Here is a 113,488-nt window from a genome sequence, read left to right on the forward strand (position 1 = left end):
ACCCCGCAGGACTGGTCGACCGCGGCGCTGCGCGCGATGGCACGCGGCGGGGTCGGCGCGGTGTCGGTCAACGCGCTCGCGGGCGAGCTGGAGGCGACACGAGGCAGCTTTTACTGGCACTTCAAGGATCGCGATGCGCTGCTGACGGCCGCGCTGGAGAGGTGGGAGCGGGACGACACCGCAGCGCTGATCGCGGAGTTGGGCGACATCACCGACCCCCGGCAGCGGCTGACGGCCCTGTTCACCATCGCGCTGGGGCAGGAAGACATCAACGGCCTGGAGCCCGCGATCGTCGCCCACGCCGATCACCCCGCCGTCGCCCCGGTCCTGCGCCGGGTCACCGAGCGGCGGATCGCCTATCTCACCGATCTCTACACCGACCTGGGCCTGGACACCGCCGCGGCCAGGCGTCAGGCGGTCACCGCGTACGCCGCCTTCCTCGGCTGGCTCGAACTACGCCGCTCCGCCTGCGACATCGTGCCCGAAGTCGCCGCCACCGGCCCCACCGCCGCCGCTGCCCTGGAACACCTCATCACCGAGCTGACGCGACCCGCCTTGCACGAGGCGGGGCCGGAGTAAAGCGGGTTGGGTACGAGGCTGCCGGGTTTCCTCGTACAGCACTCCGCGCCTTCGGCGCGCACGGCTGCCAGTGCCTTGAAGCCGGGCCCGGTCGGTCGGCCGGCGCGTACCAGGAGCACGTGACTCAGCATCCCCGTCGACCCGCTGGACGGGCAGGTGCCAGTCCGTGGCCTTCTCGCCCTCCTCGTAGAACGTGACCTCCCGGATAGCCACCTACGAGGACGCCACACCCCGGTATTAGAGCTGCCGAGGGCGTGGCGTTTCGCATCGTTGCGGCACGGCGTCCGGGTGGGAGTCAGCGGCTCCCGCCCGCACGTGGCAGTTTCAGCTTCAGCGGGCCGCAGCCGAGGCGGGCGGCCTCGGCCTCGACGTAGCGGGGGAAGAGGGTGCGCAGGTCCGCGCTCATCCCGCTGTCGTTGGCCTGTACGAGAAACACCGTCTCGCCCGCCTGGCAACGGGCCTGGAAGGCGCCGAGGTTGGGGCCGAGGCCGCCGTAACCGGCGGCGGAGGTCACCCGGTCGCCTTGGTACAGCGTCCTCCCCGTGAAGATCGCGGCCAGCCGCGGGTCCTCGACGGTCATCAGGCGCTGCTTCCACTGCGAGCCGGTGACGTCGCGGTCGCAGGTGCGTACCGGGCCGTGCCCGTCGGTGATCATGGGGTACTTGTTCGGCTTGCGCTTCTTGCCCAGGGTCAGCCCCTTGATGCCGCAGAGCGAGTCCGGCTTCTCTGTGCGGGTGTAGCGGGCGGCCGTCGGCAGGTGTTCCACTGGATCGGCGATCGTGCCGGTGCAGCCCAGGTCCGCGCTGACCTTGTTGACGAGCTTCACGACCATGCGGGCCATCGCGTCCCGCTCCTTGGTACGCGGCTCCAGGTCGGTGATCCAGCTGCCCTGGGCGATGTCCACTACGGTCGGCCCGTCGAAGTCACTGGGGCGGCCCAGGCAGCCGTCCGGGATGGCGAGCCAGGCGCGGTTGTCCGAGGCCATGCCCAGCAGGCCGCCGCCGAGCGGGGTGAGACGGGCGGAGAGGAACTCATCAGCCCACTTGCCGTCGTCGCCGACCCGGTCGTCCAGCCGGTGCACCCGGGCGGTGAGCGCCCATTCGTCGCCGTCGCTGTTCGTCAACTGGCAACTGCCGGTGGGGCCGTCCATGGAGCGCCCTCCGTGCAGCACGGGCGCCTCGACCGCCTTGACATCCTCCGGCTCACGGAACGTCGCGGCGAGGTCATCGCGGGGCAGCGCGCCCCAGCACACCTCGTCCGGCGCGAACGGCCCGGCCTGCGTCTGCCAGGCCGTGCCGCCGGCGCCGAGCAGCATCCCGGAGAGACCTGCGGCCAGCAGCGGCCGGACCCGCCCGCGCAGCAGGTGGCGCCAGTGCAAACGCTGGCGCCGTCGGTGCCAACGCTCCCGGCGCAGGCGCCGATACCGCTCGCTGAGCAACTCCCGGTCGGCGGGCAGGGGCTGGTCGTATCGGTTCGGCTCGTCCGCGGTGCTGCTCACCGGGCGGCTCCCTTGGGGGCGATGGGGGCGATAGGGGCGCAGCCCAGGCGGGCGGCGGCCGCGTTGACGAAGGCGGCGAGACGGTCGGGGTCGGTGTAGACGCCCATCAGGAAGGTGGCGGGCCGGCCGGCGCAGTCGGCTCGCACGATCGCGTGGTTCTCGCCGATGGTGCCCGTGCCGCGCCAGCCGCGGGCCGCGGGGCGTTCGCCCGCGATGCCGTCGAACACCGCGGCCAGCCGGGGCTGCGCGACCATCGCCAACTGCAGGTACGGCACGCCGTCGCGATCACCATGGACGCTGCACGTCTGCAGGTCGCGGGTGACCGCGCCGGTCTGGTCCTCGATGTCCTCCGAGTCGAGGTGCAGGCCACGGATGCCGCAGACGTCTTCAGAGGTGCTGAAGATGCGATCCGGCTCGCCTGGCAGGTCGTAGAGCGGCGAGCTGACCTTCAGCGGCTCGTCCGGCGCGCAACCGGCCGCCGCCATCCCACGGTTGGCCGCGGCGACGAGTAGTACCGCCGCCTGACGGGCGCCGCCCAGGTCGGCCGAATCGCTCTGGGTGTACGAGGGGCCGCTGCTGTACGTGCCGGACGCGTTCATCGTGACGACGGTCGGTCGGCCGTCCTTCGTATCACAGGACTTCGGGAGCACCAGCAGACCACCGCGCCCGTTCACCGTGCCTGGCAGGCCGTCCGGGATCGGGACCATGTCGCCGCCCAGGAAACCGTCCTGGATCATCGCGAGCCGGGCCTCGGCGGCCTTGGGCACCGGGCCGTACTTGACGGACACCTGCTGGCGGATGGAGACCTTGTCGCCGTCGTAACTGCTCTTGTAGTCGCTGGCGATGGCGACCTCGCAGCTGCCGTTCGGGCGCTCGCGGGTGGGCGCCGTCTCCTTGCCGGTGCGTGACCCGTCGTCATCGTCGCCGAACGCCTCGTCGCCGAGGAACTCCGGGCCGCTGTCCTCTTCCCATGCGCCCCAGCAGTAGCGGTCCTTCGGCCACGGCCAGGTGTCCGCTGCCCACGTTCCGAGACCGGTGCCCGCAAGCGCCAGCACCAGCGCGGATATCAGCGACAACCGGCCGCGCCTGCTGGTCGGCAGCACTCGACGCAACCGACCGGGCGCCGAGGGCGCCTCGTCAGTCTCACTCACCCCGTGATCCCCTCCAGCGCAGGCAGGCCCGCAAACCGGTCCCCCACGTGCGCCCTTGCCGTAACGACACACTCATCCGCTGGCACATCCAACAGCGCATGCCCTGCACACCGGACTATCTCTTGAACTTCAGACTCACCGCCCCGGCCTTCCCTGACTCCCCACGAGTCTGGCGGATGCCAGCCTCAGCTGCCGCCTCAATCAAATTCTGTACGTCCCAGAGTTGATCCTGACTATCTCCATCAAAGGGAACATCCGTCTCGTAGGTCAGAAACTACCCAGCGCCGTTGGCTTGTTCATGCGCGGGAGGCCAACTGCCAAGCCCTGCAAGGCGTCTCGGGGCGATTAATTGCCGTTCGGTGAGGTGGTCGCAAGCGGCACATTCAAGGACCAGAAGTCCGAGCGGATATTTGGGCACAGGATTGGGTCACCCGCATAATTCGAACCGTTAGCAGGCCTAGTTGGAGCAGCCACCGAAGATTCCTCCACGCACGGTGAAGCAACCTCAAAGAAACTCTGCCCCTCACCGCCGTTACTCGACCGAAGTCCGAAGCCATCTAAGGTCTTTGCATAGATCGCAGGAAGCTCCTCATTCCTGTTGACAGCCGAAGGCCTCAGTCACCTCGGTCCGAATTCAAGTGATCAGGAGAGGTGTTGTCGAGACGTCGCCGTGCTTCATTGCTCGCTCGCCGACGTCGTTGGTGAAGCGGAGGGAAGCGGACTGTTCACCGACCAAAAGGCAGAGCGCACATTGGGGTGGGGGATGGGGTGATCGTAGTCGGGCCCGTTGGGGGGAGTCGTCGGATCGGTGACGTCAGATGGCTTGGCGCATGGGGTGGCTACTTCGAAGAAGGCCTGCCTTTCCGCGCCGACAGTGAGGGCGATACCAAAGCCATCGGTTGACTGGGCGTAGATCGCGGGAAATTTCTCATCCTTGTCCACGGACTTGATTCGGTACCCGCTATTCTCCCAGAAGCGCCGCACCAGCCCCAGCAAGCCGCCCAACCTCTCTTTGGAGAAAATGGTCATGACGACACGGCGGCGGGAGACATCACAGCTCCCGGTTGTCGTTGCCCCATGGGTCCACTGAACCTCAGGCTTAATCGCACTGAGTGTAGCGTCGAGCATTGAGTCCGCACGGTCGGCTGCCTGCTGCATCGTGATCTTCATGGTGGGCTTCCCACTCTCCTCGGATACTGAATTGACGGCATCCTTTGCGGAGCTACACCCCGAAACGAGGAAGGTGACAGCGGCAGAGAATACGAGCAGTTTCTTCAGGTATTTCAACGCCATCGCTCCAGATTGATTCGATCGGATTCCCCCGACACAATCTTCGCAATATTTGTTGCGGACTCCAGGTCTTTTTCCGGATTGAAATAGTTCGAGTGAGCCGGTGCTGGGTCGTTGGCCTCTGGCAGCGGCCCAGGGCCGACCAGGAAGCGGCGAGCGCCGAAGTCCTTGCTCGCCGGATCGGTTCCGAACCAGATCTCGTCCGGGTCGCTCGTACTGTCCCCGACGGTGTGCCCGACGGAGCCGCCCACGACCGCGCCCGCCACACCGCCCGTCAGAGGTCCAAGGAAAAGTCCCGACTGATTGCCCAACAGGGCCCCCGTGACTCCGCCGACATACGAGCCCACGGCCAGTCCGCCCGCTTCCCTGTGGTTGGGAAGCATGGTCACAGGGTCGTTGGCCGCTGCCCCCACGAAGACATGGTCCTTGCCGACATTGAGATCACCGGCCTTGTCCGCACCAGTGCCGGGGCTGCCGACGAGGATGATGTCGTCAGCGCCTGGGATACCGCCATCGCGCTGTGCTGCCTGCCCAACGGTGAGCGAGCCGTAAGAATGGCCTATGGCGGTGGTGTGGAGGTCGTCGTGCTCGTTCGTAGCCGAGATGCCCGCCATGAATGCGTTGTATGCGGTTGCACCGACCTTGGCATTGTTCATGAGCGCAACATCTGCGTTGTGCCGGAGTTCCGATGCTGGCAGCTGCGGGGCGTCATACCCCAGCCATACGATCGAGGCACTAGACGGATCGTATTTCTGTGCATCGATTGCTGTGTCTTTGGCCCTCTTCAGGTCGTTTTTCGCAAAGTCCCCGTCCAAGGCAGTTCCAAGGCCGGGCACGTACGCCGATACGTTCTTGGAAGCGTCCGGATTACCATAGGACACAATGGCCCGACCGTTACCTTCATCTCCGATTCCCAGTAGGTACATAGGCGGCGAATCAGGGTCCGGATGCCGTAGCTGATGATCGATCGACTTCAATCCGTCCAGCATCGTCTTCGACTCTTCGTCATCCCGCCCCGAGAGTTTCCCGATGAGGAGCTGGATATTCTCCCGATTCGCCTCGTCCCGCGCCGCGGCCGGGACGCCGTCCAAGTTCCCGATCACGCCGGGGTAAACCGCCAGGTACTCCTCCCGCTGTTCCTGCGTGAGGCTGTCCCACCACTTCTTGCGTTCGGAAGGCGACTTGTCCAGCGGGATGTTGTCCCTGAGGTATTCACTCGCGGCCGAGCCGACCGCATCTGCATCGGACGCCACATTCGCCCACGTCTTGGTGCTGACGCTCAGTCCCGGTGCCGCCTTGAGCTTCTCCAGCGTCTTGCTGTACCGGTCGTCGATCTCCGTGGCTTCCTGGACCGCGTGGGCAATGCGGTCGGCTAGGTATTCGGCCTTCGCGCGGTGGGGGTTGGGGCTGTGCAGGCCAGAGGTGTCCGGCCCCAGTCCGGGGGTGTACATGCCGCCGCCCCTGGCGGCGCTGCCTGCGATCCTTCCGCCAGGGATCTCGTCATCGGTCAGCTCGTTCTTCCCCCCGGGGGGATACACGACGCTACCGTCCGCGTTGACGGTGTACGCCAGTGCATCCGCGTCCTCCAGCGCCTCAAGCAGACGACGCCTCGGGCTGGCGATGTCGGACGAGAAGCCGTTGAGAGCGCCACTGACCAGGCCACACTCGACCTGGGTGTAGTGGAAGTTCTCCGACAGCTTCTTCAACTGCGTGAGCGCCGCCTTCGCCGCCTCGCCCTCGTTGGCACCCTGAATGACCTTGGTGATCTGCTTGTCGATGCGGTTCTTGGCCGCAGCAGCCATGTCACTCACCGCGCGGTACCCGTCCGCCGCCTCCGTGTACTCGGACGGCTTGATGGCCTTGAGTGTCTTGAGGTCCATGCTTCCGGATCACCAGCCCTTGCCAGCGCTGCCAGCAGCGGGCGTATCCTCAGAGCGGACTTTCAGGCTGGCGATCTCGCCCTTGATTGCCTCGTCGGTCCTCAGCTGGTCGTTGCCCGTCTTCTCCAGCACGGCGGCGAGCCCGCCGCACAGCTCGCTGATGTCCCTGATCCGGCGCTCCCAGGAGTCGTACACGCCCTGCTGGGCCGCTGCCGTCAGGCATCCGGGCTCCTTGCCGAACCCCGTCTGGCCGTCCTTCAGCCTCGTCAGCGCCTGGCGGGAGTTGTCTCGCAGGTCGCTGACGTCCTTCCCCGCTTTGGACCACGCGGCTTTGTCGGACCTCACCTTGCCGGTAACGCCGCCACCGCTTGAGCCGCCGCCCCCTGCAGCCGGCAGCTGGTTGAGCTGCATCTGCGTGGCATGGCGCTCGGCCACCGCAGCCTTGAGCTGCTCCCATTCGTCCCACGCCATGCGTGGTCCCTCCCCGTGTCTTGTCGAATGCCAGTCGAACGGTTGTGAACGTGCGACTGCGAAGCTGCGGTGGTCGAAAAGTACGGTAGCGCCGCTACAACATGCGCCCCATCCGTATCTGCCACCAGCGCCTCTGAGTACCCGTACTCAGTGAGTGATGGACCCCGTGTTGCGGCGCCGAGCGCGCACCACAGGGATAGCGATTGCGGTACCCAGCAGAGCGGCAGCACCTACGCCCAGGGTGATCCAGAGGGCCGCGTCGCTGTCGTCGTCGCGTGCAGGGACAGCGGTGGACGGCTTGTCCTCCTCGTCCTTGGTCCCCGCGGACTCAGAGGCCTTCGGAGATGGCGACTTGGACTCCGCGGCGGCCAGGTCGGGGAGCGGATACTCGTCGGCTGGGCCGGGATCGCCGGGGGTCTTCAGGGCGATCCGGGGACGGACAACTCCGTAGCCGACGTAGTCATTGCGCTTGGCACCGCTTGTGGGGCCGGCTGCGGTGTTGAGCATGACCCGGAGGACCTGATTGTTGGTCCACTCAGGGTGCTTCGACCAGATGAGGGCTGCGCTGGCGGAGGCTATGGCGGTGGCGTCACTCGTGCCATGGGCCTTGCACTTGCCCGTCTTGCCGCCACAGGCGGCAACCATGTCGATGCCTGGAGCAGCCAGGTCTACCTGGAGGCCATACTGCGACTCGGCGGTCTTGCGAAGATCCTGGCCGATCGCTCCCACCCCGACCACCCCAGGAGTGGCGGCGGGGTATGCGAGAGACGAGTCTCCTTTGTTGCCGACACCTGCGAAGATCAAGGCCCCCTTGTCCAGGGCATACTTCACAGCCTTGATCTCTTGCTTCTGCACGGCCGAAGTAGCAGCCCATCCCTCGGTCCCCATGGAAATATTGATGACCTTGGCCCCTGCATCGGCGGCGTACCTGATCGCTTCAGGGAATACGGTTTCCTTCTCGCGCACGCGAATGGGCAGAATCTTCGCCCCGGGGGCGAGGCCGAAAGCCCCATCCCCGCCACTGCTCTCGCCGGTTCCAGCGATCAACCCGGCCATGCCCGTGCCATGGCCACGGTAGTCAGTGTGCTCATCGCCTGAGACGTTTGGCGCGAAGTCCTTGCCCTTGAGTACCTGCCCCACCAGGTCGGGGTTTTTGTCATCCACCCCGCTGTCGATCACCGCGACGGTGATTCCCTCCCCTTTGGTGATCTTCCACATCTCTTCCGCCTTCATGGCGGTCAGATGCCACTGCTGGGAACGGATGGACTCCGCATGGGACGGCGTACTGGCGATGGCCACCAGCAGGACTGCCAGTACTCCCGGCAGCATGATCCTTTGACGGAGAGGCTGCATTTGGCTGGTGGGCATCGGCATTTCTCTTGCGGTCCTAACGAGTTCAGTCCACGACGGGCGGCGTCGCGCGACGTACGCCCTGCTGCCAGGTCTCTTCATCTTCAGTGAGGTAATCGGGGCGCTCGCCCCGGCGATCGTCAGGACGAGACTCCGCGGAACGAGAGCCCGGCGGCACCGCTGATCCGCCACGCCCAACCGGTCCGGCACCATGCTGCGGCTCGCCTGCCCGTCGCACCACGCCCGAGAGCCCGCCGCGCGTGCCGCCTTGCGCTGCGGGGCCCGCGGAGAGCCCGCTGCCGCCCGAGACGCCGTGTACCGCTCCTGAGCCGCCTGGGGTGAAGGGGCGTGCACTCCCCGTACCGGCCTGCTGGGGACGGCCTCCGACGATGCCTCCAGTTTCCGAGGCGAAGCGACGACCACCCGTCCCACCGCCTGGTGCAGAGGGAGCCGTGCCGCGTGCCGTGGCGGAGCCGCCGGCACTGATGGGGCGGGCATTCACGCCTCCCAACCCCTGAGGGCGACCACCGACAATGCCCTCGGGCTGTCCTGCGATGCGCCGGCCACTCCCCGTCCCGCCCCGGACGGCCCCAGGCCTTCCTGTACCGACGGGCTGCCCCGCCGGGCCACGGCCGGTGACACCCTCGCCGCCGATCACAGTGCCTCGGGGGATTCCGCCGGTGGCCCGCCCCGGAGACGGGGGCACGGGCCTGCCGCCCGTGATACCGCCTCCAGCGGTGGGACGCTGGGTGGAAGGTCCGGTGCCCATCGGAGTCTGCCCAGTGGCTACCGGGGGCCGGAATCCAGGGGAAGGGCGGCCTGTCCCTGTCGGAAGGCCGGTTGGCCTTTGGACGCCTCCAGCCACCGGAGGTACCACTCCGGGAGGCATCGTCGCAGTTCCCTCTGGCCGTCCCCCTACCATCGGCGGGCCACTCGCTGGCCCCGACGGTGCAGTTGGCGCCTCAGGCAGGGTTGCAACGCTGTCGATCTCCACCCCTGTGGGTGGCTGTGGACGCACAGCTCCACCATCAGGGGCTCCGGGGGCCTTGGCGGAGGTCTCGGGAGAGCCAACCGACCCACTCGCGCCATCACCCTGGCCCACGGAGCCACCGGCACGCCCACTCGACCCGACTGATCCCACCGCGCCGGGGGCAGTTGAGTCAGCGGCACCACCTGTGGGCACGAGGTCTTCACGCGCGCCGAAGCCCTCGGTAGGGGGTGGCATCACAGCTTTGGGCGGCGGCGGAAACTTCGGCTTCTCCAAGCCGTCCATCTGCTCCGCAGACAGCGTGTACGACTCCGCGAGCTTCTTCATCTGCCGAGCAGCCTCTTGCCGCTCCGACTCCCGCTTGGCCAGGACCGTCTCAATGTCCCGGGTTGAATCACGGGCGACGGACGCCGCATCGGGATCGTTGCGCGCAGCCTTCGCTGTCTCCAGGTTCGCCTGTGCCTTGCTCAGGGTGGACTGGCCATACTTCGTGTCCCGGGGGATCGACGCCTTGACAGTCGAGATCGTGCCAGAGGCTTCGGTGAGCCACTTCGACGCGCCTTGGCTGTACTCCGCCAGTCTCAACGTCGCGTTCGCGAGATCCGCGCTCCAGCGGCGGAACTCATCGGCGCCCTCACCCTTCCAACCCACCCACTGCGGGCGCGTCTTCAGCTCCTCGCCGACCTTCTTGATCTCCGCGGCCACCAACACCAGCTTGGCCGCAGCGGCGAGCACCATGCCGGCGTCGGCCTCATCCAGCCAGGCGAGCATGTCCTCGTGGCTCATGCTCTCGAACGGTGTCTTACCGCCGCCCTTGCCCTTGTCGCCCATCTCGTATCCCCGCTATCCCCGTGAGTGTCCCCGTGATGCGTACCCAGCCGCCGTCAGAAGCCCGACACGCCGGAGGTGTCACCGATTCCGGAGTCATCGCCGGGCTTCGTGGTCTTCCCACCCGGCGCCCCCGGAACCTGCGGCTCGTAGCTTCCGCCGTAGTGCTCGGTCGTGCCCTTGCTGATCGCCAGCATGCGCCGGCTGACGTCCTCGTCCACGTTCTCGTAGCCCTTGTGCGAGGCCAGGACCGCGATGCTCAGGCCCTCGATGGAATCCGTGAGGAGCTTGGAGAGCTTCTCCAACTCCGTCATCACCGTCTCGTGAGAGTCAAAGAGGTTGGCTGCCTCAGCCCAACCACCGGATCCACCACCGAAGTTGGTCCGGGACACCACGTTCTGCCCCACCCGCTTCGGGCCGGCCTCGCTTTCCCGCAGGTCACGCAGGAGCGCGTCGATACGGTCCCGGAACTTCGTGAAGGACTGCAACTCGGTGACGACATCACCCATGGCCGACACCGCTGTCTGGAGGCCTGCCCCGACGCCGAACACATCTGCGGCCGCCGATGCTACTGGTCCCCCCAGGGAACCCTCCGCCCATGCGGCCGGGTCCTCCACCGGTACGTCGATCGCCCCGTCGTCCGCCACAGCATCCTCCCCGTTAGCCAAAGCGTCAGGTTTCACTCTAGCTACGGGCACTGACAATTCGTACACCTCCTTTGCGTCTGCAAGTTGCCCCACTGGTGGACAAGTTGGGTGCAGTCGGTCGCAACCGAACGTCACGAATTCGTGACAGTCACCCTGGGTGTCGCTGTCACCGGTGGCCGAAAAGCGCGCCTGTATGCGCTGCGGTTGGGCGAACCGATCAACAGCGTGAGAGGCGCGGTTCGCTTCTCGGGCCGGGGTATCGCATCGCACTCTGACTTGGTTTCGCAATGCGAATGCCTGAGGCTCGCAAGCAAGGCGTTTGCGGGACGACGGGGTGACGCACAACCTCAGAGCAGGTGGTCCACTTTCCCTGCCTTGATGTCGAGGATGAGTGTGCGGAGGGCTTCGCGGGTGTCGGTGACGTAGGTGTCCTCGGCGCCGGCTATGGCGATGTAAGCATTGCCGTCGGGGTCGGTACCGAGGCGGAAGCAGCTGGCCCCCTCGCCGCAGAACGGCTCCTCCCATGTGATCGCGCTGTCATCCATCGAGCGTCTCCCTACAGGTCGTTGGCAATCCCTCGGATGAAGTCGCGCGACTCCTGCGGCGACAGGGCAATGCGCTCCATCCAGTCCAGGTGGGCACGGTACTTGGCCAACTGCGCTTCCCCACCCAGGAATTCCGGCCCGTGCGAACTGTCGACCTGAGCAGTGTCCAGCTGGGGGACGGGGCCTTCGAGATAGTTGACCGTCTGCCCAGCACCGGGGAACGTACCGGCGGCGAAGGGGATGACCATCAGGCGCACCGCGGGCCGCTCGGAGACGGCCAGCAGGTGTTCCAGCTGCGCGCGTGCCACCTTGGGCCCGCCGAACTGCATGCGCAGTGCGGCCTCGTGAACCACTCCGACGTACTCGGGCGGATCCTCACCCTCCAACACCTGCTGGCGCTCCGCGCGAAACGCCAGGCGCAGGGCGACTTCATGCTCGGGCAATGGCGGAAGCACCGCCCGGAACAGCTCAAGGGCGTGGTCGCTGGTCTGGAACAGGCCGGGGATGTGTGCCGTGTGCGCCGTCCGCATGCGTACCGCGTACGACTCCAACTCGGCGATGTCCAGGAGGCCGAGGGAAAGCGAGCCTCGGTAACGCTCCCACCAGCCACGTCCGTTAGGGCGGGCCATCTCGACCAGCGCCTCCACGTACGCCTGATCCGAACACGCGCAGTTGCAGGCCAGCGTGCGGAGACGTTCAGGGTTGATGGTGCGGATGCCTGTCTCGATGTTGGAGATCTTCGCCCGGTCCAGCCCGAGCAGCCCGGCGGCCTGATCCGCCGACATTCCGGCAGCGGTTCGCATCCTGCGCAGCTCACTGCCCAGTCTCCTCTGACGCTCCGTCGGCGTCGTCCTCGGTGGCATGCCGTTCCTTCCGAGTGCGGTCGTGTGCAGTCTGCCGCCTTTGGGCGACGGTCGACCACGAACGGGTCAATTTCTTTGATTGAGTGGCAATGTAACCATCTCGCGCTCTACCTTCAGTAACGAGACTGCTACTCAAGGCAGTTGGAAGCGCATCGCGCGAGCCTGCCCGCACCCTCCTCCCCTGGGAGGGGTGGGCCGCGCCAGGGAGACAGGCCACCAACTGCCGTTCACCAATGAAGTCGAACGAACCTGACCGAACCAAACCCCACTTGGAACGGAGACTCCGCATGCCCGACCCCCGGTCCTGGGAGTGCCACCTCAGACTCCCCAACGACCCCCGAGTCCTCTCAATCGCCCGCCACACCGTCCGCACAGCCCTCCTCGGTTACGCCCACACGCCCGAACTCACTGACACCGCCGAGCTGTTGACCTCAGAGCTGGTCTCCAACTCCGTAAAGCACTCTGACGGTCCCGTCACCGTCAGACTCCGCTCCCGCCCCGATGCCGTACGCATCGGAGTCATGGACAACCACCCAGAGCTCCCCGACGCCCTGCCCTGCACCCCGGACCAGGACTTCGGTCGCGGCCTGTACCTGGTGGAGGCGCTGGCGGACTCTTGGGGCCGCTACCCGGTGATCGGTCACTCCCGCCCGGCCGGCTGGAAGGTGGTGTGGTTCGAACTGTCCGACACCGTACGGAAGTGAGGTCATGCCGAGGTGGCAGATCCGTGCCACTTCGCACCGCCGTGACCTCCTGTCATGAGCCGCCGGTGGCACAGCGCGCCGGACAGTGCCCCGTCGGGCCGCAGTTCCTGCCAGCGCCCCCTCATCCAGCCCCACCAGAACCAAGAACTGAGTACGCCTCCTGAGTACAAGCGCTCAAGGCGTGGCCGGGCAGGTCCGTGAGGCTGGGGTCATGACAACGCCGTACCCTCCGTCTCCGCAGCAGCCGCCGTATCCGCCCATGACGCCCACCACCACGCACACCACGCCCACGACGCCCGTGGCCGACTTCCCGCTGCCTCCCCCTCCCGGACGGCCGCGGGGGCGCCGGGGAATTGTGGTCGCCGTTGTCACCGTGGTCGTGCTGCTCCTGGCCGGTGGGGGATTCGCCGTGTGGCGGCTGGTGTACGGCGATGACGGTGGGCCGCTGGCCGGACGGCCGAGGGTGAGCGACAGCGCCTCCGGGATCTCGTACGCGATCCCGGAGGGGTGGAAGCAGGGGAAGGGGAAACTGATCGGTGCCTTCACCTCCACGATCGCCCAGAAGCAGGCGGACAACGAGGGCGCCGACGACAGCAGCGGCAGCACAGTCCTCGCCGGTCGGGGTGAGGGCGTGGCCGAGGGCCAGCTGGGGGCTTACACCGAGCGCTGGGCGCGGTCCAACGCCGAGTTCTTCCTCCCGTACAGGCGCATGTCCAAGGGGGAGTCCCGGGCGCTCACCGTCGATGGGCGGCCGGCTCACACGGTGGTGGTGAACGTGGCGGACAGCGACACCGGTCCGGGGCGTCTGCGGATGACCGTCGTCTCCGTGGACGACAGCCGCGTGGCCTTCCTCATCGGCATCACGACCGGATCTGACGGGAACGCCGAGCAGAACACCGGGCCGGAGACCGTCGACGCCGTGCTGAGGAGCATGTCCGTCGGGGTCGGATGAGGGCCCCGGCACAGGTGACCTGCCCCGCCCTCCCCGGCGCGGTGGAGCTGAACCAAGAACTCCAGGCTTCCAGGCTTACCTGGTCCGCACTGCACCGCACCGCACCCGCCAGTCGCTCGCCGCGCCCCGGCCCGAGCCCGTGCCGACTCCGCCCGGATCAGGCCGATGGCCTCCGCAAGGCCAACAGGTGTCACGGAACGCGCACGAGTAGTGACCATGGAGCGATCACCCTGTGCGGGAATCGGGCCGGATCTCCACGGTGAACGCCGCGTCCTCGGGGCCGTCGCCTTCCTGGCCCTCCCAGACGCTCACACGCACATGCAGCTGCCCGGTGCCAACGGCCTCCCACTCGGTCACCAGGTCGGTGACGACGAGGGCGGCGGCATACTCGGCGGCCTGCTCGGGATCGTCGGTGACGATGGTCCCCCGCCACCGCTCGGGATGGGCACCGTAGGGCCGCCAGCCCTCCGAGCCGTACGGCTCGTCGACCCGGTACACCCAGTCCTTACCGGTGCCCATGACACCGATTTTTCCACTTGGGAGGACCATGCGCCGGGACGGCGCATCTCATCGGGCCGCGGATCACCTCCGCCGATCACCCCGGGCCAGTGGGGCGACGCCCCGCCCCCGCAGCTCATCCCCGTCACGGTGTCTACGTCTTCCAGGGCACCGTGACCGTCTCAGCGATCCGGCTGTGGCCCCGAGAGTAGATCCATTATCGCGGTGCGGGGAGGCGGCTGTCACCGTTCTCCGGAATGATCTTTACGCCCGATTTGTACCTCTAGGCTTGCGGGCGGACACAAAGCATGGATCTGACCTGGGAGTTGAGAGTGGCGCACGACGTTGCCGCGCTGACGGCGGAACTCACGGATATGGCAGCGGCCGATCACCGGTCCGCAGTCTGCGCGAACAGCGACGACCCCGCCGAGCAGTTGGCCTGGCGGCGGCTGACCGCCCGGCATGGTGACCGGCTCGGCGAGATCATGGAGGGGTACGGCTGGCCGACGGCGGAACTGGTCGGCGAGGAGGCCGCACGTGCGGCATGGCTGATCGCTCAGCACGCCGACCGGCAGCTTGATGTTCAGCGTCGCGCCCTCCACTTGATGCAGCAGGCGGTGTCGGCAGGCTCGGCCAGCCCGCGCGAGCTGGCCTTCCTACAGGACCGCACGCTGGTCAATGAGGGCCGTGAGCAGATCTACGGCACTCAGATCGCCGGCGTGAAGGACGGGGCACCGGTTCCGTGGCCCTGTGAAGAGCCCGAGCGCATGGACGAATTCCGTGCGGAAGTCGGCATCGAGCCCTTCGACGAGTACGTCGCCAAGTTCTCCATGGCTTGATGCCCCGTTCCCAGTCGCGTCCGGTGGATCACTGCCCGGGCTCTCCTGCCGCGGGCAACGATCCACCGGACAGGCCCTGGCCGAGTACGGCCCCTGGGGCCCGGAGTCAGCGATTCAAGTCCATGATGCCGATTCCAAGCCTGTCGTAGGCGTCCGGTGCGACGGTGGCCACCAGTGCACCTTCGGGGAGCAATGCGTTCGGTCGGGCCGTGTGGACTGCCGCGGCGACACCGAAAGGGACGTCGTCGCGACACAGTTCGGCGACGGTCACGGCCATGGCATAGTCGTCGTCGATCACTCCGAGAACGTCCAGCAGCACACCCGTGTGCGCAACGATCCCGGGGCGCTCGCGCTCTGCTTCCAGAAGGCACAGCACGGGCACCCACAAACGGACGTCATCGCTGGCTGCCGCGGCATGGATCAGGCCGGAGACCTGCTTGTTGCCGCCCATCGCCAGGAGCGTGGACGTATCGAGGACATAGTGTTCGGTCAGGGTCAACGGGACGACTCCGCCTCCGCGAGCGCGGCCCGGTGAGCCGCGCTGGCCTCGCGCATCTTGCGCCGCATCTCCGCCGACTCCTCGTCCGTCACGTAGTGCCCGAACCGCTCGGCGAGCAGTGCACGGGTGCGATCGGCGCGTTCCTTGATCTGCTCGGGAGTCAGAGTCTGAGCAGCTATCTCCCGCATCAGGGCCCGGAGACTGGTCCCGCGCGCCTCCGCCACTGCGGCGAGCTGGTCACGGACTTCGGCGGGCACGCGGATCATGACGTCAGACATGGAACGAGTATACGCGACGTATACGGATGAGTGCGGGTGCACGGGCGGACCGCGCGGCTTCACGTTAGCGGCGGCCATCGCGGACCGAAGTCACGTGCGGCTCCCCCCGTCGTGTCGACTCAACCCTCCGTCCGCGGGAACGACACCTCCACCCGCCGGTTCTTCTTGCGGCCCGTCTCCGTCGCGTTCGAAGAGATCGGGTACTGCTCGCCGTAGCCCCGTACCTCGTATGTGATCGACGAGTCGTTCAGCTCCGACTCCAGGACGCCCTGTACGGCGTTCGCGCGCTTCCTGGACAGGACGTCGCCGTGGGCGGAGGAGCCCAGGTTGTCGGTGAAGCCGAAGACTCGGATGCGGGTTGCGTTCTGGGTTTTGATTTCTTGCGCGATGGAGGAGATTCGGGCCTTTGCATCGCCCGTGAGCTTTGCGCTGTCCTTCGGGAAGAGGACCTCCGCCTGGAGCGCGAACTTGACGTCCGTGTTCGTGTCCTCGCGGCGCTCCTCGCCGGCCTGGTCCTCGACGACCTGCTTGATGTCCAGGACCTTCGGTTCGGCGAGGGTGGCACCTTCGGGGAGTTTGAGGTCGGGGTCGTTCGCGTCGACCTCGACCGGGGCGGAGGCGGTGGCTTCCGTGCCGGGCGGGACGCTGGGGTCGTCGGCCGCGTCGGCTGGTGTGGCGCCGAGGAGGTGGGTGGCGACCATGACCGTGGCCGCGGTGAGGGTCAGGGTGAGGCGAGGTGCCCGGGTCATGGCTGCCTCACCCGGAGATCTGGATGGTGGCGGCGGCGAACGTCGGCAGTTGGAAGGTGACCTCGGTCGTGTCCGTGGGCGGGGACGGGAACTGCATGAACACGGCCAGGGTTTCGCCGGACTTGAGAGTCGAGAAGCCCGTGGTGGTCAGCGGCCGGCCGTCCGTGTCCCGCAGTACGTAGTAGCGCTTCTTGCTCTTCGAGTCGACGAGGGTGGCGCCACCGAGCGACCGGCCGTTTCTGGTGATCTCGGTCTCGTTGCCGCTCAACGCGGACGGGACCGACATGCTCTTGGCCCCGTCGTTCTTGAGGCTGCCGTTCACGGTGACGAAACCACCGGAATCCCGCTGGGCGGAGGTGATCTGGAGGAGCAGTCCGTCCGAGCCCTTCAACTCCGCCAAGGGCTCGTCCGCCTGCCCCTCCTGAGCGCTCGGGTCGGATCCACCCTTCGTGGAGGCGGGCGCCGAAGCCTGCGGCTTCTTGTCGTCGTCCCCGCCACTGCCGCAGCCGGCCACACCGAGGGCCAGTCCAGCCGCAACGGTCAGCGCGACCATCCCCCTGTGGGCCTTCGTGGTGAACCGAATGCTCATTCCTCTGCTTCCTTCGTCACTCGTCATTCGCTTGTCAGTCGGCCAGATGGACGTCGAAGAGGTCCTCGGGGCCCGGAAGGGTGGTCGGATCGTCCGGGTCCACGTCCCAGGTCTTGTCGTCCTCGCAGGTGAGTTGCGGCAGTACGTCGCCCTCGGCACCCTCAGCGCCCTCGTCGCCCTCGGTGTCCCCGCCCGGGAGTTTGAACTCGCAGCGCCGCTCGATCACGGCGGTGGCTTTCGCCGTCGAGTGCCTGTCCTCCGTGCCGGGCACGATGGAATCGCCGACAGGCTTCGTGGTCTTGGCTTCGACCTTGTACCCCGGAGGCAGTGCGTACAGCGGTTCACAGACCGCCGTGGCGTCGTTCTGCGCCGCCAACTGCCCCGCCCGCCCGCATCCGTCGAGGACCACGTCCTTGCCGTCGAAGATGTCCTGCCACTTCGTCGGGTCGAGTACGTTCTCCACCCACTCGTCCGTGAGCTTGTCCCGGGTGTCCAGTGCCGCCGCCAACGCCGCTGCGTCCGCCGCGGTCTGGGCGCCATTCCTGTTCGCCGCGGCCTGGCCGACCGCAAGGTAGGCGAACGCAAGAAAAAGCAGGCCCGCCACCACCGTGATGTAGATGGGGAAGGCCTGCCCTGCGTCGCCGCGCCTTGGTCGCCGCATCAGCCGCCGGTCACTTCGGTGATCTTGTCCGTGATCGCGTCGAAGATCGTCTGGCCGATGTCGGTCCCCGCAATGGCCAGCACGATCGCCACAACCACCGCGATGATCCCCAGATATTCCACTGCCGTCTGCCCCTCGTCGTTGCGAGTGGCGCGGGAGCGGAGGTGTGCTGCGGTGGTCTTGATCCAGTTGCTCATGGTGTTCCCCTCTGGTGTCCGGCGGTCGCTGAGCGCTTGGCTCGCAGGTGTGGCGGAAAGTCCTGCGAGAAAAGTAAGCGGGATTACCCGGAACACCAGAGGGTCCCTGGGCCCAATTTCGAGCCCAGGCCGAAAAGCATCGCTGTGTCGTCCGCTTCGTCATCGCCGGTCAGCTCCGTCCTGGTGCGAACCAGGGGCCGTGCCCAGCCACTTGGCGGCGGCCTCCGCCCGGCTGGTGCTGTGGAGTTTGGCGAAGATTCGGTTGATGTGGTTCTTGACCGTCTTCTCGCTGATGAAGCAGGCGGCGGCGATCTGCTGGTTGTTCATGCCCGATGCGATGAGGTCCATGATCTCCGCCTCCCTTCTGCTCAGCTGGAACCGTGACCTGTACGACGACGACTGTCCCACATCTGGTTGCATTTGCGAAAGCACTTCCGGGGATTTGCTTGCCGCAGTTGGTAGTTGGATGTTTGCTTGCGCTAGTGCCGTGGTTGCCGTGGGGGTGAGCCTCGGCAGCCCGTCGCCCCGTTTGATGTCCCGTACGGCCGCCACCAGTTCGTCCGCCGTGAACTCCCCGTGGACCAGGTAGCCGACGGCCCCTCGGCGCAGCGCCTCCCTGACCGTCTCCGACTCCCCGCTGTACGTCAGCATCATCACCGGGGCGATGCGTACGAGGTGCGGGAGTGCCGTGATGCCGTCCATGCCCGGCATCCGTACGTCCAGGAGGATCACGTCGGGCTGGTGGCGGCTCGCCTCCTCCTGGGCCTCTTGGCCGTTGGTCGCCTCGGCCACCACTGTGATGTCCGCATGGGTGGAGAGGAGGGCCGTCAGACCTGCCCGGACCACCGGGTTGTCGTCGGCCACGACGATCCTCAGGGGGGCGTTCATGGCGTCGCCTTCGTCGTCGTCAGGGCCGCCAACGGGAGTTCCAGACGGACCTCTGTGCCCCGTGTGTGCCTGCCTTTGCCGATGTGAATGCGGGCGCCTATCGAGGCGGCTCGTTCAGCCATGCCCAGCAGGCCGAAGTGGCCGGTTCGACGGAGGTGTTCGTAGGTCAGTTCGGCGGGTAGGCCCTCGCCGTCGTCCTGGACTGTCAGGCGGAGCACCTCGGCTTCCACGCCCATGCGGACGTCGACCCTCGTCGCCTTGGCATGACGGTGAGCGTTCTCCATGGCCTCCTCGGTGATGGTGAGGAGGTGGCGGACCACGGCCGACGGGACGAGAGGTAGAGGGGCCTCGCCCCTGTCCTCGTACGTGGCGCGCATACCGGTGCGGGTCGTGAAGTCCTCCGTGCGGGCGGCCAGTTCCGATGCGAGGTCCGCCGCGTGGTCCGGATCGGATTCGCGGCGCAGGTCGGCCAGGAGTTCCCGGGACTCGGCGGCGGCCCGGCGGACCGCGCGGGAGACCAGCTCCGCCTGTTGCTTGAGCCTGGCCGGCTCCATGGCAGCCGACGACGCCGTCGTCGCCGACACCGCCAACCCATCCGCTGCCAACGCCACCCCGTACAGCGTCTTCGCCACCGAGTCGTGCATCTCGCGGGCCAGGCGTGCCCGTTCCGCGCTCACCGCCTCCGTCACCGCCAGACGGGCCTGGGCCGCCGTCAGTGCCCGGGTGGCCGTGCCGAAGCGGAGCATGAGGTTGCGCAGGGACGAGCCGAGGGCGCCGGTGATGACGCAGAGGCCCGGCAGGAGGAGTTTCTCCGTCAGCCCGCTCCCCGACTGGGCGTCCCGGTCGATCGCGTAGGCCAGCAGCAGGATCAGGGACTGCGCGCTGGCGAACACCGCCGCGCCCCGGTAGCCGTAGACGATGCCGGCGAGGAGCGGGGTGCAGACGCTGACGTAGGCCAGTGTGGTGTCCGGGCCCGCGGAGACCAGGAGGAGGGAGGTGAACAGGGTGTCCGCCGCCAGGAGGGTGGGGTGGCGCAGGAGGAGCGGGCCGAAGCGTTCCCAGTCGCGGAACAGGGCGTACGACACCATGAAGGTGACCACGACCGCCGCGCCGACCAGACGGGTGCCCAGGCCGGGCGCCGCGTTGAGCAGGGCGCCGGGGGCGGCGAGCGCGATCATGGCGAGCCGGAAGCCGAAGACCTGGCGGCACATGGCCTGGAGCGCGTTTATCTGGAGGGAGATCTCCGCGGCGCGCTCGGGCTCGGGCTCCACCGTCGCCGCCCGGAACGTCGCCCGGAACCTCGCCCGGAACGTCGCCCAGAACCTCGCCCGAGAGGTCGGCCGAGATGCCGGCCGGGACATCGGCCGGCGCTGCAGCAGCGCGAGGGCGCCCATCACCACACCTCGCCCCGCCCGCACGCCGGTCCCCGTGGCGGTCCGCAGGCCGGTTCCCACGGCCGCCCGCACCCCGATCCCCACTGCCGGCCACCCACCGGCGCCCGCAGCCGCGCCCGAGCCGACGCCGCCGGCACCGCCCACGTCACCCACGTCAGCCGCGCCACGCGCGCCACCCGCACCGCCCGTGCCATCCGCACCGCCCGTGCCCAACCGCACCGGCACACCCGCCATGCGCCCCTCCCCCCTACTCCCCCGTCAACGACCCGAAGTCCGTCCCCGACCCCAGCAACAGCCCCGCTCCCAGCAGGAGCATCGTCGCCGGAACCATGAACGTCGTGATCATCATCGTGGCCTTGGGCACCGCCCTGGCCGCCTTCCGGCGGGCGTTCTGGGCGTCAGTCCTGCGCATGTCCTTCGCCAGCGCCACCAGCGTGTCGACGATCGGCGCGCCCAGTTCCTCCCCCTGCTGAAGCGCCGTCACGAACATCGCCACCTGTTCGGAGTCGTTCCTGCGCCTCAGCTCGGCGAAGGCCTGGCGGCGGCTCATGCCGAGGTCCATCTGGCGGAGCGTGATGCGGAGTTCGTCCGCCCAGGGGCCCTCGTACTTGGACGCGACCCGATCGAGTGCCTGCCTGAAACCCAACCCCGCGCTCACCACCACCGCCAGGACGTCCAGGAAGTCCGGCAGGGTGCGTTCGATCTCGTCCTTCCTGATGCGGATCGCCGACCAGATGCCGACCTCCGTCCAGAAGGCGCCGAACGCCAGCAGCAGCAGTGCGACCAGCACCTGGCCCCTCAGCAGGAACACCAGGAAGCCCACGGCGCCCAGGAACCCGTACACCGCACGCCTGGCCGCATAGCGGTCGATGGTCAGGCCGCCGGGGTTGCCCGCGAGGTCGATCTTGCGGCGGTACCTGGCGACCAGCTTGGGGCCCATCACGCGCAGCACGGCGGGGGCGTAGCGCATGCCCATGCGGTCGATGAGCGAGTCCACGGCGCCGGTGCGGGTGGAGCCGACCTCCAGGGCCAGCGCCAGATCGCTCGGCAGCTTCGCGTCCGCCCGGTACATGCGGATGCCCGCGAAGATCCCCCACACGCTCAGGGCCATCACCAGCGCCAGCAGCAAGCCCAGTTGTCCCAGTCTCACGTCGTCGCCCTCCTTTCCCGCGCCCGGCGCCTCAGACGTCGATCCGCGACATACGGCGGATCAGGATGAAGCCGACCGCGTACAGCCCGAACGCGATCAGCACCGCCGCCTGGCCGAGCGGCGAACTCGTCATGCGGTCGAGCGCGCCGTCCTTCACGCCGTTCATCAGGAACAGTGAGCCCACGCCCAGCGCCGGGACCGCGTACGACGTCATGCTCACCTGGGAGAGCTGGGTACGGACCTCGCGTCGCGTCTCCTTGCGCTCCTCCAGCGTCTCCGTGAGGTTCCGCAGCGCGCTCACCACCTGGCCGCCGGCCCGGTTGGACAGCACCAGCGTGGTCACCAGGACGACCAGTTCGCGGGACGGGAGGCGTTCCGCGAGTTCGCCGAGGGCGTCGTCCATCGAGGCGCCGAGCGCCAACTGGTTGGAGACCTTGGCGAGTTCCTCCCCGGCCGGGGCCTCCAGTTCCTCCGCCGCCAGGCCGATCGCGGTACGGAGCGCGAGTCCCGCGTGCGCCGCGTTCGCCAGGATGCGGGCCATCTCGGGGAGCTGGTTGATGAACCTCTCGATGCGCTTCTGGCGTTGCCAGTTGAGGAACTGGACCGCGGCCCAGATGCCCAGCAGGCCCGCGATCGGGCCGAAGAACGGCGCGAGGGTCGCCTGGCCGATCAGCCACAGTCCCGCCACCGCCGCCAGCATGTAGACGAAGAACTCGCCGGGAGTCACGTCCAAGCCCGTCGCCGCCAGCCGTAGTTCGAGCTGTTTGCCCAGTTTCGTACGGCGCAGTCGGCGGTCCAGGTCGGCGAAGCGACGTCGGCGGCCCCCGGCCCCGGTGAGCTGGCCGGTGGCCGACAGACGGTCGACCAGTGCCTGGCGCTGGGCCCGGCCGGAGGCGTATGCCTGGATGCCGAACACGGCCAGCGCGCAGGTCAGCAGGGCGACGCCGGTCGTGAGCGTGATGCGGGCCTGCAGTTCCACAGCGACGTTGGCGGCGGTAGCGGCGGTATGGGGTTCCATGGCAACGGGTTCCTACCTGGCTTCTCGGGTGGCGAGTTCGAGCGGGGACTGGGCGACGCCGAAGGCCTGGGGGATCGGCTGGCTCGCCATGTAGAGGCGGTCGGCGGTGCGGCGCGGCAGCGGGTAGTACGCGAAGGCGCCGTGGACGCGGCCGTCCGGCGTCAGGGGCTGGGCGTTGAAGCGGGCCACGGTGGCCAGGCGGTACGGCTCCGCCCCGTGGCTGTCCAGGATCGCGATCTCGGTGATCCGGCGGGCGCCGTCCGGGAAGCGGGTCAGCTGGATGATCACGTCCACGGCGCTGTTGATCTGGTCGTGCAGCGCCTCGAAGGGGACCGTGACATCGGACATGGAGGCGAGGGTCTTCAACCGCATCAGGGCGTCCTCCGTGCTGTTGGCGTGCACGGTGGCGAGGGAGCCGTCGTGGCCGGTCGACATCGCCTGGAGCATGTCCAGGGACTCGCCGCCGCGGACCTCGCCGACGACGATGCGGTCGGGGCGCATGCGCAGGGAGTTGCGGACCAGGTCGCGGATGGTGACCTGGCCCTTGCCCTCGACGTTCGGCGGGCGGGACTCCAGGCGGATCACATGGCTCTGCTGGAGCTGGAGTTCGGCCGAGTCCTCGATGGTGATGATGCGTTCGCTCTCGGGGATCAGGCCCGACAGCGCGTTGAGCAGCGTCGTCTTTCCCGTGCCGGTGGCGCCGGAGACGATGATGTTGGACTTGGCCTGCACCAGCCCGGACAGCAGATACACCATGGGTTCGTCGAGCGAGCCGAGGCCGATCATCTCGTGCAGGGTGAAGGAGCGGGGGAAGCGGCGGATGGTCAGGGTCGCGCCGGTGAGGGACAGCGGCGGGATGATGACGTTCACGCGCTCGCCGGACGGCAGGCGGGCGTCGACCATCGGGTTGGACTCGTCCACGCGCCGGTTCACCGTCGAGACGATGCGCTCGATGGTCTGCATCAGCTGGTCGTGGGAGGGGAAGCGGAGCGGCAACTGCTCTACGCGGCCCGCCCGTTCGACGAAGATCGCGTCGGGGCCGTTCACCATGATCTCGGTGATCGACGCGTCCTCCAGGAGCGGCTCCAGGATGCCGAGGCCGAGCGCCTCGTCGACGACCCTGCGGATCAGCTGTGAGCGCTCGACGGTCGACAGCACCGGGCCCTCGCGGCTGATGATGTGCCCGAGCACCCGTTCCAGCCGGGCCCTGCGCTCGGCCGCCGCCAGCGAGCTCATCTCCGCGAGGTCGATCTCCTCCAGGAGCTTGGCCCGGTACGAGGCGACCAGGTGGCCGTCCTCGCCCCGGCTGCCGTGCTCCTCGGGGGTGTTGATGCGTGACCTCAGGCTCATGTGGATCCTCGTTCAGTGGTCGAGCGGCATGGTCGCGGTCTTCTGGGCGGGGTCGAAGTTCCAGCCGGGGACGATCGAGGGGATCTCGACGGTCGCCGTGACGGTGACCTCGTCGCCGCCCTCCACGGGGTCGCAGGTGACGGACAGCCAGTCGCTGACCGCGTTCACACAGCCGTCCTGCGCGCTCCCGTCCAACGAGGCCGCCCGCGCCCCCGCCCGGGCCGCCGTACCGGCCTGCTGGGCGGTATAGGCGATGAGCCCGATCTGGACGCCGGCCATGGCGACGAGGATCAGTACGGGGATGAACCCGAGGTACTCGATGGCGACCTGACCGCGGTCGCGGCGCTTCCTGCGGGCGCCCTTGTCGTCGTACGGCATCTCAGTCCGTCTCCTCCTCGACGGCACCCGCGTGGCCCTCGACCTCGAAGGGGAAGCCGATCGCGCCCGGGAACAGGACGGGTACCTTGAGCTTGACGTCGGCCGTGACATAGCCGCCCTCCTCGCCGCAGGTCACCGAACCGGTCCAGGCGTCCGGCAGCTTGTCCAGGCCCGCTTCCTGACACGCCCCCTGCCGCTCGCCCGGCGCCACCGCCGTTCCCGCCCGCGCCGCCTCGTCCGCAGCATTCCCCGCGAGCGAGAACGTGTACCCCACCAGCACGAACTGCCACAGCAACACCAGAGTGATGATGATCAGCGGCATCATCCCGAGGAACTCGACGGTGACCTGGCCCCGGTCGTCCCCGATCCGGCCCCGGCCCTTCCAGATCCGCCGGCCGTCCGGCCGCCACCCCCTCACCGCCCCAGCTCCTTCCGTCGCCGGAACGTCAGTGCTGCTCGGTCGCCGCTTCGGGGTCGGCCGTTGCGGCGCTGTTGGACGGTGGCCTCCGTGCCCTTGAGCAGGCCCAGTTCGCCGGCGAGGGCCCAGAGGGACTGGCGGACCGCGCCCTTGCTGTCCAGTTCGTGGACCCGGCCGGCGTCGACCGCGGCCTGGAGTTCCTTGTAGTTGGCGGGGATCGCGGTGGCGGCGATCCCGGTGCCGGCGATCTTCTGGATCAGGGCGGGCTGGATCTCGGAGCCACGGGAGTACCGGTTGACGACGATCGTGGTCTCCTCCGCCTTGCGGATCTGCAGCCGGTCCCACATCCGTACGGTGCGCTTGGCGCCGCGTACCGCGACCACGTCCGGCGTGGTGACCAGCAGCGCCGTGTCGGCCATCTCCACGGCCGCCGCGCTCGCACCGCTCAGCTGGGCGCCGCAGTCGATGACGACGACCTCGTAGCGGGAGCGCAGGGCGCTGACGATGTGGCGGGCGGCGCGGTCGGTGACCTCCTCGCCGCGTTCGCCGTCGCCGGGGGCGAGCAGCAGCGCCACGCCCGTGTCGTGCCGGAACACCGCGTCCGCCAGCACGCGCGGCGTGATGTCGTTGATGGCGGCGAGGTCGACGACCGAACGGCGGAACTGGATGTCGAGGTAGGCGGCGACGTCCCCGGTCTGCAGGTCCATGTCGAGCAGGGCGGCGCTGCGGCCGGAGGCCTGTGCGGCGAGGGCGAGTTGGATGGCCGTGAGAGTCACTCCGACGCCGCCCTTCGCGCCGCTCACCGTGACCACCGTGCCGCCGACGCCGCTGAACACGTCCCCGCCGGCGCCCAGATGACGCCGTACGCCCACCGACCACTGGGCCACCGCGTGGACCCGGCTGGCCAGTTCCTCGTAGTGCAGCGGCAGGGCGACCAGGCCCCGGGCGCCGTAGTCCATGGCGGCCTGGAAGAGGCCGGGACCCGCGTCGGACGTCACGAGGATGACGCCGACCGCGGGGAAGCGCAGGGCGACCTCGCGGATGAGTTCGAGGGCCGGGACGGGGCCGATGCGTTCGTGGACGACGACGACCTCGGGCAGCTCGTCCACGGACTCGGCGGCCAGGCGCGCGAGGGTGTCGACCAGCTGGGTGGAGTCGGTGACCGGGGTGACCGGCTCGGCGTCGGGCAGCTGGCTGAGCAGCGTCGTGAGGGACCGGACCGCGTCCGCGTCGCCGACGGCCGGGAGGATCCTCGTGGGCATAGGGGCCTCTCACTTGTCCTTGGCGAGTTCGTACGTGCGGTTCGTCGCCGGGATGTCGGAGTCGTCGCCGGGGGCCACCAGGGCGAGCCGGACCTCGTCGGCGAAGGACTCGGCGTACGTGATGCGCTGGGCGTCGATGGGGTCGAGCGCGAAGGTGATCGGGACGCCGTCGGTGGGCCGCCGGCCGCGGTCGTTCTCGTCGGGTTCCAGCGAGGTCAGCTTGCCCACGTCGATGACCCGGGCGTTCTCGACGATGAGCTTGGACTGGTCGGGGTCGCCGTCGCGCTGCCCCTCGAAGGTGGCGTAGACGTTGACCGTGGCACCCGGGGTGATCTTGCCCGCGACGCCCGTCGCCGCGTCGATCATGATGGCGATCTCCTGCTCGCCGGACTGGAGGGCGGGCTGGTCGACGATCATGTCGCTCTGGAGCAGGGAGCCCTCGCGCAGGGTCGTGACGGCGATCTTGCCCTGGATCTCACGGAGGTTCGTGACGGCGTTCTTCGACAGCCAGCGCTCCGGCATCTCGATCTTCTCGAACTGCGCCGCGCTGAGCTGCGTGTAGGGGGCCACGCTCGTCTTGACCCGGTAGGCGGTGACCTCGGGACCGACCTTGGACTTCACGTCGCTGATGACGGACAGGACGCCGGCGAAGGCGCCGAGGGCGCAGACGACCGACAGGAGCAGGAGTATCACGCCGCGGCGCTGACGGGAGTTCATGAACCGTACAACCTCATTGGGGGAATCGGTCGGGAGCGGTCGGTCGGGGTCGGGGCGGCCGGGACAGCCGGGTCGGCCGGGGTCCGGTCAGCCTGCGCGGGCCGGTTGCTCGTGGGCGGGCGGGGTGGCGGAGCAGAAGACGCAGCGGTCGCCTATGACGTCGATGCCGCACCAGTGACAGGAGTTCTGCCGTACGGAGGTGACCAACTGGTAAAGCACCGACAGGTCGGGCAGATAGGCGCAGAACTCGATCAGCTTGGACGTCCCCCACCAGGTCGCGGACTCGGCGGGCAGCGCCGCCTCACGCAGGCCCTGCGCCCTCCAGGACGGGGCGAGGGTGCCGGTGACCCAGTCGGACTGCAGCTGCCCCTTGGCGACCAGCATCGATGTGCCGAACTCCGGGCCGGCCAGCATCGCTCCGGGGACCATCCGGACCAGCTGCGGAGCGGGGTGGGCGAGGACGCCGAACTGGCTGCCGGGCACCCAGGACTTGGCATGCGACTTGAGGTCGACGGGGATGCGGTCCAGCTTGGCGACGGAGCCGAGGAGCGCCCCGGCGTGGATGTAGTGGGTGAGCAGCCGCCCGGCCGAGGCGAGGACACCGGGGCTCAGGTCGCAGGAGGCCAGCTGCCGCAACTGGCGGGCGAGGACGGCGAGTCCGAGCGGGGGCAGTTCCGGACTGAACAGGGCGATCCGGTCACTCTCCAGCAGGGACCGTACGGTACGCAGCCGCTGTACCACCGCGCGCGGGGCGGCCTGTGAGCAGACGACGACCACATGACCGTGCTGATCGATCAGGGTCTGCAGGTCCGCCAACGACAGGTCCAGCGACTCCTGACCGAGGTCCCCGAGCACGACGGCGGGCACGGTTCGCTCGTCCTGCGCCGGCAGCGCCATGTCGGCACTGGTCACGGCAATGGCAGTTGGCACGCGCAGCTCCCCGGTGACTTCATTGCGTGACTACTTGAGCACTGTATCCACGGCTTTGTGGCCGGAGAACAGCTTCTCTCCAGCCGAGAAGCAACTCCACTCGCACAAGTCACGCTAAAACGGGGCAGGTTACGCACACAAACTCTCCACTACCGGAATCCCTTGACACGTGAATTGGTCTGGACCAAGTTGTTCGGCATGCCTATTGTCATGTCCATACGCAGCAGACTCAGGGCGGGCGCCGCTGTCACCGCCGCCCTCGCCCTCGCCTTCCTCCCCGCGGGCCCGGCCTCCGCGGCGGACGTCAACAACGCGAAGAACGCCGGCTTCGAGTCCGGCCTGAGCAACTGGACGTGTTCCGCGAACAGCGGGACGACGGTCTCCTCTCCGGTGCACGGCGGCGCGACCGCGCTCAAGGCGACACCGGCCGGGCAGGACAACGCCCGCTGCACGCAGACCGTGGCGGTGAAGCCCAACTCCACGTACTCGCTGAGCGCCTGGGTGCAGGGCGGCTACACCTACCTGGGCGTCACGGGCACGGGCACCACGGACGTGTCGACCTGGACGCCCGACTCGGCGTCCTGGAAGCAGCTGTCGACCACCTTCACCACCGGCGGCTCGACGACCTCCGTGACGGTGTACACGCACGGCTGGTACGGACAGGCGGCCTACTACGCGGACGACCTGTCGGTGTACGGCCCCGACGGCGGCGGTGGCACCGACCCCTCCCCCACGATCCCCGGTACGCCGGGCGGGCTCGCGGTGTCGGGCACGTCCTCGTCGTCCGTCTCCCTGGCCTGGAACACCGTCTCGGGCGCGACCGGCTACAACGTCTACCGCAACGGCACCAAGGTGACCGCGGTGACCGGCGCCTCGGCGACCGTGACCGGGCTCGCGGCCTCGACGTCGTACTCCTTCCAGGTCACGGCGACCAACTCGGCCGGTGAGTCACCGAAGTCGGCGGCCGTGACGGGGACGACCACGGCCGGGCCGGTGGGTCCCGCGCTGCCCAAGCACGCGGTGACCGGCTACTGGCAGAACTTCAACAACGGCGCCACGGTCCAGAAGCTCGCGGACGTGCAGTCCCAGTACGACATCATCGCCGTCGCCTTCGCGGACGCGACCTCGACGCCGGGCGCGGTGACCTTCAACCTGGACTCGGCCGGGCTGGGCGGCTACACCGTCGACCAGTTCAAGGCGGACATCAGGGCGAAGCAGGCGGCCGGCAAGAAGGTCGTCGTCTCGGTGGGCGGCGAGCGCGGCACCGTGGCCGTGAACGACACCGCGTCGGCGACGAACTTCGCGAACTCCGTCCACGCCCTCATGCAGACGTACGGCTTCGACGGCGTCGACATCGACCTGGAGAACGGCCTCAACGCCACCTACATGACGCAGGCCCTGCGCTCACTCTCGTCGAAGGCGGGATCGTCGCTGGTCATCACGATGGCGCCGCAGACCATCGACATGCAGTCGACGTCGAACTCCTACTTCCAGACGGCGCTGAACATCAAGGACATCCTGACCGTCGTCAACATGCAGTACTACAACAGCGGTTCGATGCTCGGCTGCGACGGCAAGGTCTACAGCCAGGGCTCGGTGGACTTCCTGACCGCCCTGGCCTGCATCCAGCTGGAGGGCGGCCTCGCACCGTCCCAGGTGGGGCTCGGCCTGCCCGCCTCCACCCGGGCCGCGGGCAGCGGGTACGTGGCACCGTCGGTCGTGAACAACGCCCTGGACTGCCTGGCCAAGGGCACCGGGTGCGGATCCTTCAAGCCCTCGCGGACCTATCCCGATCTGCGGGGCGCGATGACCTGGTCCACGAACTGGGACGCGACGGACGGCAACGCGTGGTCCAGCGCGGTGGGGCCGCATGTGCACGGGCTGCCGTAGGCACGGCTGACCTCACCCCGCCGGGCGGTAGTGGCCGAGCACCCAGGCGAGCTGCGGGAACCACTCCTGCAGTCGCGCCCGGGGCTTGGCCTCCACCGCGCACTCGTAGAACCGGCCGTCCATGTGCACCACCGCGACCATGAGCGCCTTGCCGTCGGGGCTCGCCTTGTAGTGGACGCTGCGGATCTCCGGCCAGTGGAACTCGATCGTGAGGCCGGACATCTCGAAGGCGACGCCGGACGCGTCCACGACGACCGCGTTGCGCTTGTCGACAGCCAGGAAGTCCGGACCGGCCGGGGCGACGGGGGCCGCGTGCTGGGGCGGCGGGACCGGGGCGGCGTACGGCGGTGGCTGCGCGGGGGCGTACTGCGGCACGCTCTGGGGGGCGTACTGCGGTGGGGGCGGGCCGAAGCCCGGGACGGGTGGGGTTGGTGGCTGCTCGGACATCCGTCGGGGCCTCGGTCCTCGTGCTGGTTCTCGCTGGGAACTTCTCGGTGCTCGGGAACTTCTCGGTGCTGCGGTGAAACATTCTCCCTGTCCCGCCGCATCAGTGAAGTGAGGACCTCGCCGACAGCCGGCGCACAGCACAACAGGCACCACAGGGGGAACGGATGGGACAGGCCCGCGCGGACGAGTATGCGGAGTTCGCGGTGGCCAGGGCCGGGCATCTGTACCGGTCGGCCTGTCTGCTGACCGCCGGGGACACCCATCTCGCCGAGGATCTCGTCCAGGAGACCCTCGGCCGGATCTACGTCCGCTGGGGACGGATCTCCCGGGTGGACAACCCCGCCGGGTACGCCCAGACCGTCCTGACCCGTACCTTCCTCGCCCATCAGCGGCGGCGCAGCAGCACCGAACGGGCCACGGACGCGATCCCCGACCGCGCGGCGGCCGACGGCGGACACGGTGACCTGCCGCTGCGGCTGACCCTGCTCCAGGCACTGGCCCGGCTGCCCGCCAAGGACCGGGCCGTGGTCGTGCTGCGCTACTGGGAGGACCGGTCCGTGGAGGAGACCGCGGACGCGCTGAACGCCAGTTCCGCGGCGGTACGGACGCGGTGCACCCGGGCGCTCGGACGGCTGCGCGAGCTGCTGGGCAAGGACCTCGGCGAGTACGCGGCCCCCTGACCCACGACCCCCCGTCCTACGCCCCCTGTCCTACGGCCCTTCTCCTACGGCTCTCCTACGACCCCAACCCTGAGAAACGGTGGATCTGCCATGCCTGTGGAACACGACGAGGACCACTTCGAGGGGCGGCTCAGTCACGCCCTGCACGACACCGGCGAGCGCTTCGACGCCGACCGGGCCGCGCTCGTCGCCGCAGGCCTGGCACGCGGGCGTCGGCTGCGGCTGAGGCGGCGGGCCACGGTGCTGGGCGGCGCGGCCGGGATCGCCCTCGTCGGGGTGGGCGGGGCGCTGCTGGTGCCGTGGGACGGGACACCGGCCCCACGGCCGTCGAGCTCCAACGTGGCCGAGCAGCCGTCCGGCAATCCGACCGGCACCTCCACCGCGCCTCCCGTGACCGCCCGCCAGCTCATCGAGACGCTCGAAGGACTGCTCCCCAAGGGCAAGGTCAGCGGGCAGGACGCGAAGGGCGCGACGAACTCCCTGATGCCGCCCTACGTCCATCTCGTGCACGACGACGGCAAGGGCCCCGGCGCCATCACCGTCGGCCTCGACCGGATCGAGCCCGGCAGCGAACAGGCCCGTCAGACGACCAAGTGCCCGGACAGGAGGGTGGCCCCGCACGACAGTTGCGTCTCCACCCTGCTGCCCGACGGCTCCCTGCTCAGGCTGTTCCAGGGGTACGAGTATCCCGACCGGCGCGTCGACACCAAGATGTGGACGGCCGACCTGGTCACCCCGGCCGGACAGCGCGTCTCCGTGAGCGAGTGGAACGCCGCCGCCGAGAAGGGCGCGCCGATCAGCAGGAGTGAACCGCCTTTGTCCACGGCCCAGTTGAAGGAGCTCGTGACGGCGAAGGTGTGGCGGGGGTACGTCGACTCGATTCCCGGGAACACCGGGGGCACCGGAAACTCGGGGAAGCCGACCGAGACCGTCCCGCCGGGCTCGCCGGGCACCGACGAGGAGCCGTCCTTCACCGAGATCCTGGACACACTGGTGCCGCTCCTCCCCGAGGGCACCAAAGTGGTCGACAGGGGCACCGACTACTCGTACCTCGTCGTCGACGACGGCAAGGGCAGGAGCCTCGTCGAGATCGACGTCCAGCACGGCATGGGCGACGTCGCCGACGAGTTGTTCGGGGACGACGCCGAGACCCTGCCGGACGGCACCCTGGTCACCGACCGGCAGGACGCGGGCGACAAGGACGTCCCGGGCTGTGTGCGCTGGACCGTCGACACGATGCGCCCCGACGGCTTCCGGGTCGCGGTCAGCGCCTACAACGCGGACGGCCCGCACGCCGCCCCGTCCCGCGCGAAGCCGGCCCTGGCCGTGAAGCAACTCCGGGAGATCGCCCTCAGCCCGAAGTGGGACCGCTTCCGCTAGGCCCCTCGAACAACTCTCCGGCTACAAGAACTCCGACCAAGGCTGGTCCCACACCTGCTTCACGCACAGCACCAGGAACAGCAGGCCCGCGATCACCAGCATCGCGTTGCTCACCGGGCCGTTGCGCCACTCCCCCGGAGTGCGCGAGGAGTTGAGGAGCCAGAGCAGGGTGCCGGCGAGGAAGGGCAGGAAGGCCGCGCCCAGGACGCCGTAGATGATGATCAGGCGGAAGGGCTCGCCCTGGAACAGCAGGACGATGGGCGGGAAGGTCAGCCACAGCAGGTACGCGCGGAACGGCCAGGAGCGTTCGCGCGCACCGGAGGCGACCTCCTCGCCCTTCTGCGCGCCCTCGCCCCGGAACCGGGCGACGAAGTCGGCGAACATCAGGCTGACGCCGTGCCAGACGCCGATCAGGGAGGTGTAGGAGGTGGCGAAGAAGCCGATCAGGAAGAACTTGGCCGTCGCGGCCCCGTACTGGGCCTCCAGGATGTCGCTCAGCTGGAGCAGCCCCTTGTCGCCGCTCGCGATGGCCACGTTGGCCGAGTGCAGGAGCTCCGCGCCGACGAAGAGCATGGCGATGACGAAGATGCCGGTGGTGGCGTAGGCGACGCGGTTGTCGAGCCGCATGACCTTCATCCAGCCGGTGCTGGTCCAGCCCTTGGCGTTGACCCAGTAGCCGTACGCGGCAAGGGTGATGGTGCCGCCGACGCCGCCGATCAGGCCGAGGGTGTTGAGGATCGAGTCCTTCTCGTCGGGCAGGACGGGCAGCAGACCGGCGAAGGCGTCGGGAAGGTTCGGCGTGACCCTGATCGCGAGATACACGGTCACCACGAACATGACGCCCACCAGGACCGTCATGACCTTCTCGAAGACCGCGTACTTGTTGAACCAGACGAAGACCAGGCCGACCAGACCGCAGGCGATGGCCCACCACTCCAGGGCCATCACGTCCGGGAACAGGGCCTGCAGCGGCAGCGCGCTGGAGGACATGGCCGCCGCGCCGTACACGAACCCCCAGATCACGGCATAGACGCCGAAGAACCAGGTGGTCCAGCGGCCGAGACTCGCCCAGCCGTCGAAGAGGGTGCGCCCGGTGGACAGATGCCAGCGCCCGGCCGCCTCGGCGAGGGAGATCTTGACCAGACAGCCGATGACCGCGGCCCAGAGCAGCGTGTACCCGAAGTTGCTGCCCGCGATGAGGGTGGCGACGAGATCGCCGGCCCCGACACCGGTCGCGGCGACGACGATGCCGGGCCCGATGTACCGCCAACGGGACTTACCGAGTGGGGGATGACTGCCGGAGGATGCCTCAGTGGACGTGGGGTTACCTGTGGTGTCCGCCATGCAGATCAAGAAAGCGTAAAGAAACGGAACGTACAAGAGGGCGGGGCCGACCCCTTCACCACGCGCAGCCCGAATACGACCCCAGCCGGCAGAACGAACCGCTCCCGCCCACACACCCGCATGTACCGAACTCGGCCCACACGGTCTTCCCCACCCCGTCCCGCACCTCACACCGCAGAACCCCGTGCGCGGCGAACAGAGTGAGCCGGAACCCGCGTGCCGCCCGCCGCAGGGCGTCCGTGGCGAACTCGCTCACAAGGCCCTCGGCCACATCCACCAGATCGTCGAGTTCCGCGAGCCCCCACCCCTCCAGCTGCCGCCGGACCTCCGCGCGGGCCTCGCCGACCGCGGAGGGGCAGGGGTCGTACTCGACGCTCAGATGGCCTGCTCCCATGGGCGGTTGGGGATTCGAGCCGTACAGCATGGATCCAGGGTGGCGGGTACGGGGATACGGGCGCACGGGGAGAAATACCCGATTCCATACCTGTATCCCCTACCTGCGCCGGGGCTCCGCTACCCGTACTGCAGCCGTACGCTCGCCCCCTCCCCCTCGCCGCGGACATCGACGTACGCGCACACCTGGCGGGCGAACCACAGCCCCTGGCCGGGTTCCAGTTCCCCGCTCGGCGGCGGTACGAAGCCGGCGAGCGGGTCGTCGACGGGGCGCGCGGCACGCAGTTCGCAGACGCATGCGGGGGCGTCGCCCCACAGCAGGGCGGCGTCGATCGGGCCGAGGGCGTCGGCCGCCTCGGTGACGGCCGTGGCGAACAGCTGCGCGTCCGCGGCGGCCAGTCCCCGGCTGAGCGCCCAGTCGCGTACGGCGCCTGCGGTGGGCGCCGGGCCGGGGAGCCGCCGGGCGTCGGCGGGCGCCTGGGGCAGGGGTACGGCGTCGAGTTCCGCGGCGAGCCGGACCGGGTCCTCGTAGACGCCCGTGTCGGGGTGGGCGCGGCGGGCGGCGGCGACGATGGCGGGGCCGGCGGCGCGGGCGTCGTAGGCGCACAGGGCGGTCGTGGCGAGCGGGGCGAAGAGGAGGTTGGCGAGGGCCTCGTAGCGGATCCACTCGGCGGTCTCGCGCGGCGAGCGTCCGGCACGGCCGTTCCAGACGGGTTCCATGAGGAGGTGGATACGGCCGCCGGGACCGGCGTTGGCGGCGAGGTAACCGGCGCCCTGGGCGATCGCGTTGGCGGCGGAGCCGGTGTACCACTCGGTGTGCGGCACCAGGGCGACGCTCTTGGCGTCGGTGCCGAGGGCGTCGCGCAGGAGTTCCAGGTTGGCCGGGGCGGCGATGGCGACGGGCGGGGGTTCGTCGGGGGCGGCGAGGGCGTCGGTGACGAAGGGCAGGGCGGCGGCGAGGAACTCGTCGTCGGAGGCGAAGACGGTCATGCGGTGGTCGAAGGGGGCCTGGGGGGAGGTGGTTTGGGGGGTCATCGAAGCTGGCTCTCCTTCGGAGCTGGTTGGTGGTTCGGATGCCGGGTTCGAGTGCCGGTCGTTCGGTTTCAGCGTCGGGCCGTCACCCAGGCGGCGATCTGGCTGCGGTTGCTGAAGCCGAGCTTGCCGAGGATGCGTTCGACGTGGCCCTCGGCGGTGCGGCGGGCGATGACCAGACGGTCGGCGATCTGCTGGTTGGCGAGGCCTTGGGCGACGAGTTCGGCGACCTCGGTCTCGCGGCGGGTGAGGTGGACGATGCTCCTCTCTGTGAATTCCGTACGTCCCGTGCTTCCCGCGCCTCCCGTGGGGGATTGGGGTCTTGTACAGGGCCGGGGCTGCTGTTTGGCGTCGGTGCCGGTGTCGGCGTCGGTGACCGCGTAGTCGACGGTCTCCGGGAGGCCGAGTGCGGTGCCGCGTTCGTAGGCCCGTTGGAAGGCGGGGCGGGTCAGGGCTGCGCGGGCGCGGGTCTCACTGTCGCGGCGGGTCGCCTTGAGGGTGGCCGAGCCCCAGCGGTCGCGGTCGATGCCGGACCAGGTGTGGTCGGCGGCGCCGAGCAGGACGGCCGCGCGTTCGTGGGCGCCGGTCTCCGTGGCGATGCGGGCCAGGAGGTCGAGGGTGAGGGCGATGCCGGTGACGTCGTGGACGGCGAGTTTGAGGCGGAGGGCCTCACGGGCCTGGTGCTCGGCCCGGACCCAGTCGCGTCGCACGGTGTGGGCGAGGGCGAGCATCCGCAGGACGTAGGAGTGCACCCACTCCTCGCCGTGCCGTTCGCACATCCGGCGGGCCCGTTCGCAGACCTCGACGGCGCGGTCGGCCTCGCCCAGGAAACCTAGGGCGCAGGCGAGTTCGACCTGGTCGAGGCCGTACAGGCTGAGGTGCTGGCCGGGGACACGACCGCGGGCGACGCTGGCCTCGAAGTGCCTGAGCGCGGTCGGCAGGTCGTCCATGAACAGGGTGATGACGCCGATGACGTACTCGGCGTGCGCCGCCTCCGCCGCGTCGCCGAGGTCCTGGGCCAGGGCGTGGGCGTCCTGGGCGAGGGCGAGGCCCGCGGTGAGGTCGTGGGTGGCTGCGGCGAGGAGTCCCGCGATCCACAGGCCGCGGGCCCGTTCCCGGGTGGGCTCCGGGTTGGCGGCCAGGGCCCGGTCGAGCCAGTGGCGGCCCTCGCGAGGAGCTCCGCAGGCGTGCCAGTAGAACCACAGGGTGCCGGCGAGGCGCAGTCCGGGGAGCCGCTCGCCCGGGGTGGAGAGGCTGAAGTCGAGGGCGGTACGGAGGTTGTCCTGGTCGGCGCGCAGACGGGCGACGATCTCGCGCTGGCCCGGTCCGAACCAGGCGCTCTCGCAGCGGGCGGCGCGGTGCAGCATCCAATCGCGTTGGCGGCGGCGGGCGGCGGGTTCCTCGCCGGGGAGTCGGCGGAGGTGGGCCGACCCGTAGTGGCGGAGGGTGTCGAGGAGGCGATAGCGGATGCCGTCGGGACCGGCCTCCCGGGACAGTACCGACTTGTCGACAAGACCGGTGATGGCGTCCAGGACGTCGTACTCCTGAACCGGCCCCGCCCCTCCACTCCCGTCAGGACCTCCACCCCCGAACCCCACCGGGTCCCCCGCCCCCGCCCCGCCTCCCTCGACCAGGAGACCGACCTCCCCGCTCCTCCCGGCCGCCCAGGAACCACCGCCAACACCGCCCACACCCACCATCACGTCCCCACGAACCGCCCCCGCCCCCTCCCCACCCACGCCAGCCGGCCCGCCCGCACCCATCGCACCCGTGCCCGCACCACCCACGCCCTCCACGCCCTCCCGGCCCGCAGCGCCGACCACCCCCTCAACTCCCTCCGCCCGCTCCACCCCCGTCCCACTCCCACCCCCACACACCACCTCCGCCGTCTCCAGATCAAAACTCCCCGCCAGCACCGACAACCGCGCCCACACCAACCGCTCCCACCCGGTGCACAGTTCATGGCTCCAGTCGACCGCCGCCCGCAGGGTCTGGTGGCGGGGCAGGGCGGTGGGGCTGCCGCCGGTGAGGAGGCGGTAGCGGTCGGCGAGGCGGTCCAGGAGCTGGTCGACGTCGAGGACGCGCATCCGGACGGCGGCGAGTTCGATGGCGAGGGGGATGCCGTCGAGGCGGCGGCACAGCCGGGCGACGGCGGCACGGTTGGCGGGCGTCAGGCGGAAGTCGGGGACCACCGCGGCGGCCCGGTCGGCGAACAGGGCCAGGGCCGGGTGGCCCTCGGGCAAGGAGAGGTCACCGTCGGGGTCGGGGACCGGCAGCGGCCGTACGTCCAGGAGGTGTTCCTCGGTCAGGCCCAGGCGGTGGCGGCTGGTGGCGAGGATCCGTACGCCGGTCGTGCCGTGCAGCAGGGCCGCGGCGAGTTCGGCACAGGCCGGCAGCAGGTGTTCGCAGTTGTCGATCAGCAGGAGCAGCCGGCGGTCCCGTACCCGCTCCACCAGCGCCTGCAACGGCGGCCGCGCGGAGTGGTCGTGCAGGTCGAGCGCGTCGGCGGCGGCCAGCGGGACGAGTTCGGGGTCGTCCAGGCCGGAGAGGTGCACGTACCGCACGCCGTCCGGGAAGGTGCGCCGTACGGCGGCCGCGATGCGGGCGGCCAGGCGGGTCTTGCCGACGCCTCCGGGCCCGGTCAGGGTGACGAGCCGGGTCCTGGCCAACAGCTCACGGCCCATGGCGAGTTCATGGCGTCGGTCGACGAAGCTGGTCGTCTCGACCGGCAGTTGATGATCGCGTTGGTGATCACGTCGGTAATCACGTTGTTGATCACGTTGTTGATCGCGTCGTGGCGCTGATCCGCCCATGATCAGCCGTCCCTCCCAGGTGTCGTCCGACGGAGCCGGGGAGCGGAGGAGCCGGGGAGCCGGAGGGTGCGGCGTTCCCCACCACTCCCGCCGCTCCCACCGCTCCCCCCTTGCGCGGACCCTTACACTCCTCCGCCCCTGCGGCGCCCCGCACGTCCGGCTCACACCCCCGGGTGGACTTCGCCGGGGACCGCTCGGCGCGGAGTGCGCGCGCGTACACTGCGCGGCCTATTTCCGCATGGTTCACGCCATCGATCGTCGACTCACCCTTGACCTGCACATGCCACCGGCCCACCATGAGCGCCACACCCGCACCACGTACGTCGCACTGAACCCCACCCCCCCACTCCCACAAGGAGACTTCATGCGACTTCGCATACGCGGCTCAGGAGCCCGCAGCGGCAGACGTACCGCCGCGCTCGCCGCAGTGCTGGCCCTCGCCCTCGCGGCGCCGCTCTCCGCGAACGTGTCCGCGAACGCCGACAGCGCTGCCAAGGCGGCGCCTTCGGCCGACGACGTCCGTCAGTACGAGGTCCGAATGCACTCGACCGCCAAGGACCGCACGGCACTTCAGCGGACCGGCGTGAGCGTCGACTCGGCCGACGACCACGGTGTCGTCGTCTCCGGGCGAGCGGACCAGATCAAGAAGCTGAAGGCGCTCGGCTACGACGTCACCCCGCTCGGCGCGGTCCCCGACCGGTCCGCCGGCGAGGACGACGTCCGGCTCTACGACTTCCCGTCGGGCGACTCGCGCTATCACAACTACGCGGAGATGACGAGCGAGATCAACTCGATCGTCTCGGCCAACTCCTCGATCGCGAGCCAGCGCGTCATCGGCACGTCGTACCAGGGCCGGAACATCGTCGCCATCAAGATCAGCGACAACGTCGGCACCGACGAGGCCGAGCCCGAGGTCCTGTTCACGCACCACCAGCACGCGCGTGAGCACCTCACCGTCGAGATGGCGCTGTATCTGCTGCGCGAGCTGACCTCCGACTACGGCAGCGACTCCCGGATCACCAGCATGGTGAACAACCGGGAGATCTGGATCGTGCCCGACCTCAACCCGGACGGCGGCGAGTACGACATCGCCACCGGCTCGTACCGGTCGTGGCGCAAGAACCGGCAGCCCAACTCCGGTTCGTCGGCGGTCGGGACCGACCTCAACCGGAACTGGGCCTACCGGTGGGGTTGCTGCGGCGGTTCGTCGGGATCGACGTCGTCCGAGACCTACCGGGGCACCTCCGCCGAGTCCGCGCCCGAGGTGAAGGTGGTCGCGAACTTCGTGCGCAGCCGGGTCGTCGGCGGCAAGCAGCAGATCAAGGCCGGCATCGACTTCCACACGTACAGCGAACTGGTGCTGTGGCCGTTCGGGTACACGTACTCCGACACCGCGACCGGGATGACGGCCGACGACCGCAACGCGTTCGCCGCGGTCGGGCAGAAGATGGCCGCCAGCAACGGCTATACGCCGGAGCAGTCCAGTGATCTGTACATCACCGACGGGTCGATCGACGACTGGCTGTGGGGCAACCAGAAGATCTTCTCGTACACGTTCGAGATGTACCCGAGTTCCGGGGGCGGAGGGTTCTACCCGCCCGACGAGGTCATCGAGCGGGAGACCGCCCGGAACCGGGACGCGGTACTGCAGTTGCTGGAGAACTCGGACTGCATGTACCGGTCCATCGGCAAGGAGAGCCAGTACTGCAGCTAGCCGCGCAGCCGGCTACTTGGCCTCGGCTTCCTCGGCGTCCGGTTCGAAGTAGGCGTCGAGGACCGCGTCCAGTTCCTCGTCCCACGCCTTGAAGCTGCTCCTGGCCGTCGCCTCGATCTCGATCGGGTACCAGCGGCGGTCAGGAGTGTGCACCGTGATGGTGTACCGCTTCCCGAAGCGCGGGGCCTCCGTCTCGACGGCGCCGATCTCGTCCCAGCGGAACTCGCACTCCTGGTCGTCCAGGGAGAGCCGGACGCCTCTGTGGTCGGCGACGATACGGGCCCGGCGGTCGGAGGCCTCGAAGACGGGACCGTCGACGGGAGCCTCCTCCTCGTCGTCCCCGTCGTCCTCGTCCGCGTCCGCGTCGTCCTCCACCTCGGCCTCGTCGTCGGCTTCGACGTCCGTCTCCTCGGAGTCCGTCCCGTCGGAAGCGGCCTCCTCGGCGTCGACCTCCTTCGAGTCGGTCTCCTCGGCCACGTCCTCATCCTTCACGCGCTCCGGCTTGGCGGATGCGGGTGAGGTGAGCCCGGGGATGAAGGCCGGGTCGAACCCGGCGCCTTCCAGGGGCTGGCTGCCTGAACCTATGCGCTGCTCCACAGCGGAGCAGTATGGTCGACAACCCTGTGTCCCGCGCAACCAGCCCCCGCATCGTTACACGATCAGGCTCAACACCGCGGCCACCACAAATCCGGCAACCGACAGCACACTCTCCAGAACCGTCCACGTCTTCAACGTGTCACGTTCGCTGATCCCGAAGTACTTGGCCACGATCCAGAAGCCCCCGTCGTTGACGTGGGAGGCGAAGATCGAGCCCGCCGAGATGGCCATGATCACCAGGGCGATGAACGGCTGGGAGTGGTCGCCCTCGGTGAGGAGCGGGGCGACGATGCCGGCCGTGGTGACGATGGCGACCGTGGCCGAGCCCTGGGCCACCCGGAGCACCAGCGAGATCAGGTACGCCAGGACGATGACCGGGAGGCCCACGTCGTTGAAGGTGTCGGAGAGGGCCTGGGCGACGCCGCTGCCCTTCAGGATGGCGCCGAACACCCCGCCCGCGCCGACGACCAGGAGGATGTTGCCGACGGGCTTCAGCGACGAGGTCGACACCGTCTCCAGGGACTTGCGGGACCAGCCGCGGCGGATGCCGAGCAGGTAGTACGCGAGCAGCAGGGCGATCGTCAGGGCCACGAACGGGTTGCCGAAGAACTCGATCACCGAGCGGGTGGTGGAGGGGTCCAGGGCGATCGAGGAGAACGTCGCCGCGAGGATCAGCACCAGCGGCGTACCGATGATGCCGAGGACCGTGCCGAGCGGCACCGGCTTCTCCTGCGGCTCCACGCCCGCGTCCCGCTGCTCGTTGATGATTGCCAGCTTCGCCTCGGCCGCCGCCTCGACCATGTCCTGCGGGACCGGGACGAAGATACGGCGGCCGATCCACGCCGAGAACGCCCATGCCGCCAGCACCGCCGGGATGCCGCAGACGATGCCCATGAGGATGACCCAGCCGAGTTCGACGTGCAGGAGACCGGCCGCCGCGACCGGACCGGGGTGCGGGGGCAGGAAGGCGTGCGTCATCGACAGGCCGGCCAGCAGCGGCAGGCAGTAGAGCAGGACGGACTTGCCCGAGCGCTTGGCGGCGGCGTACACGATCGGTGCGAGGACGAAGATGCCGACGTCGAAGAAGACCGGGATACCGAAGATCAGGCCGGTCAGGCCCATGGCGAGGGGCGCTCTCTTCTCGCCGAAGAGGTTCAGCAGACGGGACGCCAGCACCTCGGCGCCGCCGCTGACTTCGAGGATCGCGCCCAGCATGGTGCCCAGGCCGATGATGATCGCGACATGGCCGAGGATGCCGCCCATGCCGGACTCGATGGTGGACACGGCGTCGCTTCGCTGGACCGTGCCGAAGAGTTCGGTGACCGACAGGCCCGCCATGAGGCCGACCGCTATGGAGACCGCGAGCAGCGCCACGAAGGGCTGCAGGCGGACCTTGATGATCAGGAAGAGCAGCAGGGCGATGCCGATGGCGGCGACGGTGAGCAGTCCGGCCGTACCGTCGATCAGGAGGAGCAGACCGCCGGTGTGGGGTGGTGCCTCGGGGGCGGTGGCCGCGGCGAGCGGATGGGACATTTGGGGGTCCTCTGGCTAAGTACATTGGGCTTTCGGGCAGGTTGGATCGCGGCATGGCGTTCCAGGGGGTGGCGGACGCCATGCCGTTTACGGCGTGCGGGGGGTGGGGGTGAGGGGGGTGGGGTTGAGGGGGCGTCAGCCGAGTACGGCCAGCGCGTCGATCTCGATGAGCAGGCCCGCGGGCAGACCGACGTAGACCGTGGTCCGGGCGGCGGGCGGCTGGGTGAGCCGCTGCTCCTCGAAGTAGGTGTTGTAGATCTCGTTCATCTCGGCGAAGTGGGCGACATCCGTCAGATAGACGCGGATCATCATCACGTCGTCCCAGGAGGCGCCGCCCTCCTCCAGGATCGCCTTGACGTTGGCGAGGGTCTGGAGGGTCTGCTCGCGCAGGGTGGGCCCGGCGGGCGTCGGGGGCTGCCCCTCGACGGCCGGGAGGAAGCCGACCTGGCCCGCGACCTGGAGGATGTTCCCCTTCCGCACCCCGTGCGAGAACTTCGCGGGCGGGGTGGTGTGGGTCTTCGGGGTGAGCGCGGTCTTCTCGGTCATGCGGTGCCTTTCGCTGAGGTTCTGCCGGAGTACTCGCCGCTGATGTCGTCCGCCGTACGGCGCACCAGCGGGAGCAGGGTGAGGAGTTCGTCGGCGGTGACGACGACGTTCGGCGCGGAGACCGACATCGCGGCGACGACCCGGCCGTCGGCACCGCGGATCGGCGCGGCGACGCAGTTGATGGACTCCTCATGGCCGCCGAGGTCGGTGGCCCAGCCCTGTTCGCGCACCTTGGCCAGTTCCCTGAGGAAGGCCTCCGGGTTCGGTGTCGAACGGGACGTGTACATGGGGTAGTCGAGCTTCTCGGTGAGGGCTCGGCGCTCGTGCTCGGGCAGGTCGGCGAGCAGGAGCTTGGCGACGGCGGCGACGGTGATGGCCACCGGTTTCCCGATCCGCGAGTACATCCGCACCGGGTACCGGCTCTCCACCTTGTCGATGTACAGCACCTCGTCCTCCTCGTACACAGCGAGGTGGACGGTGTGTCCGCACTGCTCGTTGAGGCGTACGAGGTGGGGGTGGGCGATCTCGCGGATGTCGAGGTTCTCCATCGCCTCCTGGGCGAGGGCGATGAGGCGGGCGCCGAGGCGGTAGCGCTGGTCGGACTGGCGGTAGACCAGGCCGTGTTCGTGGAGCGTGCGCAGCAGGCGCAGGGCGGTGGACTTGTGCACCCCCAGCCGCTCGGCGACCTGGCCCAGGTCGGCGGGGCCCTCCGCGAGCAGCGGCAGGATGCTCAGTGCTCGGTCGACGGTCTGGCTCATGGCGTACGTACCTCCTCGTCGGCCCTTTCCACGGCTTGCGTCCAGCCGGGGCCGAGTCGAAGTTTCTCCCACCCGGCGTCGTCCAGGGCGGCCAGCCGGTCGGCGTGCTCGCGGGCGGGGGGTGCGGCCAGGTCGCCGGCGGCGGTGAGGGTGGCCGCGGCCCAGAGGTGGCCGTGACGCAGGCGGCCTCGTAGGGGCAGCCCGCGGAGGGTTGCGGAGAGGAACCCGGCGGCGAAGGCGTCCCCGGCTCCGGTGGTGGCTACGACGTCCACGGTCAGGGCCGGGACGAAGGTGGCCGCGTCTTGGAACGCCGGGGCGCTCGCCAACCCAAGGGGCGCGGGGCTGTGACATGTGCGGCTCCGCCGCGTGGGCGCGATCAGCCCACGACCACCCGCAGCCGACACAAAGGCCGTAGCCCCCACTCCCCCGTGCTTCACCACCAACACCCCCGGCTCAGGCAACGCAGCCCGCACCGCCTCCGGTCCCCCCGCGATCCCCCACGCCTCCTCCGCCTCGTCCTCCCCCACGAACACCACATCGGCCCGGCGCGCCAGCTCCAGCAGCACTCCCGGCCCGTCGCCGTCCCCCCACAGCCCCGCCCGGTAGTTGACGTCGAACGACACGACCGGACGCCCCGCACGCGGAGCCGTCAGCTCCCGCATCAACCCGAGGCACCCCTCCGACAACGCCGCAGTGATCCCCGAAAGATGCAGCACCCGCCCCGCCCGCACCGCCCCGAGGTCCACGTTCTCCACGGACATCGCCGACGCCGCCGACCCCGCCCGGTAGTACGCCACCTCATGCTCATCCGTCGAACGGTCCCCGGCCGTGCGGAAGTAGACGCCCGTCGGGCGCTCCGGGTCACGACCCACGGCCGAGACGTCGACGCCGTAGCCCTCGATCGCCGACACCAGATGGTCGCCGAACCCGTCCGCCCCCACCCGACTCACCCACCGCACCGCATGCCCCGCGGCAGCGAGCCCGCACGCGACATTCGACTCCGCGCCCCCGATCCCCCGCTCGAACGACGGCACATCGGCGAGCCGCCCGGGCCGGGTGGGCAGGAAGGTGACCATGGACTCGCCGAGCGCGACGACGTCCACGCCGTCGGGGGCATTGCAGGGTCCGGTGATGGTCACGATCGTCGTAGCTCCAGACCTTGGGGCGGATGGGTCGGCGACTCCGTTGACCCGTGGTTGGCCGAGATGTTAGACAGCGGTAAGCGATATACGCAATGGACGTTGCATGCAATGCAATACCCCAGATCAGGGAGGTTCCATGAGCAACGAGGCGCTCGCCCGCCTGGCCGAGGAACGCGTCGACCACCGCTTCAAGGGCCTCCCCCCGGACGCCGACGGCCTCACCGTCACCGAACTCGCCGCCCAGCGCCGCAATCTCTTCACCGACGGATTCGCCACGCCCGTGCTCGCGCTGTCCGCCGAGCGCCTGGAGCACAACCTCGACCTGATGGAGACGTACGCCGCCCGCCACGGCCTCGCCTTCGCCCCGCACGGCAAGACCTCCATGGCACCCCAGCTGTTCCAGCGGCAGATCGAGCACGGCGCGTGGGGCATCACGCTCGCCGTACCGCACCAGGCGCGCGTGGCCCGGGCGTACGGCGTCGAGCGGATCTTCCTCGCGAATGAGCTGGTGGACGCGGCGGCCCTGCGCTGGATCGCGGCCGAGCTCACCGCCGATCCGGCCTTCCGTCTCGTCTGCTACGTCGACTCCGTGCGCGGCGTGGAGCTGATGGACGCGGCACTGCGCGACGCCGGAGCCACCCGGCCGGTGGACGTCGTCGTGGAGCTCGCCGCCGGTGACGGCGCCCGTACCGGGGTCCGTACCGAGGCGGAGTGCGCCGCCGTCGCCGACGCGGTGGCGGGCGTGTCCACGCTGCGGCTGGTCGGTGTCGCCGGCTACGAGGGCGAGGTCCCGCAGGCGACCCCCGAGCGGGTGCACGCCTGGCTGCGGCGGCTCGTCGCTCTCGCCGCCGAGTTCGACAAGGCGGGGCGGTTCGCCGGGCTGGAGGAGATCGTCGTCAGCGCGGGCGGCAGCGCCTGGTTCGACGCGGTGGCCGACGTGTTCGCCGAGATCCCCGAACTCTCCGCCCCCGTACTGAAGTTGCTGCGCTCGGGCGCCTACGTCTCGCACGACGACGGCCACTACCGCAAGCTGACGCCCTTCAACCGGGTCCCGCAGGAGGGCGCCCTCGAACCCGCCTTCCGGCTGTGGGCGCAGGTCGTCTCCCGCCCCTCCCCCGAGCAGGCCTTCGTCAACGCGGGCAAGCGGGACGCGGCGTACGACCTCGATCTGCCGTTCGCCCAGGTGGTCCGGCGGGACGGCGCCGAGCGCCCGGCCACCGGAATCTCGGTGACCGGTCTGTCCGACCAGCACGCGTGGCTGCGGACGACGGAGGAGGCGGACCTGGAGGTCGGGGACTGGCTCGGGCTGGGGCTGTCCCACCCCTGCACGTCGTTCGACAAGTGGCAGCTGATCCCGGTCGCGGAGGCGGACGGGACGGTCGTCGAATACATCCGCACGTTCTTCTAGCAGAGGGGGGTGGCGGTCGTGGAAGAACTCGTCATTCGGGACGCCGACGTCGTGGACGGCAGCGGCGGTCCCTCCTATCGCGCCGATGTCGTCGTGGACGGCGGCCGGATCGTGTCGATCGTCCAGGAGGCGGCCGCGGCCGGCTGTCAACGGCCCGAGGCGCGGCGGGAGGTGGACGCCGAGGGCCTCGTCCTCTCCCCCGGCTTCATCGACATGCACGCCCACAGCGATCTGGCGCTGCTGCGCGACCCCGACCACAGCGCCAAGGCCGCGCAGGGGGTCACCCTTGAGGTCATCGGCCAGGACGGGCTGTCGTACGCCCCCGTCGACGACCGCACGCTCGCCGAGGTCCGCCGCGCGATCACCGGCTGGAACGGCTCCGGTGACGACATCGACTTCGACTGGCGGACGGTCGGCGAGTACCTGGACCGGCTCGACCGCGGTTTCGAGGGCCGGGGCATCGCCGTGAACGCGGCGTATCTCATCCCCCAGGGGACGGTCCGCGCCCTCGCCGTCGGCTGGGAGGACCGGGAGGCGAAGCCGGACGAGCTCGACCGGATGCGGCGGCTGGTCGCGGAGGGCATGGAGCAGGGCGCGGTCGGCCTGTCGTCGGGGCTGACGTACACGCCGGGCATGTACGCCAAGGACGCCGAGCTGACCGAACTGTGCCGGGTGGTGGCGTCGTACGGCGGCTACTACTGCCCGCACCACCGCTCCTACGGGGCCGGGGCCTTGGCGGCGTACGAGGAGATGGTGGCCCTGACCAGGGAGGCGGGCTGCTCCCTCCATCTGGCCCACGCCACCATGAACTTCGGCGTGAACAAGGGCCGGGCGCCGGAGCTGCTCTCCCTGCTGGACAAGGCGCTCACCGACGGCGCCGACATCAGCCTGGACACCTACCCCTACACGCCGGGGTGCACGACCCTGGTCGCCATGCTGCCGAGCTGGGCCAGCGAGGGCGGTCCCGAGGCGGTCCTGGCCCGGCTGTCGGACGAGGAGACGGCCGAGCGCATCCGCCACCACATGGAGGTCATCGGCGCGGACGGCTGCCACGGCGTGCCCATCGAGTGGGACACCATCGAGATCTCGGGGGTGAGCGACCCGGCGCTCGGGGAATTCGTCGGCCGTACGGTCCAGCGGTCGGCGGACGTGCGGGGCGAGGCCCCTTGGGTGACCGCTCGCCATCTGCTGCTGGCCGACCGGCTGGGCTCCACGATCCTCCAGCACGTCGGCCACGAGGAGAACGTGCGGGAGATCATGCGGCACCGCGTCCACACGGGCGGCTCGGACGGCATCCTGCAGGGCACCAAGCCGCATCCGCGCGCGTACGGCACGTTCCCGCACTATCTCGGCCACTACGTACGGGAGTTGGGGATCCTGTCCCTGGAGGAGTGCGTGGCCCATCTGACCTCGCGCCCGGCGGCGCGACTGCGGCTGCCGGACCGGGGGCTGGTCCGCGAGGGCCATCGGGCGGACCTGGTGCTGTTCGACCCGGAGACGGTAGCGGCGGGCTCCACTTTCGAGGAGCCGCGCACGCTACCGACGGGCATCCCGTACGTCCTGGTCGACGGCCGTCTCGTGATCGAGGACGGCCGCCGGACGGACGTACTGGCGGGACGGGCGATCCGTAGAACCGCTTAGCCGGGTTACGGCTTGGGGAGCACGCAGCCGCTCGCGTCCAGGTCGAGCTTGTTGTCGACGCCGAAGCAGGCGGGGATCTGGTAGATCTCCTGGGCGTAGTTGATGCCCTGGCGAACGGTGACGTTGCCGCTCTCGTCGACCTCGCACGGGTTGTTGACCGTGCAGCGCTCACCGTCCTCGTTGCCGGTGTTGTTGACGGCGACGACCTTGTTGGTGGCCTGGTCGATGACGGGGGAGCCGGAAGTACCGCCGATGGTGTTGCAGGCGGAGGTGTAGCGGACCGAGTCCTTGAAGGTCCAGTCGCCTTCCTTGAGCTGGTAGGCGAACCCGTCGATGTTGCAGTTGTACAGCCGCTTCCAGTAACCGGAGGCGACGGTGATGGCGGTGCCCTTGACCGGGTGGGTGTCGGCCACGGTGAGCGCGTTGATGCTGTACGAGCTCTTGATCTGCGCGTACGTGGTGGTGAGTTGATAGAAGGCGACGTCCGTGTCGGTCATCGTCCCGTAAGCGATCTTGCTTGCCCGCAGTGTGCCGACCCGGCTGCCCGAGGCGTTGAGCAGACCGAAGGTACGGCTGGAGGCCCGGTCGACCACGACCTCGCCGGGTCCCGGCATGCCGGTCTCCAGACAGTGGCCGTTGGTCATCACCAGCGCCGGGTCGTTGTCCTCCGAGTCCGGGAAACGGACGACGGAGCCGGAACAGTTGCTGAGCGACACGGTGCCCGCGAAGTTGACGGCCCGGACCTTCTGGTCCCGGTTCAGGACCTGGCCAAGGGTGTCCGCGGTGGAGGCGACGGTGTCATTGACCACCGACGTGACCGAGCCCGTGTCCACACTCTTGCCGAAGGAAGCGGCCGATTCCGCGGGAGCCGCTACCGCCGGTGCGGCGCCGGCCCCGGCTATTGCCAGGGCGAGGAGGGCGGCACCGAGAGGTTTTCTCATGTGGGGGTCCCCTCATACGAAGGGGGTGACCGAAGAATCTCCGGTCACCCACGCTTTTGTCATGCGCATTCTCACGTACGTGGGGGGTGCGGACAAGGACTTGCTTACCGGCGAGTTCAGTCCGTAGGGGTTTCCCTATCACGGCGGGCGTGGGGTGTTGGGCAGGCGGCGCAGGACGTTCACGCGAAGGCGATGAGGTCACCACATCCGGCGGCCCCGAGCGTCATCCCCACCCACCCCTTCAACCCGGCTTCTTGCCGTTGCCCAGCCCTCGCCCCGGCTTGTCCGCCGTCGGGGGCGCGGCGGCGGTCGGCGTCGAGGGGGCCTCGCTGGTGGTGGAGGGGGTGGTCGAAGGTTCGTCGGTCCTGTCGCCGGAGTCGGCGACGGCGTCGGAGTCGGCGTCGGCGTCGGCGTCGGCGTCGGCCGACGCGGACGGGCTCGCCGGGGCGCCCTGGGAGGCACTGCGCGGCGGACCGGCGTCGTCGGACCCGCGGACACCGGCCGACGCGCCCGCGGAGGGCACCCCCGGCACCACCGGGTCACCGGACGTCGCGCTCGTCCGGTCGCCCTTCGTCTTCTCGCCGCCCGGCGAAGAGGACCCGGACAGGGAGAACCCGGCTATCAGCACCCCCACCGACAACACCCCCACCAGACCTGCGGCCACCGCCACGCGCCGCGAGTTCCAGACGCTGGGCTGGTGCCGGCCACGGTGACTGCGCCGGCCGCCGCGTCCGGCGTCATAGCCGTCGCCGTAGTCGTAGCCGTCCTCATAGACGTAGTCGTAGCCACCACTGACACCGGGAGAACCGAAGGCACCGCCGGCATCGCCGACACCGCGGACCTCATGGGCGCCATCCGTCCCATCGACCACCGGAGGCAGCTCGGTCGTCTCGTCGTACGCGTTCTGCCACCCGTGGGCGGCCGCGGGGTCGAGGTACGTCTCGTACACCGGGGACGGCGAGGACTGCGGGTGGTACACGTTCGGCGGCACCTCGGGCGCCTCGGGTACGTCGGCCGACTGGATCCCGCCATGGGTGTCGTACGCACCGGGCGTACCGTTCGCGGTGTTCGCCCCGTGCGCTCCGTTTTCCTGCTCAGGCGGCTTGGACATGACCGCGCATTGTAGGGACGGGAGTGACCCTTGGGACAGCTACCGACGATAACGGCCCAAACCACCGCGTCTCACGTGTCGGAAAACACGGTCCAAGGGGCGTTACCGGGCCGTAAGCTCCATGACATGCAGGTGATCCAGTCGACGAAGCTCGCCAACGTCTGTTACGAGATCCGGGGCCCGGTTCTTGAGGAGGCGATGCGGCTCGAATCGGCAGGGCATCGGATCCTCAAGCTGAACACCGGCAACCCGGCGGCGTTCGGCTTCGAGTGCCCGCCCGAGATCCTGGAGGACGTCCTCCGCAACGTGTCGACGGCCCATGGCTACGGCGACGCGAAGGGCCTGCTGGCCGCACGCCGGGCGGTCGTCATGCACAACCAGACCCTCGGCATCGAGACCGACGTCGAGCACGTCTTCATCGGCAACGGCGTCTCCGAGCTGATCGTGATGGCGATGCAGGGCCTGCTGGACGACGGGGACGAGGTGCTGGTCCCGGCCCCCGACTACCCCCTGTGGACCGCCGCCGTGTCACTGTCCGGCGGCACCGCCGTGCACTACCGGTGCGACGAGCAGTCCGACTGGATGCCCGACCTCGCCGACATCGAGCGCAAGGTCACCGACCGCACCAAGGCCATCGTCATCATCAACCCGAACAACCCGACGGGTGCGGTGTACGACGAGGCCATGCTGCGGGGGCTGACGGACATCGCCCGGCGGCACAACCTCCTCGTCTGCTCCGACGAGATCTACGACAAGATCCTCTACGACGGCGCCACGCACACCCCGACCGCCGCCGTCGCCCCCGACCTGCTCACCCTCACCTTCAACGGCATGTCGAAGGCGTACCGGGTCGCCGGCTACCGGGTGGGCTGGATGTCGATCTCGGGTCCGCGCGCCCACGCCGACTCCTACATCGAGGGCCTCACCATCCTCGCGAACATGCGACTGTGCGCGAACATGCCCGGTCAGCACGGGGTCGTGGCCGCGCTCAGCGGGCGGCAGTCCATCAATGACCTCGTGCTGCCCGGCGGGCGGCTGAAGGAGCAGCGGGATGTCGCCTACGAGCTGCTGACGCAGATCCCCGGCGTGACCTGCGTACGGCCGAAGGGGGCGCTGTACCTCTTTCCGCGCCTCGACCCCAAGGTCTTCAAGATCAAGGACGACCGGCAGATGGTCCTGGACCTGCTGCGGCGCGAGAAGATCATGGTCGTCCAGGGCTCGGGCTTCAACTGGCCGGAGTCGGATCACTTCCGGGTGGTGACCTTGCCGACGGTCACGGATCTGCGGGACGCGGTGGGGCGGATCGGGCGGTTCCTCGACGGGTACAGCCAGCCGTGACGCTCACGCTGTGTGTGCGGGGCGTCCTGTTTTGTGAAGCGCGCAACTTTAGACGAAATCTAAGCTAGGATGGTTTCCTGTCAGAGCACAGGAGGCCATCCCCATGTACGAACCGATCCGCACCAAGTCGGTCCACACCACGATGGCCGACACCCCGTCCGACTTTCCGCACCGGTCGCGTGAGGAGGAGCTGGACATCCAGCTCGCGGGGCACCTCGCGGCGCTGCTCGCCGTGACGGACGAGCTCCGTGCGACGGCGCCCTCGGAGGACCTGGACATCGCTGCCGAGCGGCTCGCGGGCCAGGTGACCCGACTGCGGGAAGGCAGCATGCCGGCCCGCGCGGGGGCCTCCGGCGGTGGGGCGAGGGTTGCCGCGCTGCATCGTCGGGCGCATGCCCTTGCGGGGCGGGCGCTGGTCGTTGCGGCGTCTCGCGCCGATACGGCCGCCGCGATTCTCGCCGCCCAGCGGATGGATGCGCATGCTGCTGCGCAGGCTGAGCCGCAGGAGCTCACCGGCGTCGGCTGACGCCCCCTTGGACGGCCCCGGTCCGCGTGCACCCGCAGCGACGCGCGGACCGGGAGCCATAGTTTGTCCGTTCGCGGCTGACGGTTGTGTGTGGCTGGTCGCGCAGTTCCCCGCGCCCCTGGCGGCGTTGCCGTTCGCCGTGTTGTAACGGGACCGGTGTGACACCTCCCGTTCATCCTCTTTGCCGGGGAACGTTGGATTCCGCGAGCACTCTCCCTCGCGTGAGACGTATCGCAGGGATCGTCCTCGCGGTGTTGCTGATCGGTGGCGTGGTGGTTGCCGTCGTGGCGGGCCGTAGTGATGGGGACAAGGGCACGGCAACGAAGACCGTGCGGATGGTGATCGGGTCCGAGAAGGCCGAGTTCTTCGCGGATGCCGATGTCGTGAAGGCCCTGGCCGCCAAGGGCTACACCGTGAAGGCCGAGACCTCCGGGTCCTGGGCCATGGAGGGGCTGAACCTCAAGGGGTACGACCTCGCGCTGCCGTCGAGTCAGGCGCCGGCCCGTGAGCTCGCCGCGAAGTACAAGGTGACGGGGACGCTCCCCCGCCCCTTCTACTCGCCCCTCGTCGTCGTGGCGCACAAGAGCGCCGCCGAGGTGCTCGCGGCCAACGGGCTCGCCACACTGGAGACCGAACACCGCGGCACCTTCGAGATGGCCGGCTATCTGGCCGCCGCCCGTGCCGACCGCACCTGGCAGCAGCTCAAGGGGGCGGGAAAATACGGGGAGTTGACGGGGACGCTCTTCCTGTCCAGCACCGACCCCGAGACCTCCAACTCCGGCGCCCTCTATCTGGCCGCCGCCTCCTACGTCGAGAACGGCGGCAAGGTCGTCGCCGGCGAGAAGGAGACGGCCCGCACCGCGCCCCTGCTGCACAAGCTGGTCAGTGTGCAGGGCGCGCAGCAGTCCAGCAGTGACGCCGTGTTCCGGGACTTCGTCAGCGGGGCCGGCAATCCGCTGGTCGTGGTCTACGAGTCCCAGGTCGCCTCCCTGCTGGCGCAGGGGCAGCAGCCCGACGACCTGGTCGTCCTCTACCCGGACACCACGGTGAACAGCGACCACACCGTCGTACCGCTCACCGAGAACGGCGAGGCCGTCGCCGCCCTCCTCACCGAGGACCCGCGGCTGCGTGAGCTGGAGGCGCGGCACGGGTTCCGTCCGCAGGGCCAGGACTCCGAGTTCGCCTCGGACACGACGTATCTCAAGCAGGAACTGACCGGCGTCCACCAGGCGGCCGTGCCCACCTCCGAGGTGCTGCACGAACTGGCCCGACGGGCGCGGGGATAAGGGGGGCACCAGCACATGACCAGCCACGGCAACAGCCATAACAACGACAGCAACGACACCTTCGTCCTCACTCCGCCCGAGCCCGTGGCCGCCGTGCCGCGGGAGAAGGCCGGCGGGCTCGTCCCGGTCGACGACGGTGTCCGTACGGAGATGAGCAACAAGGCCTCCGCCTATGTCGAGATCCTCGCGGGACTCGACGCCCGCTCGCCCGAGTTCGCCGGCAAGGTCGGTGAGATCACCGCGCTGGGGGCCGGTGAGATACGGACCGCCGCCGCCCAGTCCAACCGGATGCTGGAGCGCACCGTCCGCAGCCTGCCCGACCAGGGCGGGGACGCCCAGGCGCAGGTCGCCGGATCGCTGGTGGAGCTGCGCCGGGTGGTCGAGGACCTGGACCCGCGGGATCTGCCCGCCGCCAAGGGACGCAGGTTCCTGTCCAGGCTGCCCGGTGGCAACAAGCTGCGCGACCACGTCGCCAAGTACGCCTCCGCACAGGGGACCCTGAACAGGATCGTGGGGTCGCTGCGGGGCGGACAGGACGAGCTGCGGCGGGACAACGCGGCACTGCAGACGGAGCGGGTGCGGCTCTGGGAGAGCATGGGCAAGCTGCAGGAGTACGTCGTGCTGACGGAGGCCCTGGACACGGCCGTCGAGCAGCACATCACGCGGGTCACCGACCCCCAGCAGGCCGACGCTCTGCGGGCCGACGTCCTCTTTCCGGTCCGGCAGAAGCACCAGGACCTGCTCACCCAGCTCGCGGTGTGCGCGCAGGGATACCTCGCCATGGACGTCGTACGGCGCAACAACGACGAGCTGATCAAGGGCGTCGAACGGGCGGCGACCACGACTGTCTCGGCGCTGCGCATCTCCGTGATGCTCGCCTCGGCGCTCGACAACCAGAAGAAGGTCATCGAGCAGGTCACCGCCCTGCGCGGGACCACCGAGGGGCTGATCCGGAACAACGCCGAGATGCTCGCCACGCAGAGCGGCGAGATCCAGCGCATCGCCGCCGACCCGGCGGTGGGGGCGGAGACCCTGCGCAGCGCCTTCCAGCAGATCTACCGCACCCTCGACGCCATCGACTCCTACAAGGTCCAGGCGACCGAGGCGATGGCCGCCACGGTGGAGAACCTGACCGCCGAACTGCAGCAGGCGAGCGGCTACCTGGAGCGCAGCCGTTCGCAGGGCGCGCTGGAGGGTGGGCTCGGATGAGAGCACGACTTCTCGCCTCCGCGCTCGCCGCGGTGGGCCTGCTGACCGCCTGCACCTCGCAGCACACGACCGACAAGCCGGAGAACGGCCCCCAGCCGGGCACCCTCCGCGTCCTCGCCTCCAGCGAGCTCAGCGACATGACCCCCGTGTTCGACCGGATCGCCGACGACACCGGCATCAAGATCCGGCCCACCTACATGGGCACCCTCGACGCGGTGGAACTGCTGGCCAAGGGCAAGGCGGACGGGCAGTACGACGCGCTGTGGCTGTCCTCCAACGACTATCTGCGGCTGCGGCCGGAAGCGGCGGGGAAGGTGGTGTCGGAGACGCCGGTGATGTCGAGCCCGGTCGCCATCGGGGTCAGGACCACGGCCCTCGGCACGCTGGGCTGGCAGCCGGACCGTGTCACCTGGTCGCAGATCGAACAGGCCGTCCAGGACGGCAGGCTGACCTATGGCATGACCGACCCGGCCCGCTCCAACTCCGGCTTCGCCACCCTCGTCTCCGTCGCCTCGGCCCTGTCCGGCGCCCAGTCCGCGCTGACGGACGCGGATGTCGACAAGGCGGTACCCCGGCTGAAGGAGTTCTTCAAGGGGCAGAAGCTGACGTCGGGTTCGTCGGGCTGGCTGGCGACCGCCTACAAGCGGCGCGGGAACGTCGACGCGCTGCTCAACTACGAGTCCGTCCTCAAGGGCATCCCGGGCCTGACCGTGATCCGCCCCAAGGACGGCGTCGTCACCGCCGACTATCCGCTCTCCTCCCTCGCCTCCACCGACGCCGCGACCCGCGAGGACGTCCGCCGTGTCACCGAGGCCCTGCGCACCGACGGCCTCCAGCGGCTGATCACCGAGCGCACCCGTCGCCGCCCCGTCGTCCCCTCGGTCCGGCCCGCGTCCGGCCTCGACGACAGCCGGCGGCGCGAACTGCCCTTCCCGGGCAGCCGTTCCGTCGCCGACGGACTGCTCGACTCGTACGAGAACGAGTTGCGCCGCCCGTCCAGGACCGTCTACGTCCTGGACACCTCCGGCTCGATGGAGGGCGACCGTCTGGAGCAGCTGAAGCAGTCGCTCACCGACCTCACCGTCGACTTCCGCGAGCGCGAGGAGGTCACGCTGATGCCCTTCGGGTCGGACGTGAAGAGCGTGCGCACCCATGTCGTGGAGCCGGCCGACCCGAAGTCCGGGCTGGACGGGATCCGCAAGGACACCGAGGCACTGTCCGCCGAAGGTGACACCGCGGTCTACACCTCGCTGGAGAAGGCGTACGACCACCTCGGTACCCGACGTCCCCAGGACACGTTCACCTCGATCGTGCTGATGACGGACGGGGAGAACACCACCGGCGCCGAGGCGTCCGACTTCGACTCCTTCTACGCCGGGCTCGACCGCGAGCGGCGGGAGACGCCCGTCTTCCCCATCCTCTTCGGCGACTCCGACGCGTCCGAGCTGGAGCACATCGCCGAGCTGACCGGCGGCCGCCTCTTCGATGCCCAGGAGGGCTCGCTGGACGGCGCCTTCGAGGAGATCCGTGGCTACCAGTAGGGCACTGGCGTACCTGGAGTCCCGTAAGAACATCGCGGGGAGCGTGTGCGGGATGGTCGGCGTCGTGCTGACCTTCACGGGAGTGGCGGGCCCGTACTGGCCCGTCGTGGTCGCCGGGCTCTACGGCGCGGGCGCACTGATCGCCCCACCGGAGCGCCCCGCGCTGCCCGACTTCCCGGATCCCTCGGCCCAACTGGACGAACTGCGCGGCGACTTCGAGAAGCTGCGCGGCTATCTGACGGACGTGGAGCTGTCGGTCACGGCCGCCGCCCGGCTCCGCGAACTCACCGAACTGCTGGCCGCGCTGCTCGACAAGGGCTGGGTGGCCGAACTCCTCGCACACGACCCGGAGGGCGTGCACGTCCTCTCCCGCATCGTGCGACGCGATCTTCCCGAGGCCGTCGACAGCTTCGTACGGACCCGGTGGTGGACACGGATGACGCCGGGCACCGAGTCGCCGGAGCTGCATCTGGAGCGGCAGCTGGGTCTGCTGAAGAAGGAGGCAGAGAGCCTGGCGGCGGCTTTGCGAGAGACGGAGGCAAGGCGCCAGGAGTCGCATACGCGGTACTTGGAAGACCGCTCGCAGTAACGGCGAGGCGGGCATCCACACAGGCGAGGGCCTGCCGCCATGTCCTCGTCGGGGCGGACAAGGACTCGGCGACAGGCCCAGAGCCCCGTACGTCGTTGTACGGAACCTCGCCGGTTCACACCGCGGCCGGCCGTGACGATCACTGGTCAGGGCAATCCCAACCGGCCGCGGAGTTCAAAGGGGGGCGTCAGCCCAGGCGCTCCACCAGCGCGCGGTACTCGTCCCACAGCTCCTTCGGCGTGTGGTCGCCGAAGGTGTTGAGGTGGTCGGGGACGAGCGCGGCCTCCTCGCGCCAGATCTCCTTGTCGACGGTGAGGAGGAAGTCGAGGTCGGACTCGGCCAGTTCAAGGCCGTTGGTGTCCAGGGCGCCCTTGGCCGGCAGGATGCCGATCGGGGTCTCGACGCCCTCGGCCTTGCCGTCGAGGCGCTCGACGATCCACTTCAGGACACGGCTGTTCTCACCGAAGCCGGGCCAGACGAACTTGCCCTCGTCGTTCTTGCGGAACCAGTTGACGTAGTAGATCTTCGGCAGCTTGGCCTGGTCCTTGCCCTGTGCGACCTCGACCCAGTGGGCCATGTAGTCGCCCATGTTGTAGCCGCAGAACGGCAGCATCGCGAACGGGTCGCGGCGCAGCTCACCGACCTTGCCCTCGGCGGCGGCGGTCTTCTCGGAGGCCACGTTGGCGCCGAGGAACACACCGTGGTTCCAGTCGAAGGACTCCGTCACCAGCGGTACGGCGGTGGCGCGGCGGCCACCGAAGAGGATCGCGGAGATCGGCACGCCCTTGGGGTCCTCCCACTCGGGCGCGATGATCGGGCACTGCGAGGCCGGGACGGTGAAGCGGGCGTTGGGGTGGGCGGCGGGGACGTCGGACGCGGGCGTCCAGTCGTTGCCCTTCCAGTCCGTCAGGTGGGCCGGAGTCTCCTCCGTCATGCCCTCCCACCAGATGTCGTTGTCGTCGGTGAGGGCGACGTTGGTGAAGACCGAGTTGCCCCAGAGCGTCTTCATCGCGTTGGCGTTGGTGTGCTCACCGGTGCCGGGCGCGACGCCGAAGAAGCCGGCCTCGGGGTTGATGGCGTACAGGCGGCCGTCCTCGCCGAAGCGCATCCAGGCGATGTCGTCGCCGATCGTCTCGACGGTCCAGCCGGAGATGGTGGGCTCCAGCATGGCGAGGTTGGTCTTGCCGCACGCGGAGGGGAAGGCCGCCGCCACGTACTTGGACTCGCCCTGCGGGGGCGTGAGCTTCAGGATCAGCATGTGCTCGGCCAGCCAGCCCTCGTCCCGCGCCATCACCGAGGCGATACGCAGGGCGTAGCACTTCTTGCCGAGCAGGGCGTTGCCGCCGTAGCCGGAGCCGTAGGACCAGATCTCGCGGCTCTCCGGGAAGTGGGAGATGTACTTGGTCTGGTTGCAGGGCCACGGGACGTCCGCCTCGCCGGCCTCCAGCGGGGCGCCGACGGAGTGCACGGCCTTCACGAAGAAGCCGTCGTCACCGAGTTCGTCGAGGACGGCCTGGCCCATGCGGGTCATGGTGCGCATCGAGACGGCGACGTACGCCGAGTCGGTGATCTCCACACCGATCGCGGAGAGCTTGGAGCCGAGCGGGCCCATGCAGAACGGGACGACGTACATCGTCCGGCCGCGCATCGAGCCGCGGAAGACGCCCTTGTCCCCGGAGAAGACCTCGCGCATCTCGGCGGGGTCCATCCAGTGGTTCGTCGGGCCGGCGTCCTCCTCCTTCTCGGAGCAGATGAAGGTCCGGTCCTCGACGCGGGCGACGTCGGTCGGGTCGGAGGCGGCGTAGTACGAGTTGGGGCGCTTGATCGGGTCGAGTTTCCGGAAGGTGCCCTTCGCGACGAGCTCCCCGCACAGGCGCTCGTACTCGGCCTCGGATCCGTCACACCAGACCACGTTGTCCGGCTGCGTCAGTTCAGCGATCTCGTTGACCCACGAGACCAGTTCCCGGTGGTTGGTGGGGACGGGGGGAGCCGCGATGTCGCGCGCCACGGTTGCTCCTATAGAGAGGGATTTTGTCCTTATATGCCCTTGTGTGCCCCGTGGGGGCCACGACCCGGATGCTTCGCCGACTCGACCTACGGCCTGGATCTTCCGCGCTCATCCGGTGCCGACCGCACTCATTTGATCATCCGACGCGTCTGCGCATATGTCCAGAGGGCGTCACAGGTGAGCGGCGTGAGCATCGCCACTCATCCGGATGTTTTCGATGCGTCACCACGGCTTCACCCCTGGTGCGCGCACTCCGGGTACCCCCATGAGAGGATGGCCACTTATAGGCGCTCATCTCGCCGCGCTGATACGTAACTTACGGTTCCGTAGGTACGATGCCGAGCATGACTGCGCCCGTCCCCGACGCACACACGGACACTCCGGCCGCCGGCCGCAGCTCCGGCGCGCCCTCCTTGCCGCACCAGATCGCGCACCACGCCCAGCAGCTCAGCGACGAGATCAAGCCCAAGCTCCGCGGCTGGCTGCACCTCGGTATGTTCCCGGCCGCGCTCGTCGCGGGCCTGGCACTCACCGCCCTGGCGGACTCGGCGCGGGGCCGCCTCGCCTGCGGGATCTTCGCCCTCACCGCCTGCCTGCTGTTCGGCGTGAGCGCCCTGTACCACCGGGGCAACTGGAGCCCGCGCATGGACGGCGTCCTGCGCAGACTCGACCACGCCAACATCTTCCTGATCATCGCGGGCACGTACACGCCGCTGACGATGCTGCTCCTGCCGGAGGCCAAGGGCCAGTGGCTGCTGTGGGGCATCTGGGCCGCGGCCGCGGCGGGCATCGTCTTCCGGGTGTTCTGGGTCGGCGCCCCGCGCTGGCTCTACACCCCCTGCTACATCGCGATGGGCTGGGCGGCCGTCTTCTTCCTGCCGGACTTCATGCGCACCGGCGGCATCGCGGTGCTGGTCCTGGTGATCGTCGGCGGCCTCCTCTACAGCGCGGGCGGCGTGGTCTACGGCATCAAGCGCCCCAACCCGTCGCCGCGCTGGTTCGGCTTCCACGAGGTGTTCCACTCGTTCACACTGGCGGCGTTCATCACGCACTACGTGGGGATCTCACTGGTGGCGTACCAGCACGGGTAAACCACCGCGCGGCTTCTCCTCAGCCTCTTCAGGGCCACGGCTTACGAGCCGTGGCCCTTTTTGCGTCCCCAAAGTTTGACAGTGGCCTTCTTTTGAGAGTTACTTTCATTTCATGGTTACTGTCACTCCAGATCCTCGCCGTTGGTGGGCCCTGGGCGCGCTCGTCGCCTCCATGCTCACGCTCGGCTTCGACATGACGATCCTCAACGTGGCGCTGCCGACGATGGCCGCCGACCTCGGCGCCGGCACCGGTCAGCAGCAGTGGATGGCGGACGCGTACATCGTCGTGTTCGCGGCGCTGATGCTCCCGGCGGGCCTGCTCGGCGACCGGTTCGGGCGGCGGCTGATGCTGATCGCCGGGCTCGGCGTCTTCCTCGCCGGTTCGCTGGTCGGCGCGCTGGCCGGCGACGTGAACGCGGTGATCGCCGCCCGTGCGGTGATGGGCGTCGGCGCCGCCCTCGTCACCCCGCTCTCGCTCTCCGTGCTGCCCACCCTCTTCGGTCCGGACGAGCGCACCAAGGCCGTCGGCATAGCCTCCGCCGCCTCCGCCCTCGGCCTGCCGCTCGGCCCGATCATCGGCGGCTGGCTGCTGAACCACTTCTGGTGGGGCTCGGTCTTCCTGATCAACGTCCCGATGGCCGCGATCGGCATGGCCGCCTGCGTCTTCCTGCTCCCCGAGACGAAGGACCCCGCCTCCCCGAAGGTCGACACCGTCTCGACGGCGCTCGCCGCGTCCGGCCTCGGCGTCCTCGTCTACGCGATCATCGAGGCGCCCGCCCGGGGCTGGGGCGACCCGCTGGTGCTGGCCATGCTCGGGGCCTCGGTCGTCCTGATCGCCGCCCTCGTGCTGCGTGAACGCCGGGTCGAGCGCCCCATGCTCGACATGACCCTGCTGGCCCACCGCGGCTTCCTGTTCAACACGATCGCCGCGACCCTGGTGACGTTCGTCCTGACCGGCCTGCTGTTCGTGCTGCCGCCCTACCTCCAGGCCGTCCTCGGCCACGACGCCCTGGGCACCGGCGTGCGGCTGCTGCCGATGATGGGCGGGCTGCTGTTCGCCTCCCGCATCGCGCCGAAGGCCGTCGCCCGCTTCGGTGCGCGGGCCGCGGTGAGCGCGGGCCTGGTGGTGCTGGCCTTCGCCGGGCTCCTCGGCAGCCGTACGACGATGGACTCCGGCTACGGCTTCGTCGCGCTGTGGCTCTCCATCACCGGTCTCGGCTTCGGTCTCTCGCTCATCCCGGCGATGAACGGCGGCCTGAGCGCCCTGCCCCGCGACCGGGCCGGCAGCGGCTCCGGGCTGCTGATGACCCTGCGCCAGGTCGGTGGTGCGATCGGTATCGCACTGCTCGGCAGTCTGCTCGCCGGCGTCTTCCGGGACCGCCTCGACGTCACGGGGCTGCCGGCGCGGGCCGCCGACACCGCCGGGGAGTCCGTGGTCGCGGCGCACCTCGTGGCCGAGCGGGCGGGGTCGGCCGAGCTGGCGGCGTCCGCGAACAGCGCGTACGTCCACGGCATGGGTGTCGTGCTGCTGGTGTGCGGGATCGCGGCGCTGGTGTCCGCGCTGCTGGCGGCGGCGTTCCTGCCGAGTACGCCGGACGCGGAGCGGCCAGAGGCCCCGGACATGGCTGCCGAGCGGGCCGATGCCCGACAATGACACCCATGACGTCCGCACACTCCTCTCCCCTGACCGACCGCCCCCAGCTGGGGCTTCGTGAGCGGAAGAAGATCAAGACCCGGACGGCGATCCGCGACGCGACGTACGCACTGATCAAGGAGCAGGGCTACGACGCCACGACGATCGAGCAGATCGCCGAGCGCGCCGAGGTGTCGCCGTCCACGGTCTTCCGCTACTTCCCGACGAAGGAGGACATCGTCCTCACGGACGAGTACGACCCTCTGATGCTGGAGGAGTTGCGGGCCCGGCCCGCCTCGGAGTCCTGGATGGACTCGGTGCGGCATGTGATGCACCGGTCCATGGACGCGTTGATCGCCGAGGACCCGGAGGCGGTCCGGATCCGGGCGCATCTGGCGGTCCAGATCCCCGCCGTCCGCGCCCGGATGATCGAGAGCATGTCGGCGACCGGACGCCTGCTGCGGGGCGCCATCGCCGAGCGCCACGGTCTGGACGCGGACAGCCTCGAAGTGCGGGTCTATGCGATGTCCCTGGTCGGCGGCCTGATGGAGGTCAACATCGCCTGGGCGGAGAACGACTGCCGGGACGACCTCCGCGAGCTGGTGGACCGGGCCCTGGACGTCATCGAGCACGGCCTCCCCACGAAAAAGACCTGAGGCGCGAGCGCCCGGCCGTGACATCCTGGCCGGGTGAACGGTCCCGACATCCACGTGGAGTTCGCCCCCGAGCTGCGCGTCTTCCTGCCCAACGGCCGGCGCCAGGACGGTGCCGCCCAGGTCACCACCGACGGTGTCTCGACCCTCGGCCATCTCGTGGAGTCCCTCGGCGTCCCGCTGACCGAGGCCGGCCCGCTGCTCGTGGACGGGCGCGAGGTACCGGTGTCATACATCCCGACCGGCGGCGAGTCCGTATCCGTACGCCCCGTCCCGCGCCCCCAGCGGGTGCCCGGAGCTCCCCTGCGTTTCCTGCTCGACGTCCACCTCGGCACCCTCGCCCGGCGGATGCGGCTGCTCGGCGTGGACACGGCGTACGAGTCGACGGACCTCGGCGACCCGGCGCTGGCCTCGCTCTCGGCCGCCGAGCAGCGGGTCATGCTGAGCCGGGACCGGGGGTTGCTGCGGCGCCGTGAGCTGTGGGCCGGGGCGTATGTGTACAGCACCCGGCCCGAGGACCAACTCCGCGACATCCTGGAGCGGTTCCGCCCCGAGCTGCGGCCCTGGACCCGGTGCACCGCCTGCAACGGGCTGCTCAAGGAGGCCACCAAGGACGAGGTCGCGGACCAGTTGGAGGGCGGGACGCACCGGTCGTACGACGTGTTCGCGCAGTGCACCCGGTGCAAGCGGGCGTACTGGAAGGGCGCGCACCACGAACAGCTGGTGGCCATCGTGGAGCGCGCCCTCGCCGACTACGCGAGCTGAATTAGCGCCTGCTCACATCACCCTTCCCACAGGCGGTCCCGTCCCGGTTCGGGTCCAGCCGCAGCGGGTCGTTGCTGCCGTTGACCTTCAGGCGGCCGTAGTCGTTCTTCTTCAGCCAGTCGCAGCGGGACTTCGTCGTCGCCTTCACCGTCGGCGGGAAGTCCGTCGGGACACAGACGTTGGCGGAGCCGTAGTGGCGGTCGCAGCCGGAGACGGTCGGGCTCACCTTCTGGGACTTCCGCTGCTTTCCGGGGCCCGTGACCTTGCCCTTGAGGTCGTCGGCGAAGTCATGGACGTGCGCCGAGGAGTCCGTGGCGCTCAGCGCCGAAGGACCTTGCAGATGGACCCACTTGGCCACCGACGGCACCCCGTTGGCATCGACCGCGAAGAGCATGTACCAGCCGGGCGGGGCCAGGTTGGGGTTGCTCGTGACGTTGAGGTCGATGTTGTTGCCGTCCACCGACAGGGGCAGATCCACGAACCGCTGGTTCGGGTCCGAGGAGTGCGTCACCGCCGCCGGGCGGATCAGTTCGGCCTTGGCGACGGGGCGGTCGACGGTGATGCGCTGGGTGTCGCCGTAGGTCCACTCGGTGTCGATGACCGAGGTGATCGTCGGGCGTTCGCCCTTGAGGAGATAGGGCGGGGTGTAGATCGACACGTCGTGGTTCCAGCTGCCGTTGCCCGGGTTGTCGCCGGTCGCCATCACCCGGCCGTCGGGCAGGAGGAAGGCGGACGAGTGGTAGCCGCGCTCCTCCGGGTCCGCCGCCACCGGGTCGAAGGTGCCCGTCGCCGGGTCGTAGAGCGACGACTCGTACACCGGGTCGGCCCGGTTGTGCAGGGCGCCGCCCGTCTCCAGGACCTTGCCGTCGGGCAGGAGTACGGCGGAGACGTACATCTTGCCCTGGTTGCCGGTCTGCGGGATCTTGCCGCCTCCGAGGTCGACGGTGCCCTGCGGGAGCGGCGGTCCTGCGACGTAGGACGGGTTGGGCTGCTTGAGGTCGATGACGTCGGTGAGGCGGTTCGCGTCGGGGTTGGAGTCGATGTTGCCGCCGCCGAGGGTGAGGACCTTCTGGTCCTGGGCCGGGGGCAGCAGCACGCTCGCGGACTGGTCGCGCTCGTCCTTGTTCCGCAGGCCCGGGATCTGGGTGACCGTGTTGGCGTCGTAGTCGTAGATCGCCGAGCCCGTGCCGGGGATGTTGTTGCCGAACACATGGCTGCCGGAGTAGAAGAGGCGGCCGTCCTGCATCAGGATCATCGACGGGTACAGGCCCCAGTACGACCAGGTCTGGTTGACCTTCCAGAGCTCCAGCCACTTCTGCTCGGCGTCCGACCACCGCTCGGCGGTGACCGAGCCGGTCGAGTCCTCCTTCAGGCCGCCGAAGGAGATGACGTCACCGTTGCCGAGGATCGTCGCCGACGGGTACCAGTGGCCGTCGTTCATGTCGTTGGTCTTGCTGTAGGTCTCGGTGACGGGATCGAAGACGTACGAGTCCTTGAAGCCCTCGTAGCCGTGCCCGCCCGGCACCGGGTACGCCTTGTTTCCGCTCATCACCAGCACCCGCCCGTCGTCGAGCTGGACGTGCCCGGCGCAGAACATGTCCTTCGGCGTGGGGATGACCTTGTACGTGCCCTTGACCGGGTCGTAGACCGCGCTGGTGAACGTGCCCGCCTCGAACATCTCCTCGCTGTTGCCGGACCCGGCGATCAGCAGCACCTTGCCGTTGTTGAGGACGACGGAGTGCATGGAGCGGACCGGGTTCCGCGTGGGCAGCACGTCCCAGCGGCCGTTCGCGCACTCCTCGGCCGTGCCCGTGCACACCGGGTCCGGGACGGGGTCGGCGACCTGGTCCATCGTGTAGTCGTCGGTGGTGACGGAGCCGGTGCCGTAGACGGAGACGCCCCAGGCGATACGGTCGGTGCCGGCGGGGACCTCGGGGGTGCGGACCGTCGCCTCGGTCCAACCGCCCGCCATCTCCAGCGTCTTGAGGTCGGTCCAGTACTGCCAGCCCGCCGTCGCGTCGTGCCGGAACAGGGTGACCGAGGTGTCGGGGGTGGTCGACCTGTACCAGAGCCCCAGGTCGTACTGCTTGCCCGGCGTGACGACCGGCGCGCACTCGGCGGACTCGGTGATGAGCGCCTTGCGGTCGCCCTCGACCCGGCGGGTCAGCGTGACCTTCATGGCCTTGGAACCCGAGTGGGCGTCGGCCACCGTCTCGAAGGTGAAGTCGTTGTCGCCCCAGCCGGACTTCTTCCAGCAGTAGGGCATGTCGTCGGTGCCGGCGGTCTCGAAGCCGGGGTTCTTTACGAGATTGGCGGCGGAGGCGGACTGGGGCGAGGTGAGAAGCAGGCCACTGGTGAGGACCATGACGGCCAGCAGGGCCGTTCTCCGTCCGGATCTCATGCGGTACTCCTTGCTGTGCGGCTCCTGCGCGGCAGATAGACCAGCGCTTCGGTCCCGACGAAGCGCAGGACGAACGTGATGACCAGGGCCAGCGCGGTCGCGGGCAGTACGGCCAGCCCGAACTGGCCGACGAGCAGCGCGATCAGCGGGATGCGCAGCACCAGATCGGCGTTGGCGAGCAGCGCGAACCGGATCGTGCGGTCGGCCCAGTGGCGGTGCCGGCGCCGGTCGCGGAACAGCACCTTCTCGATGAGCAGGAAGTTCCAGGCCACGCCGAACTGGTTGGCGACGATCTCCGCGGGGAGGTAGTGCAGCCCGGCCCGGGTCATCGCCCACAGCGCGACGAGGTTCGGCACGAAGCCCGTCAGGCCGATCAGCCCGAACACCACCATGCGGGCCAGCGGGTCGGCCGTACGCAGCCCGGCGAGATGGCGCAGGAAGCGGCGTCCCTCGGCTGCTGTCGACTTGGACTCCCCCGCGAACCGCTCCTGGAAGACGAACGGCACCTCGGTGACCGTGCGAGGGCGGCTGCGGACCGCCAGTTCCAGCAGGATCTTGTAGCCGAGCGGCTTGAGCGCCTCCGCGGCGATGTCGCTGCGGCGGATCGCGAAGAAGCCGCTCATCGGGTCGCTGATGCCGTGCAGCCGACGCGGGAAGAGGGCTTTGGTCAGCCACGTCGCGCCCCGCGACACGGCCACCCGGTAGCTGCCCGCGAGCCCGGCCCGGCTGCCGCCCTTGATGTACCGGGAGGCGACGACGAGCCCGGCGTTCGCGCGCTCGCCGGTGGCCACCAACTCCGGGACCAGGGAGGGCGGGTGCTGGCAGTCGCCGTCCATGACGACGATCCAGTCCGACCCGGCCGCCTTCATCCCCTCGACGACCGCGCCGCCGAGCCCGCCGACGGGTTCGTCCCGGTGGATGACGGTGACCGGGAACGGGCAGTCCTGGGCGGCCTCCTCGATGACCTGCGGGGTGTCGTCGGTGGAGTCGTCCACGAAGACGACCTCGCAGGGCAGCCGGGACGGCACCGACTCGGTGATCCGGTGCAGCAACTGCCGTACGTTGGCAGACTCGTTGTACGTCGGTACGACGATGGTGACGGCGCCCGGCTCGGGCACCTCGGCGGCTTCGACGGACGGATCGCCCAGCTCGCCGGGGGCGGTGTACTCGTGGGTCATCGCACGCCTCCGGCGGCTGTCTGGATCTGGCGGATCTCGACGCGGTCCTCGCCGGTGCCGAAGACGGCGACCGGCTTCGAGTGCTCGATGGCCGCCTTGACGTTGGGCAGGTCGACCGCGTCGCGCCGGACCGTCGGCGAGGCGACGACGTAGTCGAGGTCCTTCCAGCCGCGCGGCATGGTCTTGGTCACGGCCGGGTCGAGGTCGGCCTTGTAGAACCAGATGACGCCGCGCCCTGGCCGGTACCCGGCGTGCACCAGGTCCAGCCACAGCGCGTCGTCGACGAGGACACGGGTGTCCTGCGGGTCCGCCACCTCGGTGGACAGCCACTTCGAGGCGGCCCGGTAGGGCGCGTTGGCGTCAGCGGTGACGGCGGTGCGGTCCCCCTCGTACCAGTGCGGGACGACGTACGCACCGGCGGCGAGCGCGAGTACGGCCGCGAGGGCGTACCGTCCGCCGGTCAGGTACCGGTGCTCGGCCTCGGACCGCCGGCGCCGCAGCACGGCGTGGGCGACGGAGGCCGTTCCTCCGGCGAGGACCAGGGCGAGGAACGGCAGTGCCTGGATGACGTACATGGCGGGCAGGTAGCCGTTGGGGCGCATCGCCACCACGGCGAGGATGACCACCGCGAACGACGGTCCGGCCAGGGCGCGGGCGGTGACCGACCAGCGCCAGGTGACCAGGAGCAGCAGCCCGCCCGCGAGGCCGCCGAGGATGAGGACGCGGTCGTAGTAGAGCCAGGACTCAAGGACGCCGTGCGAGCCCGAGCCGGCGTCGAGGATGAAGCCCGAACCCGGCCTGGTCATCTGGTACTTGATGCCGTCCCAGAGCGAGACGTGCCCGGCGCCCGGCAGCAACTCGCCCTTGAGCAGGGCGAAGAGGGGGTACGACAGGCCGATCAGCGCGCACGCCGTGACGGCGCCGGTGAGGGCGAACTTGCGGGTGTCGCGGTGGCTGTGCCGCCACATGGTGATGAAGACCGCAGGGAGGACGAAGAGCATCGTCTCCTTGGTCAGTACGGCCGTCGCGGCCGCGATCCCGGCGCCGAAGTGGTGCCAGAGGTGACGGCTCGGCGAGGCGGCCAGGGCGAACGCGAGCAGCGTCCACATCACCGCGAGGTTGTCGAGGAAGATCTCCCGCTGGAGCACGACCGACAGGGGCGAGAGCCCGAACAGGACCATGCCCAGCCCGGCCGCCCAGCGCGGCAGCGACAGCCGCCGCCCGAGCACGTACACGAGCACCGCGCTGACCGCGCTGATGACCAGCATCGCGGCGCGCATGGTGCCGACGGTCATCGACTCCGGGCTGAGCGCGGCGGGTATCCAGGTCAGCAGGGCGAGCTGGACCCAGCCGAGCGGCGGGTGGTCGTACCAGTACGTGTAGTGCGCGAGGCCCCGGCCCTCCTGGACGGCCCAGGCCTGGGCGAGATAGGTGCCCTCGTCGTCGCTGAGGGTCGGGTAGTCGGCGATGTTCCAGCCCTGTACGACGAGGATCGCGACGAGGAGTACGCCGCACAGGGCGAGGTCGGAGCGGGAGGAGCGGAGACGGCTCGGCGGTTCTGTTCGACCGGCCGAACGCGTCATAGGGACAGGTTGTCTCTGCGCGGGGACCTTCGGAGTGGTCACCGCGGGAAGGGTGGAGGTCACGCGGGGACGTCCTCTCGGAGGTCTCGGGTCGTCGCGGCACCGGCATCGACATCCGGGATGTGCGCGCCGACGTGGGTGGTCAGCTCCCAGTCGTTCTGGCCGCGCTGCTCACGCCATACGGCGCGGACGGCGGCTCCGGCGAGGAGCACCTGGTAGAAGGGGCCGCCCACGACGAGCTTCAGGTAGTGCACGAAGCGGACGCGCAGTCCGTACTGCTTACCGAAGTCGTGCAGTCCGACGATCTCGAAGACGAAGGTGACGAGCGCGGTGACGGCCGGCAGGAAGGTGATGAAGGCGACGCCCACGGACACGTCGAGGAACACCGCGATCGCGATGTTGAGCGGGATGACGAGCCCGGTGAAGGCCTGCATGAACGGCGTCATGAGGGTGTACCGGGCGAGCAACCGCTGCCCGAAGGTGGGCAGTTGCCGCCAGTCCTTCTTGCGGTAGACCTGAAGGAAGCCCTGGTTCCAGCGGGTGCGCTGCTTCAGCAGCGACATCAGGCTGCCGGGCGTCTCCTCCTTGGTCACCATGTCGGAGTCGTAGGCGACGACGACCTTCTTGCCGACGCTGGAGAGACGGACACCCAGGTCGCAGTCCTCTGCCAGACAGTTGGGATCCCAGCCGTCGGCCTCCCGCAGCACATCGGTGCGTACGAAGACGGTGTTGCCGCCGAGCGGGATGAACCCCTTCTGCGCGTGCAGATGAAGGCGCGAGCGGAACCAGAAGAAGTACTCCAGGCAGTTGCGCAGGCTGTACCAGCTGGAGTGGAAGTTGATCAGCTGGACACCGCCCTGGACGACGTCGGCGCCGGTGTCGCGGAACGCGTGGTCGACATGGGCGAGGAGCTCCGGGTGGACCTGGTCCTCGGCGTCGAAGACCCCGACGACATCGCCACGGCAGTGCGGCAGTGCCGTGTTCATGGCCTTCGGCTTGTTCTTCTTCTCGTGGGTGTCGACGACGACGCGGACGCGCGGATCACGTGCGGCGGCCTTCTCGGCGACCTCGGTGGTCTCCGGGTCGTCGTGCCCGACGATGACGATGATCTCGAAGTCGGTGTGTGTGGACTCCAGCAGTCGCTGGATCGTGTGGTCCAGCACGGCTTGCTCGTGCCGTGCCGGAAGCAGCAGCGAGAATGACAGATGCTCGTCCCCGTCCGGTCTGCTGAACCGGGTGGAGGCGAGCACCTCGGGCGTGCGCCACGCGTGCATCTGCCACCACAGGGTGAAGGCCGCCATCCAGAACAAGGCCAGCGAGACGGCCGATATGAAGACAGACGTCAGCAACAGATCCCCCCAGATCCCCAATGCCCCCTTCCGCGACAGCGAGTCACATCTGTCGCGGAACCATGTAGACATTAGGGGGGATCTGTGAAGTCCGCAGGCCGTTTCGATGAAGAGCGCGTTTCCTCACAACGAGCCCCGAGAGTGAGCAATTCGAACATCGCCTGCGTAACCGCCCCTCGCCCGCTGCCGTTTCAGCTGGTCAGCGCGGTCCGCAGCCGTTCCGGATCGGTGGTCGGGGCGTCGCAGGTGAAGTTGCGGCAGACGTAGGCGGCGGGTTGACCCTGCTGCAGGGGGCGGTCGGTGAGGAGCGGGAATTCGCCACTCTCCGGAGTTCCCATGGCCACGACCGCACCGGGCGCGGTGCCGAGAAGCGCCGTGTGGTGCAGGGTCTTTGTGGCGGGGTCGTCCATCGTCGGCCCGACGACCGCGATCTCGCGCGGCCCGTCGAGGTTGGCCTCGGCGACCGCCAGACCCCAGCCGATGAAGCGGGGGACGCGCGGTCCCAGGGCCTTGACGACACCCAACGCCCGCTCGGCGGCGGTGCGATGCGGCTCGGCACCGGTCTGCGCGGCATAGCTCAGCAGGGCGCCGGCCGCCGCGGTCCAGCCGGAGGGGGCGGCGTTGTCGGTGGGGTCCTGGGGGCGGCGGATCAGCTGCTCGGCGTCGGCCGCGGTGTCGTAGAGGGCACCGGACTCCTCGTCCACGAAGCGGGCCAGCACATGGTCGAGCAGGAACCCGGCGAACTCCAGCCAGACGCCCTCGCCGGTGACGGAGGCCAGCGCGAGGAAGCCCTCGGCGACATCGGCGTAGTCCTCCAGCACCCCCGCGTTGGCGCCGACCTGGCCGTCCTTGCTGGTGCGGGCGAGCCGGGCGTGGTCGTCCAGGTGCAGCCGTACGAGCAGGTCGGCGGCGCCGAGGGCGGCGTCCACCAGGTCGGGGCGGTCGAAGTAGGCGCCGGTCTCGGCGAGGGCGGCGATCGCGAGGCCGTTCCAGGCGGCGACGATCTTGTCGTCCCGGCCGGGGGCGGGGCGCTCGGCACGCCTGTCGAGCAGCCGCTGCCGTACGGAGGTGATCTTCTCGGCGTCGAACAGTTCGTCCTGCTGCGGGAGCTGGAGGACGGAGGAGCCGTGTTCGAAGGTGCCCTCCTCGGTGACGCCGAAGTAGCGGGCGGCGAGTTCGGCGTCGTCGTCGCCGAGCGCCTCACGCAGTTGCCGCGGGGTCCAGACGTAGTGGGCGCCCTCGACGTGCTTGCCGGTGCCGTCGTCGCTGTCGGCGTCGAGCGCGGAGGCGAAACCGCCCTCGTCGGTGCGCAGTTCACGCACCATGAAGTCGGCGGTCTCCAGCGCGACGCGGCGGGCCAGCTCCGAGCCCGTGGCACGCCAGAGGTGGGCGTAGACGCGGCACAGCAGGGCGTTGTCGTACAGCATCTTCTCGAAGTGCGGCACGACCCAGTCGCGGTCGACGGAGTAGCGCGCGAAGCCGCCGCCGAGCTGGTCGTAGATGCCGCCGCGGGCCATGCGCTCACAGGTGTCCTGGGCCATCTGCAGGGCGCCCTCGGCCCCGGTGCGCGCATGGTGCCGCAGCAGGAACTCGATCACCATGGACGGCGGGAACTTGGGCGCGCCCCCGAATCCGCCGCGCTGCGGGTCGTACTCCCGGGTGAGCCCGAGCAGCGCCGCCGCGAGCTCCTGCTCGCCGGGGGCCTCGGGTCCGCCGTAGGAGATCTCCCGCCCGGCCAGGTCCCGGACGATCTTCCCGGCGACGTCGGCGACCTCGTCCCGCCGGTCGGTCCAGGCGGTGCGCACGCCCTCCAGGACCTGGCGGAAGGACGGCATGCCGGAGCGGGGGGCGGGCGGGAAGTAGGTGCCGAAGTAGAAGGGCTCGGCGTCCGGGGTGAGGAACACCGTCATGGGCCAGCCGCCCTGGCCGGTGGCCGCCTGGACGGCCTCCATGTAGACGGCGTCCACGTCGGGGCGTTCCTCGCGGTCGACCTTGACGCTGACGAAGTGGGCGTTGAGGTAGTCGGCGGTCTCGTGGTCCTCGAAGGACTCGTGCGCCATGACGTGACACCAGTGGCAGCTGCTGTAGCCGACGCTGAGCAGGACCGGTTTGCCGCTCTTGCGGGCCTCCTCGAAGGCCTCGGCCGACCACGGCCACCAGTCGACGGGGTTCTCGGCGTGCTGGAGGAGGTAGGGGGACGTCTCGTGAGCCAGTCGGTTCGGCATGGGGTCCATCCTGCCGCAGTACCCCCTCCGTCAGGCGTCTACCAGACGGTGATCTCCAGTCGCCCCGTCCCCTGGATCGGTGCGGCGTCGACATGGAGGCGGGCGGTCCTGCCTTCTCCGGTCCGCAGACAGAAGCGGTCGCCGGGCTTCACTTCCGCGTGGTCGGTGGGGTTGGTTCCGAGGCTCTCGGTGCACTCGGCGGCCGTCGCGGCGGCATCGGAGGGGGCAGCGGGGCCAGGTCGGGGGCGGAGCCCGGCACGGACAGTTCGACGCTTCCGGTCGGCGCGCCGAAGGTGATGCCCCCGCCCGCGATGTCACTGCTGCGGCGGGGCGGACGACCGGGTGGGGGCGGGCGCCGGCTGCACGCTCTGGTCGCTCTTGTCGTCGGACGATGTGTGCGATCACCATGGCCAAACAGGCGTCCCACGACACCGCTTCACCATCCCTCCACAACGCCGCGGAGACCGAGGTTCCACACGATCACCCGGCCCCCTCCCCACGACGCCCCATCCGCAGCACACTTGACCAAGAACGCCATTGCCGCCGGAGGGGGACGTGACATGCGGGACAGCCATCGGGCCGATGCCGAGCGGCTGTTGGCTCGGGCCGTGGAGGAGGAGGTGCGGCGTTCGGGGGGCCGCATCGAGGGCCAGGTGCTGCTGTCGCGGGCGCGCGGGGCGCTGGACTCCATGGCGCAGGCGGCGGCCGAGGAGTACGAGGCGTACACCCGGGCACTGGACGAGGCGGAGGCCGGCCGGCTGACGTTCGGTCAGCGGTTCGCGCGGGAGGGTGGCGGTACGCCGCTGATGGTGGCCGGCGTCGCGGCCTTCGCGGCGCTGGTGGCCGACCTCGCGCTCGGCACGGACACGACCACGGCGGTGGGCGCCGGCGTGACCGTGGGTGTCATCGGCGCGGCGGCGACGGTCGTGAAGGTGGCCGGTACGCATCTGCCGGCCGCGCACCACCGCGCGGGCGCCGTCGGCCAGCCCGGCGGCCCGGAACAGCTGCGGCTGCAGTGGCTGACGGCGCTGGAGGTACGGGGCATCCGTCCGTTCCTCGACCAGCAGCGGGTGCTGAGCGCGTCCACCGGCCCGAAGAAGACGGGGCCGCGGCTGAAGGGCGCGGACAAGAGCGCGGCGGCCCGCGGGCGCAGCGTGCTGGAGCAGTCGTTCGGTCAACTGCCGGAGCCGGTCGACCCGTTCGGTGGCCGCAGGCAGGAGATGGCCCGCATCCGGCAGTGGGTGCAGGCGGCACGCGCGAGCACGGAGACGAAGCCGACGGTCGTCGTGCTGCACGGGGCGCCCGGCAGCGGCCGTACGGCACTCGCCGTGCACGCGGCCCACGATCTGAAGGACCAGTTCCGCGGGGCGTGCCTGGTGGATCTGCGGGGCGACACGACGGAGGAGTCGCCGCTGTCCACCCGGGATGCGCTGCTGCATCTGCTGAACCGTCTGGGTGCGCCCCGTGAGCAGTTGCTGTTCCGTGAGCGTTCCTCGGCGGACCAGCAGGTCAAGCGGCTGAGCGAGCTCTACCACCAGCACCTCACCGGCCTGCCGGTCACGGTCGTCCTGGACGACGCCTCGGACCCGGAGCAGATCCGCACCCTCGTCCCCGAGCGCTCCGACAGCCTGGTCCTGGTCACCGCCCGCGAGCCCCTCGACCTGCCCGCGGACCTCGCCGCCTGGGTGCACGAACTGCCGGTGGCGGCCCTGGACGCGGCGGGCGCGGAGGAGCTGCTGACCGCGACGGCACAGGACTCCTCGGGCCCCTACGACGCCGAATCCGCCGATCTGATACGTCAGTTGTGCGGCGGGCTGCCGCTGGCGCTGCGGATCGCGGGCTCCTCGCTGGGGCCGCGTTCACCGCGCACGCTGGCGACGGATCTGGGCGCGTACGGCCCGGTGGAGCCGATCGAGCGGGTGCTGTGGCTGCGCTACACCGACCAGTCGGAGATGGCGAGGCGTCTGCTGCGCCGGCTCGCGCTGGCCGGCCGGGCCTCGCTGGGCGCGGCAGCGGCGGCGTCACTGCTGGCCACGGACGAGGCGGAGGCGACCCGCCACCTCGTGGCCCTCTCCCGGTCGGGCCTGATCGACCAGGTCCGCGGCAACCGCTACCGTCTGCACGACCTGGTCCGCGCCTTCGCCCAGGCCCGCCTCCTCGACGAGGAGGAACCGACGGAGCGTACGGCCGCGCAGGAGCGGCTGATCGTTAACTATGCCCAGCTGGCGGACTCGGTGCTGCGCCTGGTCGACGGCAACATGTCGACCCGCTCCGACCGTTTCAGCCCGCACGGCTTCACCTCGCTGGACGACGCGCTGCGCTGGCTGGACGACGAGTCGAGCTTCATCACGGCGGCGCTGCGGCACGCGGAGGACGTGAACCACGCGGCGGTGCTCAATCTGCTGGGCGCCCTGTGCGACTACTGCCTCCTGCGGGGCGACCTCTACCGCCTGGGCGAGATCAGCGAGCTGGCCGAAGCCGTCGACCAGGGCCTGCTGGTCCGCTCGGTGCAGTGGCGCACGGGTATCGCGGCCCGGCAGCTCGGCGAGCTGGACAAGGCGCGCACGACCCTGGCCTCGGTGGTGGACCTCTATATGGAGGCCCACCATGACGCGGGTGCGGCCCGCGCCCTGTGCTCCCTCGGCATCACCCTGCACCACCAGGGCAACCTGACCGAGGCGGCGACGAAACTCCGCGAGGCCCTGGACCTGCAGTCGGCGCCCGCGCTGGCGACGGACCGCGCCTGGACGATGCACGCGCTGGCGGCGGTGGAGCGGGACCGGGGCCGGATCGCGGAGTCCCTCGCCCTGCTGACCGAGTCGCTGTCCCTGCACCGGGCCGGCGAGTCGATCCACGGCGAGGCCTGGGCCCACTTCCAGCTCGGCCAGCTGGGCCTGCGCATGGGCGACGTACCGCGCGCCGAGACCGAACTGCGCACGGCCCTGGATCTGTACGGCCGCACCCGCGACGCCCGGGGCGAGGCCTGGGCCATGACCCAGCTGTCCCGCGCCCGGCTGGTCGCCGGCGACCCGTCCCCGGCGGTGGACGGCCTGCGTCAGGCGGCCGCCCGCCACCGCGACAACGAGGACGCGCGCGGCGAGGCCTGGTCCCTCTACTACCTGGGCCAGGCCCTGGAGGAGACGGGCAACCTGGACCTGGCGGTACGCGAGCTGGAGCGTTCACGCACGATGTTCTCCCGGATGCGCGACGTGTACGGCCTCGCCTGCGCCCGGCACCACTCGGCACGGGTCACCCGTGACCAGCGCGCCGCCCAGACCGGCTCGCTGAAGAACTCCGGTTTCGCCCGCCAGCTCCTGATGGACGCCCGGGCCGACTTCCAGCGCATCGGCGTCTGTCACGGCGAGGCCTGGACCTGCCTGGAACTCGCGGTCGTGGACGGCGGCAACACCCGCACCCAGCAGGCTCTGACCCTGTGCGACGAGGCGGTGGGCCTGTTCACGTCGTACGGGGACCGCAGGGGCGAGGACTGGGCCCGCTTCCTGCGCTGCACACTGCTGCCGTACGCGGCGCCCGGTGGGGTGGAGATCGGGACGGCCGTGGCGCAGGAGGAGCTGGCCCAGCTGGGGCGCGACGGGCATGCGCTGCGGGACGAGAAGCTGAGCGACTACGTCGAGGCGTATCTGCTCCTGCTCGAACGCGGCGTGAACCTGGAGGCGGGCTGGCAGGCCTGGCGGCTCGGCATGGTGCCGAACCGCCATGCGCGCGAGGTCATGGGGGTGGGGACGGCAGCCCGGCAGTGACCGGCCCTGCCGACCGGCCCTGGGGCCGGCCCTGCCGACTAGCCCTGGCGTGGCTTGGCCGCGCTCGTGGCGTCGGCACCCTCGTCGGAGGCCCCCGACTCGGGGTCCGGGGCCTCCTTGAAGTCGACCTTGTTCATGTGGCGGCTCATGGACTTCATCAGGCCCCACACCGCCACCGCCATCACCGCGAAGACGATGAAACCGAGGACGCCGGGAGTGACCTTGTCCTCGTCCACCTCCTTCGCGAGGGTGGCGAGCTGTGTCATTGCCAGGCTTGCGCTTGCGCTCATGTCAGGCATTGTCGCGGATGCCCGCAAAGAGGTCGTCCTCGGGGAGGGAGGTATCGACCAGGGACTTCGCGAGCTCGTACTCCTCCGTCGGCCAGACCTCCCGCTGGAGCTCCAGCGGGACGCGGAACCAGCCGCCGTCGGGGTCGATCTGGGTGGCGTGCGCGAGCAGCGCCTTGTCGCGGATCTCATAGAAGTCGCCGCACGGCACATGCGTGGTGAGCGTGCGCTGCTTCATCCCGAACTCGTCCCAGCGCTTGAGCCAGTCACCGTAGGGAGACTCCATGCCCCGGTCGAGCATGGCCTGGTGCAGGGCCTCGGTGCGGGGACGGTTGAAGCCCTGGTTGTAGTAGAGCTTCCGCGGCTGGTACGCCGGGCCGTACTCCGACTCCGGGTACTTCTCGGTGTCCGCCGCGCCCTCGAAGGCCACCATCGAGATCTTGTGGGTCATGATGTGGTCGGGGTGCGGGTAGCCGCCGTTCTCGTCGTAGGTGGTGATCACCTGGGGACGGAACGAACGGATCTGCTTCACCAGCTCTCCGGCCGCCTTGTCGACGTCCTCCAGGGCGAAGCAGCCCTCCGGGAGCGGCGGCAGCGGGTCGCCCTCGGGCAGACCCGAGTCGACGAAGCCGAGCCACTCCTGCTTCACCCCGAGGATCTCGCGGGCCTCGTCCATCTCCTTCTTGCGTACCTCGTGGATGTGCTCCTCGATGTACTTGTCGCCCTGCAGCTTCGGATTGAGGATGGAGCCGCGCTCCCCGCCCGTGCAGGTCACGACCAGCACGTCCACCCCCTCGGACACGTACTTCGCCATGGTCGCCGCGCCCTTGCTCGACTCGTCGTCGGGGTGGGCGTGCACGGCCATCAGTCGCAGCTGGTCAGTCAAGACTCAATCCTCGTAGTCGGCGCCCGGTGCGAACCGGTGCGATCGGCGGCTTCTATAGTGACCGAATCGGGGGACGGATAATTCCGGGGGACGGCCCCGAAGCCCCGTTTCGGGACATCCGTCCCGCTCCGGCCGAGAGGACGATCATGAGTACGGCGAGCACGCGGCTGCCCGAGGGCCGCTACGGCCGCTCCTCGGACGCGCGCTCCGACCGCACGCTCAAGGTCGTCGGCACCGTCCTCGGGGTGGCCCTGCTGGCACTGATCGGCTACTTCGGCTACCACTACGTCGGCCAGAACAAGATCAGCGCCGAGGTGATCAAGTTCGACGCGGGCCGGGACGCGGTGCAGGTGCATCTGGAGGTCCGCAAGGACGCCGGCGCCTCCGGCTACTGCACCGTGCGCTCCCAGGCGGAGAACGGCGCCGAGGTGGGCCGCGCCGACTTCCGCTTCGACGGTGACGCGACCCGCATCGACAAGGTCGTCACGCTCCGTACGACGTCCCGGGGAACGACGGCCGAGCTGCTCGGCTGCCACGCCGACTGAGCCCGCGGGCCGGTCCGCCGACCGAATCCGACCGGCAGTGATCGACACCGACCGGGTTCGCCCGGAATGCGTAGGCGCTGACCTGCGTTGATGTGATTCTGATGGCTTATGTCCTCCCCCTTCGGCCATTGAATTGTTAGGCTCGTGGTTTCGCCCTTCCGTGAGGGAACATCCTTCTGGGTAGGGCGATGCTTTGTATTCCCAGTAACTACGAGGAGCACCTGTGACCCAGACCAGCGAGAACGTCACCTGGCTGACCCAGGAGGCGTACAACAAGCTCAAGGATGAGCTTGCGTTCCTTACTGGTCCTGCGCGCACGGAGATCGCCGCCAAGATCGCGGCCGCGCGCGAGGAGGGCGACCTGCGCGAGAACGGCGGGTACCACGCGGCCAAGGAGGAACAGGGCAAGCAGGAGCTCCGTGTGCGCCAGCTGACCCAGCTCCTGGAGAACGCCCAGGTCGGCGAGGCGCCGACCTCGGCGGACGGTGCGGTGGCGCCGGGCATGGTCGTGACGATCGCCTTCGACGGTGACGAGGACGACACCCTGACCTTCCTGCTCGCCTCCCGCGAGTACGCGAGCGCGGACATCGAGACCTACTCGCCGCAGTCCCCGCTGGGCACCGGCGTCATCGGCCACAAGGTCGGCGAGGACGCCGAGTACGAGCTGCCGAACGGCAAGAAGGCCTCGGTGCGGATCATGAAGGCCGAGCCCTACAGCGGCTGACCGGACCGTGCGGCGGCTGAGCCCGACCGACCCGTCCCTGACCGGCCCCCGGCGCCCACGTGGCGCCGGGGGCCTTTGTCATGCGGTCGCCGAGCGGTACTTCCGCACGGCCAGGGTGCGGAACAGGGCGATGATCAGGACCGAGTAGATCAACGAGGCCCAGACCGGATGCTGCATGGGCCAGGCGCCGGACTGGGACAGACCCGGGTCTCCGAAGAGCTGGCGACACGCCTGCACCGTCGCGCTGAAGGGGTTCCAGTCGGCGACGTGCCGCAGCCACGGGGTCATCTGGCTCGAATCCACGAACGCGATCGAGATGAAGGTGACGGGGAACAGCCAGATCAGACCTCCCGAGGTCGCCGCCTCCGGCGTACGCACCGTCAGACCGATCAGTGCACCGATCCATGTGAAGGCGTACCCCAGAAGAAGAAGCAGACCGAAGCCGCCCAGGATCTTCCCGAAGTTGGTCGGGTCCGCGGAGCCGGGGCGCCAGCCGACGATCAGCGCGACGATCGCGAGAACGAGTGTCGTCAGTGCCGTCTGGACGAGATCCGCGACCGTGCGCCCGGTCAGCACCGCACCGCGCGACATCGGCAACGAGCGGAACCGGTCGATCAGGCCCTTGTGCATGTCGTCCGCGATCCCGGCGCCCGCTCCCGCGGTGGCGAACGTGACGGTCTGGGCGAAGATGCCGGCCATCAGGAAGTTCTTGTAGACATCTGGGTCGGTTGTGTTGCCGATCTTCATCGAGCCGCCGAAGACGTAGGTGAACAGCACCACGAACATCACCGGCTGGACCAGCCCGAACAGGATCATCTCGGGAATCCGGGTCATGCGAATCAGGTTCCGCCGAGCGATGACCATGGAGTCGTTCAGGGTGCTCACTTCACCAGCCCCTTTCCGGCGCTCGTGTGAACGGCCTCCGCGCCGTTCCCCTCGTCCTTCACCTCGGCCACGTGTCCCGTCAGGGAGAGGAACACGTCGTCGAGGGTCGGGCGACGCAGGCCGATGTCGTCGATCTCGATGCCGCGGGTGTCGAGCTCGCGGATGACCTCGGCGAGCAGCTTGGCGCCGCCGGTCACCGGCACGGTGAGCTTGCGCATGTGCTCCTCGACCGTGGTCTCGCCCTTGCCGAAGCCGCTCAGCACCTCGGACGCGGGCTGTATGTCGTCACGCTCGTGCACCACGACCTCGACGCGCTCGCCGCCGGTGCGGGCCTTGAGCTGGTCGGAGGTGCCCGTGGCGATGACGCGGCCGTGGTCGACGACGGCGATGTCGTGCGCCAGGTGATCGGCCTCTTCGAGGTACTGGGTGGTCAGCAGCAGGGTCGTGCCGCCGGAGACCAGTCGCTTGATGACCTCCCACAGCAGCTGGCGGTTGCGCGGGTCGAGGCCGGTCGTCGGCTCGTCCATGAACATCACGGGCGGTGAGACCACCAGGGCGGCCGCGAGGTCGAGGCGGCGGCGCATACCGCCGGAGTAGGTCTTGGTGGGGCGGTCGGCGGCGTCGGCGAGGTCGAACTGCTCCAGCAGCTCGGCCGCGCGAGCCTTCGCCGCCTGCGCCCTCATCTGGTAGAGCCGGCCGACCATCTGCAGGTTCTCGCGGCCGGTGAGGTACTCGTCGACCGCCGCGAACTGGCCGGACAGACCGATGGAGCGGCGTACGGCGTCGGGTTGCTTGAGGACATCGATGCCCGCGACGAGCGCCGAGCCGCTGTCGGGGCGCAGCAGGGTCGTCAGACAGCGGACGGCCGTCGTCTTGCCCGCGCCGTTCGGCCCGAGCAGGCCGAGGACCGTGCCCTCGGGGACATCGAGGTCGACGCCGTCCAGAGCCCTTACGTCGCCGAAGGTCTTCACCAGGCCTTCGGCATAGATGGCGCCTGGCATATGAATCTCCACGTCGTCGGGGAAGGTTCAGAGAGGCTGTGAACTCGCGCCACACCATAACGCGATGTATCGCGTCTCTCAACGGAATTTTCCGAACGAGTGACTCACGCGTCAGCCGATGACGGTGTAGCCCGCCTCACGCAGGGCCTGGCCGACCTCGACGCAGTGCGCGGGGCCCTTCGTCTCCAAGTGCAGCTCGACCTCCGCCTCCGTGAGCCCGAGCCGCGGGTCGGTCCGTACGTGACTCACGTCGAGGACGTTAGCGTCCACCACTGACAACACGCCGAGAAGCGTGGCGAGCGCGCCCGGCCGGTCCGTCAGCCGCAGCCGTACGGCCAGATAGCGCCCCTGCGCGGCCATGCCGTGCCGCAGGACGCGTTGCAGAAGCACCGGGTCGACATTGCCGCCGGAGAGCACCGCGACGACCGGGCCCTCGAAGGCGTCGGGCTCGCTGAGCAGCGCCGCGACGGGGCTCGCCCCGGCCGGTTCGACGACCAGCTTGGCCCGCTCCAGGCACAGCAGCAGGGCGGTGGCCAGCTCGTCCTCGCTGACCGTGCGGACCTCGTCCACCAGCTCGCCGATGATCCGGAACGGCACTTCACCCGGGCGGCCGACCCTGATGCCGTCGGCCATCGTCGCCGGGTTGTCGACGGCGACGGGGTGCCCGGCGGCCAGCGAGGGCGGGTACGCCGCCGCGCCCGCCGCCTGTACGCCCACGATCCGCACGTCCGGCCGCAGCGTCTTCACCGCCATCGCGATGCCCGCCGCGAGCCCTCCCCCGCCGATGCCGACGACGATCGTCCGCACCTCCGGGCACTGTTCCAGGATCTCCAGGCCGACCGTGCCCTGACCAGCGATGATGTCGGGGTGGTCGAAGGGGTGGATGAACACCGCGCCGGTCTCGGCCGCGTACTCCTGCGCGGCGGCCAGCGTCTCGTCGACCACCTGGCCGTGCAGCCGCACCTCGGCGCCGTAGTCCCGGGTGGCGCTGATCTTCGGCAGCGGGGCGCCCTTCGGCATGAACACGGTCGAGCGCACGCCGAGCAGCGAGGAGGCCAGGGCGACGCCCTGTGCGTGATTGCCGGCGCTCGCGGCGACGACGCCCGCCGCCCGCTCCTCCGGCAGCAGCCCGGCGATCCGCACATACGCGCCGCGCAGCTTGAACGACCCCGTCCGCTGGAGGTTCTCGCACTTGAGGTGCACCGGGGCGCCCACCAGCTGGGACAGGTGCCTGCTGCCCTCCATCGCCGTCACCCGCGCCACGCCCGTGAGCATCTTCTGCGCGCCGCGCACGTCGTCGAGCGTGACGGGAGGCAAGGAGTCAGCCGTGCGGTAGCTCATGACACAAGTCTCGCAGTTCACAGGCGCAAGGCCCTGGTGTGACCAAGCTCCGAGATGGGTTTGCGCAGCGCCGGTACACCCCGCGTCCGGGCCGCGTACCCTGTCCCCCAACCCAGCACCCCCTTCATGAAGTGAGCCCCCGGCCATGCCCACAACACCTGAAATGTCGATGGACATGACGACTGTCGCTGACAGCGGTCTCCTCGACACGCTGCAGCACGAGGTGGCGGTGTTCGCCCGCCGTGCCGAACAGACCCGGCTCGGTGGGGTCGGGCAGGTGCGCAACTCCATGGACCGCGCCGCATACCTGCTGCTCAACCGGCTCGACAAGGAGGGACCCATGGGCGTCAAGGCGCTCGCCGCGAGCATGGGGATCGACTCGTCGACGGTGACCCGGCAGGTGGCACCCCTCGTCGACACGGGGCTCGTCAAGCGCACCTCGCACCCCGAGGACGGGCGGGCGGTGGTGCTCCAGCTGTCCCCGCGCGGGCAGTCGCGACTGGAGGAAGTGCGCTCGTCGCGCCGTCAGTTGATGGCGGAGCTGACGCAGGACTGGGCCCCGGAGGAGCGCGAGGCGTTCTGCACGCTCCTCACGCGCTTCAATACCGCGCTGTCCTCGCGGATGGCGGCCCAGGGCATCACCGGGGCGGAGACGCCCACGGCGTCCTGAGCGGGCGGCGCGGAGCCGCGCACGCACGCGTGGCCGCTTGATCGGGTCCTGACCCTTGACCCTGGGCTCTCCCTGGCTTCATATGAAAACGGGTCCTCCAATCGTGCACGACCGGTGTGTCACGTACCTGGCCGGACCCGGTTCCTCAGAGCGCGGTTTCAGGCGGGAGGGGCGGTGGGACGACGGCGTGCGGCGCAGGACGCCCGCCGGGCCCGGGAGTTCGAGGCGTTCGTCGCGGGCGCGGCAGGGCGACTGCTGCATGCCGCGACGCTGCTCACCGCGGAGCCGCAGGACCACAACCCCCGCGCGAGGCGCCTGCTGACGCTGTCCCTCGCGCACACGTACGCGTGCTGGGACCGACTGCGCGGCGAGGACCCGTACGACCGCGCCCGCCAGTATCTGGCCGCCCGCTTCTCCCGGGCCGCCTGGCACGAGTACGGCGGCCTGGGCGTCCTCGCCCGGTTCCGCCCGCCTCCCGAGGGGCCGCTCGCCCGGCTCTCCCCGCAGGAACGCCTGATCCTGGTCCTCCGCCTGTACGAGGGAGTCGCCGAGGAGCAGGTGGCGGCCCTGCTCGGGCTGCCGGCGGAGCGCGTCACCGCGATCTGCGACCGGGCGACGTCGACGCTGCTGCATCCGCCGCGCGGCGCCGCGCCCGCCGTGCTGGGACCGAAGGCGGTGTCGCCGTGAATCGCCCGCAACGGGAAGCGGCCGCACGGCGGATCATGGAGGGCACGCCACCGCCGGTGCCGCCGGAGCTGTACACGGAGGTCGTGCGACGCGGCGGCCGCATGCTGCGCCGCAGGACGGCCGCCGTTCGGCTGATGTGGCTGCTGATGTTCGCCGCGACGGTGGCGTTCGTGGTGTGGGCGGTGATGGCCCGCCCGTGGGTGGAGCCGCCGTCGGAGACGACTCCACCGCTGACGGGCTGGTGAGGACTAGCCGAGCGCCTGCTGGAGGTCTTCCAGGAGGTCGTCGACGTTCTCGATGCCCACGGAGAGGCGTACGAGGTCCCCGGGTACCTCCAGGGCCGAACCGGCCGCGGACGCGTGCGTCATACGGCCCGGGTGCTCGATGAGGGACTCCACACCGCCCAGGGACTCGCCGAGCGTGAACACCTTGGCGCGGTTGCAGACCTCGACGGCCGCCTCCTCGCCACCGGCGACCTGGAAGGAGATCATGCCGCCGAACGCCCGCATCTGCTTGGCGGCGACCTCGTGACCGGGGTGCTCGGGCAGCCCCGGGTACAGAACGCTCGTCACGCGCGCGTGCCGGGTCAGCATGTCGGCGATCTTCGTGGCGTTCTCGCTGTGCCGGTCCATGCGCACCGACAGCGTCTTGGTGCCGCGCAGCACCAGCCAGGAGTCGAAGGGCCCGGCGACCGCGCCCATCGCGTTCTGGTGGAACGCCAACTCCTCGCCGAGCGCCTCGTCACCGACGATCAGCGCGCCGCCGACGACGTCCGAGTGACCGCCCATGTACTTGGTCAGGGAGTGCACCACCACGTCGGCGCCCAGGGACAGCGGCTGCTGCAGGTACGGCGTGGCGAAGGTGTTGTCCACGACGAGCTTCGCGCCCGCGTCCCGGCTGATCTGGGCGACGGCCGCGATGTCGGTGATGCCGAGCAGCGGGTTGGAGGGGGTCTCCACCCACACGGCCTTGGTCTTCGGGGTGATGGCGGCCCGTACGGCGGACGGATCGCTGGTGTCGGCGACCGACCACTCCACCCCCCACCGGGACACGACCTTCGCGAAGAGGCGGAACGTACCTCCGTAGGCGTCATTGGGGATGACCACGTGGTCGCCGGGGCTGAGCAGCGTACGCAACAGGCAGTCCTCGGCCGCCAGTCCGGACGCGAACGCAAGGCCGCGACGGCCGCCCTCCAGGGCGGCGAGGTTCTCCTCCAGGGCGGTCCTGGTCGGGTTGGCGCTACGGCTGTACTCGTAGCCGCCGCGCAGACCGCCGACGCCGTCCTGCTTGTAGGTCGAGACCTGATAGATGGGCGGGACGACCGCGCCGGTGAGCGGGTCCGCCGTGTTGCCCGCGTGGATGGCGAGCGTCTCGAAGTGCTGACTGATGTGCCTGTCACTCATGGGCACCGAGCGTAGTCCGCGAACGCGATGGATGCCGCCGGGCGAATGCGTCAGCCGAGCCGACCGGACGCGCCGAGCCGTGTGGACGGGCCGAGATGCCCGGCGCCAGGGAGCCGCCCCCTCCACAGAACCCTTTCTCCACAGCCTCCCGACCTCGTTCGCCATTTGTCAGCGGCGTCTGGAACGCTGGAGGCATGGAGATTCTCTGGGTCCTGATCGCGCTCGTGATGCTCGGCTTTGTGGTGCTGCCGTTCATGAGGCGCAGGCGGGGCATGATCGAGCAGGTCCATCCGGGCCACCCGGACGCCGCGGACCCGGCGAACTACGGCTTCGTACGGCAGGAGGAGCTGGACATCCGCATGCCCGGCCCCGACCAGGACCTGCTGGACGTCCTGGACCTGGTCCAGCGCACCCAGGACTACCGCGCGGCCTCGCAGCTGCTGGCCGGCACGGAGGGGGAGGGCGAGCTGCGCTGGCAGCGTGTGCAGGCCTTCGCCGGCGCCGCGTCGCTGGAACTGCGGCAGCGGCCGGGCGGGGTCGCCGAGTCTCCCGGCGGGCAGTGGCTGCGGGTGTGGCGGGCCGAGCAGGCCAAGGACGCGGGCGGCGCGGCCGTACACGCGGAGTTCCTCGTCCAGCAGGCGTGGCGCACGGCGACGCCCGGCACGGACGAGTTCCGGATCATCATGGAGGAGGCGAGGTCGGCGTGCGCCGACGCCGCGCTGCTCGCCCCCGGTGACCCGATCCCGTACATCATCGAGCTGTCGGTGGCCCGGGGACTGGCCTATCCGCGGCCGGAGTTCGAGCAGCTCTGGCTGAAGATCCTGGACCGCGCCCCGGCCCACATGGGCGCCCATCTGGCGGCCCTGCACTACTGGTGCGAGAAGTGGCACGGCTCCCGCCGGCTGGCCAACGACTTCGCGGAAGCGGCGGCGGCCCGCGCCCCCCAGGGCTCCCTCCTCGCCGCGATGCCGCTCTTCGCCGTCTTCGAGCACCTGCCCGAGGTGAACCTGGTCAGCGGCTTCTACCAGAGCGAGGTCGTGACGAAGGCGATCCACGGCGCGCTGTTCGCGGTGCACGCGGCCCGCCCCGACGACCCGATGCTGGCCCATGTGCGCCATCTGCTGATCTTCTTCCTGGTGCGCGGCGAGCGCTGGGCGGAGGCCATGGACCAGCTGATACACGTCGACGGCCATGTCGGCGCCCTCCCCTGGACCCTGTCGGCCGACCCGGCCGCGGAGTTCGCGGTGTACCGCGCGCTGGCGGTGGCCGGCTACGAGGCGAACGGCGGCAGCCCGGCGACGCTGCCCCACTGAACCGCGCACGCGCGTGCCCGGACCGGAATCCGCGTTGCCGGGCTGACCTGCGCTGAGGCATACTCCGCTTCCCCCCACACACTTCGTCATGTCCATTTCTAGTGGGGGGACTTGCCCAAAATGGGGGCAACTCTGCGCGCGGTGCGCGCCCTCGTCCTGCTCGCCGGGTTCTATCTGCTCGGTTTCGTGATGCTCGGCGCGCTCGTCGCCGTCGACTGGACCGTCGCCAAGGGCGGCGTCGGCGGTGTCACCGCCAAGGTGTGGATCGTCAGCGCGCTGCTGGCGATCCCCATCGTGCAGGGCATGTTCGCGCTGCGCACACCCAAGGACGAGCCGATGCCCGGCCTGTCCGTGACCGAGGGGCAGGAACCCGAACTCTGGGCGGCCGTACGGGAACTGGCCGAGCAGACGGGAACCCGCGCGCCCGACGAGATCCTGCTGACCCCGGACGTCAACGCGGCCGTGTCCGAGGACGCGACGTTCCTCGGCCTCAAGCCCGGCCGGCGCCGGATGTACCTCGGGCTGCCGCTGATGGCGGGGCTCAGCGAACCGCAGTTGCGGTCCGTCCTGGCCCATGAGTTCGGGCACTACACCAACCACGACACCCGCCTCGCCGCGATCACCCTGCGCGGCCGCCTCCAGGTGCTGCGCACCGTCGCCAGCCTGCACGAACGGTCCCGCAAGAAGGTCGCCAAGGAGGAGGCCAAGCAGGAGAAGAAGAACGCCAAGCGGCTCGCCAAGGGCAAGGAGGCGGGCGCGGTCGACGCCGGGTCGGCGGGCCTGAGCTACCGTCTCGCCGCCAAGCCGTTCCTCTGGTACGGCACCTTCTACCTGCGCGCCTCCCGGGGCGTCGGCCGCCGCCAGGAGCTCGCCGCCGACCTGGCCGCCGCACGCATCGCCGGCCGCGACGCCACCGCGTCCGCGCTGCGCGAGATACCCGTCCTGGACGCCGCCCACGGCTTCTACATGCAGTCGTACGCCACCCTCGGCACCGGCGCCGGACTGCTGCCGCCGCCCGGCGAGGTCTTCGGCGGACTGCGCCATCTGCTGGCCGGGCGCGCCGAGGAGCTGGACGAGATGCGGCGGGCGCTGCCGGAGGAGGAGCAGTCGCCGTACGACTCCCACCCGCCCATCGCCGAGCGCATCGCCCATATCGAACAGCTCCCCGACGACGGCCGCACCCTGACCGGCGCCCGCCCCGCGCTCCGTCTGCTCGCGGACCCCGCTCAGGCGTTCGCGGCGCTGGAGCAGGCCGCGCTCACCCCCGAGGCACATCGGTTGCGCCGGGCCGCCGACTGGTCCCAGCTGGTGAACGAGTCGATGCTCTGGCACGCCGACCAGGACACCGAGCCGCTGCGCGCGGCCGTCACCGAGGTGAACGGCGGCGACGGCTCCCTGGCCGCCGTCCTGGACGCCGTCGACGCGGGCAAGCTCTGGCAGGTGGCCGACCTGCTCCCCAAGTCGCAGGAGGCGCAGGCCGCCACGGGCCGCGCCGCCCGGGAGTTCGCGCGCCCCCAGATGCGCGCCCGTCTCTCCCGCATGGTCGTCGCCGAGCTCGCCCGCCGCGGCCGGGCCCACTGGGAGCTGTCCTGGACGGACGCGGCACGGCTGCGTCTGCCGGACGGCTACGAGGAGGAGCTGAAGCAGGCGCTGGACGCGGCGGTGACGGACGTACCGGACACGCGGGAACTGCGACGACTGCTGACCCAGGCGACCTGACCGGCCCGCCCTCACCGCCCGAACTCACCGCTTACCGCCCGCTGCTCATCGCTCAAGGACGCAGAAACCCCATGAGTCACATCCTCCCGATCGCACTGATCCTCTTCGCGATCTACTCCTGGTACCGCACCCGCAAGAAGTCCGCCCCTGGCGGAGCCGGCGGGTCCGTGCGCAACCGGGACCTGCCGAAGGCCGCCGCCGAGCTGGGCTTTCTGCCCGGTGAGCGGTTGGACACCGACCGGGCCTACGCCCCCGACCCGCGGATCACGGCCGTCAAGGAGGCCGTGCGGGGCGGGGACTGGAAGGCCGCCGAGCAGTTCCTGGCCGAGGCCGGGCGGGACTGGCAGGAGCGCGACCGGCGCTCCAGCGTGCTGGCGTCGGAGGCCGTCAAGGACGACTCCTGGCTGCTGGCGTGGCGCGCGGAGCGGTCGGAGGACGACCCCGACGTGGCGCTGGTACTCGCCGAGTCGCTGATCTATCTGGCCTGGGAGGTGCGGGGCTCTTCGACCGCGAAGCACACGACGCGGGAGCAGTTCGACGGCTTCCACCGGATCCTGGACCAGGCCCGTGCGGCGTGCGCGCACGCGCAGGCCCTGGCGGGGGACGACCCGTGCCCGTTCATCGTGGAGATACCGCTGGCCAAGGGCCTGGGCTACCCGCACGAGCGGTTCGAGGAGATCTGGGCCGAGATCGTCAGGCGCGACCCGCACCACCTGGCCGCGCACACCTCCGCGCTCCAGTACTGGTGCAAGAAGTGGCGCGGCTCGCACGAGCTGGCGGAGTCCTTCGCCCGGTCCGCGGCCGAGAAGGGGGCGCCGGGCCAGTTGCTGAGCCTGCTGCCGCTGGAGGCGTACTTCGAGTACGAGATCCAGCACGACGAACTCGGACAGGACGAGTTCTACAAGCGCCCGGAGATCGTCGCGGCGGTCGACGCCGCCCTGGTCGACGTGGCGGCCGCGGCGGCCGCGAACCCGGACGACTGGCGGCTCGCGCAGATCCGCCATCTGCTGGCCAGCCTGCTGTTCTGGCAGGACAGGTACGAGGCGGCGGTCGAGCAGTTCCGGCTGGTGGACGGCTATATCGACGCCGTGCCGTGGGCGTACCGCGGTGGCCGGGACGCGAAGATCGAGGCCTATGTGCAGCAGCGGGACTACAGCGCGGCGCAGGTGGTGAAGGCGCGGGGCGGAATCTGAGGTCGTGGCCTTGCGTCGCAGGGGGTACCCCTTCGTGGGGGTACCCCCTGCGACGTACCGGTCAGCCCTCCGCGCGGGCCGGCAGCCGCCATCCCGGGCGCGGGAAGTGGCAGGTGTAGCCGTCCGGGTAACGCTGCAGGTAGTCCTGATGCTCGGGCTCGGCCTCCCAGAACGGGCCGACCGGCTCTACCTCGGTGACGACCTTGCCCGGCCACAGGCCGGAGGCGTCCACATCCGCGATCGTGTCCTCGGCGATCCGCTTCTGCTCGTCATCCACGTAGTAGATCGCCGAGCGGTAGCTGAGGCCGATGTCATTGCCCTGGCGGTTCTTTGTGCTCGGGTCGTGGATCTGGAAGAAGAACTCCAGGAGCGCACGGAAGTCGGTCTTCTCAGGGTCGAAAAGGATCTCAATGGCCTCCGCGTGCGTGCCGTGGTTACGGTACGTCGCGTTCGGCACGTCACCCCCGGTGTATCCCACCCGAGTCGCCGTCACGCCCGGAAGCCGGCGGATCAGCTCCTCCATCCCCCAGAAGCATCCACCCGCCAGCACGGCCCTCTGCGTCTGCGCAGCCATTGCGACCCTCCAATATCTGTCAGCCCGGTCGCCCGGGCCACTCTGCTCGCACACCACCGGCATCTCATGCCCACCCTCCCCAACGCACGAGGGGTCCAGGCGATTCCGGGCCCGCCCGACCACGGAGAGAATCGCGACGTGGCGGATGCGGGCTGTTGGCAGACAAGTGACTATTGACAGCATGAGCAGGCCTGTACAACGGACGCCATGCGCATACGTCGAGTACGTCGAGTACATCGAGTGGCAGTCATGGGAAGTCTGGTGGCCGCGCTGTTGGTCGGCGGGTCGGGGACAGCGACGGCGGCAGCCGCCGCACCGGCTGCCGCCGCCACGGCTCCGTGTCCGGAGCGTGCGAGCGTGGAGGTGTTCAGGGAGGGCGGCATACCGCTGGTGGACTGGCGGGAGAACCTGGAGTTCGACGGGCGCGGCACGCTCTGGGTATCGCATGTGACCAAGCACAGGGTCGAGGGCTACGCCCCTGACGGGACCCTGAAGACCAGCTTCCCCGTACCCGGTCCGGGCGGCATCCGGCGCGGGCCGGACGGGATGATGTACGTCAACTTCGGTGTGAACCCGCTGACGCCGCGCGGCGGCATCATGCGGTTCGACCCGACCGCCGCCCACCCGGAGCCCCAGAAGGTCGTGGAGGGGATCTCGGGTATCAACGGCCTGGCCATCGACGTCCACGGGAACTTCTACGTCAGCCGCGAGCTGGCCACCGGCATCCTCAAGTTCCGGCCGGACGGCACCCAGGACGAGGAGTGGACGAAGAAGGCGAACGTTTTCGGCACCAACGGCCTTGAGATCGTCGGCGATCAGCTGTACGCGAGCGTCATCACCGACACCTCGTCCCCGGTCGTACGGATCCCCCTCGACGACCCGGCGAACCACACCACGATCACCAACCTCAGCCCGAACCCCTTGGACATCAAGCTCCTTGACGACCTCACCTACTTCGGCGGCAACCTGGTGGTCGCGAGCTTCCGCGACGGCCAGCTGATCCAGGTGAACCCGGCGACCGGTCGGTCCTGTGTCCTGGTGGACGGCCTGCGGATGCCCACCAGCGTCCGGATCGCCCGCGGATTCGGCGGCAACGACCCACGGCACGACCTGTTCGTCGTCGAGGCGTCGGGCCGCATCCTCAAGGTGAGGGTCGGCTAGGCCCGAGTGTGGTTGAGCCTTACCCGCCGGTCGACGGGTTCGGCCCGTACTCCGAGCGACTGCGGGAGCAGATGGGATGCGGGACGAGGGCTTGGGACCTGGGCTCGATGAAGGCCTGAGCCCTGGAGGCGTCAGCGGGAGCGGGCCGTGTTGAGGCGGGCGGCCTGGCGGGTCAGGTGGGCTCGTTCGGCGAGGTTGGGGGCCTGTTGGGCCGCCTCGGCGTAGAGGCGGGCCGCTGTCGTCAGGTCGCCGTCGCGTTCGTGGAGGTAGGCCGCGACCGCGGTGTGGCGGGGCAGGGCGGGGTCCAGGGCGGCGAGGGCCGTCAGGCCGGCGCGTGGGCCGTCGGCCTCGCCCACGGCGACCGCGCGGTTGAGGCGGGCGACCGGGCTGTCGGTCACGCGGACGAGTTCGTCGTACCACTCGACGATCTGCACCCAGTCCGTCTCCTCGGCGGTCGGCGCGTCCGCGTGCAGGGCGGCGATGGCGGCCTGCGCCTGGTACTCGCCCAGCCGGTCACGGGCGAGGGCCGCCTGCAGGATCTCGACGCCCTCCGCGATCAACGCGGTGTCCCAGCGGCCGCGGTCCTGCTCGGCGAGCGGCACCAGGCTGCCGTCGGGCGCGGTCCGGGCGGCGCGCCGGGCGTGGTGGAGCAGCATGAGGGCGAGCAGCCCGGCGACCTCGGGGTGGTCGATCGCGGCCGCCAGCTGCCGGGTGAGCCGGATCGCCTCGGCGGTGAGGTCGATGTCGCCGGAGTAGCCCTCGTTGAAGACCAGGTAGAGGACGCGCAGCACGGTGGCGACATCACCGGGCTGGTCGAACCGTACGCCGGAGACGGTGCGCTTGGCCCGGCTGATCCGCTGCGCCATGGTCGCCTCGGGGACCAGGTAGGCCTGGGCGATCTGCCGGGTGGTGAGGCCGCCGACGGCGCGGAGCGTGAGCGCGACCGCCGACGAGGGGGTCAGCGAGGGGTGGGCGCACAGGAAGTAGAGCTGGAGCGTGTCGTCCACCTGTGACGCGGGACCGGGTGATGGTTCCTCGTCCACCAGGTCCTCGCGTCGGCGGCGGGCGGTGTCCGCGCGGGTCGCGTCCAGGAACTTGCGCCAGGCCACGGTGACCAGCCAGCCCTTCGCGTCCCGTGGCGGGTCGGCGGGCCAGCCGCGGACCGCCTCGACCAGCGCGTCCTGCACGGCGTCCTCGGCCGCCGCGAAGTCGGCTCCGCGGCGGACGAGGATGGCGAGCACGCTCGGGGTGAGGCTGCGCAGCAGGGCCTCGTTCATCGATGCGGGCACTCCGTGATGGTGGGCGTCCTGCCGTAGAACGGCCGCAGCTCCAGCCACTCGTGGATCGGCTTCCCGCCCGCACCGGGGGCGGCCGACAGTTCCCCGGCCAGTTCGACGGCGCGCTCGTAGCTGTCGACGTCGATCACCATCCAGCCGGCGATGAGGTCCTTGGTCTCGGCGAACGGGCCGTCGGTGACCGGCGGGCGCCCCTCACCGTCGTACCGGACGAACGTCCCCTCCGGAGCGAGCGCCTGGCTGTCGACGAACTCGCCGGTCTGCTCCAGCCGGGCCGCGAAGTCGTTCATGTACCGCGCGTGCGCCGAGATCTCCTCCGGCGTCCACTGGTCCATCGGCACGTCGTTGACGGCGGCCGGAGCGCCCCGGTAGTGCTTCAGCAGCAAGTACTTGGCCATCGTGGTTCTCCTCGGTGCTGGTGCGACCCATTGTGGTCGCGTTCACCCCGGGGACGGAGCCGGACACGGGTTCTCGACATCGCCGCCCGAACAGTTCGGGACTGCTTTCATGGGGGCATGACCAGCAGAAGCGTCGTCGTGGAGCGGCGTATCGCCGCGGGCCGGGGCACCGTCTGGGAGGCCCTGACCGATCTGAGAGGCATGGAGCGTGTGCTCAGCACCGTGTCGAAGATCGATGTCCTCACGGACGGGGCCTTCGGTGTCGGCACGCGGTGGCGGGAGACCCGGCGGATGTTCGGCAGGGACGCCACCGAGGAGATGTGGGTGACCGTCTGCGAACCGCCCGAGCGCTATGTGGTGGAGGCCGAGTCGCACGGCACCCGCTATGTCTCGGAGTGGGCGCTACGGGCGGACGGGCCGGACGCCACCACGGTGCGGATGGCCTTCTCCGCCGTGGTGTCCGGCGGCATCACCGGTCTGCTCGCGAAGATCCTCGGCGGTGTGGGCGCGCGGGCGGTGAGCAAGGCGATCGCGAAGGATCTGGACGAGGTGGCCTCGGCGGTCGAGGGGCGTGGCCGCTGACCACTGCCGAAGATCGCCGGCCGGCCCGGCCATCGCTGGGCACCACTGTGCTACGGCGCCGAAGTCCCCGACCCCGCCTTGGTCGCGTCCGCCCCCCAGCTCGCCAGCAACCGCAGCGCCTCCGCCGACGGTGACCCCGGCTCCGCGTGATAGGTGATCAGGCTCTGCTCCGTGCCGTCGGACAGGCGGAACGACTCGAAGTTCAGGGTCAGTTCGCCGACGAGGGGATGCCGGATGTGCTTGACGCCGTAGCTCTTCTCCTTGACGTCATGCGTGGCCCACAGCCGCCGGAACTCCTCGCTCTTGACGGAGAGTTCGCCGACCAGGGCCGACAGCCGCGGGTCGTCCGGGTGGCAGCCGGCGTCCATGCGCAGATAGCTGACCATGTCGGACGCCTTCTGGTCCCACTCCACGAACAGATCGCGGTACTCGGGCCTCAGGAACACCAGCCGCGCCCAGTTCCGCTCCTGCACCGGCAGCTCCGACCAGTCGCCGAAGACCGCCGCCGCCATCCGGTTCCAGGCGAGGATGTCCGCACGCCGGCCGGAGATGTACGCGGGCACCCCTTCGATCGAGTCCAGCAGCTGCCGCAGCGCCGGCCGCACATGCTCCGTCCGGGCGGCCGGCCTCTTCTTGTGCTGCTTGGGCTTGGCGAGGTGCGTGAGGTGCGCGTGCTCGGCATCGGTCAGCCGCAGCGCGCGGGCGATCGCGTCGAGGACCTCCGCGGAGACGTTGCGCCCGTTGCCCTGCTCCAGGCGGGTGTAGTACGCCACGGACACCCCGGCCAGCTGCGCCAGCTCCTCGCGCCGCAGCCCCGGCACCCTGCGGTGCCGCCCGAAGTCCGGCAGTCCGACGTCCTCGGGCTTCAGCCGGGCCCGCCGGGTGCGCAGGAACTCGCTGAGCTCGGCACGCCGGTCCAGGCCCGTCGCGTTCTCGGCGGACGGTCCTGTCGGGGATTCGGGCTGTTCATCCATGCCTCAAGTATTCCCGGTCGTACGCACACGATCCTGACCCCGCCAGTGGTAGGACCGGCAGACGTACGTACAACCGAGGTCTGGGTGACTTTCCCGCCCTCCGGCAGGCTGGACGCCGTGCCCGGACGAAAGCACGGATCAGAAGGCAGCCGGGCGCGAGACCCCCGCTAGGAGACCCCCGGCATGACCACCGTCGCCGCATACGCAGCACCCGCGTCCAAGGCTCCGCTGGAGCGCACCACCATCGAGCGCCGTGAGGTCGGCGAGTTCGACGTCCTGATCGACATCAAGTTCGCCGGTATCTGCCACTCCGACATCCACCAGGCCCGCGAGGGCTGGGGCGAGGCGACCTTCCCGATGGTCCCCGGCCACGAGATCGCGGGCATCGTCTCCGAGGTCGGCCCCGGCGTGACGAAGTACCAGGTCGGCGACCGGGTGGGCGTCGGCTGCCTGGTCGACTCCTGCCGTGAGTGCGAGAACTGCAAGGCCGGTCTTGAGCAGTACTGCACCGGCGGCAACGTCGGCACGTACAACTCCGTCGGCAAGGACGGCGAGGTGACCTACGGCGGCTACTCGGAGAAGATCGTCGTCGACGAGAACTTCGTCGTCCGCATCCCCGACGGCCTGTCCCTGGACGTCGCCGCCCCGCTGCTGTGCGCCGGCATCACCACCTACTCCCCCCTCCGGCACTGGAACGCCGGCCCCGGCAAGAAGGTCGCGATCCTCGGCATGGGCGGCCTCGGCCACATGGGCGTGAAGATCGCGCACGCGCTGGGCGCCGAGGTGACGGTCCTCTCGCAGTCCCTGCGCAAGAAGGAGGACGGCCTGAAGCTGGGCGCCGACCACTACTACGCGACCAGCGACGAGAACACCTTCAAGGAGCTGGCCGGCACCTTCGACCTGATCCTCTCCACGGTCTCGGCCCCGCTGAACCTGGACCGGTTCCTGTCCCTGCTCAAGACGGACGGCGCCTTCGTGAACGTCGGCGCCCCCGAGGAGCCCGTCGCCCTGAACCTCTTCTCGGTGATCGGCGGCCGCAAGACCCTCGCCGGCTCCGGCATCGGCGGCATCCAGGAGACCCAGGAGATGCTGGACTTCTGCGCGGAGCACGGCTTCGGCGCCGAGATCGAGCTGATCAGCGCGGACCAGATCAACGAGGCGTACGAGCGGGTGCTCAGCAGCGATGTGCGGTACCGGTTCGTGATCGACACCGCGACGATCTGACCCAACCGGTACGACAGGACCGAACCAGTACGACAAGACCGAGGGCCCCGGAGCCGCACTGCTCCGGGGCCCTCAGCGTGTCGCCGTAGGAGTACCGGAGGAGTACCGGAGGAGTAGAGCCGCCCCCTCCCTCCGACCGATGTGCCGCGTGACAGCCCTGCCTAGCGTGAAACCCGGAGCCCGGAGCCCGTCCGAACCGTGCACACGAGGAGGCAGCCCCGATGACCGTGCAGCTCAACCACACCATCGTCGCCGCGCACGACAAGAAGGCGTCGGCCCAGTTCCTCGCCGACGTCCTGGGCCTGGCGGTGAGTCCGCAGTACGGCCCCTTCATCCCGGTCGAGATCCCCAACGGCGTGACCCTGGACTATCTGGAATCACCGGGCGCGATCACCCCGCAGCACTACGCGTTCCTGGTGTCGGAGGACGACTTCGACACGATCTTCGGCCGGATACGGCAGGCCGGGCTGACGTACTGGGCCGACCCCTTCCACAACCGCCCCGGCGAGATCAACCGCAACGACGGCGGTCGCGGCGCCTACTTCGACGACCCGAACGGCCACAACCTCGAAATCCTCACCAGGCCGTACGGGAGCGGAGGCTGACCGATTCACAAAAGCCGAGGGGAATCGCTGCAATCCCTGCAGTCCCCCGAGGCAACAAAGGGAAGATCCGGAACCGCATATTCGCCGGGAAATGGGATGCCTTTTCCCGGCGCAGCACTAGCCATCCCGCTCACCCCTCCGAGATAGTGTGATGCGACTCTTGGCAGGGCGGGGGCTGTGCAGCGTGATCAATTATCAAGATTTCGAAATCTACATCGAACCCACCAGGTCCGATAAATATCGCGCATCAGTGCGGTCCCCCGTAGGCGAGTACGAGTCCGAGAAGGACTTCAAGCTGCCCTCCGGCCTGGAGCTGGAGAACTTTCTGCTCAGACTCGGACGCCCCAGGATGGGGACGACACGCGGGCCGGGAAATCCGGAGCTGGCACCGCTGAAGGATTTCGGCACACGCCTCTACGAATCACTGTTCCAGGGGCGATTGAAATTCGCGCTGGATACCAGCCTGAAAATGGTCGACCATACCGGGGAAGGGCTGCGCATCCTGCTCAAACTCGGCCCCTCCGCGAAGATCTCGGAGCTGCCCTGGGAGTTCCTGTACGACACTGAGCACAGCCGTTTCTTCGCCCATTCCCTGCGCACCCCTCTGGTGCGCTATCTGAAACTGGACCGCCGTCCCCACCCGGTCACCGTGCGGGCCCCGCTGCGGGTGCTCGTCATGATCGCCAGCCCGGCCGGCCTGCCGAGCCTGGACGTGGAGCGGGAGTGGCACCAGCTGAACACGGCTCTCTCGGGTATGCAGGCCGGCGGACAGGTCAGCGTGGAGCGGCTGGAGAGCGGAACCCTGACCCAGCTGCAGAAGCGTCTGCGCCGTGGCGAGTTCCATGTCTTCCACTTCATCGGGCACGGCGCCTACCTGAAGGACTGGCGGGACGGCGTGCTGTACCTGGAGGACCAGCAGGGGCGCCAACGCATGGTGAGCGGCGGGGAGATCGGCACACTGCTCTCCGACCGGGGCGTGCGCCTGGCGGTGCTGAACGCCTGCGAAGGGGGCAGGGGCGACGACACCGATCTGTTCGCCGGTACGGCGCAGAGCCTCGTGCAGCAGGGCTTACCGGCGGTCGTGGCCATGCAGTTCGCCATCACCGATGTCGCCGCCATCGAATTCGCCCGGGAGTTCTACGAGTCGATCGCCGACGGATACCCGCTGGACGCCGCGGTGTACGAAGGGCGCCGCGCGATTCTCAACGAGGTCAGCAGTTTCGAGTGGGGCACCCCGGTCCTCTACTCACGCGCTCCCGACGGCCGGATCTTCGACGTGGTGAAGGAACCGACCGCCTTCGGAACACCGCCGGACCGACCGGAACCGCGACCGGAACCGAGGGACGGTCACCGCACGACGACGCTCAAGAAGAAGTCCGGGAAACCGGGCCCGAGCGACGGCCGGTCCGGCCGGAACGGCGCCCCGGACGAGCGGAAGCCTCCCCCGGACGGCCCGCCGACGCCCACCACCGACACCACCAGGGACGCCGGGGGCACCGGCGGTAGCGCACCGACGGACCCGAACGGCCCCGCCGGGCTGGTCGCGCGGGCCGCCGCGCACCGTGAGCTGGGCCGGCCCGACGAGGCACTGCGCGACCTCGACCGGGCGCTCGAACTGGCCCCGGACCATGTGCCGGCGCTCATCGACCGAGGGGCGCTGCGCGGACAGCTCGGCCGGCACGACGACTCCCTGCGGGATCTCGACCGAGCTCTGGGACTGGAGCCGGACAACACGGGAGCACTCCTCGAACGGAGCGCCACCCATTGGGAACTCACCCAGTACAGCCTGGCGTTGCGGGACCTCGACCGGCTGCTGCGACTGGAACCGCACCACCCCGAGGCCCTGCACGCCAGGGGAGCCACCTATCGCGAACTGGAGCGGTACGACGAGGCCCTGCACGATCTCGACCGATCACTGCGGCTGAAGCCGGACAACGCCTGGACGCTGATCGACCGGGGCATGTGCCACTGGAGCTCCGGGCGCGAGGACGAGGCGTTCCGCGACCTCGACCGCGCGCTGCAGCTGGAGCCCGACAACGTGATGGCGCTCGCCGTCCGGGGAGCGGCGCACCGGGACCTGCAGAACTACGACCCCGCTCTGCGCGACCTCTCCCGACTGCTGACACTGGAGCCGGACAACGCCTTCGCCCTGCACGCCAGGGGAGCGATCTGGCGGGAGCTGGGGCGTTACGACGACGCCCTGCGCGATCTCGACCGGGCTCTGGACCTGGAACCCGACAACGCCCAGGCGCTGATCACCCGGGGCACCACGTACCAGGACATCGGCCGGAACACCGCGGCGGTGCAGGACTTCAACCGCGCCCTCGCTCTGGACCCCGACCTCACCCCGACCCTGCCCGTCGAGCAGGGCCCCGCCGCGATGCCGGTGTACGAGGTCGAGTACGACGACGATGTCTCGGCACGTCCCGCCCAGGAACCGCCCTTCTGGGAACGGGCACGCTACGGCGAGGCGCTGCGAGACCTCAACCAGGTGGCCGAGCAGGAGGCGAACGAGGCGTTCCTGCTGCGGGACCGCGCCGCCTCCTACCTGGAGCTCGGGCAGTACGCGGAGGCACTGAACGACCTGGACCGCTCGCTGGAGCTGGACCCCGACCACGCCCTCGCCTGGGCGTTTCGCGGGCTGGCGTACAAGGCGCTCGGAGAACACTCACAGGCTCTGCTGGACTTCGACCGGTCGCTGGGGCTCGACCCCACCACGGACTGGGTGCAGAAAGAGCGAACCATCCTACTGAGAATGCTCAGTTCCTGATCGCGTCTGGGGGAATGCCGCGATGCCACTGATAGGGACAGGCCGGGTATGGCCGGGGAAATCCGAGTACTACGAAGTGGTGCTGCGCGCCTACGTGACGTACAGCATCTATGTGCTGCCCGATCGGTCGAGCGTGGACTTCGACGTCCGCGTCTACGACGAGAACGGCAATCTCGTCGCCTACGACGTCGCGCCCGACGCCGACGCCGCCTGCACGATCACACCGAGGTGGACCGGCGGTTTCCGGATCTTCGTCGACTCGGCCCGCGGGATGGCCAACTACACCCTCTCGATCCAGCCCTGACGACCACGAAGGCGGGGACAGCGGTACGGAGTGAGCACTCACTCGCCCTTGACGGAGTGAGCACTCACTCCGTACCGTCCTTCGTATGAAGGAACCCTCTGCTTCCACCCCTGCTTCCACCCCTGCTTCCACTCCTGCCTCCTCCCCGCCCCGCCGCCGGGCCCCCGGTATGACCCCCGACCAGCGGCGTTCGATGATCGTCGCCGCCGCGCTGCCGCTCGTCGCCGAGCACGGCGCCGCCGTCACCACCGGGCGGATCGCGCGGGCCGCCGGGATCGGGGAGGCGACGATCTTCCGGGTGTTCGCCGACAAGGACGAACTGCTCGACGCCTGCGTGGCGGAGGCCGTCAGCCCGGACCATGTGCTGCGCGAACTCGCCTCCGTCGACCTGGAGCTGCCGCTCGCCGAGCGGCTGGCCGAGGCCGCGGACGCGATGCGGGCCCATCTGGAGCGCATGGGCACCGTGCTCGGTGCGCTGCACGCATCGGGGCGGCAGCGCGGGCGGCCCGACGGTGAGCGGCCCGCCCCGGCCGACCGCGACGCCTCCGCCCGCTCCCTGCGCGACGCCGTGTCCGAGCTGATCGAACCCGACCGGGGCGCGCTGCGGCTGCCCGTGGAGAAGGTCGCCGCCCTCTTCCTCGCCACCCTCTTCGCCCAGTTGCGCGGCGGCGCGCTCGGCGGGGAGGACAGCCCGACCCCGGCCGAACTCACCGACGTACTCCTGCACGGCGCACTCAGGCAACCAGGGAGCCGACCCGTATGACCGTCACCCTCAACCACACCATCGTTCCGGCCCTCGACCACACCGCGGCCGCCCGCTTCTTCGCCACCGTCATGGGGCTGGAGCAGCTCCCCCCGGCCGGCAGCGGCGGCCACTTCGCGCCCGTGCGCGTCAACGAGCAGCTCACCCTGGACTTCATGACGGCCGAGGCCGCCGAGGGCCACCATCTGGCCTTCGACGTCGACCCCGGCACCTTCGACCAGATCCTCGGCCGCCTGCACACGCTCGGCGTCCCCTACGGCAACGCCCCGTCCGCCCCGGACAACGGCCGCGTCGACCATCCGCTGTGCGCCCGGGGGCTCTTCTTCACCGACGACACGGGGAACCTGTACGAGGTCATGTCCCCGCGCTGACCGGCGGACCGTCAGCCCTGGTAAGGCGGTGCGGCGCCCCAGTTCCACCTGGGTACCGGCTGTTCGGCCGGTGGCACCGCATCCGGGCCCGAGAAGTACACCGCCAGCCGCGTCCCCCACTCCACGTACGCCAGGAAGGCCGAGCGGAACTCCGCGTCGGTCGGCAGGCCGGCCTCGTCGGCGGCGTCCTGGATGAGGTTGACCCAGCGGCGGCGCTGCGGCTCGGTGATGCCCCGGCCCATGTGCTTGGCGACCATGTGGCCGTGGCCGCCCTGGGTCTCGGAGTAGCCGGGCGGGCCGCCGAAGACCTCGCCGAGCCACAGCGCCACATGCTCGGCATGGTGCGGGTCCAGGCCCGCGAACAGCGGGGCCAGGAGGTCGTCCTTGAGGACCTTGTCGTAGAAGGCCGAGGTCAGTCGGGAGAACGCCTCCGCGCCGCCCGCCCAGGCGTACAGCGTCGGCACCGACGCGCCCGTGCCGCGCACCGTGGTGGGCTTGTAGTGGCGCATCTCCTCGATGTGCGTCACGTACGGACGGATCTCCGCGAAGAAGTCGGTGAACAGCTCCGACTTCCGGAAGCCCTCCAGGTGGTCCTGCGTCGATGTCCAGGTGATCCGCAGGACGAAGTGCTCGAAGTCCTCCTCGCAGCGGGCGAGTTCATAGTCGACACAGTGCGGGGACGCGGCGAGCTGGGCCGCGGCGCGGGTGTAGGCGGCCAGGAACTCCGCCGATCTCTGCTCGGGAATGCGGTACCGGATGTATTCCACCGTGTGAGCCGTCATGGCCCCACGGAAACACGAACCGCCCACCGGAGGCTGTACTTCCGGCGGGCGGTTCGCTATCGGCTCAGCTGTTCCCGGGTCGGGTCACTTGCCGTAATACGCGTTGTAGATCGAGACGGTCGCCTTGTTGCCCTTCTTGTCGGCGACCTTGGCGTGGAAGGAGATCGCCTTCCCCTTCGCCGGGTTCCTCACGGTGATCCTGCCGTCCTTGACCTCCAGCTTCTTCCAGGTCTGGCCGTAGTCGTACGACACGTACACGTGCAGCGACTTGAGGTTGCCGCCCGCGGCCGGGCCCACCACGGTGACCGGGAACGTCACCGTCCTGTCGGCCTCGACCCGGCTGTCCAGGCCGGTCTTGGCGCCGAAGCGGACCGTGGAGGCCGGGAGCACGGCCTGCTCGGCGGACGGCTTCTTGGAGCGGAAGGTCCAGCTCGCGTCGATCCGCGTGGAGGCGGCCGCGACCTTGGCGCTCCGCTTGACCGAGGTCGTCAGCCGGTACTCGGCGTCCCCGGCCGGGACCTTGAACGACCCGCCGCCGAACACCGTGTCGTCGTAGGTGCCGATCTTGGTGCCGTTGCGGTACAGGCTCGTGGTCGCCGAGGTGAAGACCGAGGAGCCCACGTGTTTGCCGGCGTCCGCGAACACCGGCAGCTGGCCGTAGATCTCGTTGCCCTCACGGAACAGGCCGTAGTCCTTGGTGATGTGCGGGCCGAAGACCGCCGTGTTGAAGGTGTTGGAGTAGCTCTGGCCCGCCTTGTAGGTCCGCGAGTCGCCCAGGGAGTAGGACGCGTCGATCACCGGGAGTCCTTCGGCGTCCCGGCCGGCGTACTGCTCGAAGTCGAACGACCACTGGATCTTGTCGGACGTGGACAGGTACACCGTCCGCGAGCCCGGCAGCTTCTGCTCGATCGGGTCGCTGACGATACCGCCGTCGGGGAAGCTGCCCGCGGTGAGCAGGCCGCCGGTCTTGCCGGGGGCCGCGGCACCGAGGCCGTTCTTCACCGTGGCGAGTTCACTCGCCTTGAAGTGGCGGACCTTGTCGCCCTGGATCTTCCTGACCTTGGCCACGGTGGCCACGTTGTACTCGGCGTCGTCGCCCTTGGTCCACTGGCCGTTCCAGGTCTGGCTCAGGCCGCTCGCGACCTCGGGGCCGAGGTGCGCCATGCGCAGGTTGGCGAAGGAGTCGACACTGATGCCGAGGCCGATGCCCGACGGGTCGTAGAAGTAGTCGGCAGCGGCGGCCACCGGCTTGGCCCGCCCGTCCGGCACGGTGATGTCGGCCGACTTGGTGGTGCGGGCGTCGATCGTCACGGAGGTGTTCCTGGTGAGGTCCAGTTTCGGCTGGACCAGCCAGTCGAGCCCGCCCTGCATGGACTCCGGGTCCTTGTCGATGTAGGCGTTCAGCAGATACGAGCCCCTGCGCAGCCGCAGTTTGGCCGTGCCGGACTCGGTGACCGGCACCTTCTGGTCCAGGTTCGTCGCCAGCCCCGAGTACCCGAACAGGGTGGTGTCGTACGCGGATGCCGGCTTGCCGTCCCGGCCGATGTGCTTGACGGTGACGTCGTACGACTCCACCTCGCGCTGCACCGCGGCGGCCGTACGGACGCTCTGCCCGCCGCCCGTCGCCGTCACATACGCGGAGTAGGCGCCGTCGACCGTGCCGCCCAGCTTGGTGTTGACGACGAGGTCGACGGTGGCCTTCTTGCCCGCCGGGACCGTCACCTTCGTCGCGCCCAGCTTGAAGAAGCCCGCGGGAGCCGGCCGGCCCTTGGGGGCCGTGGCCGTGGCGGTGAGGGCGAGCGTGACGTCCTGGGTGCCGAAGTTGCGGTACGTCACCTTCCGGGTGTCCGGCTTGTCATCGGTGTGCGGCCACTGCTGCACACCGAAGCTCACCGACGCCGGGTCGGCGATCACGGTCTGCTTGATGGCCTTGTCCACCTGGATACGGCCCGAACCCTGCTGGAACGGCGTGTACTTGCCGCCCTTGGTGGAACCGGTCAGCGCGCCCTTGAGCTCGGCGTACGTCCAGTCCGGGTGCTGCTGCTTCAGGATCGCCGCCGCGCCCGCGACATGCGGGGTCGCCATGGATGTGCCCTCGATGGTCAGGTAGCCGGGCGGGTTCTCGCCGACCTCCTGCTCGATGAGGCTGCCCTTGGCGGACGCGGCCGTGATGGCGACGCCCGGCGCGGTCACGTCCGGCTTGACGGCGCCGTCACCGAGCCGGGGGCCGGTGCTGGACCAGGGCGCGAGCACGTCCCTGTCGTCGACGGCGCCGACGGTGAGTGCGGCCTCCGCGCTGCCGGGTGAACCGAGACTCTCCGGACCGGAGTTGCCCGCCGCGATCGCGAAGAGGATGCCCTTCTCGGCGGACAGCTTGTTGACCGCCGCCTCCAGTGGGTCGATCTCGGGGGTGTCGCCGCCGCCGAGGCTCATATTGACGACCTGGGCGCCCTGCTCGGCCGCCCACTCCATGCCGGCGAGGATGCCGGAGTCGTCGCCGAAGCCGTCGTCGCCGAGGACCTTGCCGCTGATGATGTCGGCGCCGGGTGCGACGCCCTTGTACTTGCCGCCCGACTTGGCGCCGGTGCCGGCCGCGATGGACGCGACGTGCGTGCCGTGACCGAACTTGTCCTGCGCCGTTGCGGCGGGGGTGAAGTTCTTGGCCGCGACGACCTGGTCCTTGAGGTCGGGATGCGTCGCGTCGACGCCGGTGTCCAGTACGGCGATCTTGACGCCCTTGCCGTCGTAGCCGGCCGACCATGCCTTCGGGGCACCGATCTGTGCCACGGACTTGTCGAGGCTGGCCTTGCGGACGCCGTCGAGCCAGACGTGCGCGATACCGGAGGCGGTCCGGTCACCGTTGGTGAGCGCGTCCCACAGATCGGGCGTGTCCCGGTGCGAGGTCTGCACCGCGTCCGCGTTCAGGGCCGGCAGGGCCCGGCGCAGCTTGCCCGCGTCGCGGACGTCCGCCTTGGCGCCGGTGGCGGCGCCCTTGTAGCCGACGATGACCTTCAGACCCTTGGCCTGGGAGGTACGGACCGCGGACCTGGTCAGCTCGGTGACGTCGAACAGCCGCTGGTCGAGCTTGCCCGCCGCGACCAACCGGGCCGCGTCGGCCGGGATCACGAGGGTGTGTCCGCGGATCTCGCGGATCTGGACGGGTATGTGCCGGCGCCCCTCCGCCCGCTCCAGGCCGACCACCCGGCCCTTGGAGTCGACGGCGACCCGGTCACCCGTGATCAGGGTGACGCGGAGGGGAGAAGTGAGTGAATCAGCGGTGCCGGAGGTGCTCTGCTCCGGTTCGGCCGACGCCGGGCTGGTCATTCCCGAGGCGAGGGCCACGGCGGCCGCCATGGCGACAGAGGCCGCACATACACTCTTGAGTTGTCTGCGCAAGATTCCCCCTTGCAGATGGTCCGGGCGAATTCCCCTTCACCCGGCCGGGGGAGGTCACGTACGCAAACACGTCACCCCCCGGAATACGCAGTATGCCGAGGGGTGATCGGGCGCCTCAATAGATGAGAACAAGGTGAGAAGCACGCCGGTCAACTGTTACGCGGCGGCGAGAACTCCGTTACGTAGTGGTCAAGTTACGCTCCTGCGTTCTCCTTGACACTGATGCGGCCCTTGCGAATGGTGACCAGCCGCGGGGCCTTTTTCGCGATCGCCGAGTCGTGGGTGACCATGATGAAGGTCAGCCCCAGTTCCTTCCACATGCGTTCGAGTACGTCCATGATCTCGTCGCGCATCGACTCGTCGAGGTTGCCGGTGGGTTCGTCGGCGAGCAGCACCTTGGGTTCCTTGACCAGCGCGCGGGCGATGGCGACGCGCTGCTGCTGGCCGCCGGACATCTCGGACGGCAGATGCGTGAGGCGTTCGCCGAGGCCGACCGAGTTCAGCGCGTCGGCGGCCCGTTCGCGGCGGTCCTTCGGCTTCACGCCTAGGGGGACGAGGGCGGTCTCGACGTTCTCCTGGGCGGTGAGGGTGGGGATGAGATTGAAGGCCTGGAAGACGAAGCCGATGCTTTCGCTGCGGACCCTGGTGAGCCGCGCTTCGGGGAGCTTGGCCAGGTCGGTCCCGTCGAACACGACCTCCCCCGAGGTGGGCCGGTCGAGGCCGCCGAGCATCTGGAGGAGGGTGGACTTGCCGCCGCCGGTGGGGCCCTGGATGACGAGACGGTCCCCGTCGGCGATGGTGAGATCGACGCCGTCGAGGGCGTTGATGGCTTCCTTGCCTCGGGTGTAGCGCTTGGTGACGTTTCTGAGTTCGTACATGGTGGGGTGCTCCTGGGTGGGGATCGGGGGTGGATCGGGTTTGATTGCGGCTGCGGGCGGGTGGGGGCTGGTCGCGCAGTTCCCCGCGCCCCTGGGGGCGTTGCAGTCCCGCCTGCCTAGACCTAGCTGCGGGCAGTCGTGCCGCTGGGGCGGCACGGGTGGGCGCAGCGGCACCCCGTCAGCGCCGGGTTGCGCGACCCACCCGTCCCCAGCCCCGCCGACGTCAGCTACTCGACGCGCCTCAGCGCATCCGCCGGACGCAGACGTGACGCCCGCCAGCCGCCGAACGCGCCCGCGATCAGCCCGCCCGTCACCGCCAGCCCGACCGCCAGCGCCACCGTCGTAAGGCTCACCGGTGCCGTCAGGGCCACGTCGAGCGTCGTGCTCGCCGACTGCCGACCGGGCCCACCTCCCCCGAAGCCCCCGCCCCCCGGGCCGCCGCCCATACCGCCGCCACCGGCACCGGACCCGCCGCCCAACTGCGCCTGCAGGGTCGGGCTGATCGCCGTCACCGCGTACGCGCCCGCCAGGCCGAGCCCGATCCCCAGCGCCCCGCCGAGCAGCCCGTTGACCATCGCCTCGCCGACCACCTGCCGGGTCACCCGGCCCGACTTCCAGCCCAGCGCCTTCAGCGTGCCGAACTCCCGCACCCGGCGGGAGACGGCCGAGGAGGTGAGCAGACCGGCGACCAGGAACGCCGCCACGAGCACGGCGATCGACAGCCACTTGCCCACGCTCGTCGCCAGCGAGGACGCCGTGGACAGGGACCCGGACACCGTGTCCGCGAGATCCGCCGAGGTCGTCACCGTCGTACCGGAGATGTTCTTCTGGATGGCCGACTTGACGGAGTCGATCCGCTGGGAGTCGGTCGCCTTGACGTAGATCGTGGTGACCTTGTCCTTGGCGTCGGCCAGCGTCTGCGCCTGCTTCAGCGGGATGTAGAGGTTGGCGGCCGCGTCCCCGCTGTCGGGCGTGGCGATGCCGATCACCTTGAACTTGGTGCCCTTGACGGTGACGGTCGAGCCGACCTTCAGCTTCTTCTCCTTGGCGTAGGAGGTGTCGGCGACGACGACCTTGGCGTTGGTCTCCGTCGTCCTGAAGGTACGGCCACTGGTGATCTTCGACGACGTCAGCGGGCCGAGCGCCGGCTCGGTGACGTCGGTGCCGTAGACGGAGTAGTTGTTGACGTCGAAGTCGGCGCCCCCGCCCCGCACTTCGCCCTGCGGCTGGGCGGCGGAGCCACCGCTGCCCTGCCCGGGACCGCCGCCCTGCTGGCCCCCGCCGCTCTGGTCCTGCTGGAACTCACCGCGCGTGAACTGCCCGCTGACCTTGATGACCTGCAGGCTCAGCCCGCCCACGGCGTCCGAGACCCCGCTCTGCGAGCCGACCTCGGAGACCGTCGAGCCCGCCAGCGTCTGGAAGCCCTGGACCATGACGCGGTCGCTGGACTGTTTCTCGTCGGAGCCGTCCTGCTGCGCGTCGAACTGGAAGCGCGGCCGCTCGGAGCTGTTCGCGGCCGGTTCGGCGGCCTTGGTGACGGTCATGTCCGTGCCCAGGCCGTACAGGGACTGCAGGACCTTGTCCTGGGCCTTGCCCATGCCGGACGACACGGAGTTGACCACGATGACCAGCGCGATGCCCAGCGCGAGTCCGGAGGCGACGACGAGGGCCGCCTTTCTGCGGCGGCGCAGCTCGCGCCTCAGGTAGGTGAAGAACATGCGCCGCAAGCTAGGGACGGCGCGTGATGAAGGGATAAGGCCGAAATAAGAGATGGATGAGAAGGCTGAGACCGCCCCCGGAAACACCGATGCCGCCCCTGAGGGCGGCATCGGCGATCTGCTGTACGAGGTCGGTCAGACGGCCGAACCGGCCTTCCACTGCGCCCAGTCCATGTTCCAGCCGTTGAGGCCGTTGTCCGGCGCGATGGTCTTGTCGCCGGTGTTCTGGACGATCACGACGTCACCGACGATCGAGTTGTTGTAGAACCAGTAGCCGGCGCTGCCCTTGTCGTTGGCGCCCTTGGTGTCGGACAGGCCCACACAGCCGTGGCTGGTGTTCACGCTGCCGAAGATGGACTTGGCACCCCAGTAGTTGCCGTGGATGAAGGTGCCGGAGTTGGACAGGCGGATGGCGTGCGGCACGTCCTTGATGTCGTACTCGCCCTTGCCGTCGTCGTCCGTGAAGCCCACGGTCGCGCCGTTCATGCGCGTCTCCTTGAACTTCTCGGACATCACCATGATGCCTTCGTAGGTCTTGTTCTCCGGAGACCCGGCGGAGATCGGGATGGTCTTGATGGTCTTGCCGTCCTGCGTGACCTTCATCTGCTTGGTCTTCGCGTCGACGTAGGAGACCTGGTTACGGCCGATCTTGAAGGTGACGGTCTTCTCCTGGACGCCGTAGACGCCCTTGGAGCCCTCGACACCGTCCAGGGACATCTTCAGGGTGACGGTCGAGCCACCCTTCCAGTACTCGTCCGGCCGGCAGTCCATGCGGGTGTCGTTGAACCAGTGGCAGACGACTTCCTGGCCGCTGGTGGTGGAGACGCTGACGCCCTTCTGGACGGCCGCCTTGTTGCTGATCGCCTTGTCGAAGTTGATCGACACGGGCATACCGACACCGACGGTGGAGCCGTCCTCCGGCGTGAAGTAGCCGAGGAAGCTGTTGCTCGGGGAGACCGTGGTGAAGGAGCCGTTCTCGTGGGCCTCCAGGCCCTTGGAGTCCTTCGCGGTCACCGCGACCTTGTAGGTCGTGGAGCGCTCCAGCTGGGCGCTGGGCTTCCAGCTGGTCTTGTCGGCGGATATCTCGCCCTTGACGGCCGCACCCTCGGCGGTCGTCATCGACACCTCGGTGAGCGTGCCCTTGCTCACGGTGACGGCGGCGGAGTTGTTGATGGAGGCGTTGTCCGTGCCGTCCTCCGGCGTGATCTTGATCTGGGCCTCGGAGGTCTTCTTGGCCGCCGCCTCGTCGACCTTGGCCTGCGAGGTGTCGCCGTCGCCGCTGCCGGAGGCGTCGTCACCGCCGGAGCAGGCAGAGAGCACCAGGACACCACCGAGCAGTGCGGACGCGACCGAGAGGCCCCTGCGCCGCTTACTGTTCGTCATCACACGCTTCTCCATTGTTCCCGAATCCCAAAAACCCCGAGAGTCCCCGTCAAGAACCTTCAACGCTACGACCGGTTCGTCCCGTTCCACATACCTGGTATGTGTGGGGCACACCACGTCCGTCACGACGAATTGCCGTTGGCCCTTTGCCGTGACGCATGATGCGGGTGTCGGTCAGTGCGCACCTTGAGACGACGAAACCCCGGGCGGCGGTTGCCGCCCGGGGTCACGAATTCCCCAAGACGCCTCAGCCGACCCTGTTCACCGCTTCGTCGTCGAAGTCCTCGTCGACATCATCGTCGTCAAGGCCCCACTCCCGCGAATCCGGGTCGCGCTCGATCCGCTCGCTGGACCAGGAGGCCTGGACCAGTTCGATCCCCGGTACCTCGCTGACCAGGTCGAACGGATCGACCAGATAGGCGACGGCCTCCGCGGTGTCTTCCGTCACACTGCCCTCGGCATGGACCCGTTCGTCGGGCGGCATGGTGCTGTCGTCGGCGATGCGCCGCAGCGCGGCCTTGGTGAGGGCGTCCTCGTCGTCCACTTCGAGAACGACCTCCACGCGAAGGCGGACAAACCGTGATGTTTCTGGAGTACTCATGCCCGGAGAGTACGGCTCATCTCGCCCGTGACTTTCCCGTGACCCGCGACTTTCACTAACATCGCCCCACACGGCCAATTCGCCAGCGCCACAAGGGGATCGATATTCCGTGTCCGCCGCTCACCGATCGTCGTCCACCGCACGCCGATCGCTGCTGACCGCCACCGCCGCGGGGGCCCTGCTGGGCGCCCTGTGGTTCGTTCCCTCCGCGAACGCGACGGGCGAAGAGCCGGCGAGAACGGACCCCCCGACGACCTCCACGATGCAGGCACGGGCCGCCTCCGAGAGCACGGACGGCACGGGCAGTACGGGTACGGACAGTACGGCGGCCGACGGCCTCGCCGGGGACGACACCCGGCTCGCCGACACCGGGGCCTTCGACACGACCCCGTACATCGTGGGCGGAACCGCCTTCCTCGCGCTGGGCGCGGGCTTCGTCGCCTATTCGGTTCGCCGGGAACGCCTCGGTTTTTGAAATCACTTGACGCTCCCTTCACCTGGGCTTCATAGTCCGCGCATGAAGAGATCATCGGGCGTGCGCGCAGCCGCCACGGTTGCCGTGAGCGTACTGTCGCTCGCCCTTGTCACGGGTTGCGGAGGCGACTCCGGCGGTTCTGACGCGAAGGCGCTCAGCTCCGCGGAGTTGAAGAAGGCGATCATCGCCCAGGGCGATGCCGCCGGCTACAAGGTGGACGCCTCCGGCAAGCAGCTGCCGAAGTCCAAGGAACAGGTCACGAGCAGCGAAGAGAAGTGCCGGCCGCTCGCCTACGCCATGGGCGGCCAGGCGCCGGGCGACTCGGCGTCGCACACGGCCGTCATGGCCACGGAGGACAAGAAGAAGCCCACCGACTCCGCCTCCAAGTCCCTGGAGGACCTGACCGAGGGCGAGTTCGAGGACTCGTTCACGGACGCGCTGAGCCTGAACATGACCGTCGTAGGCCTCTCCTCCTACGACGGCGACGGCGCCACGGACACCTTCAAGTCCGTGGCGGACGCGGTGAAGAGCTGCTCCGGCGGCTTCCCCCTCACCATGCAGGGCACGGACCAGAAGCTCACCAAGATCACCGAGGAGAAGGCCTCCGGCGCCGGTGACGAGTCGGTCGCGTTCACCGTGGTGAGCGACATGGAGGACGGCGACGTGGGCACCGCGCACGCCGAGGTGGTGCGCCACGGCAGCACGATCGCCACGTACTACACGATGAACCTCGGCCTGATGATGACGGACAAGCCGTACGACGTCCCGGCCGCCGTCATCGACGCCCAGGCAGCGAAGCTGAAGTAACCCGGCCGGGCCTCACCATCCACGCAGGGGCCCGGGGGGGCGGCGGGTTGGGGTGGGGGCCCCGCGCGCCCCGGGGGGGGTTGGCGCAGTCACGCGGGTGTTGACAACACCGGGCGGGGCGCGCGCCGCCCCCCCCCCCCCCGCTGGCATGTTCACCGGGTTACCAAGCGTCCTCGATATGTTGCCCATCAGGTCGGGAACTTTGCCCGTCACCTGGTGCGGCTGGCCCGTAATCGACGGGTCGACGTCGCGTGGGTGCCCAATGTTCATGCTCGGTCCGTGGGGCCAAATGCGTATTAAAGGTGATCCTCTCGGATGTCCTTGGTCTCGCGGGCCGTTGAGTCCTTTGTACTCCAGGACACAACCAAGCGGAAGCCCTGGCTGCAGTTCTTTACTTTTACTCTCAAAAAGGTGGCAAACGGGCGCCGGTCTGTCGAACAAGACGGGCGAAATCCGGGAACCGCAGGTCAGGCGAGTGCCGTACGGCGCCGGCTCGCGTACCAGACGAGGCCCGCGGTGGCCGCAGCGGCTCCTATGGCGGCGGCCGCCAGGAGGGCGGGGCGCGGCGGTACGGAGAACGAGGGGAGCCGCTGCTTGAGCCGGACCGGGCGGTGGAAGTCGAGAATCGGCCACCCGCGCGCGAGTGCCTCACGACGCAGCGCCCGGTCGGGGTTCACGGCGTGCGGTAGGCCGACCGACTGAAGCATCGGCAGGTCGGTTGCCGAGTCGCTGTAGGCGTAGCAACGGGAGAGGTCGTAGCCCTCGGACGCGGCCAGTTCCTTGACCGCCTCGGCCTTCGTCGGGCCGTAGGCGTAGTACTCCACCTCGCCGGTGAAGCAGCCGTCGTCGCCCACGACCATGCGCGTGGCCACCACACGGTCGGCGCCGAGCAACTCACCGATGGGCTCGACCACCTCGGCGCCCGACGTGGACACGATGACGACGTCGCGCCCTGCCGTGTGGTGCTCCTCGATGAGGGACGCGGCCTCGTCATAGATGATCGGGTCGATCAGGTCGTGCAGTGTCTCGGCGACGATCTCCTTGACCTGCTGGACGTTCCAGCCACGGACAAGCGCGGAGAGGTACTCGCGTGTGCGCTCCATCTGGTCATGGTCCATACCGCCGACGCGGAAGACGAACTGGGCATATGCGGTCCGCAAGGCGGCCCTGCGGTTGATCAGGCCACCTTGGTAGAACGACTTGCTGAACGTGAGCGTGCTCGACTTCGCAATGACCGTCTTGTCCAGGTCAAAGAAGGCCGCTGTGCGGGGCAAGGAGTGGTTTTCCACGAGCCTGAGCATAGGGGCAGCCCATTCGGCGTAAGGTGGGCGCGTGGGTTTGCCTGAGAGGGCTCTCGGGTACACCATGGAAGTCACGGATCGTTCGCGACCGTGCTAACCCGGTCCGACTCCTCCCCCCCCGAGTCGGCCGTGGAGACGACCCCCGCTCTCCCCCCCGGCGGGGGTCGTCGCATGTCCGGGGTGGTTTTCCTCTTTCCAGCACGGCCGCAGGGCCGAAGCCGGGCGGCTGCGGCCGTCCGATGGGCATGCCCATGATTCGTGACTGTGTGTAGTCGTCGTGCTGCTCTGCGGGAGTCGCACAGGGGTCGGTGCGGGGGTCACCGGTATGGGTGACGGCGATATTCACAAGCACCGAGTTGTCCACAGTTATCGACCAAGATCCACACGATTTCCGGGATCGCTGCACCGTGATTCCAGCGCGTCCGGCACGGGCCGACTTCATGGCCGGTTCTGGTTAGTCGGGCGTGTTTGGCCGGTTCGTATCGGCCGTTCATATGGAGGCCGCTTGCCGGTTCTTCACATGTTTGGGATTCGCGGGCCGCAGGGCTGCGCGAGTGATGCAGCGAAGGGGGATGGAAACAGTGGCCGCAGCCGTCACACACGATCCACCGCCCACCGCCTCCGGGCGGCCGGGCAAGCCGTTGATCGTCACGGAAGACGCCGAACTGCTCGATGACCTGCTGCGCCTGTGCGCGGCGGCCGGCGCCACGCCCGAGGTCCACCACGGGGTACCCGAGCCCAGAGGCAGTTGGGAGGCCGCGCCGCTCGTCCTGGTCGGCGACGACGCGGCACGCCGCGTGCGTGGAGCCGGGCGCAGGCGTGGAGTGGTGCTCGTCGGCCGGGACCAGGACGACTCGGGTGTCTGGCGCCGGGCCGTCGAGATCGGCGCCGATCACGTCCTGATGCTGCCCGACGGAGAGCAGTGGCTGGTCGACCGCATCGCCGACGTCGCCGAAGGCGTCGGCCGGCCCGCCCTCACCGTCGGGGTCATCGGCGGCCGTGGCGGGGCCGGAGCGTCCACGCTCGCGTGCGCCCTGTCCGTCACCGCCGCGCGTGAAGGGCTGCGCACGCTGCTCGTGGACGCCGATCCGCTGGGCGGCGGACTCGACGTCCTGCTCGGCGGCGAGGCGACCGAGGGACTGCGCTGGCCCGCGTTCGCCGGCTCGCGCGGGCGGCTCGGCAGCGGAGCGTTGGAGGAGTCACTGCCGAAACTGCATGCCCTGCGGGTCCTGAGCTGGGATCGCGGCGACTGCCTCGCCGTCCCGCCGCAGGCGATGCGAGCGGTGCTCGCCGCGGCCCGACGCCGGGGCGGGACGGTCGTGGTCGACCTGCCCCGCCGTATCGACGGCGGCGTCGCGGAGGCCCTCGCCCAGCTCGACGTCGGGATCCTCGTGGTCCCCGCCGAACTGCGCGCCGTCGCCGCGGCCCGGCAGGTGGCCTCCGCGGTCCGGATGGTCCTGCGGGACCTGCGGGTGGCCGTACGCGGGCCGTACGCGCCCGGACTTGACGACCGCGAGGTGGCCCGCCTGCTGGAACTGCCGCTCGTGGGCGAGGTGCCGGTCGAGTCGGGACTGCTGCGGCCGCACGAGAGCAAGGCGCCGCCGGGCGCGGTGGGGCGGGGGCCGCTCGCACGGTTCTGCCGGGAGTTCTGGGAGCACGCGTTGCTCGAAGCGAGGGCGGCATGAGCGGCATGCGTACGGCTTCGGGGCTCGACGGGGCCAGCGGGAGCGCGGCGGGTTCGATGCGGGCGGCGCCCGAGCGGTGGAGGTCGGGCGGGACGGCGGCCGGGACCGCGGGTGGCAGGGCGCGTAGGGCAACGCCGCGATGGGCTTCGGGTGCTTCGGGTGCCTCGGGTGGCGGTGCGCTTGCGCGGCGGGGGTCGGATCGGGCGGTGAGTACGACGGCTGTGGAGCGGGAGCGGGAGCGGGAGCTGGACGGCGTGGCGGGTGCGGCGGTGGCTGTAGGGCCGCAGTCGGACGGCACGGCGCATACGGCCCCTGTACGGCGGGAGTCGGCAGATCAGGCTGGTCGGGCGGCCGGTCCGTCGGCTGCGCGGTGGGTTTCGGACGGGGCGGCGGCAGGGGCGGGCATTCCGGCCGGGCTGCTCGACGGGGTGCGGCAGTGGCTGGCCGAGAGCGGGGCCGAGCCGACGCCCGCGCGCGTGGCGCAGGCTCTGCGGGAGCAGGGGCGGGTACTGGGCGACTCCGAAGTACTCGGCGCGGCCGAGCAGTTGCGGTCCGAGCTGGTCGGGAGCGGGCCGCTGGAGCGGCTGCTCGCCGATCCTTCGGTGACCGACGTGCTGGTGTCGGCGCCGGACCGGGTCTGGGTGGACCGGGGCGGCGGCCTGGAGCTGACCTCCGTGTCCTTCCCCGACGCGGCGGCCGTACGACGTCTGGCGCAACGCCTCGCCGCGGTGGCCGGGCGGCGACTGGACGACGCGCGGCCCTGGGTGGACGCCCGGCTGCCGGACGGGACGCGGCTGCACGCGGTGCTGCCACCGGTCGCCGTCGGCTGCGCCTGTCTGTCGCTGCGGGTCGTACGGCCGAGGGCGTTCACGCTCGACGAGTTGGTCGCGGCGGGCACGGTGCCGCCGGGCGGGGACCGGGTGCTGCGGGCGCTGGTCGACGCGCGGCTGTCCTTCCTGGTCAGCGGCGGGACCGGCAGTGGCAAGACGACGTTGCTGAGCGCGCTGCTCGGGCTGGTCGGGGCGGGTGAGCGGATCGTGCTCGCGGAGGACTCGGCGGAGCTCAGGCCGGACCACCCGCATGTCGTACGGCTGGAGAGCCGACCTGCCAACCAGGAGGGCGCCGGGCTCGTCACCCTGGAGGACCTGGTCCGGCAGGCACTACGCATGCGCCCGGACCGGCTGGTCGTGGGCGAGGTGCGCGGTCCTGAAGTGGTGGATCTCCTGGCCGCGTTGAACACCGGCCACGAAGGAGGCTGCGGGACCGTCCACGCGAATACGGCGGCCGACGTGCCGGCCCGGCTGGAGGCGCTCGGCACCGCGGCCGGGCTCGACCGGGCCGCGCTGCACAGCCAGTTGGCGGCCGCGCTGTCGGTCGTACTCCACCTCGTGCGCGATCGGACCGGGCGGCGGCGGATCGCCGAGATCCATGTGCTGGAGAGGGATCCGTCGGGCCTGGTGCGGACGGTGCCGGCGTTGCGGTGGGGCGCGGAGGCGTTCGTGTACGAGCGGGGGTGGGAGCGGCTGCGGGGGTTGCTTCGGGGGGAGAGCGGTGAGCTGCGCGGTGGTGTGAGTGGGGTCGGGGATCGGGGCGGGCCGGGCGGGCGCGATGGGTTCGGTGGGGTGCGGCGTTCGGTGATCGATCGTGAGGGGTTCGGTGGGCTGAATGGGTGAGATGTCGTTGGGTGCAGCTGCGGTGTGTCTCGGGGCGGCGGTCTGGTTGCTGGGCGGGCGGAATTCCGGGGCGCGGCGGGCGGAGTTGTTGCTCGCGGGTGGTGGGGCGGTGGGAGCCGGGCCGCCCGACTGGCGGCAGTTGGCCGGTGAGTTGCGGCGGCTGTGGGGGCGGTTACGGGCCGAGTGGTGGGCGCCGGCTGTGGGGCTGGTGCTGGGCGTTCTCGGGTCGTCGGTGCTGCCGGTCGTCGCGGGGGCGGCCGGGGTGCCGTTGCTGCGCAGGGTACGGCTGGCCCGCGAGGCGCGGCGGGCGCGGGAGGGTCGCGGCGACGCGGTGATTGCGTTGTGCGGGGCGCTTGCCGGTGAGGTGCGGGCCGGGCGGCAGCCGGGTGAGGCGTTGCTGCGGGCCGCGCTGGACTCCGGCGGGCTCGGTGAGGCGCAGGCCGCGGTGCTGGCGGCGGCGCGGTTCGGCGGGGATGTGCCGGGGGCGCTCGCCTCCGCGGCGCGGCAGCCGGGAGCGGAGGGCCTGTCGGGGCTGGCGGCGTGCTGGCGGGTGGCGGTGGACCAGGGCGCGGGGCTCGCGGCCGGGCTCGACCGGCTGGAAGGGGCGTTGCGTGCGGAGCGGGACCAACGCGCCGACCTGCGTGCTCAGTTGGCGGGTGCTCGGTCGACGGTGGTGATGCTCGCGGGGTTGCCGGTCCTGGGGTTGTTGCTCGGGGCCGCCATGGGGGCCGACCCGCTGCGCGTGCTGCTGCATACCGGGGCGGGGCTTGTCTGCCTGGTGGTCGGCGGGGTGCTGGAGGGGCTGGGGATGTGGTGGGCGCTGCGGATCGTGCGGGGAGCGGAGGCGGGGTGAGGGGACGGGGTGAGGGCCGGGGGTGAGGGCGTGGGCTGGGCGTGGGCGTGACAGGGAGGGGCTGTGAGCGAGAAGGGGTGCCTGCTTTGCGGAACCGCGCGGGTCGGCAGAGGGAGGTGACGGAGTGAGTGCGGAAGTTTTCCACAGGCTGGGGGTGGCCCTGGGGGTGGTGCTGGTCGTCGGGTGGCTGTTGC

104 protein-coding genes (1 of these 104 cut by a window edge) are annotated in these 113,488 nt (G+C 69.7%); 43 read left to right on the plus strand and 61 right to left on the minus strand.

Going from position 1 to position 113,488, the window contains the following annotated elements; all coding sequences use genetic code 11:
* Positions 1-579, plus strand: a 579-nt coding sequence (locus ACFWYS_RS13440) for a TetR/AcrR family transcriptional regulator (protein ID WP_384766855.1), incomplete at its 5' end; no start/stop codon positions are given.
* Between the two features lie 295 nt (positions 580-874).
* Here ACFWYS_RS13440 and ACFWYS_RS13445 read toward each other — a convergent pair.
* The 9 genes from ACFWYS_RS13445 to ACFWYS_RS13485 form a co-directional block, all read right to left on the minus strand.
* Positions 875-2,077 (minus strand): hypothetical protein, encoded by a 1,203-nt coding sequence (locus ACFWYS_RS13445; protein WP_384766857.1) that lies wholly within the window; start codon positions 2,075-2,077, stop codon positions 875-877.
* Complete coding sequence (locus ACFWYS_RS13450; RefSeq protein ID WP_384766858.1) at positions 2,074-3,228, minus strand: hypothetical protein; 1,155 nt, start codon at positions 3,226-3,228, stop codon at positions 2,074-2,076. Before ACFWYS_RS13450 ends, ACFWYS_RS13445 begins: the two co-directional genes overlap by 4 nt.
* A 675-nt stretch (positions 3,229-3,903) precedes the next feature.
* Positions 3,904-4,521 carry a hypothetical protein gene (locus ACFWYS_RS13455; protein ID WP_384766861.1) on the minus strand — a complete coding sequence of 206 codons (618 nt, stop codon included), beginning with the start codon at positions 4,519-4,521 and terminating at the stop codon, positions 3,904-3,906.
* Positions 4,512-6,398, minus strand: a complete 1,887-nt coding sequence (locus ACFWYS_RS13460) for an alpha/beta hydrolase (protein ID WP_384766863.1) — start codon at positions 6,396-6,398, stop codon at positions 4,512-4,514. The genes ACFWYS_RS13455 and ACFWYS_RS13460 overlap by 10 nt, the downstream gene beginning before the upstream one ends.
* A gap of 9 nt (positions 6,399-6,407) precedes the next feature.
* A complete protein-coding gene (locus tag ACFWYS_RS13465; protein WP_384766865.1) occupies positions 6,408-6,869 on the minus strand; it encodes a hypothetical protein in 462 nt (153 codons plus the stop codon).
* Between the two features lie 147 nt (positions 6,870-7,016).
* Positions 7,017-8,237: a type VII secretion-associated serine protease mycosin gene (mycP, locus tag ACFWYS_RS13470; RefSeq protein ID WP_384766868.1), complete on the minus strand. Its 1,221-nt coding sequence runs from the start codon at positions 8,235-8,237 to the stop codon at positions 7,017-7,019.
* A gap of 1,854 nt (positions 8,238-10,091) precedes the next feature.
* Positions 10,092-10,682: a hypothetical protein gene (locus tag ACFWYS_RS13475; RefSeq protein ID WP_384766871.1), complete on the minus strand. Its 591-nt coding sequence runs from the start codon at positions 10,680-10,682 to the stop codon at positions 10,092-10,094.
* A gap of 347 nt (positions 10,683-11,029) precedes the next feature.
* The gene (locus ACFWYS_RS13480) at positions 11,030-11,227 is read right to left on the minus strand and encodes a hypothetical protein (RefSeq protein WP_384766874.1); all 198 of its coding nucleotides are present in this window, start codon (positions 11,225-11,227) and stop codon (positions 11,030-11,032) included.
* Positions 11,228-11,238: 11 nt separating this feature from the next.
* A complete protein-coding gene (locus ACFWYS_RS13485; RefSeq protein ID WP_384766876.1) occupies positions 11,239-12,090 on the minus strand; it encodes a helix-turn-helix domain-containing protein in 852 nt (283 codons plus the stop codon).
* A 287-nt stretch (positions 12,091-12,377) separates the two neighbouring features.
* On the opposite strand from ACFWYS_RS13485, the gene ACFWYS_RS13490 reads away from it, so the two are divergent.
* Together ACFWYS_RS13490 and ACFWYS_RS13495 are read left to right on the plus strand one after the other, a co-directional pair.
* A complete protein-coding gene (locus ACFWYS_RS13490) occupies positions 12,378-12,794 on the plus strand; it encodes an ATP-binding protein (protein WP_384766879.1) in 417 nt (138 codons plus the stop codon).
* Positions 12,795-13,005: 211 nt separating this feature from the next.
* Positions 13,006-13,746 (plus strand): hypothetical protein, encoded by a 741-nt coding sequence (locus ACFWYS_RS13495; protein ID WP_384766880.1) that lies wholly within the window; start codon positions 13,006-13,008, stop codon positions 13,744-13,746.
* Between the two features lie 225 nt (positions 13,747-13,971).
* On the opposite strand, the gene ACFWYS_RS13500 is transcribed toward ACFWYS_RS13495, so the two are convergent.
* Positions 13,972-14,265, minus strand: coding sequence for a hypothetical protein (locus tag ACFWYS_RS13500; protein WP_384766882.1), 294 nt, complete (start codon positions 14,263-14,265; stop codon positions 13,972-13,974).
* 287 nt (positions 14,266-14,552) lie between these two features.
* Between ACFWYS_RS13500 and ACFWYS_RS13505 the strand changes: the two genes are divergently transcribed.
* On the plus strand, positions 14,553-15,083 hold the full coding sequence (locus ACFWYS_RS13505; RefSeq protein ID WP_384766885.1) for a DUF6624 domain-containing protein: 531 nt from the start codon (positions 14,553-14,555) through the stop codon (positions 15,081-15,083).
* A 106-nt stretch (positions 15,084-15,189) separates the two neighbouring features.
* On the opposite strand, the gene ACFWYS_RS13510 is transcribed toward ACFWYS_RS13505, so the two are convergent.
* The 16 genes from ACFWYS_RS13510 to ACFWYS_RS13585 all read right to left on the minus strand — a co-directional run bounded on the left by ACFWYS_RS13510 (position 15,190) and on the right by ACFWYS_RS13585 (position 27,528).
* Positions 15,190-15,582, minus strand: coding sequence for a hypothetical protein (locus tag ACFWYS_RS13510; protein ID WP_384766888.1), 393 nt, complete (start codon positions 15,580-15,582; stop codon positions 15,190-15,192).
* Entirely contained in the window at positions 15,579-15,860 is a 282-nt protein-coding gene (locus ACFWYS_RS13515) for an Arc family DNA-binding protein (protein ID WP_384766891.1), read from the minus strand. Before ACFWYS_RS13515 ends, ACFWYS_RS13510 begins: the two co-directional genes overlap by 4 nt.
* 119 nt (positions 15,861-15,979) lie before the next feature.
* Entirely contained in the window at positions 15,980-16,609 is a 630-nt protein-coding gene (locus ACFWYS_RS13520; RefSeq protein WP_384766894.1) for an OmpA family protein, read from the minus strand.
* Positions 16,610-16,616: 7 nt separating this feature from the next.
* Positions 16,617-17,198: a hypothetical protein gene (locus tag ACFWYS_RS13525; RefSeq protein WP_384766896.1), complete on the minus strand. Its 582-nt coding sequence runs from the start codon at positions 17,196-17,198 to the stop codon at positions 16,617-16,619.
* Positions 17,199-17,232: 34 nt separating this feature from the next.
* Entirely contained in the window at positions 17,233-17,859 is a 627-nt protein-coding gene (locus ACFWYS_RS13530) for a pilus assembly protein TadG-related protein (RefSeq protein ID WP_384766897.1), read from the minus strand.
* Positions 17,859-18,056, minus strand: a complete 198-nt coding sequence (locus ACFWYS_RS13535; protein WP_384766899.1) for a Flp family type IVb pilin — start codon at positions 18,054-18,056, stop codon at positions 17,859-17,861. Before ACFWYS_RS13535 ends, ACFWYS_RS13530 begins: the two co-directional genes overlap by 1 nt.
* A 159-nt stretch (positions 18,057-18,215) precedes the next feature.
* Positions 18,216-18,944, minus strand: coding sequence for a response regulator (locus ACFWYS_RS13540; RefSeq protein WP_384766902.1), 729 nt, complete (start codon positions 18,942-18,944; stop codon positions 18,216-18,218).
* Positions 18,941-20,572: a sensor histidine kinase gene (locus ACFWYS_RS13545; RefSeq protein ID WP_384766904.1), complete on the minus strand. Its 1,632-nt coding sequence runs from the start codon at positions 20,570-20,572 to the stop codon at positions 18,941-18,943. Before ACFWYS_RS13545 ends, ACFWYS_RS13540 begins: the two co-directional genes overlap by 4 nt.
* A gap of 13 nt (positions 20,573-20,585) precedes the next feature.
* Complete coding sequence (locus ACFWYS_RS13550) at positions 20,586-21,473, minus strand: DUF5936 domain-containing protein (RefSeq protein ID WP_384767393.1); 888 nt, start codon at positions 21,471-21,473, stop codon at positions 20,586-20,588.
* A 46-nt stretch (positions 21,474-21,519) separates the two neighbouring features.
* Entirely contained in the window at positions 21,520-22,506 is a 987-nt protein-coding gene (locus ACFWYS_RS13555) for a type II secretion system F family protein (protein ID WP_384766907.1), read from the minus strand.
* Between the two features lie 12 nt (positions 22,507-22,518).
* Positions 22,519-23,856, minus strand: coding sequence for a CpaF family protein (locus ACFWYS_RS13560; protein WP_384766910.1), 1,338 nt, complete (start codon positions 23,854-23,856; stop codon positions 22,519-22,521).
* A gap of 12 nt (positions 23,857-23,868) precedes the next feature.
* Positions 23,869-24,234, minus strand: a complete 366-nt coding sequence (locus ACFWYS_RS13565; RefSeq protein WP_384766913.1) for a TadE/TadG family type IV pilus assembly protein — start codon at positions 24,232-24,234, stop codon at positions 23,869-23,871.
* A 1-nt stretch (position 24,235) separates the two neighbouring features.
* Complete coding sequence (locus ACFWYS_RS13570; protein ID WP_384767396.1) at positions 24,236-24,559, minus strand: pilus assembly protein; 324 nt, start codon at positions 24,557-24,559, stop codon at positions 24,236-24,238.
* Between the two features lie 89 nt (positions 24,560-24,648).
* Complete coding sequence (locus ACFWYS_RS13575) at positions 24,649-25,914, minus strand: CpaE family protein (RefSeq protein WP_384766916.1); 1,266 nt, start codon at positions 25,912-25,914, stop codon at positions 24,649-24,651.
* A 9-nt stretch (positions 25,915-25,923) separates the two neighbouring features.
* Positions 25,924-26,631 carry a Flp pilus assembly protein CpaB gene (gene cpaB, locus ACFWYS_RS13580; RefSeq protein WP_384766919.1) on the minus strand — a complete coding sequence of 236 codons (708 nt, stop codon included), beginning with the start codon at positions 26,629-26,631 and terminating at the stop codon, positions 25,924-25,926.
* Positions 26,632-26,718: 87 nt separating this feature from the next.
* The gene (locus tag ACFWYS_RS13585; RefSeq protein WP_384767399.1) at positions 26,719-27,528 is read right to left on the minus strand and encodes a hypothetical protein; all 810 of its coding nucleotides are present in this window, start codon (positions 27,526-27,528) and stop codon (positions 26,719-26,721) included.
* Between the two features lie 243 nt (positions 27,529-27,771).
* Between ACFWYS_RS13585 and ACFWYS_RS13590 the strand changes: the two genes are divergently transcribed.
* Positions 27,772-29,451: a chitinase gene (locus tag ACFWYS_RS13590; RefSeq protein WP_384766922.1), complete on the plus strand. Its 1,680-nt coding sequence runs from the start codon at positions 27,772-27,774 to the stop codon at positions 29,449-29,451.
* A 12-nt stretch (positions 29,452-29,463) separates the two neighbouring features.
* Here the strand turns inward: ACFWYS_RS13590 and ACFWYS_RS13595 are convergent, their stop codons facing one another.
* A complete protein-coding gene (locus ACFWYS_RS13595; protein ID WP_384766925.1) occupies positions 29,464-29,898 on the minus strand; it encodes a hypothetical protein in 435 nt (144 codons plus the stop codon).
* A gap of 164 nt (positions 29,899-30,062) precedes the next feature.
* Between ACFWYS_RS13595 and ACFWYS_RS13600 the strand changes: the two genes are divergently transcribed.
* Positions 30,063-30,578: a SigE family RNA polymerase sigma factor gene (locus tag ACFWYS_RS13600; RefSeq protein WP_384766928.1), complete on the plus strand. Its 516-nt coding sequence runs from the start codon at positions 30,063-30,065 to the stop codon at positions 30,576-30,578.
* Between the two features lie 90 nt (positions 30,579-30,668).
* On the plus strand, positions 30,669-31,958 hold the full coding sequence (locus tag ACFWYS_RS13605; protein ID WP_384766931.1) for a hypothetical protein: 1,290 nt from the start codon (positions 30,669-30,671) through the stop codon (positions 31,956-31,958).
* Between the two features lie 21 nt (positions 31,959-31,979).
* On the opposite strand, the gene ACFWYS_RS13610 is transcribed toward ACFWYS_RS13605, so the two are convergent.
* The 4 genes from ACFWYS_RS13610 to ACFWYS_RS13625 all read right to left on the minus strand — a co-directional run bounded on the left by ACFWYS_RS13610 (position 31,980) and on the right by ACFWYS_RS13625 (position 37,411).
* Complete coding sequence (locus ACFWYS_RS13610) at positions 31,980-33,302, minus strand: Nramp family divalent metal transporter (RefSeq protein WP_384766934.1); 1,323 nt, start codon at positions 33,300-33,302, stop codon at positions 31,980-31,982.
* 55 nt (positions 33,303-33,357) lie between these two features.
* Positions 33,358-33,726 (minus strand): hypothetical protein, encoded by a 369-nt coding sequence (locus ACFWYS_RS13615; protein ID WP_384766936.1) that lies wholly within the window; start codon positions 33,724-33,726, stop codon positions 33,358-33,360.
* Between the two features lie 89 nt (positions 33,727-33,815).
* Entirely contained in the window at positions 33,816-34,730 is a 915-nt protein-coding gene (locus ACFWYS_RS13620; protein ID WP_384766939.1) for an anti-sigma factor RsbA family regulatory protein, read from the minus strand.
* Between the two features lie 68 nt (positions 34,731-34,798).
* Complete coding sequence (locus tag ACFWYS_RS13625; protein ID WP_384766942.1) at positions 34,799-37,411, minus strand: ATP-binding protein; 2,613 nt, start codon at positions 37,409-37,411, stop codon at positions 34,799-34,801.
* Between the two features lie 493 nt (positions 37,412-37,904).
* On the opposite strand from ACFWYS_RS13625, the gene ACFWYS_RS13630 reads away from it, so the two are divergent.
* A complete protein-coding gene (locus ACFWYS_RS13630; RefSeq protein WP_384766945.1) occupies positions 37,905-39,254 on the plus strand; it encodes a M14 family metallopeptidase in 1,350 nt (449 codons plus the stop codon).
* A gap of 12 nt (positions 39,255-39,266) precedes the next feature.
* Here the strand turns inward: ACFWYS_RS13630 and ACFWYS_RS13635 are convergent, their stop codons facing one another.
* The 5 genes from ACFWYS_RS13635 to ACFWYS_RS13655 form a co-directional block, all read right to left on the minus strand.
* Positions 39,267-39,851 carry a hypothetical protein gene (locus ACFWYS_RS13635; RefSeq protein ID WP_384766948.1) on the minus strand — a complete coding sequence of 195 codons (585 nt, stop codon included), beginning with the start codon at positions 39,849-39,851 and terminating at the stop codon, positions 39,267-39,269.
* Positions 39,852-39,905: 54 nt separating this feature from the next.
* Positions 39,906-41,384, minus strand: a complete 1,479-nt coding sequence (locus tag ACFWYS_RS13640; protein ID WP_384766950.1) for a GntP family permease — start codon at positions 41,382-41,384, stop codon at positions 39,906-39,908.
* A 135-nt stretch (positions 41,385-41,519) separates the two neighbouring features.
* Positions 41,520-41,930, minus strand: a complete 411-nt coding sequence (locus tag ACFWYS_RS13645; RefSeq protein WP_384766953.1) for a RidA family protein — start codon at positions 41,928-41,930, stop codon at positions 41,520-41,522.
* Positions 41,927-42,688 carry an IclR family transcriptional regulator gene (locus tag ACFWYS_RS13650; protein ID WP_384766955.1) on the minus strand — a complete coding sequence of 254 codons (762 nt, stop codon included), beginning with the start codon at positions 42,686-42,688 and terminating at the stop codon, positions 41,927-41,929. Before ACFWYS_RS13650 ends, ACFWYS_RS13645 begins: the two co-directional genes overlap by 4 nt.
* Positions 42,685-43,827: a sugar kinase gene (locus ACFWYS_RS13655; RefSeq protein ID WP_384766958.1), complete on the minus strand. Its 1,143-nt coding sequence runs from the start codon at positions 43,825-43,827 to the stop codon at positions 42,685-42,687. The genes ACFWYS_RS13650 and ACFWYS_RS13655 overlap by 4 nt, the downstream gene beginning before the upstream one ends.
* Before the next feature lie 139 nt (positions 43,828-43,966).
* On the opposite strand from ACFWYS_RS13655, the gene ACFWYS_RS13660 reads away from it, so the two are divergent.
* Both ACFWYS_RS13660 and ACFWYS_RS13665 read left to right on the plus strand, forming a co-directional pair.
* Positions 43,967-45,238: an amino acid deaminase gene (locus ACFWYS_RS13660; protein WP_384766961.1), complete on the plus strand. Its 1,272-nt coding sequence runs from the start codon at positions 43,967-43,969 to the stop codon at positions 45,236-45,238.
* A gap of 18 nt (positions 45,239-45,256) precedes the next feature.
* Complete coding sequence (locus ACFWYS_RS13665; protein WP_384766964.1) at positions 45,257-46,879, plus strand: amidohydrolase family protein; 1,623 nt, start codon at positions 45,257-45,259, stop codon at positions 46,877-46,879.
* Between the two features lie 5 nt (positions 46,880-46,884).
* On the opposite strand, the gene ACFWYS_RS13670 is transcribed toward ACFWYS_RS13665, so the two are convergent.
* Both ACFWYS_RS13670 and ACFWYS_RS13675 read right to left on the minus strand, forming a co-directional pair.
* Complete coding sequence (locus tag ACFWYS_RS13670) at positions 46,885-47,820, minus strand: serine protease (RefSeq protein ID WP_384766967.1); 936 nt, start codon at positions 47,818-47,820, stop codon at positions 46,885-46,887.
* A 241-nt stretch (positions 47,821-48,061) separates the two neighbouring features.
* The gene (locus ACFWYS_RS13675; RefSeq protein WP_384766970.1) at positions 48,062-48,931 is read right to left on the minus strand and encodes a hypothetical protein; all 870 of its coding nucleotides are present in this window, start codon (positions 48,929-48,931) and stop codon (positions 48,062-48,064) included.
* 126 nt (positions 48,932-49,057) lie between these two features.
* On the opposite strand from ACFWYS_RS13675, the gene ACFWYS_RS13680 reads away from it, so the two are divergent.
* The 6 genes from ACFWYS_RS13680 to ACFWYS_RS13705 all read left to right on the plus strand — a co-directional run bounded on the left by ACFWYS_RS13680 (position 49,058) and on the right by ACFWYS_RS13705 (position 55,420).
* Positions 49,058-50,269 (plus strand): pyridoxal phosphate-dependent aminotransferase, encoded by a 1,212-nt coding sequence (locus ACFWYS_RS13680; RefSeq protein ID WP_384766973.1) that lies wholly within the window; start codon positions 49,058-49,060, stop codon positions 50,267-50,269.
* Positions 50,270-50,372: 103 nt separating this feature from the next.
* Complete coding sequence (locus ACFWYS_RS13685) at positions 50,373-50,795, plus strand: hypothetical protein (RefSeq protein WP_384766975.1); 423 nt, start codon at positions 50,373-50,375, stop codon at positions 50,793-50,795.
* A 221-nt stretch (positions 50,796-51,016) separates the two neighbouring features.
* Positions 51,017-52,081, plus strand: coding sequence for a hypothetical protein (locus tag ACFWYS_RS13690; protein WP_384766978.1), 1,065 nt, complete (start codon positions 51,017-51,019; stop codon positions 52,079-52,081).
* A 15-nt stretch (positions 52,082-52,096) separates the two neighbouring features.
* Positions 52,097-53,290: a toxic anion resistance protein gene (locus tag ACFWYS_RS13695; protein WP_384766981.1), complete on the plus strand. Its 1,194-nt coding sequence runs from the start codon at positions 52,097-52,099 to the stop codon at positions 53,288-53,290.
* Positions 53,287-54,831 (plus strand): substrate-binding domain-containing protein, encoded by a 1,545-nt coding sequence (locus ACFWYS_RS13700; RefSeq protein WP_384766984.1) that lies wholly within the window; start codon positions 53,287-53,289, stop codon positions 54,829-54,831. The genes ACFWYS_RS13695 and ACFWYS_RS13700 overlap by 4 nt, the downstream gene beginning before the upstream one ends.
* Complete coding sequence (locus ACFWYS_RS13705) at positions 54,818-55,420, plus strand: hypothetical protein (RefSeq protein WP_384766987.1); 603 nt, start codon at positions 54,818-54,820, stop codon at positions 55,418-55,420. The genes ACFWYS_RS13700 and ACFWYS_RS13705 overlap by 14 nt, the downstream gene beginning before the upstream one ends.
* A 187-nt stretch (positions 55,421-55,607) precedes the next feature.
* On the opposite strand, the gene ACFWYS_RS13710 is transcribed toward ACFWYS_RS13705, so the two are convergent.
* Entirely contained in the window at positions 55,608-57,428 is a 1,821-nt protein-coding gene (locus ACFWYS_RS13710) for a phosphoenolpyruvate carboxykinase (GTP) (protein WP_384766990.1), read from the minus strand.
* 344 nt (positions 57,429-57,772) lie between these two features.
* Between ACFWYS_RS13710 and ACFWYS_RS13715 the strand changes: the two genes are divergently transcribed.
* From ACFWYS_RS13715 to ACFWYS_RS13730, 4 genes are all read left to right on the plus strand, one after another.
* A complete protein-coding gene (locus ACFWYS_RS13715; protein WP_384766992.1) occupies positions 57,773-58,519 on the plus strand; it encodes a hemolysin III family protein in 747 nt (248 codons plus the stop codon).
* A 112-nt stretch (positions 58,520-58,631) separates the two neighbouring features.
* On the plus strand, positions 58,632-60,173 hold the full coding sequence (locus ACFWYS_RS13720) for a DHA2 family efflux MFS transporter permease subunit (protein WP_384766995.1): 1,542 nt from the start codon (positions 58,632-58,634) through the stop codon (positions 60,171-60,173).
* 5 nt (positions 60,174-60,178) lie between these two features.
* A complete protein-coding gene (locus tag ACFWYS_RS13725) occupies positions 60,179-60,808 on the plus strand; it encodes a TetR/AcrR family transcriptional regulator (RefSeq protein ID WP_384766998.1) in 630 nt (209 codons plus the stop codon).
* A gap of 33 nt (positions 60,809-60,841) precedes the next feature.
* Positions 60,842-61,570, plus strand: coding sequence for a Mut7-C RNAse domain-containing protein (locus tag ACFWYS_RS13730; protein WP_384767001.1), 729 nt, complete (start codon positions 60,842-60,844; stop codon positions 61,568-61,570).
* Between the two features lies 1 nt (position 61,571).
* Here the strand turns inward: ACFWYS_RS13730 and ACFWYS_RS13735 are convergent, their stop codons facing one another.
* The 5 genes from ACFWYS_RS13735 to ACFWYS_RS13755 form a co-directional block, all read right to left on the minus strand.
* Entirely contained in the window at positions 61,572-63,971 is a 2,400-nt protein-coding gene (locus ACFWYS_RS13735; RefSeq protein WP_384767004.1) for a galactose oxidase-like domain-containing protein, read from the minus strand.
* Complete coding sequence (locus ACFWYS_RS13740; protein ID WP_384767007.1) at positions 63,968-65,149, minus strand: glycosyltransferase; 1,182 nt, start codon at positions 65,147-65,149, stop codon at positions 63,968-63,970. The genes ACFWYS_RS13735 and ACFWYS_RS13740 overlap by 4 nt, the downstream gene beginning before the upstream one ends.
* Positions 65,146-66,795 carry an ArnT family glycosyltransferase gene (locus ACFWYS_RS13745; RefSeq protein WP_384767009.1) on the minus strand — a complete coding sequence of 550 codons (1,650 nt, stop codon included), beginning with the start codon at positions 66,793-66,795 and terminating at the stop codon, positions 65,146-65,148. Before ACFWYS_RS13745 ends, ACFWYS_RS13740 begins: the two co-directional genes overlap by 4 nt.
* Positions 66,792-68,081: a glycosyltransferase gene (locus ACFWYS_RS13750; protein ID WP_384767012.1), complete on the minus strand. Its 1,290-nt coding sequence runs from the start codon at positions 68,079-68,081 to the stop codon at positions 66,792-66,794. The genes ACFWYS_RS13745 and ACFWYS_RS13750 overlap by 4 nt, the downstream gene beginning before the upstream one ends.
* Positions 68,082-68,272: 191 nt before the next feature.
* Positions 68,273-70,306: a thioredoxin domain-containing protein gene (locus ACFWYS_RS13755; RefSeq protein WP_384767015.1), complete on the minus strand. Its 2,034-nt coding sequence runs from the start codon at positions 70,304-70,306 to the stop codon at positions 68,273-68,275.
* A 560-nt stretch (positions 70,307-70,866) separates the two neighbouring features.
* On the opposite strand from ACFWYS_RS13755, the gene ACFWYS_RS13760 reads away from it, so the two are divergent.
* A complete protein-coding gene (locus ACFWYS_RS13760; protein ID WP_384767018.1) occupies positions 70,867-74,067 on the plus strand; it encodes a tetratricopeptide repeat protein in 3,201 nt (1,066 codons plus the stop codon).
* 38 nt (positions 74,068-74,105) lie between these two features.
* Here ACFWYS_RS13760 and ACFWYS_RS13765 read toward each other — a convergent pair whose 3' ends face one another.
* Positions 74,106-74,366 (minus strand): hypothetical protein, encoded by a 261-nt coding sequence (locus ACFWYS_RS13765; RefSeq protein ID WP_384767021.1) that lies wholly within the window; start codon positions 74,364-74,366, stop codon positions 74,106-74,108.
* The gene (gene mca, locus ACFWYS_RS13770; protein ID WP_384767402.1) at positions 74,359-75,219 is read right to left on the minus strand and encodes a mycothiol conjugate amidase Mca; all 861 of its coding nucleotides are present in this window, start codon (positions 75,217-75,219) and stop codon (positions 74,359-74,361) included. Before mca ends, ACFWYS_RS13765 begins: the two co-directional genes overlap by 8 nt.
* A gap of 167 nt (positions 75,220-75,386) precedes the next feature.
* Between mca and ACFWYS_RS13775 the strand changes: the two genes are divergently transcribed.
* A complete protein-coding gene (locus ACFWYS_RS13775; RefSeq protein ID WP_384767024.1) occupies positions 75,387-75,785 on the plus strand; it encodes a DUF4307 domain-containing protein in 399 nt (132 codons plus the stop codon).
* A gap of 223 nt (positions 75,786-76,008) precedes the next feature.
* The gene (greA, locus tag ACFWYS_RS13780) at positions 76,009-76,509 is read left to right on the plus strand and encodes a transcription elongation factor GreA (protein ID WP_272122204.1); all 501 of its coding nucleotides are present in this window, start codon (positions 76,009-76,011) and stop codon (positions 76,507-76,509) included.
* A gap of 78 nt (positions 76,510-76,587) precedes the next feature.
* On the opposite strand, the gene ACFWYS_RS13785 is transcribed toward greA, so the two are convergent.
* The 3 genes from ACFWYS_RS13785 to ilvA form a co-directional block, all read right to left on the minus strand.
* A complete protein-coding gene (locus tag ACFWYS_RS13785) occupies positions 76,588-77,373 on the minus strand; it encodes an ABC transporter permease (protein WP_384767404.1) in 786 nt (261 codons plus the stop codon).
* 17 nt (positions 77,374-77,390) lie between these two features.
* Positions 77,391-78,395 carry an ATP-binding cassette domain-containing protein gene (locus ACFWYS_RS13790; protein ID WP_384767027.1) on the minus strand — a complete coding sequence of 335 codons (1,005 nt, stop codon included), beginning with the start codon at positions 78,393-78,395 and terminating at the stop codon, positions 77,391-77,393.
* A 111-nt stretch (positions 78,396-78,506) separates the two neighbouring features.
* A complete protein-coding gene (gene ilvA, locus ACFWYS_RS13795) occupies positions 78,507-79,736 on the minus strand; it encodes a threonine ammonia-lyase (RefSeq protein ID WP_384767030.1) in 1,230 nt (409 codons plus the stop codon).
* Between the two features lie 163 nt (positions 79,737-79,899).
* On the opposite strand from ilvA, the gene ACFWYS_RS13800 reads away from it, so the two are divergent.
* The 3 genes from ACFWYS_RS13800 to ACFWYS_RS13810 all read left to right on the plus strand — a co-directional run bounded on the left by ACFWYS_RS13800 (position 79,900) and on the right by ACFWYS_RS13810 (position 81,338).
* Positions 79,900-80,406, plus strand: coding sequence for a MarR family winged helix-turn-helix transcriptional regulator (locus ACFWYS_RS13800; protein ID WP_272122295.1), 507 nt, complete (start codon positions 79,900-79,902; stop codon positions 80,404-80,406).
* Positions 80,407-80,580: 174 nt separating this feature from the next.
* A complete protein-coding gene (locus tag ACFWYS_RS13805) occupies positions 80,581-81,093 on the plus strand; it encodes a sigma factor-like helix-turn-helix DNA-binding protein (RefSeq protein ID WP_384767034.1) in 513 nt (170 codons plus the stop codon).
* Positions 81,090-81,338 (plus strand): hypothetical protein, encoded by a 249-nt coding sequence (locus ACFWYS_RS13810; protein ID WP_384767037.1) that lies wholly within the window; start codon positions 81,090-81,092, stop codon positions 81,336-81,338. The genes ACFWYS_RS13805 and ACFWYS_RS13810 overlap by 4 nt, the downstream gene beginning before the upstream one ends.
* A 3-nt stretch (positions 81,339-81,341) precedes the next feature.
* Here the strand turns inward: ACFWYS_RS13810 and ACFWYS_RS13815 are convergent, their stop codons facing one another.
* Entirely contained in the window at positions 81,342-82,496 is a 1,155-nt protein-coding gene (locus ACFWYS_RS13815; RefSeq protein WP_384767040.1) for a cystathionine gamma-synthase, read from the minus strand.
* A gap of 194 nt (positions 82,497-82,690) precedes the next feature.
* Between ACFWYS_RS13815 and ACFWYS_RS13820 the strand changes: the two genes are divergently transcribed.
* The 3 genes from ACFWYS_RS13820 to ACFWYS_RS13830 all read left to right on the plus strand — a co-directional run bounded on the left by ACFWYS_RS13820 (position 82,691) and on the right by ACFWYS_RS13830 (position 86,721).
* Positions 82,691-83,809, plus strand: a complete 1,119-nt coding sequence (locus tag ACFWYS_RS13820) for a hypothetical protein (RefSeq protein WP_384767043.1) — start codon at positions 82,691-82,693, stop codon at positions 83,807-83,809.
* A 120-nt stretch (positions 83,810-83,929) separates the two neighbouring features.
* Positions 83,930-85,528, plus strand: coding sequence for a M48 family metalloprotease (locus ACFWYS_RS13825; protein WP_384767046.1), 1,599 nt, complete (start codon positions 83,930-83,932; stop codon positions 85,526-85,528).
* A 71-nt stretch (positions 85,529-85,599) separates the two neighbouring features.
* Positions 85,600-86,721 (plus strand): hypothetical protein, encoded by a 1,122-nt coding sequence (locus tag ACFWYS_RS13830; RefSeq protein ID WP_384767049.1) that lies wholly within the window; start codon positions 85,600-85,602, stop codon positions 86,719-86,721.
* Positions 86,722-86,782: 61 nt separating this feature from the next.
* Here ACFWYS_RS13830 and msrA read toward each other — a convergent pair whose 3' ends face one another.
* Entirely contained in the window at positions 86,783-87,295 is a 513-nt protein-coding gene (gene msrA / locus ACFWYS_RS13835; RefSeq protein WP_384767052.1) for a peptide-methionine (S)-S-oxide reductase MsrA, read from the minus strand.
* 249 nt (positions 87,296-87,544) lie between these two features.
* Between msrA and ACFWYS_RS13840 the strand changes: the two genes are divergently transcribed.
* Entirely contained in the window at positions 87,545-88,456 is a 912-nt protein-coding gene (locus tag ACFWYS_RS13840) for an SMP-30/gluconolactonase/LRE family protein (RefSeq protein ID WP_384767055.1), read from the plus strand.
* Between the two features lie 131 nt (positions 88,457-88,587).
* Here ACFWYS_RS13840 and ACFWYS_RS13845 read toward each other — a convergent pair whose 3' ends face one another.
* Together ACFWYS_RS13845 and ACFWYS_RS13850 are read right to left on the minus strand one after the other, a co-directional pair.
* On the minus strand, positions 88,588-89,733 hold the full coding sequence (locus tag ACFWYS_RS13845) for an RNA polymerase sigma factor (protein ID WP_384767407.1): 1,146 nt from the start codon (positions 89,731-89,733) through the stop codon (positions 88,588-88,590).
* Positions 89,730-90,149, minus strand: coding sequence for a YciI family protein (locus ACFWYS_RS13850; protein WP_384767058.1), 420 nt, complete (start codon positions 90,147-90,149; stop codon positions 89,730-89,732). Before ACFWYS_RS13850 ends, ACFWYS_RS13845 begins: the two co-directional genes overlap by 4 nt.
* Before the next feature lie 117 nt (positions 90,150-90,266).
* Here ACFWYS_RS13850 and ACFWYS_RS13855 point away from each other — a divergent pair, with 117 nt between their 5' ends.
* Positions 90,267-90,731, plus strand: coding sequence for an SRPBCC family protein (locus ACFWYS_RS13855; RefSeq protein ID WP_384767061.1), 465 nt, complete (start codon positions 90,267-90,269; stop codon positions 90,729-90,731).
* A gap of 50 nt (positions 90,732-90,781) precedes the next feature.
* On the opposite strand, the gene ACFWYS_RS13860 is transcribed toward ACFWYS_RS13855, so the two are convergent.
* On the minus strand, positions 90,782-91,705 hold the full coding sequence (locus ACFWYS_RS13860; protein WP_384767063.1) for a helix-turn-helix domain-containing protein: 924 nt from the start codon (positions 91,703-91,705) through the stop codon (positions 90,782-90,784).
* Between the two features lie 183 nt (positions 91,706-91,888).
* Between ACFWYS_RS13860 and ACFWYS_RS13865 the strand changes: the two genes are divergently transcribed.
* The 6 genes from ACFWYS_RS13865 (at position 91,889) to ACFWYS_RS13890 (ending at position 97,742) form a co-directional block, all read left to right on the plus strand.
* Positions 91,889-92,929 (plus strand): NAD(P)-dependent alcohol dehydrogenase, encoded by a 1,041-nt coding sequence (locus ACFWYS_RS13865; protein ID WP_384767066.1) that lies wholly within the window; start codon positions 91,889-91,891, stop codon positions 92,927-92,929.
* A gap of 221 nt (positions 92,930-93,150) precedes the next feature.
* On the plus strand, positions 93,151-93,534 hold the full coding sequence (locus ACFWYS_RS13870) for a VOC family protein (protein WP_384767069.1): 384 nt from the start codon (positions 93,151-93,153) through the stop codon (positions 93,532-93,534).
* A gap of 250 nt (positions 93,535-93,784) precedes the next feature.
* Positions 93,785-96,304, plus strand: a complete 2,520-nt coding sequence (locus ACFWYS_RS13875; protein WP_384767071.1) for a tetratricopeptide repeat protein — start codon at positions 93,785-93,787, stop codon at positions 96,302-96,304.
* Positions 96,305-96,326: 22 nt separating this feature from the next.
* Positions 96,327-96,608: a hypothetical protein gene (locus tag ACFWYS_RS13880; protein ID WP_384767074.1), complete on the plus strand. Its 282-nt coding sequence runs from the start codon at positions 96,327-96,329 to the stop codon at positions 96,606-96,608.
* 193 nt (positions 96,609-96,801) lie between these two features.
* Positions 96,802-97,371 (plus strand): TetR/AcrR family transcriptional regulator, encoded by a 570-nt coding sequence (locus ACFWYS_RS13885; RefSeq protein ID WP_384767410.1) that lies wholly within the window; start codon positions 96,802-96,804, stop codon positions 97,369-97,371.
* Entirely contained in the window at positions 97,368-97,742 is a 375-nt protein-coding gene (locus ACFWYS_RS13890; protein ID WP_384767077.1) for a VOC family protein, read from the plus strand. The genes ACFWYS_RS13885 and ACFWYS_RS13890 overlap by 4 nt, the downstream gene beginning before the upstream one ends.
* 11 nt (positions 97,743-97,753) lie before the next feature.
* On the opposite strand, the gene ACFWYS_RS13895 is transcribed toward ACFWYS_RS13890, so the two are convergent.
* From ACFWYS_RS13895 to ACFWYS_RS13920, 6 genes are all read right to left on the minus strand, one after another.
* Entirely contained in the window at positions 97,754-98,524 is a 771-nt protein-coding gene (locus ACFWYS_RS13895) for a group II truncated hemoglobin (protein WP_384767080.1), read from the minus strand.
* Positions 98,525-98,608: 84 nt separating this feature from the next.
* Complete coding sequence (locus tag ACFWYS_RS13900) at positions 98,609-101,878, minus strand: S8 family serine peptidase (RefSeq protein ID WP_384767083.1); 3,270 nt, start codon at positions 101,876-101,878, stop codon at positions 98,609-98,611.
* A gap of 236 nt (positions 101,879-102,114) precedes the next feature.
* A complete protein-coding gene (locus ACFWYS_RS13905) occupies positions 102,115-102,798 on the minus strand; it encodes an ABC transporter ATP-binding protein (protein ID WP_384767085.1) in 684 nt (227 codons plus the stop codon).
* Positions 102,799-103,025: 227 nt separating this feature from the next.
* Positions 103,026-104,516 carry an ABC transporter permease gene (locus ACFWYS_RS13910; RefSeq protein WP_384767088.1) on the minus strand — a complete coding sequence of 497 codons (1,491 nt, stop codon included), beginning with the start codon at positions 104,514-104,516 and terminating at the stop codon, positions 103,026-103,028.
* Between the two features lie 135 nt (positions 104,517-104,651).
* Positions 104,652-105,899 (minus strand): Ig-like domain-containing protein, encoded by a 1,248-nt coding sequence (locus ACFWYS_RS13915; RefSeq protein WP_384767091.1) that lies wholly within the window; start codon positions 105,897-105,899, stop codon positions 104,652-104,654.
* Positions 105,900-106,146: 247 nt separating this feature from the next.
* Complete coding sequence (locus ACFWYS_RS13920) at positions 106,147-106,500, minus strand: hypothetical protein (RefSeq protein ID WP_384767092.1); 354 nt, start codon at positions 106,498-106,500, stop codon at positions 106,147-106,149.
* 109 nt (positions 106,501-106,609) lie between these two features.
* On the opposite strand from ACFWYS_RS13920, the gene ACFWYS_RS13925 reads away from it, so the two are divergent.
* Positions 106,610-106,975, plus strand: a complete 366-nt coding sequence (locus ACFWYS_RS13925) for a hypothetical protein (protein WP_384767095.1) — start codon at positions 106,610-106,612, stop codon at positions 106,973-106,975.
* A 42-nt stretch (positions 106,976-107,017) separates the two neighbouring features.
* On the plus strand, positions 107,018-107,782 hold the full coding sequence (locus tag ACFWYS_RS13930; protein WP_384767098.1) for a hypothetical protein: 765 nt from the start codon (positions 107,018-107,020) through the stop codon (positions 107,780-107,782).
* A 467-nt stretch (positions 107,783-108,249) separates the two neighbouring features.
* On the opposite strand, the gene ACFWYS_RS13935 is transcribed toward ACFWYS_RS13930, so the two are convergent.
* The gene (locus ACFWYS_RS13935; protein WP_384767100.1) at positions 108,250-109,083 is read right to left on the minus strand and encodes an HAD family hydrolase; all 834 of its coding nucleotides are present in this window, start codon (positions 109,081-109,083) and stop codon (positions 108,250-108,252) included.
* A 572-nt stretch (positions 109,084-109,655) separates the two neighbouring features.
* Here ACFWYS_RS13935 and ssd point away from each other — a divergent pair.
* The 4 genes from ssd to ACFWYS_RS13955 form a co-directional block, all read left to right on the plus strand.
* Positions 109,656-110,768 (plus strand): septum site-determining protein Ssd, encoded by a 1,113-nt coding sequence (gene ssd, locus ACFWYS_RS13940; RefSeq protein ID WP_384767103.1) that lies wholly within the window; start codon positions 109,656-109,658, stop codon positions 110,766-110,768.
* 404 nt (positions 110,769-111,172) lie between these two features.
* Complete coding sequence (locus ACFWYS_RS13945) at positions 111,173-112,441, plus strand: TadA family conjugal transfer-associated ATPase (protein ID WP_384767413.1); 1,269 nt, start codon at positions 111,173-111,175, stop codon at positions 112,439-112,441.
* Positions 112,434-113,294: a type II secretion system F family protein gene (locus ACFWYS_RS13950; RefSeq protein ID WP_384767106.1), complete on the plus strand. Its 861-nt coding sequence runs from the start codon at positions 112,434-112,436 to the stop codon at positions 113,292-113,294. The genes ACFWYS_RS13945 and ACFWYS_RS13950 overlap by 8 nt, the downstream gene beginning before the upstream one ends.
* Before the next feature lie 124 nt (positions 113,295-113,418).
* A protein-coding gene (locus tag ACFWYS_RS13955; protein ID WP_384767109.1) for a type II secretion system F family protein crosses the window boundary here: on the plus strand, positions 113,419-113,488 show its start. Its footprint extends 719 nt past the window's final position; only the first 70 of its 789 coding nucleotides appear in the window; the start codon lies at positions 113,419-113,421; the stop codon falls past the right edge of the window.

Origin of the sequence: Streptomyces sp. NPDC059010 (assembly GCF_042740355.1) — a bacterium.
Classification (GTDB): Bacteria; Actinomycetota; Actinomycetes; order Streptomycetales; family Streptomycetaceae; genus Streptomyces.

Bases quoted from the DNA above. Each gene is read 5' to 3' on its own strand.
- ACFWYS_RS13455 (WP_384766861.1), bottom strand. From the start codon at position 4,521: ATGGCGTTGAAATACCTGAAGAAACTGCTCGTATTCTCTGCCGCTGTC.
- ACFWYS_RS13460 (WP_384766863.1), bottom strand. From the start codon at position 6,398: ATGGACCTCAAGACACTCAAGGCCATCAAGCCGTCCGAGTACACGGAG.
- ACFWYS_RS13465 (WP_384766865.1), bottom strand. From the start codon at position 6,869: ATGGCGTGGGACGAATGGGAGCAGCTCAAGGCTGCGGTGGCCGAGCGC.
- mycP (WP_384766868.1), bottom strand. From the start codon at position 8,237: ATGCCCACCAGCCAAATGCAGCCTCTCCGTCAAAGGATCATGCTGCCG.
- ACFWYS_RS13480 (WP_384766874.1), bottom strand. From the start codon at position 11,227: ATGGATGACAGCGCGATCACATGGGAGGAGCCGTTCTGCGGCGAGGGG.
- ACFWYS_RS13485 (WP_384766876.1), bottom strand. From the start codon at position 12,090: ATGCCACCGAGGACGACGCCGACGGAGCGTCAGAGGAGACTGGGCAGT.
- ACFWYS_RS13490 (WP_384766879.1), top strand. From the start codon at position 12,378: ATGCCCGACCCCCGGTCCTGGGAGTGCCACCTCAGACTCCCCAACGAC.
- ACFWYS_RS13495 (WP_384766880.1), top strand. From the start codon at position 13,006: ATGACAACGCCGTACCCTCCGTCTCCGCAGCAGCCGCCGTATCCGCCC.
- ACFWYS_RS13500 (WP_384766882.1), bottom strand. From the start codon at position 14,265: ATGGGCACCGGTAAGGACTGGGTGTACCGGGTCGACGAGCCGTACGGC.
- ACFWYS_RS13505 (WP_384766885.1), top strand. From the start codon at position 14,553: ATGGATCTGACCTGGGAGTTGAGAGTGGCGCACGACGTTGCCGCGCTG.
- ACFWYS_RS13515 (WP_384766891.1), bottom strand. From the start codon at position 15,860: ATGTCTGACGTCATGATCCGCGTGCCCGCCGAAGTCCGTGACCAGCTC.
- ACFWYS_RS13520 (WP_384766894.1), bottom strand. From the start codon at position 16,609: ATGACCCGGGCACCTCGCCTCACCCTGACCCTCACCGCGGCCACGGTC.
- ACFWYS_RS13525 (WP_384766896.1), bottom strand. From the start codon at position 17,198: ATGAGCATTCGGTTCACCACGAAGGCCCACAGGGGGATGGTCGCGCTG.
- ACFWYS_RS13530 (WP_384766897.1), bottom strand. From the start codon at position 17,859: ATGCGGCGACCAAGGCGCGGCGACGCAGGGCAGGCCTTCCCCATCTAC.
- ACFWYS_RS13535 (WP_384766899.1), bottom strand. From the start codon at position 18,056: ATGAGCAACTGGATCAAGACCACCGCAGCACACCTCCGCTCCCGCGCC.
- ACFWYS_RS13540 (WP_384766902.1), bottom strand. From the start codon at position 18,944: ATGAACGCCCCCCTGAGGATCGTCGTGGCCGACGACAACCCGGTGGTC.
- ACFWYS_RS13545 (WP_384766904.1), bottom strand. From the start codon at position 20,572: ATGGCGGGTGTGCCGGTGCGGTTGGGCACGGGCGGTGCGGATGGCACG.
- ACFWYS_RS13555 (WP_384766907.1), bottom strand. From the start codon at position 22,506: ATGGAACCCCATACCGCCGCTACCGCCGCCAACGTCGCTGTGGAACTG.
- ACFWYS_RS13560 (WP_384766910.1), bottom strand. From the start codon at position 23,856: ATGAGCCTGAGGTCACGCATCAACACCCCCGAGGAGCACGGCAGCCGG.
- ACFWYS_RS13565 (WP_384766913.1), bottom strand. From the start codon at position 24,234: ATGCCGTACGACGACAAGGGCGCCCGCAGGAAGCGCCGCGACCGCGGT.
- ACFWYS_RS13570 (WP_384767396.1), bottom strand. From the start codon at position 24,559: ATGATGCCGCTGATCATCATCACTCTGGTGTTGCTGTGGCAGTTCGTG.
- ACFWYS_RS13575 (WP_384766916.1), bottom strand. From the start codon at position 25,914: ATGCCCACGAGGATCCTCCCGGCCGTCGGCGACGCGGACGCGGTCCGG.
- cpaB (WP_384766919.1), bottom strand. From the start codon at position 26,631: ATGAACTCCCGTCAGCGCCGCGGCGTGATACTCCTGCTCCTGTCGGTC.
- ACFWYS_RS13585 (WP_384767399.1), bottom strand. From the start codon at position 27,528: ATGGCGCTGCCGGCGCAGGACGAGCGAACCGTGCCCGCCGTCGTGCTC.
- ACFWYS_RS13590 (WP_384766922.1), top strand. From the start codon at position 27,772: ATGTCCATACGCAGCAGACTCAGGGCGGGCGCCGCTGTCACCGCCGCC.
- ACFWYS_RS13595 (WP_384766925.1), bottom strand. From the start codon at position 29,898: ATGTCCGAGCAGCCACCAACCCCACCCGTCCCGGGCTTCGGCCCGCCC.
- ACFWYS_RS13600 (WP_384766928.1), top strand. From the start codon at position 30,063: ATGGGACAGGCCCGCGCGGACGAGTATGCGGAGTTCGCGGTGGCCAGG.
- ACFWYS_RS13605 (WP_384766931.1), top strand. From the start codon at position 30,669: ATGCCTGTGGAACACGACGAGGACCACTTCGAGGGGCGGCTCAGTCAC.
- ACFWYS_RS13610 (WP_384766934.1), bottom strand. From the start codon at position 33,302: ATGGCGGACACCACAGGTAACCCCACGTCCACTGAGGCATCCTCCGGC.
- ACFWYS_RS13615 (WP_384766936.1), bottom strand. From the start codon at position 33,726: ATGCTGTACGGCTCGAATCCCCAACCGCCCATGGGAGCAGGCCATCTG.
- ACFWYS_RS13620 (WP_384766939.1), bottom strand. From the start codon at position 34,730: ATGACCCCCCAAACCACCTCCCCCCAGGCCCCCTTCGACCACCGCATG.
- ACFWYS_RS13625 (WP_384766942.1), bottom strand. From the start codon at position 37,411: ATGGGCCGTGAGCTGTTGGCCAGGACCCGGCTCGTCACCCTGACCGGG.
- ACFWYS_RS13630 (WP_384766945.1), top strand. From the start codon at position 37,905: ATGCGACTTCGCATACGCGGCTCAGGAGCCCGCAGCGGCAGACGTACC.
- ACFWYS_RS13640 (WP_384766950.1), bottom strand. From the start codon at position 41,384: ATGTCCCATCCGCTCGCCGCGGCCACCGCCCCCGAGGCACCACCCCAC.
- ACFWYS_RS13645 (WP_384766953.1), bottom strand. From the start codon at position 41,930: ATGACCGAGAAGACCGCGCTCACCCCGAAGACCCACACCACCCCGCCC.
- ACFWYS_RS13650 (WP_384766955.1), bottom strand. From the start codon at position 42,688: ATGAGCCAGACCGTCGACCGAGCACTGAGCATCCTGCCGCTGCTCGCG.
- ACFWYS_RS13660 (WP_384766961.1), top strand. From the start codon at position 43,967: ATGAGCAACGAGGCGCTCGCCCGCCTGGCCGAGGAACGCGTCGACCAC.
- ACFWYS_RS13670 (WP_384766967.1), bottom strand. From the start codon at position 47,820: ATGAGAAAACCTCTCGGTGCCGCCCTCCTCGCCCTGGCAATAGCCGGG.
- ACFWYS_RS13675 (WP_384766970.1), bottom strand. From the start codon at position 48,931: ATGTCCAAGCCGCCTGAGCAGGAAAACGGAGCGCACGGGGCGAACACC.
- ACFWYS_RS13680 (WP_384766973.1), top strand. From the start codon at position 49,058: ATGCAGGTGATCCAGTCGACGAAGCTCGCCAACGTCTGTTACGAGATC.
- ACFWYS_RS13685 (WP_384766975.1), top strand. From the start codon at position 50,373: ATGTACGAACCGATCCGCACCAAGTCGGTCCACACCACGATGGCCGAC.
- ACFWYS_RS13695 (WP_384766981.1), top strand. From the start codon at position 52,097: ATGACCAGCCACGGCAACAGCCATAACAACGACAGCAACGACACCTTC.
- ACFWYS_RS13700 (WP_384766984.1), top strand. From the start codon at position 53,287: ATGAGAGCACGACTTCTCGCCTCCGCGCTCGCCGCGGTGGGCCTGCTG.
- ACFWYS_RS13715 (WP_384766992.1), top strand. From the start codon at position 57,773: ATGACTGCGCCCGTCCCCGACGCACACACGGACACTCCGGCCGCCGGC.
- ACFWYS_RS13720 (WP_384766995.1), top strand. From the start codon at position 58,632: ATGGTTACTGTCACTCCAGATCCTCGCCGTTGGTGGGCCCTGGGCGCG.
- ACFWYS_RS13725 (WP_384766998.1), top strand. From the start codon at position 60,179: ATGACGTCCGCACACTCCTCTCCCCTGACCGACCGCCCCCAGCTGGGG.
- ACFWYS_RS13735 (WP_384767004.1), bottom strand. From the start codon at position 63,971: ATGAGATCCGGACGGAGAACGGCCCTGCTGGCCGTCATGGTCCTCACC.
- ACFWYS_RS13740 (WP_384767007.1), bottom strand. From the start codon at position 65,149: ATGACCCACGAGTACACCGCCCCCGGCGAGCTGGGCGATCCGTCCGTC.
- ACFWYS_RS13755 (WP_384767015.1), bottom strand. From the start codon at position 70,306: ATGCCGAACCGACTGGCTCACGAGACGTCCCCCTACCTCCTCCAGCAC.
- ACFWYS_RS13760 (WP_384767018.1), top strand. From the start codon at position 70,867: ATGCGGGACAGCCATCGGGCCGATGCCGAGCGGCTGTTGGCTCGGGCC.
- ACFWYS_RS13765 (WP_384767021.1), bottom strand. From the start codon at position 74,366: ATGCCTGACATGAGCGCAAGCGCAAGCCTGGCAATGACACAGCTCGCC.
- mca (WP_384767402.1), bottom strand. From the start codon at position 75,219: ATGGCCGTGCACGCCCACCCCGACGACGAGTCGAGCAAGGGCGCGGCG.
- ACFWYS_RS13775 (WP_384767024.1), top strand. From the start codon at position 75,387: ATGAGTACGGCGAGCACGCGGCTGCCCGAGGGCCGCTACGGCCGCTCC.
- ACFWYS_RS13785 (WP_384767404.1), bottom strand. From the start codon at position 77,373: ATGGTCATCGCTCGGCGGAACCTGATTCGCATGACCCGGATTCCCGAG.
- ACFWYS_RS13790 (WP_384767027.1), bottom strand. From the start codon at position 78,395: ATGCCAGGCGCCATCTATGCCGAAGGCCTGGTGAAGACCTTCGGCGAC.
- ilvA (WP_384767030.1), bottom strand. From the start codon at position 79,736: ATGAGCTACCGCACGGCTGACTCCTTGCCTCCCGTCACGCTCGACGAC.
- ACFWYS_RS13800 (WP_272122295.1), top strand. From the start codon at position 79,900: ATGTCGATGGACATGACGACTGTCGCTGACAGCGGTCTCCTCGACACG.
- ACFWYS_RS13815 (WP_384767040.1), bottom strand. From the start codon at position 82,496: ATGAGTGACAGGCACATCAGTCAGCACTTCGAGACGCTCGCCATCCAC.
- ACFWYS_RS13820 (WP_384767043.1), top strand. From the start codon at position 82,691: ATGGAGATTCTCTGGGTCCTGATCGCGCTCGTGATGCTCGGCTTTGTG.
- ACFWYS_RS13825 (WP_384767046.1), top strand. From the start codon at position 83,930: ATGGGGGCAACTCTGCGCGCGGTGCGCGCCCTCGTCCTGCTCGCCGGG.
- ACFWYS_RS13830 (WP_384767049.1), top strand. From the start codon at position 85,600: ATGAGTCACATCCTCCCGATCGCACTGATCCTCTTCGCGATCTACTCC.
- msrA (WP_384767052.1), bottom strand. From the start codon at position 87,295: ATGGCTGCGCAGACGCAGAGGGCCGTGCTGGCGGGTGGATGCTTCTGG.
- ACFWYS_RS13840 (WP_384767055.1), top strand. From the start codon at position 87,545: ATGGGAAGTCTGGTGGCCGCGCTGTTGGTCGGCGGGTCGGGGACAGCG.
- ACFWYS_RS13845 (WP_384767407.1), bottom strand. From the start codon at position 89,733: ATGAACGAGGCCCTGCTGCGCAGCCTCACCCCGAGCGTGCTCGCCATC.
- ACFWYS_RS13850 (WP_384767058.1), bottom strand. From the start codon at position 90,149: ATGGCCAAGTACTTGCTGCTGAAGCACTACCGGGGCGCTCCGGCCGCC.
- ACFWYS_RS13855 (WP_384767061.1), top strand. From the start codon at position 90,267: ATGACCAGCAGAAGCGTCGTCGTGGAGCGGCGTATCGCCGCGGGCCGG.
- ACFWYS_RS13860 (WP_384767063.1), bottom strand. From the start codon at position 91,705: ATGGATGAACAGCCCGAATCCCCGACAGGACCGTCCGCCGAGAACGCG.
- ACFWYS_RS13865 (WP_384767066.1), top strand. From the start codon at position 91,889: ATGACCACCGTCGCCGCATACGCAGCACCCGCGTCCAAGGCTCCGCTG.
- ACFWYS_RS13870 (WP_384767069.1), top strand. From the start codon at position 93,151: ATGACCGTGCAGCTCAACCACACCATCGTCGCCGCGCACGACAAGAAG.
- ACFWYS_RS13880 (WP_384767074.1), top strand. From the start codon at position 96,327: ATGCCACTGATAGGGACAGGCCGGGTATGGCCGGGGAAATCCGAGTAC.
- ACFWYS_RS13885 (WP_384767410.1), top strand. From the start codon at position 96,802: ATGATCGTCGCCGCCGCGCTGCCGCTCGTCGCCGAGCACGGCGCCGCC.
- ACFWYS_RS13890 (WP_384767077.1), top strand. From the start codon at position 97,368: ATGACCGTCACCCTCAACCACACCATCGTTCCGGCCCTCGACCACACC.
- ACFWYS_RS13895 (WP_384767080.1), bottom strand. From the start codon at position 98,524: ATGACGGCTCACACGGTGGAATACATCCGGTACCGCATTCCCGAGCAG.
- ACFWYS_RS13900 (WP_384767083.1), bottom strand. From the start codon at position 101,878: ATGGCGGCCGCCGTGGCCCTCGCCTCGGGAATGACCAGCCCGGCGTCG.
- ACFWYS_RS13905 (WP_384767085.1), bottom strand. From the start codon at position 102,798: ATGTACGAACTCAGAAACGTCACCAAGCGCTACACCCGAGGCAAGGAA.
- ACFWYS_RS13910 (WP_384767088.1), bottom strand. From the start codon at position 104,516: ATGTTCTTCACCTACCTGAGGCGCGAGCTGCGCCGCCGCAGAAAGGCG.
- ACFWYS_RS13915 (WP_384767091.1), bottom strand. From the start codon at position 105,899: ATGACGAACAGTAAGCGGCGCAGGGGCCTCTCGGTCGCGTCCGCACTG.
- ACFWYS_RS13920 (WP_384767092.1), bottom strand. From the start codon at position 106,500: ATGAGTACTCCAGAAACATCACGGTTTGTCCGCCTTCGCGTGGAGGTC.
- ACFWYS_RS13930 (WP_384767098.1), top strand. From the start codon at position 107,018: ATGAAGAGATCATCGGGCGTGCGCGCAGCCGCCACGGTTGCCGTGAGC.
- ACFWYS_RS13935 (WP_384767100.1), bottom strand. From the start codon at position 109,083: ATGCTCAGGCTCGTGGAAAACCACTCCTTGCCCCGCACAGCGGCCTTC.
- ssd (WP_384767103.1), top strand. From the start codon at position 109,656: ATGGAAACAGTGGCCGCAGCCGTCACACACGATCCACCGCCCACCGCC.
- ACFWYS_RS13950 (WP_384767106.1), top strand. From the start codon at position 112,434: ATGGGTGAGATGTCGTTGGGTGCAGCTGCGGTGTGTCTCGGGGCGGCG.